This is a genomic window from Streptococcus sp. HMSC072C09 (assembly GCF_001813105.1).
Lineage (GTDB): Bacteria > Bacillota > Bacilli > Lactobacillales > Streptococcaceae > Streptococcus.
This window is the reverse complement of record NZ_KV811501.1, coordinates 218,275-328,809: the sequence shown is the minus strand read 5'-3', so window position 1 is coordinate 328,809 and position 110,535 is coordinate 218,275. Positions and strand designations below refer to the sequence as shown.

The following is a 110,535-nucleotide window of genomic DNA, read 5'->3' as shown; positions in this document are numbered from 1 at the left end:
CCTTCGCTCTTTAATTTCTGGGCTCAGGCTAAAACAGTTTCCCAAACTGTTTTACTCTCAATAATTCCGAGTGCCTGAAACGTTATTGTTTCAGGCACTTTTCTCACAACGGAAAGTTTCTAAGATAATTTTGTATCCAATCTGAATTATTTTCCTTTTCTTTTGCAAATACGGGAATTCATTTATGGAAAATCCGATTTTTGGTATGATAGTCGTAATTTCGAATAGGGAGGTTGGAGTCGCCATGAGTGATTTGAATCAGACAGTTAAATTTATTAAAGAAATCGAGAAATTAAAGTCGGTAACAAGGTTTAATAGAACCCTTGATGGACGGTTTGAAAATAGCGCTGAGCATTCCTGGCAGGGTGCGATAGCTGCGATGGTTCTTCAAGATTATTATCCTGAAAAATTGAATATGGAAAAGGTGATTTCTATGTTACTGATCCATGATTTAGGTGAGATTTATGCTGGAGATACTTGGGTGTTTGATGATGAAAAAAAGCTTCATGCTCATGATAGAGAGCTAGCATCTATAGAAAAAACAATGAGCCTCCTTCCAGAAGAAACATATTTGAATATGAAAAATTCTTGGTTGGAGTTTGAAAAAGGGCAGAGTCCTGAGGCAAGATATGCAAGAGTGATTGACGCATTGGTACCACTGATCAATCACTTGGAAGTATCAGAAGTCGATTATAATCCCGATCATATCCGTTCAGAGATGGTATTAGAAAAGAAAAAGTTCATAAAAAGTGAATCGGAAGAATTATGGAAACTGACAGAAGAGTTAATTCAGGAAAGTGTAGAAAAGGGCTTATATTTATAAGAAGATTCCTTGTCCTTTAGTAGGAACCTTCAGCCCAAGAGGTAGACACCTGTTTTCACGGGTGGTTTTGACTGGCTTGATCTGTGGTATAATGGAACCAGATAATTTACACCCTTTGAAAGGGAAAAGGTTAGATTGTATGATTAAGTTGATTGCAACAGATATGGATGGAACCTTATTAGATGAGCGAGGAGAGGTGGATCTTCCGCGTCTGGAAAGGCTTTTGGACCACTTGGATCAAAAAGGGATTCGCTTTGTCATTGCGACAGGAAATGAAATCCATCGCATGCGCCAGCTCTTGGGTCCTTTGGTCAAACGGGTGACTCTGGTCGTAGCCAATGGAGCTCGGATTTTTGAGGATGATCAGATGATTCTAGGAAAATTCTGGGATCGAGAACTTGTAGAGGCGGTTCTTGATTATTTTAAGGGGCGAGAAATTTCAGACCAGCTGGTTGTCTCAGCTGTCAATGGTGGCTTTGTCAAGGAAGGCACGGTCTTTACAGAAGTTGAGAAATTCATGCAGCCGGAAGTGATTGAAGCCTTGTACAAGCGGATGAAGTTTGTTCCGGAATTGACAGCAGATCTATTTGATCAGGTGCTTAAAATGAGCTTGGTGGTTGGCTTGGATCGTCTCGATCAAGTGAGCCAAGAAGTCCAGCGGGCTTTTGGAGATCAGCTGATGGCGGTTTCGAGCGGTTTTGGCAGCATGGATCTCTTACAAGCAGGCATTCACAAGGCTTGGGGTCTGGCTCAATTAATGGAGATGTGGCAGCTTGATGCCAGCCAGGTCATGGCCTTTGGGGATAGCGGAAACGACATCGAAATGCTTGAAATGGCGGGTCACTCCTATGCTGTGGCTAATGCAGAAGAAGCTGTCAAAGCTGTCGCCAATCATCTAGCGCCTAGCCATCAAGAAGGCGGTGTCTACCAGGTGATCGAAGAGTATCTAGGATTGACCCCCTGGGAACAAGTGAAGGGAGAGAAATAGATGGCGGTACAACTGTTAGAAGACTGGCTCTTAAAGGAGCAGGAGAAGATCGTAACAACCTATCGGGAGCTCAATCAAGCCCCTCTGAAGGAGCCTGGTTTGATCTTTATCGGAGACTCTATCGTGGAGTATTTCCCCATTCATGAACTATTACAAAGTCCCAAACACATGGTCAATCGAGGAGTACGAGGCTATAAGACGGATCTTCTTCGTAAACATCTAGACGCCCATGTCTTTGGAACGGCGGTGGATCAGATCTTTCTCTTGATCGGGACCAATGATATCGGAAAAGAAATTCCTCAAAAGGAAACCCTAGACAATGTAGAAGCGGTCTTACAAGCAATTATGCGGGACTTTCCGCTGACCCACATCAACTTGATCTCGGTTTTACCGGTGAGTCAAGAAGAGCGCTACAAACAAAAGGTCTATGTGCGGACCAATGAAAAAATTCAAGCCCTCAATCAAGACTATCACGAATTGGCCCAGGCCTACCACCAGGTCAGCTATGTCGATGTGTATTCGTCTTTATTGGATGAAGAGGGGCAGTTGGCAGAAGCCTATACGACAGATGGCCTTCATTTAAGTGTGGCTGGTTACCGCATTCTAGCCCAAGCTCTGCAGGAGACGTTATAGAGACAAAAATAGGAGCGAAAAAGCCCAACCAGACAAATCTTCAAAGGAAGATTTGTTTTTTTAAAAACTTTTGGTTGACAAATGTAAATCTTAGGAGTAGAATAACATCATAAGATTTACAATTGTAGATTTTGAAAGGAGAGGTCATGCAAATTTCCAATGCGGAATGGCGCATCATGAAGATTATCTGGATGGAAGGCAAGCAGACCAGCACGGATTTGATCGCAGTCTTGTCTGAGCGCTTTGACTGGTCGAAGTCGACGATCAAGACCCTCTTGACGCGCTTGGTTGAAAAAGGGTGTCTGACTAGAGAAAAAGCAGGCAAAGCCTTTGTCTACTCGGCACTGTTGACGCAGGACCAGAGTTTAGACTTGGTCGTTGAGGATGTGAAGGACAAGGTTTGCTCCAAAAGGATTGTCCAGGTGCTTGAAAACTTGATTCAGGCGAGTGACTTTACGCTAGCAGATCTTAATCAGCTACAACAAGTCCTCGAAGATAAGAAAGCAGAGGCTGTCGAAACAGTCCCTTGCAATTGTATGTAATAGAAAGAGGGAAATTCTATGTTTGGATTGTTGATTAGTATTGTTTGTTTACTTGTGGTTGTCTTTATTGCTTGGTGGTTCTTTGCAGAACATGAAAAGATGAGCGACCACGCTCGTCAAAAATCAGGTTATCAAGAAATTGAAGTCGAAGTCATGGGGGGCTATTCGCCTGAAACTATCGTCCTGAAAAAGAATGTTCCAGCCCGGATTATCTTTAACCGCAAGGATCCATCCTCATGTCTCGACCAAGTGGTCTTTCCAGACTTTGGGGTGCATGAAGATTTGCCTTTGGGTGAAAAACATGTCATTGAAATTACGCCAGAAAAAGCGGGCGAATATGGGTATTCATGTGGTATGAACATGATGCATGGTCACATGATTGTGGAATAAAGGAGTAGGTATGGCAGAAAAACAAAAAGCAGTTGTGGAAAACGGAGTGCAAAAGATCCGTATTACAGCAGAAAAGGGCTATAGTCCCAAAGAATTTCAACTCCAAAAAGGGATTCCTGCTGAAATCACCTTCCATCGGGTCAATCCTTCCGGCTGTTACAAGGAGATTTTGTTTGAAGATCAGGGAATTTTAGAACCTTTGGAAGTTGGTGTGGATAAGGTCATTTCTTTTACCCCGACAGAAACAGGGGACTTTGAGTTCTCTTGTGGAATGAAGATGCAAAAGGGTTCCTACACAGTTGTGGAAAAACGCCGTCGTGTCTTGAGTTTGCTGGATCGTTTTTGGATCACCAGTATCTTTACCCTTCCCTTATTGATCTTGATGATCGGGATGGTAGCAGGTTTTGTGTCGCATCCAGTGAGTCACTGGGGGACCTTTCTCGCGACAACGCCGATTATGCTAGTGGCAGGTGTGCCGTTTATCAAGAGTGCTTGGGCCTCTTTTAAGAAGCACCATGCCAATATGGATACCTTAGTAGCTCTGGGAACCCTGGTAGCCTATGTCTATAGCGTATTTGCCCTTTTTGCTGGTCAACCAGTATACTTTGAAAGCGCGGGCTTTATCCTCTTCTTTGTTCTTTTAGGGCAAGTCTTTGAGGAACGGATGCGTAAAAATGCCTCCAAGGCTGTGGAAAAGTTGTTGGATTTGCAGGCAAAAACAGCCCAAGTTCTCCGTGATGGGGACTATGTCGAAGTGGCGGCTGAAGATATCCACATTGGGGACTTAATTCGGGTCCGTCCTGGGGAGAAGATCGCGGTTGATGGGACCATTGTGGAAGGAAGCACGACCATTGATGAGTCGATGGTGACAGGTGAAAGCCTGCCTGTGGAAAAGTCGGTTGGTGATGCCGTCATTGGTTCCACCATCAACAGCAATGGGACCATTCTCTTCAAGGCTGAAAAAGTCGGTAGTGAGACCCTCTTATCTCAAATTGTGGCCTTTGTTAAAATGGCCCAATCCAGTCGTGCTCCCATTCAAGATCTGACGGATAAGATTTCAGGTATCTTTGTTCCAGCAGTGACGATTTTGGCCATTGCGACTTTCTGGGTTTGGTTCGTGCTTTTGGGGGCATCGCTTCAAGAGGCCATGCTCTATGCAGTCTCTGTCCTCATTATTGCCTGTCCGTGTGCCCTTGGTTTGGCGACGCCAACTGCCCTTATGGTCGGAACTGGTCGCAGTGCTAAGATGGGGGTTTTGATCAAAAACGGAACCGTCCTTCAAGAAGTTCAAAAAATTCAAACTGTTGTGTTTGATAAGACAGGGACCATCACCATTGGCCAACCCCTTGTAACCGATGTGGTAGGAGATGAAGCGCGTGTCTTGACACTGGCAGCTAGCCTTGAAACTTTTTCAGAACATCCCCTTGCACAAGCGGTCTTATCACGAGCAGAAGAAAAAGGTTTGGTGCTATCCCCTGTGGAAAACTTCCAAGCGATCGAAGGAAAAGGGGTCCAAGGTCAGATCGATCAGCAGTTGGTGACCTTGGGAAATGGCAAACTCCATGATGGGACAGCGATGGATCCTGAGCTCGAAAAACGGATGGTAGACTTGCAAAAGCAGGCCAAGACAGTTATCAGTTTGGCTGTGGATGGTCAAGTGATTGGCTTGATTGCCATTCAGGATGCTCCAAAGGCCAGCTCAAAAGAAGCTATCCGTAAGCTCAAAGAACGGGGCTTAAAGACCGTCATGTTAACTGGGGATAACGAACGGGTAGCCCAGGCCATTGCCGATCAAGTAGGAATTGATACCGTCATTGCCGATGTCCTCCCTCAAGAAAAGGCCAGCGCCATCCAAAAACTGCAAGAAAGCAATAAGGTAGCCTTTGTGGGAGATGGGATCAATGATGCTCCTGCTCTTTCGATTGCAGATGTTGGAATTGCAATGGGATCTGGTACGGATATTGCGATCGAGTCTGGTGGCATCGTGCTCACGCAAAATGATTTGCTTGGCGTCGTTCGTGCCTTTGATATGAGTCAAAAGACCTTCCGTCGGATCTTGCTCAATCTTTTCTGGGCCTTTATCTACAATGTTATTGGGATTCCAATTGCTGCCGGAGTCTTTGCGGGCTTAGGATTGACCCTCAATCCAGAACTAGCAGGTCTTGCCATGGCCTTCAGTTCCGTATCTGTTTTGACCAGCTCGCTACTCCTCAATGTCGCAAAGATTGATTAAAGGGAACAGAAAGTGATACACATATCACGTAGAGTGAAAATAAAATCTTCCCTGAGATTTTCCTTAGGTGAGTACGGACGTCAGCGAACTTCTACGAAGTTCCATGACTTAGTTTTGGACCTAAGGTTCCAAAACTCCCGAGTGCTAGAAACAACAGTGTTTCTAGCACTTTTCTCACGGCGGAAATTCTCAGGATATATTTGAATAATGAAAACAATAGAGAAGTCCTTTTATTTTTACAGAGTTTTCTTATGTTATTTTATATAAAAAATTATTTTTATATGTTCGGAGTGCTACAGCATGCTGTAGCACTTTTTTCTCTTTTCCATACAGCTCTAAGGGAAAATAGTAGGTAAGAAAATATAGTATAAAACCCTATTGTAGGATAGTTTGTGAAAATTTCTCAAAAAGAGCATCTGTTATGGAATAGGGATTGAGCATCTCTGAGCAGATCCTTATACATGTGAATCTCTTTGTGATAAATTAATACTGTAATCGTTTTGTAAATCGTTTTCATGAGAATAGTCAGAATAAATTCATTTTCAAGACGAGCTTTGATCGCAAAGATGAAGTAGAAGCGCTGTGCTTCATTTTTCAGGATCAAAATAGATTTAAAGGAGAGTTAGAATGACTCAAGGGAAAATTACTGCATCTGCAGCAATGCTTAATGTATTGAAAACATGGGGCGTAGATACCATCTACGGTATCCCATCAGGAACACTCAGCTCACTCATGGATGCTTTGGCTGAAGACAAAGATATCCGTTTCTTGCAAGTTCGCCACGAAGAAACAGGTGCTCTTGCAGCGGTTATGCAGGCTAAATTTGGTGGCTCTATCGGGGTTGCAGTTGGTTCAGGTGGACCTGGTGCGACTCACTTGATCAATGGTGTTTACGATGCAGCTATGGATAACACTCCATTCCTTGCTATCCTTGGATCACGTCCAGTTAACGAATTGAACTTGGATGCCTTCCAAGAATTGAACCAAAACCCAATGTACAACGGTATCGCTGTTTACAACAAACGTGTAGCTTACGCAGAACAATTACCAAAAGTAATCGACGAAGCTTGCCGTGCTGCCGTTTCTAAAAAAGGTCCAGCTGTCGTTGAAATTCCAGTAAACTTTGGTTTCCAAGAAATCGACGAAAACTCTTACTACGGATCAGGTTCTTATGAACGTCACTTTATCGCTCCTGCCTTGAACGAAGTGGAAATCGATAAAGCAGTTGAAATTTTGAACAATGCTGAACGCCCAGTGATCTACGCTGGTTTCGGTGGTGTTGGTGCTGGTGATGTGATCACTGAATTGTCTCGTAAGATCAAAGCACCAATCATTACAACTGGTAAAAACTTTGAAGCCTTCGAATGGGACTACGAAGGGTTGACAGGTTCTGCTTACCGTGTTGGTTGGAAACCAGCCAACGAAGTAGTCTTCGAAGCAGACACTGTTCTCTTCCTTGGTTCAAACTTCCCATTTGCTGAAGTATACGAAGCCTTCAAGAACACTGAAAAATTCATCCAAGTGGATATCGATCCTTACAAACTTGGTAAACGCCATGCTCTTGACGCTTCCATCCTTGGAGATGCAGGTCAAGCAGCCAAAGCGATTCTTGATAAAGTAAAGCCAGTTGAATCTACTCCATGGTGGCGTGCAAACGTGAAGAATAACCAAAACTGGCGTGATTACATGAACAAACTCGAAGGTAAAACTGAGGGTGAATTGCAATTGTATCAAGTTTACAATGCAATCAACAAACATGCTGATCAAGACGCTATCTACTCAATCGACGTCGGTGACACTACTCAAACATCTACTCGTCACCTTCACATGACACCTAAGAACATGTGGCGTACATCTCCACTCTTTGCGACAATGGGGATCGCTCTTCCTGGTGGTATCGCTGCTAAGAAAGACAATCCAGATCGCCAAGTATGGAACATCATGGGTGACGGTGCATTCAACATGTGCTACCCAGACGTTATCACCAACGTTCAATACGACCTTCCAGTTATCAACGTTGTCTTCTCAAATGGTAAATATGCCTTCATCAAGGACAAATACGAAGACACAAACAAACACTTGTTTGGTTGTGACTTCCCTAATGCTGACTATGCGAAAATCGCTGAAGCTCAAGGAGCTATTGGATTTACAGTTGACCGTATCGAAGACATCGACGCAGTCGTTGCTGAAGCTGTGAAACTCAACAAAGAAGGTAAGACAGTTGTCATCGATGCTCGCATCACTCCACATCGTCCACTTCCAGTAGAAGTACTTGAATTGGATCCAAAACTTTACTCAGAAGAAGCAATCAAAGCCTTCAAGGAAAAATACGAAGCAGAAGAACTCGTACCATTCCGCCTCTTCTTGGAAGAAGAAGGGTTGCAATCACGCGCAATCAAATAATTCCTCTCGTGGAAAATCAAATGTAAACTGCGTTATCTTCACCTTGCCGTACTCCAGTACTGTCTGCGGTTCGATGCCTTGTTTATTCTTTGATTTTCTTAGAGCAGAACTTAAAAAGATCGGAGCAATCCGGTCTTTTTATGGAGGATAGATAGTAAATGAATTTAAATCAATTAGATATTATCGTGTCAGATGTTCCCCAAGTTTGTGCTAGCTTGGAGCGTATTTTGGATAAAAAAGCCGATTATGTTGACGACAGTTTTGCCCAGTTCACGATTGGCAGTCACTGTCTCATGTTGTCTCAAAATCATTTGGTCCCTTTGGAAAACTTTCAGTCAGGAATCATTCTTCATATCGAGGTTGAAGATGTAGACCAGAACTACAAACGATTGAAAGAGCTTGGTATCCAGGTTTTAAATGGCCCAGTTGTAACCGATTGGGGAACCGAAAGCCTGCTAGTTAAAGGCCCAGCTGGTTTAGTGATTGATTTTTATCGTATGAAATAGGTAATTCTATTATCAAAAAATTTAAACGTTCTTGGAGTGGAACTTAAAAAGATCGGAGTCATCCGGTCTTTTTATGTTCGCAAGTGTCGGAGTTACCTTAGAATAGGTTTAGTTTTTCATAGGATCTTGTAGGATTTTTTGGAAAGAGAAGGGTATAATAGAACTATCAAATCAAGTGAGGTAGAGAGATGACCGATAAACTTCAATTTCCAGATGGTTTCCTTTGGGGTGGGGCGACGGCTGCTAACCAGTGTGAGGGAGCTTATAATGAAGATGGCCGTGGCTTGGCTAATGTGGATGTGGTGCCGATTGGGCCTGATCGTCACGCCATTATTACGGGTCAGAAAAAGATGTTCGACTTTGAAGAGGGCTATTTTTATCCGGCTAAGGATGGCATTGATATGTACCATCGCTACAAGGAAGACATTGCTCTCTTTGGGGAAATGGGCTTTAAAACCTATCGTTTGTCCATTGCCTGGTCTCGGATCTTTCCTAAAGGAGATGAACTAGAGCCGAATGAAGCAGGTCTACAGTTCTATGAAGACCTCTTTAAGGAGTGCCACAAGTATGGCATTGAACCCTTGGTGACCATTACCCACTTTGACTGTCCCATGCATTTGATTACCGAGTATGGAGGTTGGCGTAGTCGCAAGATGTTGGAATGTTATGAACGACTCTGCCGGACCCTCTTCACTCGCTACAAGGGCTTGGTCAAATACTGGCTAACCTTTAATGAGATCAATATGATCCTTCATGCGCCTTTTATGGGAGCGGGTCTCTGCTTTGAAGAAGGGGAGAATGAGGAGCAGGTCAAATACCAGGCGGCTCACCATGAGTTGGTCGCTTCAGCCATTGCTACCAAGCTAGCCCATGAGATTGATCCTAACAATAAGGTTGGCTGTATGTTGGCAGCTGGACAAAACTATCCGCATACCTGTGCTCCGCGAGATGTCTGGGCTGGTCTAGAAGAAGACCGCAAGAACTATTTCTTTATCGATGTGCAAGCGCGTGGGGAATACCCGAACTATGCTAAGAAAGAGTGGGAACGTCAGGGAATCACGGTTGAGATGACAGAGCAGGATATGCAATTGTTGAAAGACCATACGGTGGACTTTATTTCTTTCTCCTACTATGCCAGTCGAGTCGCTTCAGGGGATCCAGCTGAAAAAGAGAAAACAGCGGGCAATATCTTTGCCTCTCTGAAGAACCCCTATCTAGAAAGCTCGGAATGGGGTTGGCAGATTGACCCTCTTGGTCTCCGCATTACCCTCAATACCATCTGGGATCGTTATCAAAAACCTCTATTTATTGTAGAAAATGGACTAGGCGCAGTTGATACTCCAAATGAAGCCGGGGAGATTGAGGATGACTACCGAATTGATTACCTCGCAGCCCATGTTAAGGCCATGCGGGATGCCATTAACGAAGATGGCGTCGTCCTTTGGGGATATACGACTTGGGGCTGTATCGACCTCGTCTCTGCTGGGACAGGAGAAATGAAGAAGCGCTACGGTTTTATCTATGTCGATCGGGACAACGAAGGCAAGGGAAGCTTAGAGCGCTCCCGTAAGAAATCCTTCTATTGGTACAAAGAAGTCATTGCGACCAATGGGGCTTCTGTTGAATAAAAGTTTTCGGTACTTGCTGGCCGACTCTCTCCTATCAACGAAAAAGCTTAGAATCCCAACCACAAGCTGGGGTCCTAAGCTTTTTGTATGTAGTTAAACCGAGTCCTTACTGATTTACTGGTCGTAATCTAAGACATTGTTCTCGATGACAAACTTAGATTCAGCGGAAATGTTGGCTGCTCCTAGTTGCAACTGTGAACTTCCGTCTGGCTTCATGATGTGCCACTGACCGTCCTTGTGGGCAAAGATGGCCTCAAATGTGACGTTATTGCTCTTGTCTCGAATGGGTAGAACAAATGCTTGATCTGTATTCTCTAAAAGGATTTCTTCCTTTTTTTCAAAGTTATAGATATAAAATTGCCCAGCTCTTTGCCCCAAACCATGAAGTTCATCGACTTTTTGCCAGTTCTCAAATTTTGTCCGAACAAGGGATTCATTATAAATCTTGTTGAAGGTTTCGTTCCGTTTCTTCGTTTCTTCCTCGTCTAGTGTTTTCTGAAACTCTGCAACCTTTTTAGTCGTTTGAATGGTTTGTCTGTTTTGCTCCCTGATTTGCTGGCGGTGGATGACTCGCATCATTCTTGCAGCAACGCCCAGGATGACAAGGATGGATACAAGACTGATTTTAGTTTTAGCATTATTTTTCATAGATGAGTCTCCCTATTGTGTCATTGGTCCTATTATACCCTTTGAAAGAAAGGATCGTCAAGTTCATCTTGTGATGACCTAACATGCAGATCTACCTGGGGACAATAGAATTTTATCAGATTTTCATTGACGAAGGTCCCTTTATTTGATAGGCTAGAGAAATAGAAATGATTTGGAGTTTAAATGAAAAAGGAGCGAGGCAAGTGGCACGGATTTTATTAATCGAGGATAATAATGATATCCAAGAAATTTTATACAGTCTCTTAAGTGAAGGCCATGAGGTCCTTCAGGCTTTTTCAGGTACAGAAGGGCTACGGCTCTTCCAGCAAGAAGCTGTTGATTTGGTCCTTCTCGATATCATGCTTCCTGGTAAAAATGGCGATCAGGTTCTGGAGGAGATCCGTTTGCAGAGTCAGGTGCCGGTCATCATGATGACCGCTCTTGGAGATAAACACCTCATTAGCCAGTACCTCCTTGCAGGTGCCAATGATTATATTGTCAAGCCCTTTAATCTGGACGAAGTGGCCGCTCGGGTGACGGTGCAGTTGCGAAATCACGTCTCTCCGGCACAGGAATCTCAAGCGTCGCAAAAGCTATCCTTTAAGAATTTGGTTTTAAATCCAGAAACCTTTGAACTGGAGTCTGGAGAACAGACGCTTCGCTTGGGCAAAAAAGAATTTCAAATTTTTGAAACCTTGCTGGCGCATCCAAAGAAAATTTTTACCAAGGAAGAATTGTATGAGGCGGTCTGGGAAGAGGTCTATCTGCCAGGAGACAATACCCTCAATGCTCAATTAAGCAATCTTCGAAAGAAAATTGCCCAGCTTGATCCAGATGAGGACTATATTGAAACCGTCTGGGGCTTGGGTGTTCGCTTGAAAGGAGACAAGTAATGTGGGTTTTAGTTCTAATTCTAGTCGTCTTTGTCCTTCTCTTGGGCTTGGGATATGCTCGCTTGCTTTCTGCTTTAAAGGATTTGCAGGAACAGATTCAACAGAAGCTCCAAAATGGGAGTGGGGTACGGCTGACCTCTCAGGTCTCAAAAAAAGAATTGGTCGCCTTGACTAAGCAGGTCAGTGATCTCTTTGACCAGATCGAGCGGACCAATCGGATTGCCTTTCAAGAGAAAAAGACCTTGGATATGGCCATCAGTAATATTGCTCATGATATTCGGACGCCTTTGACCATTGCATCAGGCTATACCCAACAAATCATCAAGGGTGGGACGCAGGAAGAGGAAAAGCTGAAGAAAATTGCTTCCAATCTTCAAGTCGTCTCAAAACGCCTGGAATCTCTCTTGGAGTACAGACGCTTGATGGAGGGAGCTATTCAGCCTCGGATTTCAGACGTCGATCTCAGCCAAGTCCTGACCCAGCAGTTGTTCCAGTATTATGATAGCTTGTCTGAAGCGGGGATTGACTTAGAAGTGGAGATGGAGGAGCATCTTCATTATGCTACGGATCCAGAGCTCTGGGAGCGCCTCTTGCAAAATATGCTCAGCAATGTCCTCAAGCATGGAAAGGATCAGGCTCGCTTGACCTTGACCTCGGACGCGGACATGATTCGGGTCGAGCTGCGCAATATTGTGCAACAACCGATTCAGCACTTAGACCAACTGGCTAGTCGCTTCTACTCTGAAAATCTCTCGGATACAGAAGAGTCATCTGGCTTGGGTCTCTATATCATTCAAAATTTTGTAGAGATCTTAGGCGGGGACTTGCAACTGGCAACGGAGGCAGACTGGTTTATCTTGACCATTACACTAAGAAAAAAGGCTTGAGCACTGCTCAAGTCTTTTTGTTATAAATCTTTGTGTTTAAAAGTAGCCAGTCCTAGGAAGCCGAAAACAAGGATGAATCCAAGGGCGATCGAGAGGGTGTTGGTTGTTGCTGTTGTGCTCTGTACCATGGAATATTGGAATTCCAAGTTTAGATAGTGGAGAATATCAATATCTTTAAGGAAGAGCGCAGGAAGGCTTAAGAGGATATTTCCAATGAAGTAGCCAACGAAGGCCAAGGTGATGGATTGGCTGGCATAAAGAAGGAAGGAAATGATGCTGACCCAAGCCAAGGTGGAAAGGAACTGAATCAGCACGGTCAGTCCAAAATGAGCAAGGAAGTGCTCTGGCATGGTGCCAAGTCCATTGTAGAGCGTCGCGATCAAGAAGACGAGACCATAAGAAACAAGAAATTGGAAGAGAGCAATGGTCAGAACAACGGCGCTTTTGGCAAAGTAGTAACTGGTGCGCGAAACGCCATAGGCCAGACTATTCTTGTATAAGTTTTGCGTTAAGTCTGTTCCCAGGACCAAGGTGATGACAATAATGGTAAAGAGGATAGTCACACTGATGCTGGAAGAGTAGTTGGTCAAAGCTTTAAAGCCTGTCCAAACTTCGGTCGCTTGGGGCAATTTGGATTCCGTATTGACGCCGACGTGGCCAGTAGCTCCAAAGATGACTCCAGACAGGATGTTGAGAACGAGAATGGCTTCTGTAATCCAAAAACCTTTGGAGCGAAAAAGTCTGTAAAAATCTGCTTGAATGGTATGCAACATGATAAATCTCCTAAATGAAATATGTGGGATAGGTAATAGAGGAAGACGGTGATTGGACTAGTCTACCAAGTCCGTAAAGAATTTTTCCAGATCTTGGCGGGCATAGTAGATTTCGTCCACGTCAATATCGGCTTGAACGAGGGCTTTGACAATGACTTTAATATCGTGAGTCTGTCCGAAGATATGGATTTCTCCATCCTTATCGATGACCTTGATGCGGTGATGGAGTTGATCCTGGATCAGTTGACTCGCAAGGGCTAGCTGACTTGTCTTGAGGATGATGTAGTCTTCTCCTTGTTCTTCGAATTCAGCCTTGCTAATTTCTTTGATCAGGCGTCCTTGGTCGACAATGCCAAAGCGATTGGCAACCAGATAGAGTTCGGAGAGGATGTGACTGGAAATGAGGATGGTCATGCCGAGTTCATCATTGAGGCGTTTGATCATCTGACGGAATTCCTTGATTCCGACTGGATCAAGGCCATTGATGGGTTCGTCCAGAATAAGGAAATCTGGCTTAGCAATGAGAGCAATCGCAATTCCCAACCGTTGTTTCATCCCGAGTGAAAAATCACGGAATTTCTTCTTACCCGTATTATTCAGGCCAACATAGTTCAAGGTTTCTTTGATGACCTGGTCGGGATTGGGAATATGGCGAGCCTTGCAATAGTAGACCAGGTTTTGATAGGCGGTCATATGCTTGTGAGCCACGGGACTTTCAATAACGGATCCGACACGTTTCAGGGCTTGCGTCCACTGGGAGCGATTTGAAGAAGCAAAGAGGGAGACGCTTCCGTCAGTTTCTTGAATCAGTTGGGTGATGACCTTGATGAGGGTGGTTTTCCCAGCTCCGTTCTTACCGATCAGGCCATAAACGTCGCCTTTGCGAATGGTGAGATTCACATCATTTAAGGCGTATTGATGACCGAACTTTTTACTCAAATGGGAAATTTCTAATACTTTTTCCATGGTTTTCTCCTTCGTCCAAATGACTAGTTGTTTTCTTTACACTCTTAGTATACAGCTTGCTTTTCAAATAACTATCAAGCAATTCTCAAATATTTCTAAAAAAACGACTAACTTTTAAAAAGTTAGCCGTGACTTTAAGACTAAGTTTTCCTAGAGGCTTTCCTTAGGTGAGTACGGACGTCAGCGAACTTCAAAGAAGTTCCATGACTTAGTTTTGAGTCTAAGGTCTCAAAACTCCCGAGTGCCTGAAACAATTGTGTTTCAGGCACTTTTCTCACGGCGGAAAGCCTCAAGAAATTCATGCATAACTTTAAAAATAAACATTTCTTTAAAGTTCTTGATTTTTTAAGTTATGTAACATGAAAAAATACTTTATCTACATTAAGAGGAACTGTTTTTTAAGCTAGCCTCTTCATTTTAAAATTCAGCGACAAACTCCTTGATGGCTTGCGCGAGTTCATAGGGTTTCTCGGTATTGAGTAGATGGCCTCCGTCTGCGATTTCTTGATAGCGGCCTTTTGGCAGGAGATTGGCCAATTTTTTAGAAGAAGATTGATTGGCCCAATCTTTGCTACCACAAATCACCAAGCTAGGAAGAGGGCAAACTTTAACGGTATCGGTTAAATTGAGCCCTTTTAATTCCGTCAAGATTTGAAGCATCTGTTGTTTATTGGCATCTTGTTTTTCAAAGACATGCTTGGGAAGCAGACGAAAAAGGAGAATCTGGAGCCGATAGAGGGGATTGGTGTTGAGTTTGTATTGAGTTCCCGCAAGGACCAAGCCCTTGAGTTGCGGGAAGTCTTGTCTGGAGAGATCAAGAGCAAGCACACCACCTAGTGAAAGTCCTACCAGAATAAAGGGTTCGCTCTCTTGTTGGAGGCGCTCCATCAACCTTTCTTTGACTTCCTGATAGCTTTCTTTTGGATGGGAGAAAATATCAAAAGTTTTGGAGTGCAAGGGTGAAAGTGCAAATTGGACTCCTTGCCAAGAGAGGACATCTTGCCCTAGTCCATGTAAAAAAATAAGTTTCATCAGGAATCCTTTCTTTGAAAATCAAGTTCGTAGAGACCACGAATAGCATTGCAGGCATAAATACGATCGGCGTCTGTTAAATCGTTCAGAGTTAAGAGTTTTTCTTCAACCTGCTGGGTCTCAAGAAGATGGCGGCGGTAAATCCCGTCGAGTAAGGGGAGGTGAGCCGGTGGGGTATAGAGTTGTCCCTCTATCTCCAGCACCAGATTGCCAATCGTCGTCTCTAGTAAGGTTCCATCTGGCAGATGGAAAATTTGCTCGTGATCTGACTGGCTGAGATGGTCTCTCTGACTCGTTTTGAAATAAGTAAATGGCGTCGCTAAATCAAGCTTTTGCTCTGTCAGTTGGGCCTGTAGATAGCTAGCGGGCAAGTCTGTCAGCTCCGTGATTACTAGGTGAAAGGTCCCGTTTTTTTGCAAGGCGATCCGACAACGATAGTCAAGGTTGGATTCCAAATGAGCAAGCTCTTCTTGAAGTTCTTTCAGGAGTTTGGGTTCATCATAAGGATAGGCAAAGTAGCGACTAGCTTCTCTCAAGCGTGTTACATGTTTGTCTAAGAAAGTCAACTCTCCTTGGTGGATGCGGCCGGTCGTCAGGAGCTCAAAGTGAGGCTCTTGCCGGTAAAGGACAGCTGATTTTTGCTTGGTTTCCTGGTATTCACTTTCCCATTTACTGTCCCAAGTGATGCCTCCTCCCACGCCATAGATGGCTTGATCCCCCTGCATTTGAAGGGTCCGGATGGCTACATTAAAAATCCGTTTCCCTTTTGGAAGAAGGATGCCGATCGTTCCACAGTAGACACCTCGAGGAGACTTCTCCGTCTTTTGGATGATTTCCATAGTGGAGATCTTCGGTGCTCCTGTAATCGAGCCACAAGGAAAGAGAGCTCGGAAGGTTTGGATCAGGTCGATTTCAGCTCGTAAGCGACTTTCAATGGTCGAGGTCATCTGCCAAACGGTGGAGTATTGCTCGACTTGGCAAAGACGGGTCACCTGCTCACTTCCAATCTCCGAAATCCGGTTCATGTCATTGCGGAGGAGATCCACGATCATCATGTTTTCTGCTCGATTTTTTGGATCGGCTTCTAGCCAAGCAGCCTCTTGAAGATCCTCTTGGTTGGTGAGACCACGGTGCGTCGTTCCTTTCATGGGGCGCGTGGTCAGTAGCCGGTCGTCTTGCTCAAAAAAGAGCTCAGGACTGATGGAGATGATGGAGACATCATCGTGCTGGATGAAGGCATTGTAATGGGCTTTCTGCTCTACCACCAAGCGATTGTATATAGCCAAAGGATCTGCTTTTAGCTCTTGAGAAAGCTGGACAGTGTAGTTGACCTGGTAGGTATCTCCCTGGCGGATATGGTGATGGATGGTCTCGATGGCTTCTTGATAAGCAGGTGCCTCTACCTCTTCCTTCCAATTGGCTGGAAGATCCACAGCTTCATAGTGCTCTGGGAAAGGAAGGGTTTCGACCTCCTCGTGGATCGTAAAATAGAGGAGATACTCTCCCATAAGAGGTGCTGGATGGACAGCAAACTTCTTCTCAAAAGCAGGAGCAGCCTCATAGCTGACATAGCCAACCACATAAAAGCCTTGCTCCTGGTAGGCTTCGACTTCTCTAAGAAGATCCTCTACCTGGTCGAGGTTTCTAGTTTTTAATTCCTTTATGGACTTGGTGAAAAGGTAGCGCAAACCAAGCTCTTTAAAATCAATAATCGTTTGTTTATGCATGCTTTGAGTATATCAAAAATAGAGGAAAAAAGGTAGATAAGGATGCAAGATTCCTTGCTTGACCTTCCCTTTCATGCTAAAATAAACATAGCAACTGCTTTGGGCAAGGAGTAGGACCATGCAAAAGAATCCCCTCTATAACACCTCTAGTATCAGCTTTTTTCAATACCTCTTTGCGATTGCAGTGATTTTGGTGCATAGTGGTCGCTTGACCTCCTATGAGCCACTGCATTTTGGTCTTAAGAGTATGCTCGGCCGGCTAGCGGTGCCATTTTTTATCGTCTGTGCCAGCTTTTTCCTCAAGCAATCCCTAGGGAATTCTCAGAAAATGAAGGCCTATCTGGTCAAAATCGTAAAAAACTATTTGTTTTGGAGTTTCGTTTACCTCCCTTATGCCTGGCTCTTTTTCTCTAGTCTCCATCTTCCTGTTTATCTCTTTCCAGCAGGAATCTTGATTGCTCTGGTCTACTTGGGAATGTGCTACCAACTCTGGTATATTCCTGCTTTTTTGCTGGGCTTGTTTTTGGTCAATCAATTGGTCAAACGCCTAGGTATGGTTTGGACGGGGTTGATCACCTTACTCCTATATTGCTGGGGCTTGATCGAGACCTATTCGGCTTATCTGGACACTACGAGTCTTCTTAAGGGTTACCAGCTCTACAGTAACCTATTTTTCACAGCGCGAAATGGTCTCTTTTACACGCCTATTTTTATCTATATGGGATACTATCTCTATGATCAATTTCATGCACAAACCTTTAAGGTTCACTGTTGGCAAAAGCTATCTCTCGCCTTTGGTTTGTTCTGTATAGAAGGTACCATCATTTTTCAACATGAAGGAATCGATAAGAACTTTTTCTTATTACTTCCTATTGTGACGGTCTATTTTGTCAATGCCTGCCTGCGATCGTCCTTTTTGAAAAGCTATGATTTGCAGTATTTGAAACAGATGAGCACGGCCCTTTACTTTTCCCATCCGATTTTTATCGAGTTGGCTCGTTACGGGTTTAGAACTCTCCCTCTTTCCTATCCGGATAAGGGCAAGCTGATTTTTGTGACCGCCCTGTTTGGCAGTCATCTCTTTGGGATGGGCATGCTATGGGTGCGAGATAGAAGGAAAAACAAAAGATTCCTTCAAATGGTGAGGAGTTAGATAAACTAACCAACCAATAGTAGGGTGTACAAAACTCAAGCAGATGTGTTTGAGTTTTTTTGTAATAAGAAAATCAAGGAGAGATAAGAATTGGTAGGTCTATTCCCTCGTTTATAGATGTTTTATTTTCTTGCCCTTGGATAAAAGAAAGGGGAAATCATTACCAGATAGTGACTTATAATATAGACATTATTGTAAAATGTGTCTATATAAAATAAATATTACAACTTTATTTTATAAAGAAGAGAATTTAGTAATTCTATATGATAAAATAGGAGTGAAAGCCTATTCGTCTAGGCTGACAATAAATAAAGGAGACACAAAATGAAGAAGATGAGTTCATTATGGAAAATCTTCCTTAAAAAAGGATTTGCCATTTTAACGATTCTCATGATGCTAGGTCAAATTGGGCAAGGAGCTATGACAGCTTTTGCTAATGAGCTAGCGGTCGGAGATAATGGGGCTCTGGATGTTACTCTCTTATATGGGGACAAGCAAGACCATTCAGACGGAATGTCCTATTATACAGGTGACACCATGTCTGGTTACATCCAGATTACCCCTAAGAATTTGACAACGGATATTAATGAGGTAACGGTTACCTTGAATGTCCCTGGGAAGTACCTACGAGAAGTTAGTATTCCTGACTTCAATAGTGCTTCAGAGCATGATAAACCAACGGTTACAAAAGTTGGAGATGATTATCAAGTCACACTTCACTTTAACAATTACCAAAAGTCAGAGGTCCTAACTCTGCCATTTATTGGAAAATTTAAAGTTGGTTATGCACCGACAAATTATTCATTGGATATTACGGGGACCCTGAACATCAATGGGCAAGAAACAAAGCTCAATGATATCATTTGGAAACCGAAATACAACGACTATCGCTTCACCAAGTACATCAACCAAAACTTGAACGAAGCCATGTCTAAGGACTATGCGGAAGCAATGCCAGGTATTGTCAAAGGTGCGGATGGTAAGAACTATATTGAAACACCAACTTCTGTCCCATTTGCCTTCCAATTGGACGGAATGCGTGGTCAATACGGTGGTCAATACCGTCAGTTAGAATCAGCAACGATCACTGATAAGTTACCAACCTATACAGATAAGAGTGGGAAGACTCGCACAGCTGTTCTTGATACAACCAAGTCTGAAGGCTGGGTAGACAATGGAGATGGTACAGTTACGAAGACTTTCAAGGCGGATGCAAACGACAATCCAGCAGCTTATCACCAAGAATTTATGACCAAAATCAAGGATACAAGTTACCTCTACTTGAAATTCCCTGATTTGGTCTTAGAAAAAGACCAAACCCTTAAGGACGTTCTTAGTAAGGATTTGACCAATACTGGTAGCATCGTAGGAATTCCTGCCAACCGTGGAGAGGGAGAACCAGATATTACTGCGGAAGATTCTCTTATTTTCCGTTTGACTTCACGTGACCTGGAAGGGGCTGGAAGCTTTGCTAAACAGGCGGATGGGGATGTTTATGACTCAACAGAATACAAGGCTGCTAATTATAAATGGCTCTTAAAATTTGCCAACAATACCCCTTCACCGCAGAAGAATTTCGTCTTTTATGATGAGACTGTGGACCCTCGCTTGAAGTTTACCAAGATCGGTTATAGTCGCCTGATGGAAGGAAACTATGGGATTGGGAAGCAAATCCATACCATTGTCAAACGAATTATCTTGACCATGGAAGATGGTAGCACCAAAGAAATCCAGTCAGAAGCAGATAAAGATGGAAACGGTCTAATTGATTTGACCAAGTATGGAACCGTTGTGGGCTGGCGGATGGAAATGAAGGATGATTTTGTCCTTCAATCTGGTCAGGGAATTTACCTCAATAGCTATACAAGCTTCAAGGATCCTGAAAAGACGCGTTACGATGAAAATGATGCGACCAAAAATGTCTACAAGAATACAGGCCGTGTGACTTATAAAACACAGTCAAACGTTGCCAAAGATCAGTCAGCAGATTGGAGCTTTAAGCTGATTCCTATGAAGGAAAGCTTTGAAATTGCAAAAACGACTGATTACAATGATGTTCGCTATACTGATGGACAAAATATTCGTTTTGGTTTGATGGCAACCAAAGTAGTTTTAGATCCTGATAAGGATTATGGAGACCTGCGAATCATTGATCTTTATGATCCAAATACCCTTAAAGTCGACTATAAAGATTTTGAGAGAAACCTTGCCTCTAATGAAAAAGGTATGAAATTCTTAAAGAGCTACGATGTCATTGAAAACTACCACAATTCTGGACGGACAGCTCTCATCATGCATTTGGATCAAAAAGAGTTTATTAAAGCTTCTCTTCAAGATCTTAATCGCGTGCGTCTACCATTTATCGTGGCCGATCTGAAAGGGAAAGACGATGGTGGGACCTTCACCAATAAAGTTTATGTCGCTGGAAATGGGATCCACGATCTTGAAAATGCCAACCCTGATCGGGTCACGGAAGATGTGTATGATCTGAACGGAAATGGTTCAACAACGGATAAAATTCCATATGCTCAATCAAACTATACGATTGTTGCTGCTGAAGGAATCTATGCACGCAAATATATCGCTAAAAATGATGACCTGTCAGACGCTTCGATTGTGACACGTACCTTCAAACCAGGTGAAACCTTTAACTACAAACTCACCATTAAAAATAATACGGATAAGGCAGTAGAAGACGGAGTCGTCTATGATGTCCTACCAAAAGTAAAAGACGTTAACACACTAGACGGATCTGGTCGGATGACAGAATACACGGTCAGCCTTCGTGGACCAGTGACAGCTCCAGAAGGATGGACGGTCTACTATACAACTGATACAGGCGTTACGACAGATACCATGGCGCAAGCTGCTGACAAGGATATCTGGACGACAGCTGTGACTGATTACAGTCAAGTAACAGGAATCAAGTTAGTTGCAAATGCTGGTACTACGATTCCTGCGCGTGGAGAAGCAAGCTTTGGTGTCCCAGTCGTAAATCCAAGTGAATTAACCGATGAAGTCAAGGCTTTGATGCAAAAACGTACCAAAGACAACGAAGACAACGGCGGTCGTTCTGGTCTTGTTCAAGCTCATAACCAGTTTGGTTACAAGGCGAAAGGTCACGAAGGAAATCGTGAGTCTAATACCGTAACTGCACAAATCTTCTCGGCTGCTTTCCACGTCAAGAAGGTGGACAAGGATGATCCTAAGAAAGTCCTTGAAGGTGCTGAATTTACCTTAACTGATGCAAATGGCGCGGTTGTTGCGACGGCCACTTCTGATAAAAAAGGGGAACTTGCCTTTAACACCTTAACAGAAGGAACCTATACGCTAAAAGAAACCAAAGCACCTGCAAACTACAAGTTGGATGAAACAGAACATGCCGTGGTTGTCACCTATGATGCGGACAAACAAATCTACCACGTCACGGTGGATGGAAAAGCGGTTGGATCAAAAGCAGTCCCAGTTGAGATCGCTAATGAAGCAGATATCAAGTATATCGATCTTGAAGCTTCAAAAGTTTGGGATGACCAAGACAACCAAGAAGGGCTTCGCCCAGAAAGTGTGGAATTCCAACTCTATAAGAATGGCAAAGCTCAAGGAAAACCAGTCACGGTTTCAGCCGCAACAGACTGGAAAGCTCACTTTACGAATCTTCCAGATAAAGACAGTGACGGCAAGCTCAATACCTACACTGTTAAAGAAGTGAAAGTTCCGACTCATTATACGGTCGATACAGAAGAAGCCAGCTTCACAGATGGGAAAGCCACCATCACCAACAAGCGCACTCCTGAGACCACGACGGTAACAGTCAAGAAAGTCTGGGATGATGCTCAAAACCAAGATGGTCTTCGCCCATCTACCATCAAAGTTCACCTCTTGGCAAATGGAACAGAGGTGCAAGCACTTGATCTGACTGGTGAAGGAGATGAATGGACCCATACCTTCACAGACTTACCTGTCTATAAAGATGGTCAAAAAGTTGTCTACACAGTGACTGAGGACAAAGTGGACAATTACACTACTAAGATTGATGGAACAACGATTACCAATACTTACAAACCAGGTAAGACGAGCCTCACTGTTACGAAAAACTGGAATGATGCTAACGATCAAGACGGTCTCCGTCCAAAATCCATCAAGGTTCAACTCTATGCCGGTGATGAAAAAGTTGGTAAGGCTGTTGAATTATCAGCAGATAATAAATGGACCCATACCTTCTCAAATCTAGACGAGAAGAAAGCTGGCCAAGTTATCAACTATACAGTCAAAGAAATTGATGTTCCAGAAGGCTACACACAAGCCGTCGAAGCAACCAATCCAGGTCAAGTAGTCGTGACCAATACGCACACTCCAGAAAAGACCAAAGTAGAAGTGAGCAAGAAATGGGAAGATGGAGACAACCAAGATGGTATCCGTCCAGCCAACATTCAAGTTCAATTGTACAAAGATGGTCTTCCAACAGACCAAGTATTAGAACTTTCAGCTGCGAATGACTGGAAAGGTGCATTTGAAAACCTTGATGTTAAGGCAGCTGGAAAAGCCATCACTTATACGGTGAAAGAAGTCACTGTTCCAGATGGTTACAAGGTGACGGTAAATGATAAGGACAAGGCTAATATCGTCTTGACCAATACGCATGAACCAGCTCTTACAGAGATGAAAGTTACGAAGAAATGGGAAGATGCCAACGACCAAGATGGTCTTCGTCCAAAATCGATCAAGGTTCAACTCTATGCTGGTGATGAAAAAGTAGGAGATCCAGTTGAATTGTCAGCGGACAATCAATGGACTCATACCTTTAGCAAATTAGCTGAAAAGAAAGCTGGTCAAGCTATCAGCTACCGTGTGGAAGAAGTAGCTGTTCCTGAAGGCTACCAAGTATCTGCTGATACCTCTGATGCTGCTCACACGATCTTGACTAATACCCATACGCCAGCGGTGATCGATATTCCAGTGACCAAGATCTGGAATGACCAAGACAATCAAGATGGTCTTCGTCCAGCAAGTATCGTGGTGAATCTTCTTGCCAATGGTGAAAAAGTTGCTCAAAAAGAACTCACGAATGCGACAGATTGGAAAGAAAGCTTCACAGGTCTACCAAAATTCAAGGATGGAAAAGAAATCGTCTATACTCTTCAAGAAGAGAAGGTAGCTGACTATACGACTACAATTGATCAGGCTGCTTATACCATTACCAACACCCATGCACCTGGTAAGACAAGCATCACGGTCACTAAGAAGTGGGATGATGAGAATGACAAGGATGGAATTCGTCCGAAGAGTATTCGCGTTCAACTCTATGCCAATGATCAAAAAGTCGGTCAAGAAGTAGAATTGTCAGCTGAAAACAAGTGGACCCATACCTTTGCAGATTTAGATGAAAAAGCAAATGGAAACACCATCACTTATACAGTGAGAGAAGTCAGTGTTCCAAAGGGCTATGAAGCTCGTAACGACGAGGATGGTAAAGGAAATGTTGTGATTACTAACAAGCATGTTCCAAAAGAAACTCCAAAACAACCAACTCCTCCAAGTTCATCTGAACCAAAGAAACCGGGTCAACCTGAACCTAAAAAACCAAGTCAACCAGAGCCGAAGAAACCAGGCAAGATCTTAGGATTCTTACCAAATACAGGTACGACCATCTCTATTATTAGCTTAGTTTTAGCCTTTGTCTTGGCAAGCATTGCAGCTTATATTTTGAAGAAAAAGAAAAAATAAGCTAGTGCTTCCTTTATAAAATGAAACAAACACCAGAAATGGTGTTTGTTCATATTAAAGACAAAGTCATCTTAGAAACTTTCCATAGGTGAGTGCGGACGTCAGCGAACTTCGAAGAAGTTCCATGACTAATTATTGAGCCTAAGGTCTCAATAATTCCGAGTGCTAGAAACATTATTGTTTCTAGCACTTTTCTCACAGAGGAAAGTTTCAGAAGATGGTCGAATAACACTAATAAATAAAACTTTAAAGAAGTTATTAGATTTATATAAAAGAACAGTTTTTCTCTGTTCACAACAAACACCAGAAATGGTGTTTGTTTTTTATAGTGGCCTCTTATAATTGTTTAGCGATCGTTCTCATGGGCGCTCGCTCTATTTTTCAATTCCCGAACGTTTTCAAGAAAACTTCAGAAAATTCTTGACTTCTGATGAAATAGGCGTATGATTAGTTGTGAACTGTTGAACAATCCTTTTCAAGAGAAACCCTGATGTCGGCTAAGGGATCTGTGAAAGGTGAAGCGGTTCAAATCAAAAATCTATAGAGCGTTGCGTCCGAAAGTCTAAACAGACACGGCTCTTTAAAAACAAAAGGAGAAGATTATGAAAACAGAACCGATTCATCGTACCAGTATGTGGAAATTTAAGTTAAGTGCTGCCACCATGACTTTGATTCCCGCTGCCGTGGGGATTAACTATGTTGCCAAAGCCTTGGCGGAGGGGTTAAAGTTGCCCGTTTGGCTGGGGTCTTTGGGAACCTTTCTTGCCAGCATGTTGGCTGGGCCGGTTGCCGGTGCCATCAGTGGTTTCATCAACAACGTGATCTATGGGCTGACCTTATCGCCAATTTCAACCGTGTATGCGATTACCAGCATCGGAATTGGGATTGCTGTCGGAGTTTTGCACGCCAATGGGTGGTTCTCGTCAGCGCGACGAGTATTTGTTTCTGCTATTATTATTGCCATCGTTTCAGCTGTCATTTCAACGCCACTCAACGTCATCTTTTGGGGTGGTCAGACCGGTATCGCTTGGGGTGACTCATTGTTTGCGGTAATGGTCGCCAATCATGCACCAGTGTGGCTGGCCTCATTTACCGATGAGTTTGTCTTGGATATTTTGGATAAAGTCTGCGTGGCCTACCTGGCATTCTTCATCTATCGTCAGTTGCCGAAGCGGATGGTGCACTTCTTTAGCGGTGATAAATGATGACTGATCAAACATTGATTTCTGGAGCGCCACGGGTCAAGCTCAAGTGGTACCAGGTGATCGATCCGATTACTAAGCTCTTGTTCATCTTGGACATGACGTTGTTGAGCTTTGCCAGTATGAATTTATTGCTTCAGGCCGGATTAATTCTTGTCGCAACACTGCTATTGTTATTTTCCAAATTGAGTTCTACCATCTTTAAGGCGCTGGGATTCAGCCTGTTTCTGATTTGCACCATGCTGATCATCCAAGGGTTATTTTACAGTCGGAATCAAACTGTGCTGTTTTCTGTGCTTGGGGTGTCGTTCTACAAAGAAGGCCTGATTTACGCCACCACACTGGGTTGTCGAGTATTGGTGATTATTTTGACCAGTGGCTTTTTTATGGTGACCACGAGTATTTCAGAAAACGCGGCCTATTTGGAACTGTCCGGATTGTCTTATAAAACCGTCTACGTTCTGATGTCGGTGTGTTATATTTTGCCGGAAATGATGCGCAATATGCGGAAAATCCAGCAGGCACAAAAAGTTCGCGGAACCAATCCGCAAAAAACGTTGATTCAGAAATTAAAGTCAGTCCTGCCGGTTCTAATTCCATTGGTGATTAAGACCTTGGATCAATCGATGGCGCGGTCGATTTCTCTCCAACTGAGAGGTTTTGATAATCCCAACCGGACTGTCAGAACCTCCCAGCGCGTGTATCGCCTGTCGCGGACGCTGCACATTGGTCTGACTGGATTGGCAATTTTATTGATTGGGTGGAAGATATGGACGAAGATAAACGGATTGTAATTGAAAATTTGACCACCCGTTATCCGGGTACTGAGCAACCACAACTGCGTCAAATTAACGCGGAGGTTCATACCGGCCAGGTGGTTGGGATTATCGGGAATAGCCACTCCGGCAAATCGACTTTGTGCCGTGTGCTGGCAGGAGTCATTCCCAAAATTGTGTCTGCTGAGATTGAGGGCGACTGGCACATGTTTGGCCAGCGAGTGTCCGACAATTGGCCGGTTTATAATGCCATGAATGGAGTTGTATTGCAAAATCCAGCTGGCCAACTAAGCGGGTTGGCAGACACGGTTGCCGATGAAATCGCCTTTGACTTGATTAATCAGGGAATGGCTGAAGGACTGATTCAAAAACGGGTTGAAGAAGTTGCCACGCAAATGGGGCTGATTGAACAGCTGAATTTGCGTCCCGAGAGCCTTTCCGGTGGTCAGATCCAGCGGTTGGCAATTGCCACGGCGATTGTGGCTAACCCGGCTGTTTTGATTATGGATGATCCGACCAGTCAGATGGATCCCCTTGGCCGCCGACAATTTTTCCAATGGCTGGCCCAAGTCAAAGAGACGACTGTCTTCATTGTCACCAGTGAAATTGACGATTTGTGCGAAGTCGCCGACGTTGTGTGGGTGCTGCACGAGGGTCAAATGGTAGCCCAGGGCAGGCCGGGTGAGGTGTTTAATCATTTGGCAGCTGACTGGCAGATTCCAGCCCCGACAATCCAGCAACTTGCTCAAAAAATGGATTGGCACTTGGCTGATGGCCGGTATCCGGTGAATGACGCTGAACTGAAGGAGGTTCGTTATGTCCACAATTGAACTGAAACACCTGACGTTCACTTATCCGGAACGGTCCTTTAGCTTGGATGTTGAAGACAAACACTTCGCCGATCCGATGGTGGCGATTGTCGGCCAAAATGGTGCCGGCAAATCAACGCTCTTCAAATTGTTGACGGGCTTGCTGACACCACAAACCGGTGTGATTAAGATCGATGGAGAAAATTTTAATGATCTTAAACCAGTCGAAAAGTTACTGAAGGTTGGGATTACTTTTCAGAATCCTGACGATCAGCTTTTCAACCCGACCGTTCAACGAGAGGTGGAGTGGAGTGTCGCGCAGGTCATGGATGACCACGACACGATTACGAGGCGGGCTTTAGCGGCTCTAAAAAGAGTTGGCTTGGATGATAAAACAGCTGAAAGTCCATATGACCTGTCATTGTCGGAACGCAAGCTGTTGAGCGTTGCCACAGTTTTGGCAGTGGATCCGGCGATTTATTTATTTGATGAGCCGATGATGTCGCTTGATTGGGAAAGCCGGCGCAAGTTGACCGCAATTTTCCATCAGTTGGCTGATTCGGGCCACCAAGTTGTGACCATCACCCATGACATGGATTGGGTCGCCGCCGAGTTTGAGTCGGTGTATGTTATGGAACACGGGAAGTTTGGCTTCGCCGGCAGTCCACGGGAATTATTCAGCGATCACGAACTTGTCCAGCGAGTGGGATTACTACCACCGCGGATTATGGACATAGCGAAGTCGCTGGGTGATTCACAGACATATTTATCGGTTAATGATTATTGCCAGAAAAATCGAGATGTATAGAAAAAGTCACCTCTGCGGGTTTTCCAGGTTGAAGGATTAACTTCAGCTTCTGGCAAGAACTCACATGGGTGACTTTTGTGTTTAATAACGTTTCATGATCATCGGGTGCTTCCTCAGATCACTCGGTTTGGTTTTACTTTATTTCATGGTCATAATCATATACCATTTCTTTTGGATCTTTTGTTTGACTAATACAAAATAGGTCTTCATAGGTCTTCGCATTTTTAGCGCCCATTAGGATCATCAGTATAATTTTCTGAATTAGGATACTGTCCCATCACTATTCGAACTTTGTCTCCCAACTTACGCTGTTCCCATTCATCCGTGAATCCTTTAAATCGCAATTCTGGAACTTTCTTTTTAACTGAATCATCTATTTTCGCCATAGTCCCCACCATTTTATTGGTTTTTCTTGATTTACTTTATCAACAGTCTCGTTGGTTGGTACCAATGGAGTAAGGCAGCTAAGAAGGGGTATTAGTGACAATTAATAAAATGCATGAGGTGGGCATGTTGCTCCGCCTCTTTTTGTGATATACTAGAGTAGTTTTTGAGACCTTGTGGAAAAACTCTCATTTCAAAGAAGTAAAAGGAGAAAACATGGACATCTTTTTGAGGAGTATATCGGGGATTCTCGTCATCCTAGGAATGATTTTAGTGGGCTTTGTCATAGGTGAAAAAGGTTGGTTTGACGACAAGTCACGTGGGCTGGTCGCTAAACTAGTTACTCAAGTCGCCCTACCCTGCTATATGCTCTACACCATCACGCAACGCTTCACGGTAGCAGATCTGCTTAAAATGTTGCCAGCCTTGCGGTTTCCTGCCCTGTCTATGGTTATTTTGCTTGGAGTAGCGACAGCCGTAGCCAAGATCTTTGCAGTGGGACAGGACCGTCGTGGCCTCTTTATTTCCATGTTTTTTAATTCCAATACCATCTTCGTGGGGCTTCCTATTAACCAAGCCCTCTTTGGAGATGCCAGCATTCCCTATGTTTTGATCTATTACATGTGTAATACGACCTTTTTCTGGACTTTGGGAACTTATCTCATTCAGCGAGATGGTGAGGGAGAAGCTCAGTTTGATCTCAAAACCAGTCTGAAAAAAGTCTTTTCTCCGCCCCTTATGGGCTTTCTCTTGGGACTAGTCTTGGTGATGCTACAGATCAAGTTGCCAGCTTTTCTAGCCAGTGATTTACAGTACCTGGGCAATTTAACAACCCCCTTATCCATGATATTCATCGGTTTGTCAGTGTCTCATGTAGGTGTGAAGCAGTTGGTTCTGGGAAAAGAGCAACTATTGATTCTACTAGGTCGCTTTCTGGTTGCCCCTCTCTTGATGGCCTCCATCGTCTACTGGGTGCCTCTTCCAAGTTTGATGAAGCAGGTCTTTATCATCCAGTCCGCTATGCCTGTGATGACCAATGCGCCAGTTGTTGCCAGACTCTATGGAGCTGATAGTGACTATGCAGCCGTCATGGTGACAGAAACGACCCTTGCAACCATGGTGGTGATTCCTATTCTCATGCTGTTGATGGCATAATAAATAGAAACTACAAAAGCTCAAGTTTTTTGAAAACCTGAGCTTTTCTTATATGAGAGCTAATAAAATTGTAATCACCAGAGCGATGCCCATCCGAATCAGGTGGTGGACTGGGTGGAAGTTTCCTTTGTGTTTTCCATTCCAATAGGCTCCGTAGCAAATCAAACCACATCCGATCAGCCAAAGGGCTAGAGAGACAATCGGTAAAAAGAAGTAGAGGGTGAGAGATAAGGTCGCAAGGCTACTTCCGATGAGGAGAAATGTATTTCCTAAAGTGTGATTTCCCTTTTTAAATTCTGAAAGGGAGGCCAATAAGTGAAGAAGAACAAAAGCAAGGGCAAAGAAGGCTGTAAAAAAGCCGAGAAGAATGGGGAAGAACATAGGGTTTCCTTTCTAAGATATGATTGCCTGAGTACTATTTTTTATGACTGATTTTATGAAGAATCATAAATGATACTACAAGATTTAAAATAATAACCAATAAGGTAAAAAGAGAGTAACCATAAAGTTTAATTGGAAATTCATTTTTGAGATTGCAAAGAGCAAACAAACTTGTTAAAATGCCCGTTAACAACCCAGGCACATATTTTCGAATAACGACTGTCTGAATCAGATGTCCGAACACATGGTAGATATAAGCGATTATGATGCTTGCGTAAATGCTATAGTTATTAAACTGGTAACTAAGATATAGCGACGTCATTAGGATGAGAAATTGTTCCAAGACAATAAAGTTGAAAGCAAAAGGAGTGTAATAAGTTAGGATTCGATTGTTTGGATACTGGATTGATATTTTTTTGACAAAGGATGGCATCCAAACGATTTCTTCGAGTTCGTGAAGCATGAAGAGTGATGGAAATAGAAAGTAAAATTGCACGCTGGTCATTGAAAATACTCCCTTCTAGTTCGAGCCCACTTTTAGAATCTCCAAATAAAATTGGATGACTTCTTGTTCGGTGTAGGACTTGCCTTTTTTCAACCACCAGCTGAGGGTTTCGATGAAATGGCTGACGACCAGGTGTTTGAGATAGGAGTGGGGAATGTTAGGGTACGATTGGATGAGTTCGTCGGCTACCATTGGGTAGACATCGTGTTCTAGTTCTTTTCGCAGTTGCCGGATGAAATAATCGTTTTTAGAGAGCAAGAGACTGGTCACATGATCTTGATTTTTCTTGAAATGCTGAAAGATATGAGCTAGATAGTCTTGTGGTGAGAGGTGTTCAGCACGCTCAAAGAGATGGTGAAAGAGCTTTTGACAGAGTTCATCTAGCAATAATTCCTTACTCTCGTAATGGCTGTAAAAGGTCGAGCGCCCAACATCAGCAAGGTCTATGATTTCCTGAACCGTGATAGCCTCGTAGTCTTTTTGATTGAGTAGTTGTAAAAAAGCATTATAGATGGCTTTTCGAGTCTTAGTAATACGACGATCCTGAGCAGTCATATGGACACTTTGAACAAACTGTTCAGTAACGGACACCCTAAACAGTTTGCTCCTATCCTTTCTGTTGTGAATGTTAGATAATGATAATGAACATGATGTTCATGAATCTATTATAACAAAGGAAATAGGATTATGAAGACAAAACATGCGGTCTGGATCGCTTTTTTCTTGAATTTGAGTTATGCCATTGTTGAGTTTATTGCAGGAGGGATTTTTGGATCCAGCGCTGTCCCTGCGGATTCGGTCCATGACTTGGGGGATGCGATCGCTATTGGGATCTCCGCCTTTTTGGAGAGCATTTCTAACCGTGAAGAAGACAGCCACTATACCTTGGGCTACAAGCGCTTTAGCCTTTTAGGGGCTATGGTAACGGCAGTGATTCTCATGACAGGGTCCGTTCTGGTTATTTTAGAAAATATAACGAAAATATTTCACCCACAACCTGTCAACGATGAGGGCATTCTCTGGCTTGGAATCATAGCCGTCAGCATCAATGTGCTAGCGAGTCTCGTCATTCGCAAGGGGCAAACCAAGAACGAATCCATTCTCAGCCTGCATTTTCTGGAAGATACTCTGGGCTGGGTGGCTGTCATCCTAATGGCCATTGTCCTCCGATTTACCGACTGGTATATTCTGGATCCGCTCTTATCTCTTGCCATTTCCATCTTTATTCTGTCAAAAGCCATTCCACGTTTTTGGAGCACGCTCAAGATTTTCTTGGATGCCGTGCCAGAAGGAGTAGATATCCAGCAAGTCAAGAGTGATTTGGAGCGGTTGGACCATGTCGCTAGTATCAATCAGCTCAATCTTTGGACCATGGATGGTTTGGAAAAAAACGCCATTGTCCATGTTTGTCTGGAGCATGTCAAGCATATGGAGGTCTGTAAAGAGTCTATCCGCACCTTGCTCAAAGAGAGTGGATTTCAAAATGTTACCATCGAAGTGGATGAAGACTTGGCGACCCACCGCGCCCACAAGCGAAATATCGAAGAACTGGAAGTGGATCAAGGTCATGGGCATGATCATCACCATCATTAATGACGAGTTGGTACGAGCAGAAGCCTAAGAAAAAGTGTATACTGTAGGTAAGTAAGCAATAGAAAGTAGGTTGTTCCTATGAAGAAAACAGTTTATACAAAAGCTGGGCAAGTGGGTCTAGTAGAAGTAGAACGTCCACGCATCGAAGCGCCAGATGATGTCATTCTCCGCATCGTTCGCACCTGTGTCTGTGGATCCGATCTCTGGAGCTACCGCAATCCGGATATTGAAGCAGGTCATCAAAATAGTGGCCACGAAGCTATTGGGATCGTGGAAGAAATCGGTGAGGCCATTACAACGGTTAAGCCAGGAGACTTTGTCATTGCGCCTTTCACCCATGGTTGTGGGGAGTGTGATGCCTGTCGTGCTGGCTATGATGGGACTTGTGACCGCCATATTGGCACCAACTGGTCTGACGGGGTGCAAGCAGAGTACATCCGTTTCCACTTTGCTAATTGGGCCCTTGTCAAGATTCCAGGTCAACCATCTGATTATACAGAAGCTATGCTCAAATCCTTCTTGACGCTGGCTGATGTCATGCCGACGGGCTACCATGCAGCGCGTGTAGCAGACGTGAAGCCTGGTGACAAAGTAGTGGTCATCGGGGACGGTGCCGTTGGTCAATGTGCAGTGATCGCAGCCAAAATGCGGGGAGCATCACAAATCGTCCTTATGAGCCGTCACCAAGACCGTCAACAGATGGCCTTGGAGTCAGGCGCGACAGCAGTTGTCGCTGAGCGTGGTGAAGAAGGCATTGCCAAGGTTCGTGAAATCCTCGGAGGTGGAGCAGATGCGGCCCTTGAATGTGTCGGTACCGCAGCAGCTGTCGATCAAGCCCTTGGGGTTCTTCACAATGGAGGACGTTTAGGTTTTGTCGGCGTGCCTCATTACAATAATCGTGCCCTTGGTTCGACCTTTGCTCAAAATATCTCAGTGGCAGGTGGAGCAGCCTCAGTTACTACTTATGATAAACAAGTTTTGTTAAAAGCGGTTCTTAATGGCGATATCAATCCAGGACGTGTCTTTACCCATAGCTATAGCTTGGATGAGATTGATCAAGCCTATAAAGACATGGATGAACGCAAGACTATTAAGGCTATGATTGTACTTGACTAAAAAAATTCTAGTAGAGGATGTCTACTAGAATTTTTTGTAGTGAAATAAAATCTTATTTCAAATCCGACATGACTTGTTTCTTGGTGAAGGTGCGCTCTTGTTTGTTGGCTAGGGCCTTGATGCGCGCATCAAGGAGAATGGCACGGCCTTCCGCACTTCGGGTATAGACGAGGTCATACTTACCCAGGCTCTTTCGGATTTGCTCCACAAAGGCTTGGGCATCCTCTTTCCGTTTGTCAAAGAGGCTTGGTACAGCGAAATATTCTGTCTGATCGGATACTTTTTCCTGTGCTTTCAAGATATAGCGCTGATTTTCAATCGGCGCGAAAAACTCGATCATGGTTTGCGAGAAGAGTTCCTTCTCCCGCATGGTTCCGCCCTTCAAATAGATCAGCGTATTGATGGCATCCTTTCTGTCTCGTAGGACTTGGATGCGGGTTTCTTGAGTCTGGATCTGACCTGAAAGGAGCAGGGCTTGGTGGATAGCCTGACCAAAGACTTCTAGCCGTTTATAAGGGCTCTTATAAAGATAGTAGCGGAGCCAGGCAAGGAGTGCGAGAACAGCTAGGAAGAATAGAAGAATAAGAGACCCTTTATTCCATCCTCCTCTATGTGAATAGTAAATAAAGTTGGCGAAAGCATCGGTCAAAGTGGCGGCCGTTAGCCAACGAGCTAGCTTCCTGGCGTCAAAAAATAGGGCTAGGGGCAGGAAGTGTTTATCCACTTGAACCTCATTTACAATCTCCATATTCTCCAGAATCGGCAGGGCTTTTTGCCAGCCGTCTCGGAGCTCTTGGCGGTGAGTGGAGCGCTCTAAGGTCTCTTCATTGAGTTTTTGCAACTGTTTTTTGGTATAGCGGATATTGTCAAAGGCTAGACGTTCAATGCCAGATTCGATGAAGGGCTCCTTGTAATGGAGACCTAAAAATTGCTTCATCCGTCTTTCTAAGAGCTCCAGATCAGGACTGTATTCTTTCAACTGATCAGTGATGGCTTCGATTTCTTCCTTTTCAAGATCGGACTTTTCATACCATTTCTTTAGGGAAAGATTGATGGAGACTAGATGCCAGATGTTACTGGTCTTGTCTGGATCCTCAGGCCACACTCGGATGGCACGACCTCGCATTTGGTTGCTGAGCATAAAACTGCCGACAAAGCTCGCTAGGATCAGAGAGTTGACGCAAGGAGCATCCCAGCCTTCCCCTAGAAGAGACTTGGTTCCAATGACAACCTGAATGAGCCCTTCTTGAAAGAGCTGGGTCACGGCTGTCACCAAATCATGTTGAGAACCAACCAAGCGAACCTTGAGAAAGTCATCAGGAGATAATTGGCCGACACTTTGGTAAGTTAGTCTGTCCGCTCCAAGAAGCACTTCTAATCTTGGCTTAGCGATCGTCGGGATGATGACGATGCTACCGGTCAAGACAGCGATGGCAGGAGGAGTTGCTTGCTCTAAGCTTTCCCTGCGAATGGATTCGAAATAAGAGAGTACTCCCAATTGAGTAAATTGGGCGTCCTTATCCCCGAGATGAACTTCAAAATCTTGGCGGATATAGTCTGTTAAGACCAGTTGGCGCAGTCGGTTTCCAAGAGCTTGGTATTCCGCCTTGAAAATCTCTCGAACCACATTGAGTTTTCCGAGGGATTGGTTGAGCAGTAGGTCTTGTTTTTTGTTGCGGATTAGTTTAACTTGTTTTCGATCGATCAAGCTGGCTGCTTTTAGTTCATGGAGGACTTGCTTCTCGTATTCCTCTGGTAGATTGTACCAGTGAGGCACCTGAAAGAGCAGACCTTGCAGGAGAATTTCAAGCCAGTCCATGGTGAAAGCAGGTAGTTTCTTGGCTCCTAAAAGCTCCTGGAAACGTTTGGGAAAGGCGATTCCCTTGCTTCGAAGAAAGATCAGGGTAGCAGAGAGATACTTGGGATCATTGAGCAATTCATCATCGCTGATCTGACCCGATAAGGCTTGGCAGTTTTGGAGGTATTGGCAAAAGAGGGGATCGGAAGTCAGTTGCTGCAAGAAAGCATTCTTTTGTTGGCTAAAGGCGTCCAACTGCTCTTGCTCTTCCTTGGTTGGAAAGGCGAAGTAAACATAGTCCTGGTGGGGACAAAGGGTCTCTTCCTTGACCAATTCGGGTACCGTAATTTCCTCATCGATCTCACCACACATGCGGATATAGCGATCCCAAAGGGCAGGATCCCCTTCATAGGGTGGGGTGGCGGTAAGAGAGATCATCTTTAAGTCAGGGAAGGCTTGACGAAAGGCTTCCAAACTCTTCCACCATTCATTGCGCAGGTGGTGACACTCATCTAAACAAAGAGTCCCAAGTGAGATGGCTTTGAAAGTAGTAAAGATATCAAAACCTTTGAAATCAAATGTTTCAATCTCTGCCTGGTCATCGGTATCCTCAGCTTGTGATTGACCGACGACTTGGTTCATAGCGCTGTGTAGGGCCTGATAGGTAGCCACTGTAATCAGCTTAGGATGTTTTAAGTCTTGTGAAATCAGTTGTTCCGCTTGGCTTTCATCACTCAGGAATGCCTGGATAATCCGCTCCACCCATTGTTGACGAATGGTGACTGTAGGAGCTAAAATCAGGGTTGGCTGGCCAAAGCGTCTGATAAATTCGATTCCCAGGGTTGTTTTTCCAGAGCCGGGAGCTGCTACCAAATGCAGGTGGCCATCCGCCATAAAAGCGTCACTCTTATTGAGAACGCGTTTTTGATAGTGTCTCCATTGGCCTGTAAAGGCTAGTTCTTGTAACATTGGTTTCCTCCCTTGTACTGTCCCCATTATATCATAGCGGAGGACAAGAATCTTTTGTTAGAATCTGAAGAGTTCTACTTTCAAATGAAAATAGCAAAGGGGAAATTATGAGTGATAAAAAGCCCAATCAACGGATTAGGCTTTTTCATGTTAGTCTTTCTTTGTTTTACGAGAGAGTCCAAAGGCAGCACTCATGCTAAGAAGACCAAGACCTAGAGTCGTCAAGGCAATTGAGGTCTTGCTTCCTGTATTTGGAAGACTTGCTTCTTTTTGAGGAAGAGCTGCTGGTGCGATATAAACTTCCGTTTTCACAGGCTCGTTTTTAGCAGGTGTAAATACGGTCGGTTTCGCAGGTGTTACAACAGCCGGTTTTTGAGGAGTAGGAGTCGGTGTTGCAGGCGTTTGGATGCTAGATGTTTGTGGTTTTGCTTTCGCCACACGATGAGATTTTGAGATCAACTCATACTTGTCTGTTTGGACTTTGAAGACACGACCTTTTTGGACAGTTTCAACGACTTTATTGGCAAATTGAACGTTCAACAAGTTAGCAAAGTTTTTGTCGATATCTAGGTAGAGACCATTTGTTCCATTGACCAATGGATCAAAGTCTTTTTTTTCACGTGTTTCACCAACCACTGTCAAAGAGATACCAGCATCTTGAAGGGCTTTCAGTGTCGCTTCTTTGGTTGGTGTATCCTTTGTAAGATCAATGTCCTCATCTGTAATCAAGAAAGCAAAGCGATGGTTGTTTGCCCCAGTCCCCCAGTTGTAGTCTCCTGAAGTAGCGATATGATGCAATGGAACAGTAGCATTTTCATAGTAGCCTTTAGTTTTGATGGTTTTCAAAGCAGAAATGAAACTTTCTGGATCACTTGTGAACTTAGATCCATTGAAATCATGGTATTTAACTTCACTAGCTCTTTCGTATTCAACCAATCCTAAACGAGCTTGAATATTTTTTGCCGATAGATTGCGAACGAAGGTCTCGACATTCTTCATCGTATCCCTGATGTGAGAATCCATTGAAGTTGATTTGTCAATGACAAAGACGATGTCTGATGTTGCTTGAACTTCTTTTTTATTGACCACATCGGCTTCTTTTGTCACTTCGACTACAGTTGTTTTATTAACTGTTTCAGTTGTTGTCTCAGTGTAGTCCGCTGTTTCCTTGGTTGATGTAGCTGTCTTAGTAGATGAGACCGGTTTTGAAGTGCCAACAGGTGTGTTTGGATCTGCTAAGCTAGTCGTTTTGATGGTTGCTGTTGAAGTAGTGGTGGTGTCTGCACCGTCTGTTTTAGCAGATGGGCCAGTTTTTTTGACGTCCACAGCGATGATATCCCCAGTTTTTGCTTTATCAGCAGGAACAACTGGTGTATTGGCTTTGGCGTTGATTTCTTCTGTTGCAGCCGTGATAGGTGATTTTGCTGCTGTAGTGGCTGCAGGAGCAGCTTGGGTTGTGCTAGGTGCAACGTCATCAGCAGAAGCAATAGTCGTTCCTGTGAAGACAGTTCCTAAAACAACGGAAGCTAAAGTTAAAGTTTGTTTACGTGAAATAGTATATTTTTTCAAAATACGTCCCCTTTTTCTATCATACAGGTTTTTGAAAAACTTGTCAACGGTATAATAATCAAGGGTTTCCGAGCTTTTTATATCTCTAATTATTAATAAAAAGTCGAATAAGTGAAATATACACAAAATAATTTAATTATACAATACATGCGAAAGAAAATAGGATTCCTAGCAATTTGCAGGAATCCTTATTTTATCGGCATTTCTACTCTATTTTTTAGTCGTAAAAAATACTAGCTAGTCACTTTATTTATGTTTCTGCATTAGCACTAAGAACAAAGACTACGACTAGTTTAGTAATTTTTCAAAGAATTGGATGACCTCCGGTTTGAGATTACTTTCCTTCGGTTCAACTAGTGAAACGTAAAAGCTGATCCGTTCATTTTCTGCCATCGGAATCGCGATCAGTTCTTCTTCACCATCTGTTAGTGCAAGATCTGCTAGTAAACTGATCCCCACTTGTTTACGAAGGAGTTGTTTTAGAAGCTGAATATCATCCGTCTGAAAGAAGGGCGTAGCCTCATGGTGATAGCGCTCATTCAACTGTTCAAAGGCTTTTAAATGAACAAAGTGCTCGTCTGGAATGATAAAATCTTCATCGATGACGTCTGAAAATTGTAATACTTTTTTTGAGGCTAGTGGATGGTTGTGATGAAGGATATAGAAGAGATCTCGTTTGGCCATTTCTCTTACCTGGAAGCGATGATCTTTAATCGGTTCTAAACTCCCTAAAAAACTAGCATCTAGTTCTCCTTTGGAAAGCATTTCTAAAAGTTCAACAGATCCTTCTTGGACAGGATGGATACTTTGAAGAGCTGCAACATTACTGATAAAGGCGGGTTGTTTTCGGACAAGATAGTCAATGATGATTGGTGGGAAACCAACCGTATTGAATTGAGAGAGACTCCGGAGGATCTCTTTTTTGGCCCCTTGAATCTCAGGTAAGACCTTTTGAATATGTCGTAGCAAGATTTCTCCTTGGGGCGTCAATTTGAAAGTACGATGAGAAGGATCGTGCGCGATTAATGGACAGTGAAATTCCTTTTCTAGTCGTTTAATCGCATAGGAAACGGATGGTTGACTGATCCCGTGTTTTTGGGCAACCCCAGTAAAGGATTGCTGTTGACTAAGATCAAGAAAATAATAAAAGTCCTTAAGATTCATTGGGCTCCCTCTTCTAAATAGACAGACATGGATAAGCAAAAATTATCCGTGATAGCTAATTTGACTATATGATTTTTTGTTTGTTACAATCTGAGGTGAGTCAGAGGACAATTAAAGGCTATCTAAAAGATCTTCGAAAATCGTTAGGATCTTCTCCCTTTTTCCAACTGGAAGTTGCTTAATTTTCATATTTACTCTCTTAAGTGAAAGGCTGTCAGTAGGATCTGAAGACGCTTCGAGTGAATCAAAATTGAAGAATTCTTCAGGCGTTAACTCAAGAGCAGAAATGACTTTTTCAAGACTGTGAATGGTCAGATTCACGTTTTGATTTTCCAATTGATTGATGTATTTTAATCCAAGATCTGCCCGTTCCGATAGCTCCTCTTGACTCATGTTTTGTTTTTTTCGCAAATATTTGACCTTTTGCGCTATATACCGTTGTAAATAATGTTTTGTTTTCATGTAACCAGAATACAAGTTTTAAATGACAAAAATAACACCTTAAACAAAACAAAGTATTTTATAACAAACATATTTTAGATTTATTATCTATGGTTTTTATAGGTATTGATCATCATAAGTGGAAAAAAGAGTACCTGAAAACAGTGGATCTTTTGATGAGAATAACCTTCTAAAAGGTGGAAAGGAACAGGCTTTTTTAAGAGATGACCGTGACTATCTAGGAAGTGATGGATAAACCTATTATTTTGTTATCTTTTGAAATCGCATCATTTTCGGTTGCATCGCCTGAACATTCATTGCCTGATTCATTCATATTGTATCATATACATAACAAAGTGTCATTTAAAGAAAATAAGTGTTATAATAGAATAAAATAAATAAGGAGGTCACATGATGACTGCACATGATATTTTAAACAACCCTTTCCTTAACAAGGGAACTGCCTTTACTTTAGAGGAACGTAAGCAACTAGGTCTCATTGGCCTCCTACCACCTTACGTTCAAACCATTGAAGAACAAGCAGCGCAAACTTATGCGCAAATGCAAACAAAGGTTAATGATTTGGAAAAACGTTTGTTCCTAATGGAAATTTTTAATACAAATCGTACTCTATTTTACTACCTATTTGCTCAACATTTGGAAGAATTTAATCCCATTGTCTATGACCCAACCATTGCTGATACCATTGAAGGGTATAGCGATCTCTTTGTAGATCCACAATATGCCGCATATCTTGATATCAATCATCCTGAAAATATCGAAGCAACTTTGAAAAATGCAGCAGGGGACCGTGAAATTCGTCTTATTGTTGTGACAGATGCAGAAGGTATTCTCGGTATTGGTGACTGGGGTACAAATGGTGTTGATATTTCTGTTGGGAAATTGATGGTCTATACTGGAGCTGCAGGAATCGATCCTTCAACGGTGCTTCCTTTGGTCATTGATGCAGGTACCAACCGTGAAGAATTGCGTAACAATCCTAATTACTTAGGAAATCGTCACGAACGTGTGCGTGGAGATCGTTATTATGATTTTATCGATCAATTTGTTCAAACTGCAGAACGCCTCTTCCCTAAACTCTATCTGCACTGGGAAGATTTTGGTCGCTTAAATGCTGCTAACATCCTTGAAAAATACCGGAAGCAAATCCCAACCTTTAACGATGATATCCAAGGAACTGGTATTGTTACCCTAGGTGGGATCTTTGGGGCATTGGATATTACAGGTGAAAAATTAACGGATCAAGTTTATCTCTGCTATGGTGGTGGGACTGCTGGTGCAGGGATTGCTTCTCGTGTCCTTCGTGAAATGGTTAGTGAAGGTCTACCTGAAGAAGAAGCTTATAAACGCTTCTTTATGGTCGACAAACAAGGTCTCCTTTTTGATGATATGGATGACTTAACGCCGCAACAAAAACCATTTGCTAAGAAACGTTCTGATTTTGCCAATGCAGATCAGTTGACGGACCTTCTTGAAGTAGTGAAGACGGTTAAACCAACCATTCTTGTGGGAACTTCAACTCAGCCGAATACTTTCACAAAAGAAATTGTAGAAGCTATGTGTGAAAACACTGAACGTCCTATCATTTTCCCATTGTCAAACCCGACCAAACTAGCTGAGGCAAGTGCCAAAGATTTGATCGAATGGTCAGACGGAAAAGCATTTGTTGCAACAGGAATTCCAGCTGGTACAGTTTCCTATAAAGGTGTGGACTACGTGATTGGTCAAGCGAATAATGCCCTGATTTACCCAGGTCTTGGACTTGGTATGCTGGCTTCTGAAGCGAGTCTTTTGACGGATGAAATGATTGGAGCAGCCGCACATTCATTGAGTGGGATTGTCAATCCAGGCGAACCAGGAGCACCAGTCTTACCTCCATTCAAGTATGTAGCTGATGTTTCTATCAAAGTAGCAGAAGCAGTTGCTAAAAAAGCGCAAGAACAAGGTCTTGCGCGTGCTCAAGAAACAGATATGGCTAAAGCGGTACGTGATTTGAAATGGTATCCAGAATATAAATAAGTAAATTTAATGGAGGTGTACGAGTGCGACTGGATGCCTTGTACACCTTTTCTTGTATGTCCTGTTAGATAGAAAGGGAGACTATGGAAATCTTTTTAACGTCAATTCAGAGTATTGTACCCATTATCGTCATCATCATTCTTGGTTATTTCTTGCAAGTCCGAGGTTGGTTTCAAGAGAGTTTTGGAAATGACTTATCTAAACTGATTATGAATGTGGCCATGCCCGTTGCAATTTTCACCTCTGTTCTTAAATATTTAACTTTAGATAAGCTGATTAGCTTGTCTGGCGGTTTGCTCTATACGTTTATCGCCTTCATTCTTGGTTACCTAGCGGCCTTTATCGCGGTGAAAGTTTTTAGAGTGCGCCCAGGACGCCGAGGAACCATGATTAATACCTTTGTCAATGCCAATACCATATTTATTGGTTTGCCTTTAAATATCGCTCTGTTTGGAAATCAAGCCCTTCCTTATTTCTTAGTGTATTATATTACAAATACAGTATCTACTTGGACATTAGGTGTCTATCTGATGACTTCTGATAGTAAAGAAGGGGCTTCAAAACAGGCTCAAAAATTTAATTGGAAGAAGCTTTTCCCAGCTCCTTTATTAGGTTTTCTCGTAGCCCTCGTCTTTTTGGTGTTGCGTATTCCTGTTCCAAGTTTTGCAGAAAGCACCTTGACTTATATTGGTAGTTTAACAACGCCCTTATCTCTTGTCTATATCGGTATCGTCCTAGCTAAGGCAGGCCTTAAGACGATTCGCTTTGATAAAGATACCATTATCACACTGGTTGGTCGTTTTATTCTTGCACCTGTCATCATGCTCTTGGTTCTGAAGTTCTTCTCTCCAAATATGGTGGCACCAGAATTTAGAACCTTTATGATTCAATCAGCAACACCAGCCTTGGCAGTTCTTCCTATCCTTGCCAATCAAGGTAAAGGCGATGTTGAGTTTTCAACGAATGTGGTCACTCTCAGCACAGTCTTATTTGTGATTGTGGTTCCAATTCTGCAGACATTGTTGGGATAGCATTTATATGAAAATGATGTAGTTTTAGTGCTATACATTCGTCAAAAAGGACGTCGGGTATTATACTCGACGTCCTTTTTAAACGGATGACTAGATCAACACATAGGTTTCAACCGCTTGCCCAGCCCCGTTTTCATTATTGTCCTTTGTCACGACTGCTGCTTCGTCTTTCACCTCTTGAGGAGCGTTGCCCATAGCGACACCGATGCCTGCTTTTTTGAGCATAGGAAGGTCATTGAAGTTGTCCCCCATGGTGAGGACTTCTTCTAAGCTCAAGTGGTAGTGGTTGGCGAGTTCAACCAGAGCATCCTCTTTAGAGACGTGCTTAGCAGTAACTTCTAGGTAGTTGGCTTTGGAGAGATAAAAGGCGGTAGAAGGGAAGTCATCGGCAGAAATAGCACGATAGAGGGCTTGGATCTCTTCTGCTTCTCCAATTAAGAGCAATTTGTGGAGGGGCTTTGTCATATCCAGCAAAGGATCCAATAGGGGAAGAATAAGAGGTTTTTCCCCTGTAATCCGGGCTTCCTCTCGGCTCCATTGGTCGAGATGATCGGTCATCCAGTCTTTTCCGCTATAGAGGTTGATCGAAACTTGAGGGAAGTGTTGGTTGGCCCAGTCGATAAACTGACGAGCTTCATTCTTGTCTAAGGGATGCTCAAACAGAACCTGCTCGCCTTTTTGAATCAAGGCCCCGTTGTAGCAGGCCATGGGGCAGTCTTCTATACCGAGCTCTTTGGCAATAGGAGCCATCCCTTTGGGAGAACGAGCAGAGGCCAGAACGAAAGGAATCTCTTCGCGTTTCAAATCTGGGATGAGAGTCAGTAAATCAGAATCGATCTGGTGTAGATCATTTAAGATGGTGCCATCGATATCGCTGATGATGAGACGGATGTGAGACATAAAATTACCTCCTAGTAAAGAATAGTGGTTTCGTTGCCAACTTGTTTTAGGATTTCCGGGCTTGGTTTTTGGTCGGTAATCCAATAGTCAAATTGCTTGAGATGAGCGAGATAGTAGTTGGCATTTTGGGAGAACTTGATGCTTTCTGCCACCAGCACCTTGGTACGAGCTCGTTCAAAGACGAGGGATTTGACTGCAACGTCTTCAGCATCTTCAAAGGTGACTTCGCCATTGGCTAAGCTACTCGCTCCAAAAAAAGCGAGATCAAAGCGAAGATTGTCCAGTATTTGTGCTTGATTCGCGTCATAGTAGAAGCGGTTTTTAGGGTAGAATTTCCCTCCTAAAAGATGAAAGTCAACCTGGGAATGGCTACTGAGTTGGATAGCATTGTCAAGGGAGTGCGAATAGACTGTAAGATCTCCATCAAGCAGGCCTGCCAGCAAAGTGATTGAGGTAGAGGCATCGAGAAAGATCACTTGGCCATTTTGGATCCATTGCAAGGCTTTTTGAGCCATGGCAGTCTTTTCCTTGTTGGCCTTTTGACTGCGGTCTAGATAAGAAGGGCCAGGTTCTTTGTTTAAGGGAAGGAGACCACCGTGTGTCCTGCGAACCAGCTGGCGTTGGCTAAGGAGAGCGAAGTCACGACGGATGGTATCTTTTGAGACCTTGAAGTAGTCGACCATTTCTTTGGCCGATAGTTGTTTTCGCTCTTCTAAAAGTTCTAGGATTTTTTCGAGTCGCTGTTCCTGATACATGAGCTTGCTCCTTATTTCTGTTCTTGCCTATATTTTACATTATCTATTAAGCCAATGCAAGTGTTTTTAATTATTTTTAAGCGTTTGTGATCTTTTTTCTTGCAAACCCTTATTCTGACGTTTGTTTTAAAGGGGGAATTCTGCTATAATATGTCAAAATAACGTGGAGGTTTCCTTATGGCCAGTGAATATGAAAAAATGATTGCGGGTGATTTTTATAGACCTGCTGACCCTGAATTACGGGCTTTGGCCCAAGCCTCTCGGGAGAAACAAGAAGCCTTTAACCAAGAGGTGGATCCCAAAAAAGGGGTAGCTATCATCAAAGAGTGGTTTGGTTCAACCGGTGAAAACCTCTATCTTAATCGCCAGGTTCTTGTAGATTATGGGGTTAATATCCATCTGGGAGAAAATTTCTATGCCAATTACAATTTGACCATGTTGGATGTATGTCCCATTACGATTGGAAAGAATGCCATGATTGGTCCTAACTGCCAATTCTTGACCCCCTTGCACCCACTGGATCCAGACGAGCGCAATTCTGGTCTCGAGTACGGGGCGCCGATTACGATAGGAGATAACTTCTGGGCAGGAGGAGGGGTCACCATCCTTCCTGGTGTCACGCTGGGTGACAATGTGGTTGCTGGCGCAGGAGCAGTGGTCACAAAATCCTTTGGAGACAATGTGGTCCTTGGAGGAAATCCAGCCCGTGTCATTAAAGAAATACCCGTTAAAAAGGAGAAGGAATGATCCATAAACATGAAATACCCATTTTAGAGTTTGATGACAATCCACAGGCAGTCATTATGCCGACCCATGAGGGGTTAGACCTGCACCTACCTGAAAAATGTGTGTATGCTTTCTTGGAAGATGAGATTGATCGCTTTGCGGAAGCTGTTGGAGCCAAACAAGTAGCTAGCTTTGTCTCAGCTACCAAGATCTATCCGGTCTATGTTATGGAGTACAAAGGAGAGGAGATCTGCTTGGCCCAGGCGCCAGTTGGATCTGCCCCTGCCGCCCAATTCATGGATTGGTTGATTGGCTATGGAGTGAAGAAGATCATATCGGCCGGTAGCTGCGGGGTCTTGGTGGACATAGAAGAAAATGCTTTTTTAATCCCGACCAAGGCCTTGCGAGATGAAGGAGCCAGTTATCATTATGTCGCGCCTTCGCGTTATATAGAGGTGGACGGCCGCGCACTGACTGCTATTGAAGCAGTTCTCAAACAAGCGTCCATTCCTTATCAAGAGGTCATGACCTGGTCGACCGATGGCTTTTATAGGGAGACACCTGACAAGGTGGCCTATCGCATCGAAGAAGGGTGTAGTGTGGTGGAGATGGAATGTGCCTCTCTTGCTGCAGTGGCCCAGCTTCGTGAGGCGGTTTGGGGCTTGCTCCTATTTACCGCAGATTCTCTAGCAGATCTGGAACATTATGACCAGCGTGACTGGGGCTCAGAAGCTTTTGAGAAGGCCTTAGAATTATGCCTAGAGATGGTTCACCACTTATAAGCCTTTTCTCTTTTTATGATATAATGAAGCTATGTTAGACAAACTATTTTTTAAACAATGGCGGGCCAAATTGACTCGCCTGTCTCCGGCAAGGCGGATCTTTCTCAGTTTTGCTTTGGTTATCCTGTTGGGATCGCTCTTACTGAGTTTGCCCTTTGTCCAGCAAGTAAGCTCAACAGCAGGATACATCGACCACCTTTTTACCGCGGTCTCCATGGTCTGTGTGACAGGACTCTTTACCCAGTCGGTTGCTTCGACCTATAATGGCTGGGGGCAATTGATTTGTATGCTCTTGATTCAGATTGGGGGCCTGGGGATTTTGACCTTTATCGGTCTCTTCTTTATGGAGAGCCGTCAAAAGCTCAGTTACAAAGACCGGCAGACCATTCGAGACAGCTTTAGCTTTAGCAATAACCAGAGCTTGGCCCGTTTTGTCCGCTCCATCTTTATTACCACCTTTACCATCGAAGGACTGGGAGCCTTGCTCCTCATGATTCGCTTTATTCCTCGCTTTGGCTGGGGCCATGGGATTTTCAACTCCATCTTTGTTGCTGTCTCGGCCTTTTGTAATGCAGGTTTTGATAATTTTGGGAGCGATAGTATGATGAGTTTCCAGACCGATTGGTTGGTCAATCTGACCTTGTCTGCTCTGATCATTACTGGGGGCTTGGGCTTTATGGTCTGGTTTGACCTAGCCACCAAGGCCCGCAACCAATCGGAACGCCGGACTCTTCGCTTTCATACCAAGGTGGTTCTCTGGTTAACAGCTGCTATCCTTCTCTTTGGGACAGTAACCAGCCTCTTGACAGAGTTTGATAATCCTGCAACGATTGGCTCCCTGCCCTTGGGAGAGAAAATTTTAGTCAGCTTCTTCCAAACGGTCAGCATGCGGACAGCTGGTTTTGCCTCCTTAGACTATACAGCAGTCCGGCCAGTGACGCTCTTCATCTACCTCTTGCAGATGTTCCTAGGTGGAGCACCGGGTGGTACCGCAGGAGGGATGAAGATCACCACCTTCCTGGTCCTCTTGCTTCTGGCTCGGAAGGAATTGTTGGGGCTACCGCATACTAACTTGGGAAAACGAACGATTTCACCAGACATTGTTCAACGTTCCTTTGGGACGGCGGTGATTTTCCAGTTGACCTTCTTACTGGGTCTGTTAGGAATCTGTTTGGTGACCCCGGATGGCCAACGCTTTATTTATCTGGTCTTTGAGGTGGTGTCGGCTCTAGCGACAGTCGGAGTGACGGCTAATGTCACCTCAACCTTAAATGGAGCGGGACTAGGCATTATCATGGTGCTCATGTTTATCGGACGGATCGGTCCCTTGACCCTTATGGTCAGCTTGAACAATTACAAGGCCAAGAAGGCAGACACCTTGCAGTATGCCAAGGCAGACATCATTATCGGATAGGAGAAACTCATGGCAAATCGAACCATTGGAATTTTAGGATTAGGAATTTTTGGACAGAGTGTCCTGAAAACCTTGCAGGATCAGGATGTGGATATTGTTGCGATTGATGATCACGCAGATGTGATCAACCAATATGAATCCATGATTACGACTGGAATTGTTGGAGACATTACGGAGTTGGACCTCTTGGATGCAGCAGATATTGGGAACTGTGACACAGTCGTCATTGCGACGGGTGAAAACCTGGAGTCCAGTGTGCTGGCTGTCATGCACTGTAAGGCACTAGGTGTCGAGCACGTCATTGCCAAGGTCAAAAATGAAGTGACCAAAGAAATTCTGGAAAAGATTGGGGCTGATTTGGTCATCCTGCCAGAGGTAGAAGCAGGCATGTCCCTCGCTAAAATGGTTCTTTTCCAACACCGGATTGAAGTTTTCCAGTTGGATGAAGAAGTGGTAGTAGTCGAGTTTACGGTCCCATCCAGCTGGGTAGGAAAAAGCCTTCAGGACTTGGCTGTCAGAGAGGAGTACCATCTCAACATTATTGGTTATCGAGATGCGGAAGATCAACCGCTTCATATTCAGATTGCTCCCGACTTTATCTGGCCAGAAGGGGTGCGCGTGATGGCGGTGACAGACAACCAGTATCTGGATAGAATCCAAGACTTGTTAGACTAATAGTGTAATGGAAACGGCCCAAAGGTCGTTTTTTTCTTCTCTAGGTTAACTCTTCTTTAAGCATTGATTGCTAAAGTAAGAGAAACAAAAATACTTCCATTGTGGGAATAGAAGGATGAAAGATGATATTTTTTAACAGAATACGACCCAAACAGCCCTTAAAAGAGCTCAAATGGTTTGATATTGGCATTGTGACGGTCATTCTCTTTGGGCAATTCATTGTCCGCTCGACCCAGCTGTTTTTAGCCAGTTTTCAGCCAGTTGCGCAGACTGCAGTAGCCACAAGCAGTAGCAGTACTGCAAGTGAAGGAGCTGCTTATTCCAGCAATATGACCCTGCAATTGATCTTGCTGGCTCTAGCCCTTCTTTACTTGCTGCTCCGTCGCTTTGATTTTAAACAATTGCCGATCCGCTTCAAGTGGTCCACCTTGATCTGGGTGCCCCTGCTCTTTGCAGCGATGGGACTTTTTGGAGATGTGATCTCAACGGTTTCGGGTGAATACAATTACCTAAGTCCGAGTCTTTGGCCTTTTATCGATCCTATGCAGATCCTCCATAAGTTCATGGCTTTGAGTCCCATGGCAATTGCTTATGGTTTGCTCAATGGATTTTATGAAGAATTTTTCTTTTTGGGCTTAATGACTTCGGTAAGTGAGAAGAACAAGTGGAAGGCACTGGCCTTTTCAACCCTGATCCGTTTTTCTTTCCACACCTATCAAGGGCTTCTCTGGGCCTTTGTGATTGGCGTCATTTATGGACTCTTTTATTACGTCATGTACAAGAAGGTCGTCAAGAATCTCTTGCCATTTTTCCTCATGCATGCCTTGGCAGATATGTTTGGCTCGAGTCTTATGTATCTCTTGATCAATTGGGGAAGTTGATCTTATAAAATTTTAGGAAAGGCTCTGTCAAGTGTTGACAGGCCTTTTTTTGAGTGCTATAGTAAAATCGTAAGCGTTTACCTAGTGAAGCGAAGCAGATGAAAAGAGGGCGAGTCAGATGCCCTATAAAAAGAGGAGGACAGACAAATGGCAGGACCAGTCATAGAGGGAGAAAACTATCGGATATCCGTATTAACGGAATCTTTGGTGCGCTTGGAATACTCTGAAGATGGTGTTTTTGAAGATGGTCAGACGCAAGTTGTACAACATCGAGATTTTGGACCTGTTGCCTGTGAGGTCGTAGAGACAGAAGCTGTTCTCGATCTTCATACAGAGCATCTCCACCTCCATTTTGAAAAGGGACCTTTTGCCCCGGATCGGCTTTTTATCGAACTCAAGGGTCAGTATGCAGTCTATGGGAGCCGGTGGCATTATGGAGATCAGCCGGAGACCTTAAAGGGGACCAGTCGGACGCTTGACGAGGTCGATGGGGCTATGGAGTTGCAAGATGGGATCTTGAGCAAGGCCGGTTATGCTCTTTTAGACGATTCCGCTTCCTATTTGTATGATGACGAAAGCGGTTTTAGAGCACGGCCCTATCCAGAAGTGGATCTGTATTTCTTCGGTTATGGGCGCGATTATCTAGGCGCCTTAAAAGATTTTTACCATCTGACAGGACAGCCCCCACTCTTGCCACGTTATGCTCTGGGAAACTGGTGGAGTCGCTATTGGCCTTATACCAGTCAGGAGTATACAGATTTGATGGATCGGTTCAAAGCAGAAGGGGTGCCTCTTGCAGTCAGTGTGATCGATATGGACTGGCACAAGACGGCGATTCCTGCTCGCTTTGGAAGTGGTTGGACTGGCTATAGTTGGAACCGGGATTTGATTCCTGATCCAGCTGCCTTCTTAAATGGCCTGCATGAGCGTGGTTTAAAGGTGACCTTAAATGTCCATCCGGCAGATGGAATTCGCGCCTTCGAAGATGCTTATCCCATGGTCGCAAAACGCTTGGGACTGGATGCGGAAAAAGAAGAAGCGGCTAGCTTTGATTTTTATAGTCCAGCTTTTCGCGAAGCTTATTTCGAAGATGTCCACCATCCTTTGGAAGATCAAGGAGTGGACTTTTGGTGGATTGATTGGCAGCAAGGTAGTCATGGCAAGATGGATCCCCTTTGGTTGTTAAATCACTATCATTATCTAGACAATTGCCGAAAAGGCCAAGCTGGTCTCATCTTATCACGATATGGGGGTCCTGGTAGCCATCGGTATCCGATTGGTTTTTCAGGGGACACTATTGTGACTTGGGAATCCCTAGCCTTTCAACCCTATTTTACCAGCACAGCTTCCAATATCGGCTACACCTGGTGGAGTCATGATATCGGTGGCCATATGCGGGGCTACTATGATGAAGACTTGTCGCTTCGCTGGTTGCAGTTTGGGGTCTTTAGCCCGATCAATCGTCTCCATAGTTCTTGTAATGCCTTTAACAGCAAGGAACCGTGGTTTTACTCGTCTGAGACCTGTTGCTTGATGAAGCAGTATTTGCGCCTGCGCCATAGCTTACTGCCTTATCTCTACACCATGAATGTTGCGACGCACGAAGAAGGGCTACCCTTGGTTCAACCCCTCTATTACCACTACCCAAATGAAGAAGAGGTTTATGAAGCGAAGAATCAATATTTCTTTGGCAGTGAACTCATGGTGGCGCCAATTACCGAAGCGCTGGATCCGGTCTTTCATAGTGCTTCTGTGAGCGTTTGGTTCCCAGACGGCGTTTGGTATGATTTCTTCCATGATTGGAAGTATGAAGGAAGAGGCAAGCTCACGGTCTTTAGGACCAGCCAGGATATTCCAGTCTTTGCACGTGCGGGAGCTATCATCCCTATGGATGCACAAGCACAGACAGGAGTGGACCTTCCAGAAATGCTGGACTGGCATCTCTTCCCAGGTGACAATCGTTCCTTCGTACTCGTCGAAGGTGAAGGAGCTAGCAAGGTTGAAACCCGCCTAACAGTCGATTGGGATGAAAGAAAGATTAGGTTGGATTTAACAGGTGATCTAGCCTTGCTTCCTGAAAAGAGACAGCACCGTTTCTTGCTCCATACCTTTGAGACGGACCCTATCATAGTGGACAATCAAAGTCAGGAAATTGCGATGGGTGAGCTGCAATCGCGTCCGATTGCCAAAGAAGATCGGATGTTTGAGCTCTTAAAATCTGCCAACCTGGCCTACGATAGGAAAAATGAATTATTTGCGGCTTGTTCAAGAGCCAAGGATTGGAAACAGTTGATGAAGGTCATCACGCCTTTGGAGGAAGGCTTGCGCCAACGTCTCTTTGAAGTGATTTATTCCAGTGAAGAGAATGAAGACTTTTAAATTCTTGCAATTTCACCCCTATTTTTGTATAATGAAAGTGATTTCACAATCATAAAGGAGAAGAAAAAATGGAACAAAAATGGTGGCATAATGCCGTAATTTACCAAGTTTATCCAAAAAGTTTCAAGGATAGTAATGGCGATGGCATCGGGGATCTCAAGGGGATCACGAGCAAGCTAGACTATCTGGAAAAGCTTGGGATTACAGCCATCTGGCTCTCACCAGTCTACAAGAGTCCCATGGATGATAACGGCTATGACATCTCGGATTACGAGGATATTGCCTCCATCTTTGGTACCATGGAAGATATGGAAGAATTGATCGCAGAAGGTCATAAACGCAAGATCAAAATCATTATGGACTTGGTGGTTAACCATACCTCTGATGAGCATGCTTGGTTTATTGAGGCACGTGAAAACCCAGACAGTCCAAAGCGGGATTTCTATATTTGGCGCGATGAGCCCAATGGCATTATTTCTGCTTTTAGTGGCTCTGCTTGGGAGTTCGATGAAGCTTCAGGCCAATACTACCTGCATAACTTTAGTAAGAAGCAACCAGACCTTAACTGGGAAAATGAGGAGCTTCGTCATCAGATCTATGACATGATGAATTTCTGGATTGACAAGGGAATTGGTGGCTTCCGTATGGATGTGATCGATATGATCGGTAAGATCCCAGATCAGGAAATCATCAGCAATGGTCCCATGCTCCATCCTTACTTGAAGGAAATGAATCAAGCGACCTTTGGCGATAAGGATCTGCTTACAGTAGGAGAAACTTGGGGAGCAACTCCAGAGATTGCCAAGCAATACTCCAATCCAAAAAATCAAGAATTGTCCATGGTTTTCCAATTTGAGCACATCGGCCTTCAATACCAACCGGGTCAACCAAAGTGGCACTACGCGAAGGAATTGGATGTGCCTAAATTGAAGGAAATTTTCACCAAGTGGCAGACGGAATTAGGAGAAGAGGAAGGCTGGAATTCCCTCTTTTGGAACAACCACGATTTGCCACGGATTGTGTCTACTTGGGGGGATGATGGGGACTATCGTGTCAAATCTGCCAAGGCTTTAGCGATTCTGCTTCACTTGATGAAGGGAACTCCTTATATCTATCAAGGGGAAGAAATCGGGATGACCAATTATCCATTTAAGAGCCTTGAGGACGTAGAAGATATTGAGTCGATCAACTATGCTCATGAAGCCTTAGAAAAAGGCGTGCCGCTCGAAGTGATCATGGATCAAATCCGCCATATTGGTCGGGACAATGCCCGGACACCGATGCAGTGGAATGATGAAGCAGAAGCTGGCTTTACGACAGGTCATCCATGGCTTGCGGTCAACCCAAACTACAAAGAGATCAATGTGGAGGCTGCCCTAGCAGATCCAGACTCTATTTTCTATACCTACCAAGCCCTCATTGCTTTGCGAAAAGAGTACCCTTGGCTTGTGACAGCTGATTATGAATTGGTGGACGCAGCAGACAAGGTTTTTGCCTACAAGCGGGTAGAAGGAGAGCACGCCTATTTGGTGGTTGTCAATCTCTCCAGTCAAGAGCAAGACTTACCGCTCGTCAATGGGGTTGAAGAGGTTCTCATTGCCAATACCAAAGTAGAACAAGTCCTCGAATCAGGCAGGTTGGCCCCTTGGGATGCCTTCTGTGTTAAATTAGCCTAATGAAGCAAATGAAAAAATAGGGGAAATTACTTCCTCGTAGAAGCAGGTCTTTCTCGATAGAGAAGGCCTGTCAGATTGGGAACGACGTCATCTAAAAAACTTTCCTTAGGTGAGTTACGGACGTCAGCGAACTTCTACGAAGTTCCAAGACTAATTATTGAGCCTTAGGTCTCAATAATTCCGAGTGCTAGAAACAATAGTGTTTCTAGCACTTTTCTCACGGCGGAAAGTTTCACTAGATGATAGAATCGTTCTAACGAATACATTTTTATAGAATTTCTTAGATTTGTAAACAGAAGCAATTTGTTTATGCTTGCACAGGTCTTTCTCAGTAGAGAAGGCCTGCTTTGCTTTTTAGGGGCTGTTCTTCTAGCGGAATCCGCTCAAAATCCGCTCAGAAATGGTTCAGGAACGCTTGGGCTATAGGAAATCTTTATAAGAAGTCCTAGTTTTTGCTTTTAATCTCTGGTCTCAAGGCCCATTAAATCTGTGTTATAGTTTTTGGCTATATCAAAATTCGTGTAAAAGCAATTATACAAGACGGCTTTCTTCTGATATGATAGTGTCAATTAGAATTTTTGGAGGACAAAACATGTCAACTACAATTATCGGATTCCCTCGTTTGGGTGAATTCCGCGAACTAAAATTTACAACTGAGAAATATTTTAGAAACGAAATTACGGCAGAAGATTTGTTGGGCGCAGCAAAAGAATTGCGTGCGAAACACTGGAATATTGTCAAAGAAAAAGGCATCACTGAAATCCCATCAAATGACTTTTCACATTATGACAACTTCCTAGATGCAGCCTTCCTTTTCAACGTGGTTCCTGAATCGGTTCAAAACTTGGACTTGTCTGACCTTGAACGCTACTTCGCTTTGGCGCGTGGTTACCAAGGTGAAAAAGGGGATGTGCGTGCCCTTCCGATGAAGAAATGGTTCAATACCAACTACCATTATATCGTTCCAAAATTTGAAAAAACAACAGACGTTAAATTGGCTGGTCACAAGATTTTTGATGAGTACCAAGAAGCCAAAGAATTGGGTCTTGACACTCGCCCGGTTGTGGTTGGTCCATTCACTTTCCTTCAATTATCTGACTTTGAAGATGGTGTGAAAGCTGAAGACTTCGTAGACAGCCTGGTTGCTGCTTACCAAGAAGTCTTTGCCAAATTGGCTGAGCTTGGTGCGACTCGTATTCAACTCGATGAGCCAGCTCTTGTCAAAGATTTGTCAGCTGAAGAAAAAACTCTCTTCTTGAACCTCTACAACAAACTCTTGGCTGACAAGAAAGGTCTTGAAGTCTTGATCCAAACTTACTTTGGTGATGTTCGTGATGTTTACAATGACCTTGTAAACTTGCCAGTAGATGGTATCGGTCTTGACTTTGTTGAAGGGAAGAAAACGCTTGAATTGGTGAAAGGTGGCTTCCCAGCTGATAAGACCCTTTATGCTGGTATTGTGAATGGGAAAAACATCTGGCGTAACAACTACGAGAAGAGTCTTGCAATTCTTGAACAAGTTCCAGCTGAAAAGGTTGTCTTGACGACTTCTTGCTCCCTTCTTCATGTGCCATTTACAACGGCTAACGAAGATTTTGAACCAGCTATTTTGAACCACTTCGCCTTTGCGGTTGAAAAATTGGGTGAATTGCGTGACTTGGATGCCATCCGCAATGGTCAAGGAGCAGAAGCTCTTGCTGCCAACAAAGAACTCTTTGCAACCGAACGTGTCGGAGCAAATGCTGAACTTCATGCTCGCATCGCAGCTTTGACAGAAGCAGACTATACTCGTTTGCCAGCTTTCGCAGAACGTGAAGAAATCCAAAAAGAAGCCTTCAAGCTTCCAGCGCTTCCAACAACTACCATCGGTTCATTCCCTCAAACCAAGGAAGTTCGTGCCAAACGTTTGGCCTTCCGTAAGGGTGAATTGACACAAGAAGAATACGATGCCTTCCTTGCTGAAACGATCGACGAATGGATCAAATGGCAAGAAGAAGTTGGATTTGACGTACTTGTACACGGTGAATTCGAGCGGAACGATATGGTTGAGTACTTCGGTCAAAACTTGTCTGGTTACCTCTTCTCTAAAAACGGTTGGGTACAATCATACGGTATGCGTGGGGTGAAACCACCAATCATCTGGGGTGATGTGACTCGTCTTAACCCAATCACTGTCAAATGGTCTAGCTACGCACAAAGTCGTACGGACAAACCTGTTAAAGGGATGTTGACTGGACCTGTTACCATTCTTAACTGGTCATTCCCACGCGAAGATATCTCTATCAAGGATTCTACTCTTCAAATCGCTCTTGCTATCAAGGATGAAGTTCTTGACCTTGAAGCTGCAGGCGTGAAAATCATCCAAATCGACGAGGCTGCTCTTCGTGAGAAATTGCCACTTCGTCGTAGCGACTGGTACGAAGATTACCTTGACTGGGCGATTCCAGCCTTCCGTTTGGTACACTCAACTGTAGCGCCAGATACACAAATCCACACTCACATGTGTTACTCAGAATTTACAGATATCATCCCTGCTATCGACAACTTGGATGCAGACGTTATCTCATTTGAGGCAAGCCGTTCAAACCTTGAAATCTTGGATGAGTTGAAAGCGAAAAACTTCCAAACAGAAGTTGGACCTGGGGTTTACGATATCCACTCACCACGTGTCCCACAAGACGGTGAAATTGATCACACCATCGAAGCAATCTTGGCCAAAGTACCAAGTGGCAAAGTTTGGATCAACCCTGACTGTGGTTTGAAGACTCGCGGAATTAAAGAAACAAAAGAAAGCTTGATCAAACTGGTTAATGCCGCTAAAGAAGCGCGTGAACACTTGTAAGAAATGTTTCGAGGACCTTCTATCATCGTGTAGAGGGTTTTCGAATCGTTCCCTTATCCTAGAATTAGTGGCTCAGAGTTCTTGATCAAAGAAACAAAAGAAAAGGATAGAATATGTCACAACACACACCGTCTCTGTCATTTGAAGTTTTTCCTCCAAATCCTGAAGTAGGCAATGCCAAACTCTTACGTGCCTTGGCAAATATGCAGGAGCTAGCTCCTCACTTTATTAGTGTGACCGCTAGCAATAATAAATACAATATCAAAGAGACGACGGTTGCTTTAGCCAATTACATTCAAAATGAATTGTCTATTCCGACGATTGCTCACTTGCCAGCCGTCTATTTGAGCAAGGAAAAAGTGGCCGATACTCTTCATGAGTTAGATGAAGTAGGGGTTCATCGGATTTTGGCTCTGCGTGGGGATATTATCCCTGGTGTGGAACCTTTAAAAGACTTTCGTTATGCAACGGATCTGATTGAATTTATCAAAACAGAAGCGCCCCATTTTGAGGTAATTGGTGCCTGCTATCCTGAGGGACATCCTGATTCGCCCAACCAAATTTCAGATATTCAAAATCTTAAAAAGAAGGTAGATGCAGGGTGCTCTAGCTTGGTCACTCAACTTTTCTTTGACAATGAGCGTTTCTATGATTTTCAAGATAAGTGTACCTTGGCTGGGATCAATGTTCCTATTCATGCAGGAGTGATGCCGATTCTCAATCGCAATCAGGCCCTTCGTCTCCTTAAAACTTGTGAAAATGTTCATATCCCACGGAAGTTTAAAGCCATTCTAGACAAGTATGAGCATGATCCAAAGTCTCTTCGCGCAGCTGGCTTGGCTTATGCAGTCGATCAAATCGTTGATTTGGTTACTCAAGATGTGGCAGGTGTCCATCTTTACACCATGAACAATGAAGATGTCGCTTACCACGTCTACCAAGCAACAAAGGCTTTATTTGCTCATCAACCGAATTTTGAAGTGAATTAATCAACACTTTTAGTAGGAAGTGTAGAGATTGAGAAAGAATCGTTCTCAGTCTCTTTTTATTTGGATAAATTACTTGCTAAAAGCCAACTTTTTTTTTATAGTATTAATATGAAGTTTTTGGAGGCGCTTGCAATGAAGAAAAATCTGAAGTTGAAGTTATTTGGACCCCCTAAGGTTGTTTTCAATCAGAAAACTATTCGGTTTTCTTTCTCGAAGATGGAAGCCTTGCTTTATTACTTGGCAGTCATGGGCCAGGTCAACCGAGATGAAATCGCCGGTATTCTTTGGGGAGATAAGGAAAACCAAGTAGCTCGCAAAAACTTACGGAATACGGTTTACCAAGCCAATAAAATCTTTGAAGGAGATATCATTGTCTCGCCAAGTCGGAGCAGTTTGGCCCTTAATTCTGACTTGAATCTTTCGCTGGATGTTCAGCTCTTTGAAAGAGATCCACTAAGTACCTTGGATCTCTATCAGGGAGACTTTCTAGAGGGCTTCTATGTCAAGGATGATGAAGACTTTGATCAGTGGGCTTCTCGCAAACGAGATGCTTATAGGAAGCTCTATGTCGAAAGTTGCTATCAAAAAATTGAGCAGGTCGGTTTTGCAGATCCTAGTATAGAACTCTTGCTCCATCATTTGGTAGAGCTGGATGAATTTGAAGAGAAAAACTACCAGCTCTTGATGGAGTATTATAGCTTCCATCATCAGCTAGGAAAATTTTTCGAGACCTATTATAAGCTAGTCGATTTATTGGATCGCGAGCTCAGTGTGCGTCCCAGTCGAGCGATTGAGGAACTTTATCACTCCGTTTTGGAAGCCAAACGAACTCATAAACTGACCAATCGCTTGAATATTCGTGAACTTTCTTTCTTTGGTCGGAAACAAGAACTCTCGCAACTCGAGGAATACCTTTCCTTAGTCGAGACAGGTGAAGCGGTAGGTCCTTTTCTCGTGATGGGGCAATCTGGAACAGGTAAGAAACGTCTCTTGCGACAGTTGGTCTTGATATCCAATCGCAGTTTTAATTTTATCAAGGTGGAAGGAAGAGCTACTAGTCAGCGCTATGAAGGAAGCGCCTGGAATGATCTCAGACAAGCGCTAGAGAAACTGGGGGATGAGATGGGGATTTCCCTTCTGGAAGAGGAGGATGATCTCATTTCGGTATGGAATCAGCTTCAGAGCCTTAGCAAAGAAAAACCGCTCCTGATCCTGCTTGAAAACGCCCAGTGGATCGATGCAGTGTCTCTAGAAAAAGTGAAACAACTAGAGGAAAGAAGAAACCAGGAGAAATGGCAACTAATTTTCACAGCGGAAGAGCCTCTGCCAGCTTCCTTCGTCAACTTCTTGGGGGGCTTGAAGGTAGAGAAACGCTTGTCCCAACTAGAGTTGACCAATTTTGCCCCAAGTGAAAGTCGTGCTCTCTTGAAAGGGGAACTGGGGGCGATAGAGCCGGCAGTGATGGAGCAGATGGTCGAATGGAGTGAAGGCAGTCCGTTCTTACTATCCAGCTATATCGAAGAGTGGAAAGAAAATGAAAATTTAGAGCCCTTGCCGGATATCATTCAAGCTTATCTTACTCAGGAGCTTGGGGATATGAGCAGCGAGGAAGAGGCTCTTCTACACTACCTATCTTGTTTTCATAAGCCAATTTCTCTGTCTATCTTGGCGGAATTAACGGCTACAGAGCTTCCTGTTTTGATAGAATTAGTTGAGCCATTATCTGAAAGAGCGATCGTCTCAATCGTAGAAGAAGGGGAGGATCTCTTGGTTCAATTTTGCAAGCAATTGGTAGCCATGTACTTTTACCATCTCCTCTCGCCAGCTAGACGGCGTCTCTTCCACCAACAAATTGCGCAAAAATTGGAAGAAACCTTAGAAGATTCGACGGACCTTCTTCTTTATAAGGAAATTGCCTACCAATACAAGCAATCCCAAAATCTTTTGCGTTCCTTATCGTTTGAGTTGACCTATTTAGAAGAAATCCTTCAGCTGGAGCATGAACTGTTTCCGATTTATTCCAAGGCAGATGAGGGCATCCTATCAGATGGTACAAATAGCCGTTTGGACATTTTTGGGGAGTTATCTCGTCTACGCCTAGAATTAGATAACCTCTTTTCAAGGCACCAAAGAGATAGAGAATACAAGCATTTACAACTGCGTTACTTGTACCTAGAAGGTCGCTATTTTATTCGGAGTGGGGAGTATCAAAAGGGGATTCATGATATCCAAAAAGTCATCTCCTATGCGCGGGAACTCAAACAGTTAGACTTCCTCTTAGAGGGTTATCGGCAAATTATTTATTATTGCATTCAAACAGAAAATATATCTGAGATGGCCTATTATACAGATTTAGCTTTGGAAGATGCCATCCAAGCTAATAATCATGAGGTCATCGCGATCCAGTTGCGTTTGAAGGGCTTGTATCACCTGATGGTTGGGGATGAGGAGCAGGCAACCCGGCATCTGTATCGCTCCATTGATTGCTTTAGTTTGACCAATAGCATGCAGGCTAAGTATGCCATTCAAATTGCGGCTTCTTTGGCCTACCTCGCTGAAATCGAGCAAGTGAGAGGTCATTTCCAAGTAGCCGTCACCCACTTAGAAGAGGTTCTGCGTTTAGTGGGGGATCAAGCTGTTGATTCCGTCCGTGTCGTCTTTGATATTGATCTTGGGATCGCCTATTATTGGAAGGGAGATTTGATCCAAGCTCGCCTCTGTTTTGACAGAGCTCAGAAGATTTTGTCCAGTGTTCGTTTCCCTTGGAAGGAAGAATTGCTCGAATTTTACCAATCCTTGATTGCTTGTCAGCAAGGGGATCAGGAGAAGGTTGCGGATTATCTGGCTCGAAAAGAAAGGACGATGAATCCATCTGCTAATTCACGGGATAAGGGGATGGTTCATTATCTATTAGCTTACTTATCTGATCAAAAGGAGAAGGGAGAAGAGCTCGCTCCTGCCTTGAGTACCTTCTTGAAAGAAGATAAGAATTACTACAAGAAGGTAGCAGAGCAACACTTGAATCCCTACAGAGATCGTCAGTTTCTTAAGAAATTAAAAGACCTGTAGTGTCTCTTGCCTAAATCATAAGAGAAGGCTAAGTGGCCTGTCCTCTTTTCAGGCAAAGATCATTGTGTCTGAAAATGAAGAAAAAGCATAGAAATACCCTAGTAATGGGTGTTTCTATGCTTTTTATGTGTGTAGAAATCTTCTTAGTTCAGTTTTTGTTGCGCCAATATTTGGGTCAAGTAAAAGATAAAGGTCGCAGCAAGATTTGAAGTATGATTGTCAATGTCATGAGGAGGAGAAACTTCCACGACATCAAATCCGATTAGCTTACCACTAGCAGCAATGTGTTGGAGAAGCAGGAGGGCTAGTTTAGGATCGACACCAAGTGATTGGATGGCGCTAACACCTGGAGCAGAACCGACCGCAAAGCAGTCCATATCGATAGACAGATAGATTGCGGTTTGGTTTTCTAAAAATTGATCGATTCGATCCAGAATGGCTTGGTGGCTCATCTGGAAGAGATCTTGGCCAGTTAAAAAATCAATGCTTGGTGTTTTAGCAACGTAATTAAAGAGGAAGAGGTTATTATTGTGCTCTTGGATCCCCAGGATGAGGTAAGGGAAGTCCTGACCTTTTTCTTTCGCATGATCAGCCATTTGACGAAAACCTGTTCCAGAATTGGGACCGGTTTGGTCGTAAGGTCGCAAATCAAAGTGGGCATCCAGATTGATCACAGCCAGTTGTTCATCTTTTTCCAAACTGGATTGAATCCCTAGATAGTGGCCGTAAGCAGTTCCGTGACCGCCTCCTAGGACAATGGGTTGGATCCCTAATTGGTACATGCGCTGGATCGCTTGTGAGAGACTTTCTTGGAGTTCTTCTAGTGAATGGTTAGGCCCGTCAATATTTCCCACATCATACACTGTCACATTGGTTCCCCAGTGCCATGGAAGTTTAGCGATTTGAGAACGGATGGCTGTAGGGCCCTCGACTGCTCCCACGCGCCCGTTGTTGATATAGACTCCTTTGTCGCTCTTAAAGCCGATGATCCCAAAGGTCATCCCCTCAAATGGAGTGAGGGTCTCGTCGTTTAGGTCTAAAAATTTGGTGACCATTCCCCATTTGGCCGTGTAGGGATTGTCCTCGATGCTACCTTGGTAGTAGCTATAGGTCATTGGATAGTAGTTTGTGAGCAAGCTTGTCGCCTCCCTTATTTTTCTGAAAGCATGCAGAGGCTGAGAAGATCGCCAGCCTCTGTTTTGCTTTATCCTTACTGTATCAGTATTGAATGCTTAAGTCAACTGCTTTTTCGATGGTTGCTAAGAATTCTTCGCTTTCGACAACAGCAGATGCTTTATTAAGTTCTTCAAAGATTTCGATATCTTTGTCAAATTCAATGAAGTTCAGTTTTTGGCGAATCAGCTCATAAGCTGGTTTTGTACCTTTACCAAGTTCATGATTTTCTGGCTTGAGATCCAAGGCTTGGCAAGCTGCCATGATTTCAGTAGCAACGATGCGACGGGAGTTTTTAAGAATTTCTGCTGCTTTACGAGCGGCAGTCGTTCCCATGCTGACGAAATCTTCTTGGTTTTCACAAGATGGAATAGAATCGACACTAGCAGGGTGAGCCAAAATTTTATTTTCCGATGCAAGGGATGCACAAGCATACTGGGTAATCATGAAGCCTGAGTTGAGTCCAGGGTGTTTGACCAAGAAGGATGGTAATTTACTGAGTTGGCTGTTGACCAAGCGTTCCACCCGACGTTCAGATACGTTCCCAATTTCAGAAAGGGCAATGCCTAGGAAGTCAAATGGTTGCGCCATTGGTTCACCGTGGAAGTTACCTCCTGAGATGACGTGTCCTTCTTTGGTAATGATTGGGTTATCTGTGACAGAGTTGATTTCGATTTCAACTTTTTCTTTTACGTAAGCAATAGAATCCTTGCTGGCTCCATGAATTTGAGGGATGCAGCGGAGTGTATAAGGATCTTGGACCCGTTGTTGAGTCGCAACGGTTGTGTTCTTGCTTCCTTCCAGGAGGTTACGGATATTGCGAGCAGTTGCCAGTTGTCCACTTTGAGGACGGATGGTATGAAGATCTTCTTCGAATGGACTGGTAATTCCATTGTGGACTTCCATTGAGAGAGCACCGGCAATGTCAGATAGTTTGAGCAATTGGATACCATCATATGTCGCAAGAGCACCGATACCGGTTAGAACAGTTGTACCGTTGATCAAGGCAAGCCCTTCTTTGGCAGCCAATTGGATCTTTTCAATTCCAGCACGATCTAGGGCTTCTTGACCACTGAGAAGTTCTCCTTTGTAATAGGCACGTCCAAGACCCAACATTGGTAAAACCATATGAGAAAGAGGAGCAAGGTCTCCAGAAGCTCCGAGAGAGCCTTTTTCAGGGATATAAGGAGTGACTCCTTTGTTGAGCAATTCTAACAGTTTTTCAACGGTTGACAGACGAATGCCAGAATAACCTTTCAATAGTGAGTTAATACGGATCAGCATGATGGCACGAACGGCATCTTCAGGAAGTGGATCACCGAAGCCAGATGAGTGAGTTCGAATCAGGTTTTCTTGCAGTTGAACAGTATCTTCTGGAGAGATGCTGACATTACAGAGGGAACCAAAGCCAGTGGTCACACCATAGACAACTCGTTTTTCACGGACGATATCATCGACAATTTTACGGGATGCGACGACAGCTTCTTTTGCTTGTTCGTCAAGCTCACATTGGGCACCATGGCGAGCTACAGCGATGACGTCTTCGAGTGTTAAGCTATTGCCGTCTAAATGAATCAATTGAGTCATATAAAACCTCCGATTATGAATAATTGTTCTGGGGAAGTAGATGTGTATACTTCAGTTTGAATACCAAACATGAGCCCATTGTCTATTGATCTTAAGAAGTTTGAGAAGAGTCTTAGAGAAAAGGGCTCAGGTTTGCCATTCGTGGAGTCTTAGATGGGTTAGGGAGCAAAACTGAGCTTCGCTCCCGTCTACGTTCCCATCTACTGTGTAAAGAAAATTAGTGATGAAGGGTTTTCGATTTATGTAGTTTATCGCCGTGGAAAACAAAGTAAAGTCCACTTGCAATCACGAGACCGATGGCCCCCCAAACAAAGTTCATTAGGTTGTCCCCTGCGATCATCAAGATACTGATCACAACAGCTAGAACAGGGATAACAGGACCAAATGGTACTCGGAAGGTAACCTTTTTGTCTGGGTACATTTTTCTGAGTTTGATGGCTGCCAAAGCAGTTGGAATGTATTGGAAGAAACGGAAGACAACACTGAAGGTTGCTAATGATTCGAAAGAGCCAGATAACAAGAGTAAGAAAGCGAAGATACCAGAGATGATAATGGCAATGACAGGGGCATTCTTAGAGTTTGTTTTTCCAAGCCCTTCTGGCAAGAGTTTTTCAGTTGCTAATGCGGCACCAAAACGAGGGACCATGATGGATTCACCAATGTTTAGACCGGCAATTGAAATGAGGGCTCCGTAAGAAACGAGTGGAGCTCCGATAGGGCCAATCATTTCGACAAATGCGTCTTGTACCGGTGCACCGGTTTGCATAATGCGACCACCAAGCATGGCGATTGTTCCAGCGATGATCAACATGTAGAGAACAGATACAATACTGATAGAACCTAGAATAGCGCGGGGAACGTTCTTTTCAGGGTTGCGCATTTCCCCTGCAACGATAGACATGGTTTCAAATCCGATGAAACCGTAGAAGATGTAGACGGCTGTACTAGAAATAGAACTGAAGAGACTTGTTCCACTTTCCAATTGAAGGAAAGGTGTGAAGTTGCCCTTGCTTACCCCGCCAGAAATGAAGAAGATGGCAAAGAGCGAGAAGAGGACAATGGGGATTAATTTTGCAACAGTAGCTGTCAGAGTGAACATCTTAGAGGTTTTCAGACCGGCGATGTTCATCAGACTCAAGAGAATCAGCATACCGATACTGATCGGAAGGTTGTAGCCTTCAAATGCTGGGAAGGTAATGATGAAGATCTTAGCAAAGCCGGCTAACATGGCAGCCCAGGCGATAACAGTAACGGCCCAACCGAGAATCCCAACGTTAAAGCCAACGAAGTCTCCGAAAGCGGCTTTTGAGTATTGCATGGCTCCACCGTTTTTATCGAAGTAGCCAGCCGTTTCAGCCAGACAGGCTGATAGTAGCATGACGAGAATGGCTACTCCGAACATGACAGCTAGAGAAGCTGGTCCAAGGCCAGAATATATTTTTTGAGGGAGGAGGAAGATACCAGATCCGATTACGGCGTTGATACCGTATAGAGTGGCACCACTAAAGCTGAATTTCGCTTTTTCTTGTTCCTCAATCGACTGTTTATGTGCTCCGTTCATAATGTTTCTCCTTTGTGAACATTATTGTAGTCCAGTCCAGATAGCAATCGGTTGCTCCCCAGACTGATGGGGTAAAAACGTGATTGTCATCTCTTGAAGGGGAGATGGTTGTTCGATCACCAGGAGCTCGTGAGTTTGGAGGATTTGAGAATGATTTGTTCCCCATTTTAGTGTTAGCGGACAGAGAGCATAGATCAATTGATAGCGACTCTGACTTTTGACACTCTCTCTTGGGGATACAGCACTCATATGCCCCTGATAAGAAGGTTTGTAGATCAAATTAAAGTCTTGACAAGTCCCTTGGCTAGATACAGGATCTCCCCCATCAAAGAAGTAGCTTTGAAAGGGGTTCAAAACCACTTCTTTCTGTTGATGGTTGAGTCGAATGGAGGCATTCAAGGGCATCAAGATTCGGTGGTAGCCAGTGAGATCGGTAAAGTTACTTTTTTCAACCTCTACCGTTGCAGTGGAGAGGCGGAAGTCAAAAGTCCGATCTGGATAACTTCCTCCCTCTGGGGAGAGAAAGAGTTGGGTGGTTTGGCCACCGGACCAGGTAGAAATTTGATAATCTGCGGGGGTAAGATGAAGGATAGTCACCATAGGACGCCTTCTTTCTTAAAAGAGACCAGTGATATTGCCGTGGGCATCGATATCAATCTTTTCACTGGCAGGTACTTTTGGTAGACCAGGCATGGTCATGATGGTACCCGTGAGAACTACAATGAAGCCAGCTCCGGCAGCTACCTTGAGATTGCTGATGTTAACAGTAAAATCTTTTGGTGCTCCCATTTTCTTGGCATCATCTGAGAAGGAGTATTGCGTTTTGGCCATACAGATTGGGTAGTTTGAGAAGCCAAGAGCTTCCAATTCTTTAAGTTCGCGTTTGGCTGCTGGTGTTAAGCTAATTCCTTTACCACCATAGACTTTTGTAACAATCTTGGTCAATTTCGTTTCGATGCTGTCTTCTTGGTCATAGACATAAGAGAAGTGGTTTTCTTCTTGAGCCAGTTGAATGACTTTTTCAGCTAGGTCGCGTCCACCAGCACCACCATGTGCCCAGACATCTGAAATAACCACATCTACATTGCGTTTCTTACAAGATTCATAGACAGCTTCTAGCTCTGCCTCTGTATCCAGTGGGAATTTGTTAATGGCAACGACCACAGGTAGGCCATAGACTTCTTGGATGTTGGCCAAGTGTTTGTCTAGGTTTGGCAGACCATCGATAACGGCTTGGACATTTTCAGTAGCCAAGTCCGCTTTGGCAACTCCACCATGCATCTTGAGGGCTCGGATGGTTGCGACGAGGACTACGGCAGAAGGTTTGAGTCCGGCAATGCGGCACTTGATATCAATGAATTTTTCAGCACCTAAGTCTGCTCCAAAACCAGCTTCTGTCACAACATAGTCTGCATATTTGAGAGCTAGTTTAGTAGCCAGCACACTGTTACAGCCATGAGCAATATTGGCAAATGGTCCGCCGTGGATGATAGCAGGAGTATGTTCTAAGGTTTGTACCAAGTTTGGATGGATGGCATCTTTGAGGACGGCTGCCATAGCACCTCCAGCCTTGAGGTCTTTAGCTGTGACTGGTTGTCCTTGGTAGTTGTACCCAATAATGATGCGATCGAGGCGTTCTTTGAGGTCAAGGATATTTTCTGAGAGACAGAGAATAGCCATGATTTCAGAAGCCACTGTGATGTCAAAGCCATCTTCACGAGGAACCCCGTTTGTTTTTCCTTGAAGGCCATCGACAATATGGCGGAGTTGACGGTCGTTCATGTCGACCACCCGTTTCCAGGTAATCCGACGAGAATCGATGCCCAACTCATTTCCATGGTGAATGTGGTTGTCAATCAAAGCTGCAAGCAGGTTATTGGCAATCCCAATGGCATGGAAGTCTCCGGTAAAGTGAAGGTTGATATCTTCCATTGGAACCACTTGGGCGTATCCACCACCGGCAGCTCCACCCTTGATCCCAAAGACAGGGCCAAGAGAAGGTTCGCGCAGAGCAATGACGGCTTTTTCACCAATAGCTGAGAGGGCATCGACTAAGCCGACAGAGGTGGTTGTCTTTCCTTCTCCAGCAGGTGTCGGAGAGATGGCTGTCACGAGGATCAGCTTTCCATCTTCCTTATCCTTGAGTTGTTCCAGTTGGTTGCTATCAATTTTGGCCTTGTATTTTCCGTAGAGCGAAATGTCATCTTCGGTCAATCCAAGTTCAGCAGCGATATCGGTAATGGGCTTCATTTGGACAGAATTGGCAATTTCAATATCCGATAAAACCATAGAATCCCTTCTTTCTTTTTGTTTGTTAGGTTTATGATAGACTTTCTAAAATGGTTTGGTAAATGTTGTCTGCAAGATCAGAGCCTGCTTGGAGGAGTTCGAGACCCTTGCCGTGGTATTCTTGGACAAAGTCTTGGTCCTTGATTCCTGAAATGTTGATCAGGACGTTGAGCCAAGCCCCTTGAAGGCCAGCTTTAAGGTTGAGAGCAGCCACCCCTAGGTCACTCGCCGCATTGGTGTTGGACTTGCCAACAGCTTCTTTGGTGGTTTCAAGCGCCTCAACGATGAGCTCCATCATAGAGAAAGGAGATTCAGTTGCCTGTTTCAAGGCTTGTTGCATGGCTTCACGACGAGCGGCTTTCTCTTCTTCCGTTTCTTTTGGAAGATCAAAGACAGCTGATACGACGTTGAAAGCTTCTGTATCTTTGTCAATGGCTTCTAGTAATTGGTCCTGGAGGTGGGCACTTTTTTCGTGAACCCCTTTGATGTGGTCTTCAAATTCAGCGTATTTTTTCTTACCAATGGTCAGTTCACAGACCATTTTTGTAAGGGAAATCCCATTTGCAGCAGATAGGGCAGCAGCAGAACCACCACCTGGAGCTGGGGCATCTGAACCAAGGACCTTGGCAAACTCTGTAATACTTAAGTCAACTAGTTTCATAGATCCCCTTTCTAACCCAACAAGTGATTTTCCAAGACTTGTTTGCTGTAGTCAAAGTCTTCTAATTGCAAGTAGTATTCAGCAGAGTCGATCAAAGCTTTAGCTGGAGCAAGTCCGATGAGTTCTGTTCCGATGATTCGAACCCCGTAGCGTTGTGCTTCGAAACGAACGGTTTCAACGACACGATACAATGGGAATTGTTCCAAGTTGACCATGTTGATAGAGACTTGGGCGATGTTACGATCTTCTAGCATGACACCGATCGCTTTACAGTATTTGTATCCACCGCTTGATCCACGAATGATTTTAGAAATTTTATTGGCAATCTCTAGGTCGTCTGTGTCAAGGTTAATATTGAAAGCAACGAGTGGCATACGGACACCAACGGCTGTAACCCCTGCAGTTGGGTGAATCTTGCGTTCGCCGTAGTCTGGCTTCCAGTCTTCTTCCAACAATTTTTCTGGCATTCCTTCAAATTGTCCTTTGCGCACTTTAGCCAAGTTTTTCCGTTCTGGACGAGTTGCGGCATCTTCGTAAAGGAAGATTGGAATACCTAATTCGCGATTGATGCGTTCGGCCACTTTATTAGCGATTTCAACGCATTCAGCTGTAGTGATATCTTTGACCGGAACGAATGGACAAACGTCTGTTGCCCCCATCCGAGGGTGTTCGCCTTCGTGCTTGGTCATATCGATATTTTCAGATGCATATTTCACCAATTGGAAAGCTACTTCTTGAATGCTTTCTTCATCCCCAACGAGTGTAAAGACGCTGCGGTTGTGGCTAGCATCAGACGAGTAGTCTAATAATGTGACACCTGGGATGCTTTTTGCTGTGGCTACCAATCCGTCGATCACAGCCTGATTGCGTCCTTCAGAAAAGTTTGGAATACACTCAACAATTTTTGCCATATAATTACCTCTTTTTATAGGAGAAGTGGGGAGGAGAAGTCTTTGCATTTTCCTCCCCTTTCTCAGATTTTTATTTTTTGATGTTAAAACAATTTTTGAACAGCTTCTTTGACCAAATCTTCGTCTGCAAGATAAGGAATAGTGATGTGGTCTGTTCCTGCGTGGAGACGGTTGTATTCGATCGCTGTTTCAATAGCATGATCGTTCCGTGCCCAGTTCCGACGAGCAACCCCGCCCATGGTATCCCATGAAATAGCAGATTTGATAATTTCGTCGATCCGGTGGCTACCGTCTAGAACGAGACCGAATCCTCCGTTGATAGCTTTACCGATACCAGTACCACCACCATTGTGGAGAGCAACAAGACTCATACCGCGAGCAGCGTTTCCGGCGTAACATTGAACCGCCATATCACAAGTAACATTCGATCCATCTTTGATATTGGATGTTTCACGGAATGGAGCATCTGTACCAGATACGTCGTGGTGGTCACGTCCGATCATGACTGGTCCAATCTTGCCTTGGCGAATGAGTTCATTGAATTTCAAAGCAATGTTGACACGGCCCATACAATCTTGATAGAGGATACGAGCTTGGGTACCAACCACCAATTGGTTCTTTTCAGCATCGCGAATCCAGTTGTAGTTATCGCGGTCTTGGTAGCGACGAGTTGGATCGATCGCTTCCATCGCTGCATGGTCAGTTGCAATCAAGTCTTCGTGTTTACCGCTGAGGCAGACCCAACGGAATGGACCATAACCATAGTCAAAGAGCATAGGTCCCATGATATCTTCTACATAAGATGGCCAAATGAAGCCGTCTTTGTCATCCAAACCATTCTTAGAAATTTCCTTGATGCCTGAGTCGTAAACGGATTTCATGAAGGCATTACCATAGTCGAAGAAGTAGGTGCCTTTAGCCGTCAAATCTTTAATCACTGCGAAGTGACGAGCCAAGGTTTCATCGACCAAACGATGGAAGGTTTCTTTGTCTTCTGCCAACAAACGTGTCCGTTCTTCAAAGCTTATACCAACTGGGCAATAGCCACCATCATAGACGTTGTGGCAAGAGGTTTGGTCAGACAAGAGATGAACGTGCACTTGGTGTTCATTGACATATTCAAGCAAGTCTACGATATTACCATGGTAGGCAATCGAAGTTGATTCACCAGCTTCCAGTGCTGCTTGAGCCAATTTCACAGCTTCTTCCGCACTGTCGGTCACTTGACTAATCCAGCCTTGAGAGTGACGCGTTTCGATCCGAGAGCGGTCGACTTCAGCGACAATGGCAACCGCTTTTGCAATTTCAGCTGCTTTCCCTTGAGCACCGCTCATCCCACCGAGACCAGACGAAATAAAGAGCTTACCAGTTAAGTCTCCATCATCAGCCACACCGAGTTTAAGACGTCCAGCATTGAGAAGGGTGTTAAAGGTACCGTGAACGATCCCTTGAGGTCCGATGTACATCCAGCCACCAGCCGTCATTTGACCGTAGTTGGTAACGCCCATTTCTTCAGCGATTTCCCAGTCGTGCATGTTGTCATACTCACCGATCAAGAGACCGTTGGTAATGACGACACGAGGAGCTTCCGGTTTCGATTTGAAGAGGCCAAGAGGGTGACCCGATTCAACCACCAAGGTTTGGTCTTCTGTCATGACTTCCAAGTATTTCTTGATCAAGTTGTACTGCATCCAGTTGGCACAGACAGATCCTGTTTCCCCATAAGTGACCAATTCATATGGATAAAGAGCAATTTCAAAGCTCAAGTTGTTGTCAATCATGACCTGCATAGCCTTAGCAGCTGTGCATTTTCCTTTGTACTCATCGATTGGTTTTCCGTAGATCCGATCTTTTGGACGGAAGCGATAGCCATAGATCCGACCGCGAGTTCTCAGTTCTTCCAGAAATTCTGGGATCAACTCTTGGTGGAATTTTTTAGGAATGTAACGCAAAGCATTTTTAAGGGCAATTTCAGTCTGAGCTTGCGTTAAGCGGAAGCCTCTATCAGGTGCACGACGGATGCCTTCTTGAAAAGTCGCCTTTTCAGGTAGGACATCAAAGTCAAGTTTGACAGACATAGCAGCTGCAATTTCTTTCTCGTCTATAAATGACATAGCAGAACCCTCCTTATAGTTGGACTGTGAATTTATATTTTCTTTATTGTATCGAAGAAACGTCAATAAAGAGTCAAAAAAAAATATAATTTTTAATAAAGCAAAAAAAAATGAGGGAAAAACTTTTTGACTTTTTTTTGACGCTTTTCCTGTAGAATTGTAAAATGAATAACAATGGAAATAGAAAGGAATGTTTCATATGTCTGCTGATATCCTATTAACCCACTTTAACCAATTGTTTTGTCCGAATGATCTGGGTCATCCTCTCTATGGCAAGGAGATGGCAGAGGCAAAAATTCTTTCCGATGCTTATATCGCCATTAAAGATGGAAAGATTCTTGCAGTTGGGACAGGTCAACCAGACCCTGAACTGATCGATGACCATACGGAAGTGAAATCCTGTGAAGGAAAAGTTGCGACTCCTGGCCTGATTGACTGCCACACCCACTTGGTCTATGGAGGCAGTCGGGAGCATGAATTTGCTAAAAAATTAGCAGGTGTTTCTTACTTAGACATCCTCGCCCAAGGCGGAGGGATTCTAAGCACCGTTCGGGCGACACGGGAAGCTTCTTTTGACACCCTCTATGACAAGTCCAAACGACTGTTGGACTACATGTTGCGCCATGGGGTGACAACCGTTGAAGCGAAAAGCGGTTACGGTTTGGATTGGGAAACTGAAAAACGCCAGTTGGATGTTGTCGCTGCACTGGATCGGGATCATCAAATAGACTTGGTATCTACCTTTATGGCAGCCCATGCGATTCCTACAGAGTACAAAGGCCGTTCTCAAGAATATTTAGATCTCATTGTGGAACAAATGCTTCCGAAAGTGAAAGAAGGACAGTTAGCTGAGTTCTGTGATATCTTCTGTGAAAAAGGGGTCTTTACAGCAGATGAATCTCGCTATCTTCTTTCGAAAGCTAAGGAAATGGGCTTCAAGTTACGGATCCATGCGGATGAAATTGAGTCTATTGGAGGTGTTGACGTAGCGGCTGAATTGCAATCCACCAGTGCAGAACACTTGATGGTGATTACCGATGAAGGCATTCAAAAATTAGCTGCAGCAAAAGTGATTGGAAATCTTTTGCCAGCTACAACCTTCAGCCTCATGGAAGATACCTATGCACCGGCTCGTAAGATGTTGGACGCTGGCATGGCCATCACCCTGACAACAGATAGCAACCCAGGGTCTTGTCCAACAGCCAATCTCCAGTTTGCCATGCATCTGGGTTGCTTCATGATGCGCCTAACTCCAGTAGAAATTCTCAATGCGGTGACCATCAATGCGGCCTATTCAGTTGATCGTGCTAAAACAATCGGCTCTTTCGATGTTGGCAAACAGGCCGACATCACGATTTACGATGCACCTAATCTAGATTATCTCTTCTATTTCTTTGCAACAAATCTAGTGACAGATGTCTACAAGAAAGGTCAAAAAGTCATTTAAACTACTCCATTTCAGTCGAGACTTTGCTGGTTTGTAAAAATCAGCAAAGTCTTTTTTCTATCAGATCTCCACAGTAAATGGGAATGCTTTATCGGAAAATAAAAATTTGATCATCAAAGAATATTTTTCTTACTTTGTGATGTACAAAAATGGAAATTCCTGATAGAATAGAAGTAATATTGAATATTTTCTTCAATATCATCTGTTTGATCTTGATAACAGAGTGTTTAAACTATTCATCAAACGAACAGGTTGATCAACAGACCTGTCTAGAAATTGCGAGGAGACAAGATGACTGTCGATTATAACAGCAAAGCATACTTGGATAAAGTAGATGCTTGGTGGCGTGCAGCCAACTACATTTCAGCTGCTCAAATGTACTTAAAAGATAACCCATTGTTGAAGCGTGAAGTCGTTGAAAATGACTTGAAGGCTCACCCAATCGGGCACTGGGGAACTGTACCAGGGCAAAACTTTATCTATGCTCACTTGAACCGTACCATCAACAAATACGACTTGGATATGTTCTACATTGAAGGACCAGGTCACGGTGGACAAGTAATGGTATCGAACTCTTACTTAGATGGTTCATATACTGAATTGAATCCAACTATCCCTCAAAACGAAGAAGGTTTCAAACACTTGTGTAAGATCTTCTCATTCCCAGGAGGGATCGCTTCTCACGCGGCGCCTGAAACACCAGGATCTATCCATGAAGGGGGAGAACTTGGCTATGCCCTTTCTCACGCTGCAGGTGCTGTATTGGATAATCCAGATGTGATTGCTGCAACAGTGATCGGTGACGGTGAAGGAGAAACAGGTCCATTGATGGCAGGATGGTTGTCAAATACCTTCTTGAACCCAGTCAACGATGGTGCTGTTCTTCCAATCTTCTACCTCAACGGAGGAAAGATCCACAACCCAACGATCTTCGAACGCAAAACAGACGAAGAATTGGCCCTCTTCTTTGAAGGTCTTGGTTGGAAACCAATCTTTGCAAACGTAACCGCTGTTTCTGATGACCACGAGGCTGCTCACGCTTTGTTTGCAGAGAAATTGGACGAAGCGATTGAAGAAATCAAGAAAGTCCAAGCAGAAGCTCGTAAAGGTTCTGCTGAAGAAGCAACTCAACCAGTATACCCTGTCTTGATTGCTCGTATTCCTAAAGGTTGGACTGGACCAAAAGCTTGGGAAGGAACACCAATCGAGGGTGGTTTCCGTGCCCACCAAGTGCCAATCCCAGTAGATGCTCACCACATGGAGCATGTGGATGCCCTTCTTTCATGGTTGGAATCTTACCGTCCAGCTGAGTTGTTTGACGAAACTGGTAAATTACTTCCTGAAATTGCTGAAATCGCACCAAAAGGTGACCGTCGCATGGCTATGAACCCAATCACAAATGCTGGTGTGATCAAACCAATGAACACAGCTGATTGGAAGAAACATGCCTTCAAGATTGAAACACCAGGTGCTATCATGGCGCAAGATATGATTGAATTTGGTAAGTATGCGGCAGACTTGGTGGATGCGAACCCAGACAACTTCCGTATCTTTGGACCAGATGAAACCAAATCAAACCGTCTTCAAGAAGTTTTCACACGTACAAGCCGTCAATGGTTAGGACGTATGAAACCAGACTACGATGAAGCTTTGAGCCCTGCTGGACGTGTGATTGACTCTCAATTGTCAGAACACCAAGCAGAAGGAATGCTTGAAGGATATGTCTTGACAGGTCGTCATGGATTCTTCGCATCTTACGAATCATTCCTTCGTGTTGTAGACTCTATGATTACTCAACACTTCAAATGGTTACGTAAATCTAAGACTCACACGACATGGCGTAAAAACTACCCAGCCTTGAACTTGATTGCGACTTCAACTGTTTTCCAACAAGACCACAATGGCTACACTCACCAAGATCCAGGTATCTTGACTCACTTGGCTGAGAAAACTCCTGAATACATCCGTGAGTACTTGCCAGCAGATACCAATAGCTTGCTTGCAGTGATGGACCAAGCCTTCAAGGCAGAAGATGTGATCAACTTGATCGTTTCTTCTAAACACCCGCGTCCTCAATTCTACTCAGCAGCTGAAGCGGAAGAATTGGTTCGTGAAGGATACAAGGTGATCGATTGGGCATCAACTGTTTCAGCAGATGAAGAGCCAGATCTTGTCATTGCAGCTGCAGGTACAGAGCCAAACCTTGAAGCTCTTGCAGCCATCACAATCTTGCACAAAGCCTTCCCAGAATTGAAGATCCGCTTTGTCAATGTGGTAGATATCTTGAAATTGCGTCACCCATCCGTTGATGCGCGTGGACTTTCAGATGAAGAGTTCGACAAAGTCTTCACTACTGATAAACCAGTGATCTTTGCTTTCCATGGTTATGAAGGCATGATCCGTGATATCTTCTTCAACCGTCACAACCATAACCTTCGTGTACATGGTTACCGTGAAAACGGAGATATCACCACACCATTTGATATGCGTGTGATGTCTGAATTGGATCGCTTCCACTTGGCACAAGATGCAGCTAATGCAGCTCTTGGAGATGCAGCAAGCGCATTTGCAGCGAAGATGGATGAAACAATCGCCTTCCACCATGACTACATCCGTGAAAACGGAGATGACATTCCAGAAGTTCAAAACTGGAAATGGGAAAACGTGAATAAATAAGAAAAGAGAGTGGGACAGAAATCGGTAATTCGTTAGAATTCGATTTCGTCGTCCCACCTCCGCACAGTTGAGTAGGGCTGTAAAAACTGATGAAATCAGCGTAGTAGAGCCCACTCAACCACTGCGTCTTGCTCGACAATCCAAAAACAATTGAGAGGCTAGGACTTTTGTCCCAGCCTCTTTTGTGAGGAACAGCAAGTAACAAAAGGAAGAGACTGAAAATAGATGTTCGGAAATCAAGCGCTTTCCAATAAAATTGTAAGAGTTTCTAGGAAAATATTGAAGTAAAACCGAAAAAATAGTAAAATGGAAGAGCTGATTGCAGCAAATCAACTGTTCTGCGTTCTCCTTTTTGGAGAAGTGTTCTACATTAGAAAATGGAGTATTCTATGAAGAAAAAAATTATCTTGAAAAGCAGTATCCTAGCGGTCGCTGCAGGTCTTAGTGTTTTTGCGATCAATAGCGTTTTTGCAGACGAATTGCCCGTACAGTTTATGGGCGTCAATGACTTCCACGGTGCCTTGGAACAAACAGGGACAGCTCGTTTAGAAGGCGAAACTGTGAAGAACGCAGGAACAGCCCCACTTTTGGCAACCTATTTGAACGATTCGCAAAAAGACTTTGAAACAGAGAATGCCGGAACACCAAATGCCAGCATCCGTGTGCAAGCTGGAGATATGGTCGGAGCTAGTCCAGCCAACTCTGCCCTCCTTCAAGATGAACCAACTGTAAAAGTCTTCAATGAAATGAACTTTGAATACGGAACCCTTGGAAATCACGAGTTTGACGAAGGACTTGGTGAATTCAACCGGATCATGAAGGGAGAAGCCCCAACACCTGGTCAATTCAACAAGATCGTCGATGAGTATCCTCATGAAGCTTCTAAACAAGAAGTCGTGATTGCCAACTTGGTTGACAAAGATACCAACAAAATCCCATTTGACTGGAAACCTTATACCATCAAAGAAATCCCAGTCAATGACAAGACAGTTAAGGTCGGATTTATCGGGGTTGTTACGACAGAATTCCCAAATCTTGTCTTGCGCAAAAATCATGAACAATACCGTGTTTTGGATGAAGCAGAATCGATTGCTAAATATGCGCGTGAATTAAATGACCAAGGAGTTCATGCGATTGCTGTCTTGGCCCACGTTGCTGCCACTAGTAAGAATGGTGTAGCAGAAGGTCCTGCTGCAGACATGATTAAAAAATTAAACCAAATCTATCCTGAAAACTCAGTGGATATCGTCTTTGCAGGTCACAACCACCAATATACAAACGGGATGGTTGGAAATACCTTGATCGTTCAAGGTACGTCTCAAGGGAAAGCTTACTCGGATGTCCGTGGAGTCCTAGATACGGATACAGCTGACTTTGTCAAAGCTCCAACTGCAAAAATTATTGCGGTAGATCCATCGAAAGGCAAAGCAAAAGATGCCAAGGTTCAAGCGATCATCGATGATGCCAATGCGACGGTTAAAAAGGTAACAGAAGCAAAAATCGGTACAGCAGACAAGGCTGAAAATATTACCCGTGAATTGAATGCGCAAAAAGAAAGTGCTGTTGGAGATTTGGTCACAGCAGCGCAACTAGATATTGCCAAAAAATCAGGTTATCCAGATGTTGACTTTGCCTTCACCAATAATGGAGGAATCCGTGCAGACCTCGTGGTGAAACCAGACGGAACAGTCACTTGGGGTGCAGCTCAAGCAGTGCAACCATTTGGAAATATCCTCCAAGTAGTAGAAATCACTGGGGACCAAATCTACAAAGCTTTGGACCAACAATATGATGAGAAAGAGCTTTACTTCTTGCAAATGGCAGGGATCAAGTACACCTATACGAAACCAGCCGATGCAACGGAAGAAAATCCTTATAAGGTCGTGAAAGCTTACAAGGCAGATGGAACTGAAATTGATCGTAACAAGACCTACAAGGCGATTATCAACGACTTCTTGTATGGTGGCGGAGATGGATTCTCAGTCTTCCGTGATACAAAATTGATCGGTGCAATTAATCCAGATACTGAAGTCTTTATCCAATACATCGAAGATGTGAATAAGGCAGGGAAGAAGTTGTCTGCTTCAATCTTGGGCAATAAGACCTTTGTGGAAAAAGTGGAAGAAGATACACCTACTCCAGAACCTCAACCAACTCCACAACCAACGCCAGTTTCTCCAGTAAGTCCTGAAAATCCAGTCCATCCTGTAGCCCCAGTAACTCCGGCTACCCCAACTCCTCAACCTGAAAGCCCAGTAACTCCAGCTCAACCAGCTGCAAGCGAAACAAAAGAAGTGGCAACAAACAAACCAGTCGCTGTCACTTATCATACGGGTGGTCAAGCAGAAGTAGCTGCTACACCAGCAACTGGTCTTCCAAAAACAGGTCAAGAAGATTTGTCTTCAACAGTCCTGAGCCTCTTTGGCATGACCTCACTAGCTTTAGCAGGATTTGTAGCTAGCAAAAAGCGTGAAGAAAATTAATCAAAACTAGGAAGCATCCTCTCTAAGAGGGCTTCCTTTTTGTTTTTCATTGAGAGGGGTGTCTTTACCAAAAGGTTTCATCTTCAAAACCAATCGCTTCCTTTCATTATTGATAAAGAAAAATTGTCAGAAATAAACTAAATATTATACTTATTTTAGATTTTGACAGACCGCATTGACTTTACATAAAAGAAGGACTAAAATGAAGGGGCAGTAAACGCTTACAACAAACAAGGAGGTCTGGTTATGAGAAATGACAGACAACAACGATTTTCTTTCCGTAAATATGCTGTTGGTTTAGTATCAGTGGTAGTCGGGTGCCTTTTTTTTGGTCCGGCTGTTTTAGCGCAGGAACAGGAGGGAACGGTAGAACCACCTGCAATTGTAGCACAAGAAGGGAAAGAAGAGGTTCAACCGTTATCTGGTTTGGAAAAAAATTCGGAGGAAGCTCTTCCAACTGAAGAATCAAGTAAGGAAACTTTTTTGCAAGAGCAACCAACACCTGAGAAATCTCCTGAAACAGCAGATTCAAATGGGAATGTAGATTCCGCTTCTAATCCTAAATCTGAAAAGGAGGGAGTCGAAAAGAAAGAGGAACTGGAGAAAACAGCAGCAGAACACTCTTCAGTAGCCAATAAAGAAGGTGTTTCGGAAACTGTAACAGATCAAGCACGTGTTCAGGCCTTGGTACGTTTGGAGACGAAAAAACAGGATGTAGCAACTTCTCCAAGTATTGCAGACCAAATTCGGAATAATCTCCCAATCAAAACGGCAGTTTTAAAAGAGCTAGATGAAAAGGGAATTCAATATAAAAAATTAGCTGATTTTGATTTGGTCTTTAATGGATTTGTCTTGGAGACGAATTACAAGGATGCCTTGGAGATTCGCAAGATAGCTCGAGTTGAAAACGTTGAGATTACCCCTCTTTCTACAACTATAGAAAACCAGAGTCTTCCGAAGAAGCAGACGACCCTGGTCCCAACCAAGGTAAGTGATGAAAATGAATTGATTAATCTTCAACCATTGTGGGATAAGGGAATCAAGGGGCAAGGGAGCGTGGTTGCTGTCCTAGATACTGGCCTAGACTATGATCATAATTTCTTTAGTTTAACGGATAAGAGTAGAGCCAAATACAAGAAGAAAGAGCAGATGGAAGTGGCCATGAAGAAGGCCGGAATTACTTATGGTAAGTGGTACAACGATAAGGTGATTTATGCTTATAACTATTCGGATATGAATGATGAGATCAAGGAGGATGATCCGCGTTCGCACGGGACCCACGTGGCGGGCTCTGCAGTAGGAAATGCAACAAAACCAGTGCCAACAGGAGAACTACTTAAGGGGGTAGCTCCAGAGGCACAACTCATCTTTATGCGGGTCTTCTCAGATAAGAAAGGGATGACTGAACAAGGTTTTATTGTAGCAAAGGCTGTAGAAGATGCTGTGAAGTTGGGGGCAGATACTATCAATATGAGTTTTGGGGGTGTCAATGGGGCAGAAGCTGATACCAATCCGTTGACGCGTCAAGCTTTTGAGTTTGCAAGAAAATCAGGTGTTATCATTAATGCCGCAGCAGGGAATTATGCCGTGAGTGGATACTGGCAGGCTAAGCCAAAAGCAGATGCACCGGATACTGGAACAATGGATGAACCAGCTGTTGAAAAGGGAGTTCTAGCGATTGGTGCTTTCAATAATAGCATTACACATGAAACAAAAATTAGTTTAGAAGTTCCAGCTCTAAAAAATAAGGAAGAATTCCAGAATGGTCTGATTGACCTTCCTGTATATCGCTTGATCTTTCCAGTAGAAGGACCACAGTCTTATGTTTATGTACCGAAGGGGGGAGAAGATACTTATCGAAATGCTGCTGTAAAAGGCCAAATTGCACTGGTTGAAAGTGGTGGCGATGTAACAGATGAAGATAAGGTCAATGCCCTCAGACAAGCTGGAGCAAAAGGGGTCCTTGTTTATCAAAATGAAGAACAAGGAGATACCCTTCAAAATCTTTCCATGGGGTATTGGGGATCTTTCTATCCTGTTAGTGTACTTGGTCATTCTATCGGGAAAGAGCTAGCTACACATGCTGGGGAATATACGATCGCTTTCCATCAAGAAGTTAAGAAAGTACCCTATAGTGAAGCGAATAAGATGCTCTACTTTACAGGCTGGGGATTAACCGCTGAAGGAATGTTGAAGCCTGATGTTACCTTGCCAGGTGGAAATGTTTACTCTGCTATCCCAGATGGTTCGTACGACTTGGATGCAGGTACGAGTATGGCGACACCACATGCGGCAGGGGCGACAGCCTTGATTAAGCAAGCTTTAGAACAACGATTCCCAAATTATAGCCCAGAGCAAATCCATACGCTTTTGCGACAATTAGTCATGAGTACAGCCAAACCTCATTTTGATCAGGAAAGCAACAGTTACTCCTCGGTTCGTCAACAAGGATCTGGTCTTATGGATGCTGCAGCTGCAGCTTTTGGCGATGTCTTTGTAACAGGTGGAAAAGGAGCAAATAGCAGTCTGACCCTTGGAAATGTTAAAGATTCTTTCACGTTTGATGTCACTGTACATAATCTTAGTTCAGAAGCAAAAGAATTCACTTACCATACGGTCGTCAATACCGATCAAGTGGAGAATGGACGTATTACCTTGAAGATGCGTCAACTACTGGATCAAGAAGGAGAAAAAACCATTCATGTTCCTGCTATGGGAAGTGTGACGGTTCCGATTTCTGTGAATACCAGTAACTATACAAGTGAGCTCACGAATCAAATGAAAAACGGTTACTTTTTAGAAGGTTTTGTCTTCTTTAAAGATGCCAAAACTAAGAAAGACCTAGTGAGTCTTCCATATATTGGTTTTAAAGGGAACTATCAAGATTTACCAGGAATTGAAAAACCCATCTATGCCTTCACTGGGGATGAAAAACCATTCTATTATTACGCAAATGAAAAAGCGGAGCACCCCGAAAAAGACCCAGGGGATCACTTTACTGCCTTAGTCAGCTCTATTTGGAGAGGGGGCAAAAAAGTACAAGTTGTCTTGGGAGAAAAAGAAGGGCACTATGATGGAAATAGTCTCGTATTCTCGCCGAATGGGGATGGTTCCTATGATAGTGTTAAGCTCAATGCAGTGGTCTTAAGAAATGTGGACAATATTCATCTGTCTGTTTATCGTGCGGATGACGTCAAGAGAGAACATCCAATTTTTGAAAAAGGCAATGAGAGCCAGAAGAAATCAGATTATGGCTGGCGAATCAATGATCGTAGTAAGATTCTGTATGCGACACGTTGGAGTGGAAAAGATAAAAACAATCAGCTTGTGCCAGATGGGGACTATCAATATGTAGTCACTTATCGTCCAAGCACACCTGGTGCCAAACCTCAAGAGATTGTCTTAAAGGTCAAGGTCGATAAGCAAGTGCCACAATTAGCTAACACCAAGGATCTGTATGATCCAACAACCCGCCTCTTTAAGCCAGGTGAGATTGTTGAAACGGGTAGTGGGCTAGCTGGTAAATACCTCTCCTACCAACAAGATGGTCAGGAAGTAGAAATCACTCCAAACGAAGATGGAACCTATCTTATCCCTGACGGAGTGGATCTAGAAACAGTACGCTTCTATATTTGGGACCGGGTTAATAATACCAATACCATGACTCTGGATGGAAAGACCGTTTCAGACGAGGTGACGACAGAAAATACTGGAACAGAGGAAGCAAGTCCGACACATGAAACTAGTGAAGCCACAGTGGGACGCTTAGAGGTACAAATTGTCAATGAAAAAGGAGAAGCGACCAATCAATATCCAGAAATGATGCGTTACCAAGTATTTGATAGTCGAGGAAATCGGGTTGATAAGGAATTTAATATTTATTATGAAGATCCATTACCAACTCTTCCATTTGGAACCTATACTGTAAAAGTCGTCGGTCAAGACCAAAACTACTCTTGGGTATCTCCAACAACGGTAACGGTGGAATTGAGCAAAGAGCATCCAGAAGGTGTGGTCAAATTTGTCTATCATTATATTGATAAAAATCGCTTTGATCTTGTCTTTGATAAAGAGCTTCCAAGCGGAACCCGTGTCTTTGCCATTGATAAAAGGACGGGGCAAAAAGTGGAGTTGGATCAAACCCTTTACGAACCAAAGACCTTTGAAAAGATTCTTGTTAATGGAGATTATCAGATCCATATTGATTTGCCAAAAGGATATCGCGCAGTAGAGAATGATTTCTTCTATACAGTAGGTGAGCGCATTAATCGCTACTTAACTAGTTTTGTCGAAGTTTCAGATGATCAGGTAGAAGATCCAATTATCCCATCTTCACCTATTCCATCTCCTCAACCGTCAACGACGACGCAAGAAGGTGAAAAAGGAAAACAACCGGATGTAACCGATACGCATCCAATAGTCGCGAAACAGACAGATATCCGTCCAATGTTCCAGAAAAATCTTGAAAGAGTATCAGAAATGGATCCATCGACTAAAGAGGTCTCAAGTCAATCATCACCTTCTCTTCCTAATACAGGACAAGAAAATGAACAAACAGGGATGGTAGGTTTGATGGTTCTTCTTCTCACTTTTGGTGCTATCCGCTTGAAGAAAAATCGTCCAGATCAAGGATAATCTTCTATTGGTTTAGTTGCAAGAATAAAATAAGGGTTAAGGTAGTGTGAAGCTACCTTAACCTAGTGTGTAAAAAGGAGTTTTTATGGAATTTCATCGACAACAGCGTTTTTCCATTCGTAAATACGCAATTGGAGTCGCTTCTGTTTTGATTGGTACCTTTCTAATGGGTTCAGCCGTTTCAGCTGATACGATCGTACCAACACCCTCTGTCGTAGAGCCATCTGTAGTGGTGCCAGAAACCGCAGCAACAGATGAGAAAACAGCAGAACCGATTCCAGCTACTAAGGACAGTATGTCCACTTCAGTTATAGAAGATACTGCCTCTAAAAAACTTGCTACAGCTGAGATTGAGAGTAAGGAAAAGACAAATCAGTCTCTACCTTCATCTTCAATCGATACAAGCAGTTCGACTACAAATCAAGTAAAGGCAGAGAAGGCTTCACCTTCAGTTGCGGAAGCACCAAACGAAAATGGGGTTGCTGCTCCAATTACGACCCCTATTGAACCAGTAAAGGAAAATTTAGAAGAAACAAGCCCAGTTGAGATCCTGGTTCGCTTGAAAGAAAAGCTTTCTGATGGGATTGGAGGGGTATCTCCGACTTCAAAAGAGACTCGCATTGAAAAAACCAATCAGGATCATGAACAGTTTTTGAAAGAGCTCGAAAAGCAATCCATTCAATTCAAAAAATTGTATGACTTTAATCTGCTTTTTAATGGCTTGGCTCTAGAGACGACTTATGGAGATGCTAAAAAGATTCGGGGACTAGCGCGTGTGGATGCTGTAGATTATGCTCCACTTGGTCGGACCAGAGTGGCGGAAACACAGCCCGCACCTGCATCACCGACTTCAACTAGGACCAAGGTCAGTGAAGAAAATAGTCTGATCAATTTACAACCACTCTGGGATAAGGGAATCAAGGGTCAAGGGCAGGTAGTTGCGATCATTGATTCCGGTGTGGACCCTGCCCATGATGTTTTCCGTCTAACAGATATCAGTAAGGCCAAGTACAAGAGTGAGGCGGAAATTGAAGAGGCTAAGAAAAAAGCGGGGATCACTTACGGTAAATGGTACAACAATAAAATTGTCTACATTCATAACTACAGTGATATGGATGACAATGTCAAAGAAGACGATCCAATTTCACACGGGGCTCACGTAGCAGGAACTGCTGTGGGAAACGCCTCTCAACCCTCTCCAAATGGTGAAATTATCCGTGGTGTTGCTCCAGAAGCCCAACTGATGTTTCTACGTGTTTTCTCAGATACCAAGGGCGGTCAAGTTCAAAATTTCATCTACACTAAGGCGGTAGAAGATGCGGTCAAATTAGGGGCGGATTCCATCAATATGAGTTTGGGAACAGCATCAGGTTCTGTTTATGATGTTGGAGAGATCACCCGCCAGGCCTTTGATACAGCAAGAAAGGCGGGGGTAACCATTACAGTTGCCTCTACCAATATGGCGACCAATGGCTTCTGGCACAGCAAACCACTGGCCACCACACCAGATTATGGAATGACAGGGACGCCATCTGTCAATCCAAATGTCATCTCAGTCGCGTCTATTAATAGTCTCACCAAGCATGAGTCGACAGAAGCAAGCCTGACCGTAGATGCGTTAAAAGGTTCCGTGGACTTCCCAGATGGCAAGATTCCGATGCATTCCTTTGTAGAACGCGACGCTTTTCGCACGACCATCCCTCAAAGCTATCTCCATGTGGACAAGGGAGGGGTCGACCACTACCAAGCAGATAGTATCAATGGGCGCTTAGTTCTTACTGAGCGAGGTGGCGAAGTTTCGGATGTGGACAAGGTCAAAGAGCTCAAAAGAGCTGGTGCTACAGGTGTGATCTTTTACCAAACAGAGGAACAGGGAAATAATCCTGTAGGCTTTGATTTAGAAGGGCTCGGAGAACGATTCCCAGTTGGGGTTATTGGCCACGCTGCTGGACTTGTTTTGGCTCAACATGCCAATGATTACCAGCTCCATATTGCCAATAAATTCAAACGTGTGCCTTACGATGTAGCCAATCAACTATCTGACTTCTCATCTTGGGGGCTATCAGCGGATGGGGATCTCAAACCGGATGTCACCCTTCCAGGAGGAATGATCTACTCATCTGTTAATAATGGAGAATACTATATGGATAGGGGAACCAGCATGGCCTCTCCTCATGCTGCGGGAGCCACTGCACTGGTGAAACAAGCCTTGAAGGAGCGCTTCCCTCATCTTAGCCCAGAACAACTACAGGTTCTAGTCAAACAAATGACTATGAGTACAGCGATCCCTCATGTAGATGAGGAAACGCATGCCTATTCCTCTGTTCGTCAGCAAGGAGCGGGGGTCATGGACGTCACAGCAGCAGCTCTAGGAGACCTCTATGTGACAGCAAAAGATGCTAAAAGTAGCCTGACACTTGGCAATGTCACAGATACCTTTGAATTTGATGTGACCATCCACAATCTTTCCAATCAAGATAAGTCTGTCCGATATGAAACCACTCTTCAGACAGATCAAGTTCAAGATGGCAAATTCACCCTCCATCCTCGTCTATTAGAAACTTTAGACGGTAAGGAAACGGTGACTATCCCAGCCAATGGTCAGCGGACCATCCACGTAGCAGTTGATGCAAGCAAGTACAAGGAAGAGCTCAGCAAGCAAATGCCAAATGGTTATTTCTTAGAAGGTTTTGTACTGGTTAAAGATGCCAGCAGTCAAAAACATCTGGTCAGCCTCCCTTATGTTGGTTTCCATGGGGATTACCAAAATCTACGTGGCATTGAAAAGCCTATCTACGAATATACAGGTAGCGACAAGCCGTTTTACTACTACAAGGACAAGACCGATTATCCAGATGAAAAAGTCCCAGAAACTCCAGAGCGTCATCCAGATAATCACTTTACTTCTTTGATCAGTTATGTCTATGAAAATGGAGAATCCGTAGCCAAAACTCTTGGTCAGGATGGGGATCGCTTTGACGGGGATCAACTCTACTTCTCTCCGAACAACGATTCCAGCTTTGATAGTGTCAAGGTAAAAGCCGTCATGCTTCGCAATGTTGAAAATGTCCACCTATCAGTCTACAAGAAGGAGGACACAACTCGTGCTAATCCAATTTACGAGGTTGGAAATGAAGTCCACCGTAAGACGGACTGGAGTTACCGGATTGGGAATCGCAGTGAAGAGTTTTATGAAATCTCTTGGGAAGGCTTGGACAAAGACGGCAAGCAATTACCAGATGGGGAATACCAATTTGTGATCACCTACCGTCCAACTGCTTCAGGTGCCAAGCAACAAGAGCTTAACTTCAAGGTTAAGATTGACAATACGGCTCCAAGCATCGAGTCTGGAAGTGCTCAGTACGATCCAGCAACACGGATTTTCCGCCCAGGTAAGGTACTTGAAACCGGTAGTGGCTTAGCAGGGACTTATCTGTCCTATGTCAAGGACGGGGAAACAGTGGCCTTGGAACCCCAAGAGGACGGTAGCTATCTTCTTCCAGAAGGGGTGGACCCTTCTACTGTTCGCTATACCATCTGGGATAAGGTCTACAATACTACTGAGATGGACATTGAAGGAAAGAAAGTAGAGGAAACGACTCCGACGAATGAAACCGGTTCAGATGAACAACCAAGTGAGACAGAGTCTGAAAAACCGAAGGCTGAAAAGGGTACCTTAGAAGTCGTCTTCACAGATAGCAGTGGAGAAGTCATTTCTTATTATCCATCCGTCGTTCGTTACCAAGTGGTGGACGACCAAGGACGTGTAGTGGAAGGAGAGTTCAATGCTTCCTACAATGGTGGTACCTTCCCAGACTTGCCTTTTGGTACTTATACAGCCAAGATCACCCTATCTGATTACCATTATGATTGGGGAACAGAGCTGGTGAAAAAGGTGACCGTTTCACCTGAAAATCCACATCCAAAAGTAACCTTTGCTTTCCATTATTTAGATGAAAACAAATTGACCATTGGATTTGATCAGCCGGTCCCTGCAGGAACGGTTGTAAAAGTGGTAGGGAATGACGGTATCAGCCGACTTCTCCCACAAAGCATCTATGATCTTCTGCGCTTTGAGACCATGCTGATGAATGGCTCCTATCGTGTCCATGTGGATCTCCCGTCAGGCTATCGTGTTGCGGAAAATGATTTCCTTTATGAAGTGAGCAATCGGATCAACTACCATCTTCTTTCTTTGGTCAAAGACGTTATCAAGCCAAATCCAGAGGTGCATAGTGGAGCGATTGTGGAACCATGGATTCAACCAGAAAATCCGACACTAGTGATAGATGAAGTGCCAAGTCGTCAAGCAGAAACCCCAGTGACCCCAGACCAACTAGCGGTATCCGAAAGTCCAGGAACTCCAGCTCAACCAGCTGCAAGCGAAACAAAAGAAGTGGCAACAAACAAACCAGTCGCTGTCACTTATCATACGGGTGGTCAAGCAGAAGTAGCTGCTACACCAGCAACTGGTCTTCCAAAAACAGGTCAAGAAGAATTGGCTTCAACCGTCCTTAGCCTCTTTGGTATGACCTCACTAGCTTTAGCAGGCTTTGTAGCCAGCAAAAAACGTGAAGATTTGTAAACATAAATAAAATTGTTGACATGTCGGAAAACGAGCAATTCTATAGTTGGAACTGCTCGTTTTCTATTTCATAGCTGGAAACGATAAAAATGATATCAGATAACTCATCACAGATGGAACTAAAAGGAAAACAACAAGAACATGCTGGTAGTAACAAGAAAGTCTTTAGCCTTTCTAAAGAAGGATAAGCAGTGCGTTGAAAACGGTTTATTTTTGTGATAAAATTGTCTTGATTAGAAAAGGAGATTCTCTATGAAACATATGAAGCGTATTGTATTTGCCACATTATTAGCTTTTGTTGCTGTAATTCTCGTAGCTTGCTCCAGTTTTACACGCAGTGATAATGGGGTTTATGTATTTGAACCTAGCACAGAAGATATAAAAAGTATCCTTAAAGAACAAGGAAATTCCATAGAAGGAGCAGAACTATTCATTGATCACCTTAAAATTAAACTCACCCTTGAAATAAAGGGTGAGAAAGGAAAAATATCTGGTTTTGTTAGTATACTTGGTAACAAGACAGAAAAATCAGTAGATTTAAAAGTAGATCAAAAGCAGAAGTTGATATCCTCTAAAGAAAATGACGAAAAAGTGAGATACAAAATTGAGGGAGATGTATTAACTTTTCAAGGGGATAATGTTGATCTTACGGACGAACAGGCAGCTCTTATATCCAAATTTGCAAAGTTTAAACGGGTCAAGTAAATGCGACAGGAATAAGTTGCAAAAATGTTACTCAAAAACGAGCGGTTCTATACATAGAACTGCTCGTTTTTTTCGTATTTTATAGGAAATCATCCTTAAAAAGAATGAAAACTCTATAGTATCCTTGGCAAAATAGCTATCTCGTATAAAAGCTGGAGCCTTTCTGGAAATCTGATTTCTTTTTAAGATTGTTTTCTGACTAAGCGGATGCCTTCTCCACCCAGACACTGCGGACAAAGAAGAGGCTGATCAGAGCTAGTGCTAGAAAGGCAACTCCAAGGTAATAATAGGGTTGATCCATTGTAGTAGATCGACCAGAGAGGTTGACAATCCCTCGGTAGAGGGCCCCGGCTGTGAGCGTAGCCACTCCTGAATTCCAAAGATTGAGGCTCAGGCGAGAGAAGCCTTTCACCATCAACTGTAGAAGCACTAGTAGGGCACCACCGATCAAAGGAATCAAGAAGAGGTAGTGCATGAAGGCAGAGGTTTCGCCAAAACTAAAATGTTCATAGATGCGACTTCCGACAAAGAAGAAAGCTGAAATCAGAATATACCAGAGAATCGTTTTTTTCAACCGTTGTTTAATAGGATTAGTAACCGATATAGACAATGTCACTCACCGCCCTTTCTGAGATAGTACCATTTGTTGTTGGTTTGTTAATAACTTGACCATTGAAGTAAAGGGTAGAAGATCCACCCCCATCCAGGTTGTAGGCTGTTTTAACGCCATAAGACTTCATCACTTCCGCTAATTGGTAGAGAGATAGTCCTTCACTTTCTGAAGTCCGTCCATCTGACACGACGATAATGTAGTGGTTTTCATCGATGATCCCAATCGCTGTCCGTGGATTTGACGCCATAGATTGCCCGACCTCTGAATTGGTATCGACGGTAATTTCTCCATTTTCAACCAAGGAAGGACCGAAAGCGAGGAGATTGACGACCCCGTCTTTGACCAATTGATCCGCAGAGATCTCATCTTCGTAGATAATTTTGAAGGATCCATCCTTGTAAATGGCTAGGTCACCATTGCTTGAATCTTCCCGAACGGTATCGCGGTAGACCACTCCATTTCGGATGACGTATCCTGTACTGTTAGCTCCGTAATAGTCACCATTCACTGCTAGAATGGCACTGTTGTTGGCAGCCGTGACAGAGGTCTTAGCCGTCACGTTGGTTCCGTAAGTGTTTTGTGCAAAGGCTGTTTTGAGGTAGTCAGATGAGCTGACTGTGATATCTGCAATGTAAACCTGGGTATTTTCAACCGTTTTTTCTGTTAAAGTCACCTGGATATTGTCATCTGAATAGCTGGTATCGGTCGTTGTTGCCGATGCAGCTGCTTTTTTTGCTGCTTTAGTATCCGTAGTCGTAGCTTTTACGGTTTGGATGGCATCGGATAAGACAAAGGTCTTGAGCATCGAGTAGCTAAAACTGCTGGTCAAAAGAAGGCCAAAGCAGGCAGCATAGGTGTAGGATTTTTTAAAGAATTTCATGGTGGGGAGCAGTCCTTTCTTTGAAGATCACTTTTTTCTGGATCACCCATGAGACCAGAAAGAGGAGGAAGCCAACGACAATCTTACTGATCAGGAGATTGAGCCCAAAAGCAGTATAGAAGAGTCGAATCAAGAGCGTATCGAGAATAAAGAGGCCGAGGGCTAGGCCAAAGTAGCCACTTCCAGTTTTAGCGACGCTGTCTTTGTTCTTAAAGACTAGGTGCTTATTGGTCGAGTAGTTAAAGATGGAACTCGTTACACGAGCGATCCCATTGGCTAGGAGAATACGTAGACTAATGGGCACGGCCATCATCACGAAAAGGAAGAAGGCGTAGACCAGATAGTCAACGATAAAACTACTCAGAGAGGAGAGGGCAAACTTGAACATGTCCTTGTAGATCATGAGGCCATCTCGAATAGGTCGGAAATGGGAGCCTTCGTTGTCATTGATGTAGGCCGTCTCGATGGGAACTTCCACGATGGGGAAGGATTTGCTTGCTGCGAGGAGTACATTCATTTCATATTCATAGCGCTGTCCGTCAACCTCAAGCATGAAAGGCAAGAGATTCGTAGTGAAAGCCCGTAGGCCCGTTTGGGTATCGCTGACCGCCACTCCGGTTTGTTGCTTAAATAAGAAGCGGGTCAATTTATTTCCGAAGGCGGAACGCAAAGGAACTTTTCCAGAGAAGGCGCGGGCTCCTAGAATAAGTGTTCCAGGATGCTCTTGAGATTGGTTAACAACCCTGAAAATATCCCAAATTTTGTGCTGACCGTCTGCATCAGCTGTAACAATGCTTCCATAGGTGCCTCTTTCTAGGATGTATGCATAAGCAGTCTTGAGAGCTTGCCCTTTTCCTTGGTTGTGCTCATGGGTCAGAACTGTCGCAAGACCCTCTAATTTGTCAAAAATCACTTTTTTGTCAGCATCACTCCCATCGTCGACCACGATGATGTGGAGATCGCTCTTGGCGTGGACCAAGCGAACCAGTTTGACAAGATTCAGATCCGGTTGATAGGCGGGGATGATAAGATAATTCATAATCGTTCCTCGTTTCTTGAGATTTGTTGTAGCTAGTATAAAGACTCAAGCTTAAAGCTAACTGATATCAGTTTTCTTTAAGGAAAGGAGAGGAAGAGTGGGAATAGTTTCTTCTATAAAATATCATTTTTTAGGACATTTCTTTCTTTTTTCTCGAAGGGGACGTCCAGAAATCATTTTTTAAATCCTAAAGATAATTCTTGCCTTTGTTCGAAAAGTCTGGTATAATAGTTTCTTGTGAGTAAACCTCACTTACCCCTTGCAAAGACAGGGGGTCATTAGTCCAAAAGGAGGAACATTATCAATGGCTAAATACGAAATTCTTTATATTATTCGTCCAAACATTGAAGAAGAAGCTAAAAACGCTTTGGTAGCACGTTTCGATTCTATCTTGACTGACAACGGTGCAACTGTTGTTGAATCAAAAGATTGGGAAAAACGTCGTCTTGCATACGAAATCCAAGATTTCCGTGAAGGACTTTACCACATCGTAAACGTTGAAGCGAACGACGCTGTAGCTCTTAACGAGTTCGACCGTCTTTCAAAAATCAACGGTGACATTCTTCGTCACATGATCGTAAAAGTTGACGCGTAAGAAATCATCCGAGGTGACTTATGATTAACAATGTTGTACTTGTCGGTCGTATGACCCGTGATGCTGAACTTCGCTACACTCCAAGCAATCAAGCAGTTGCTACTTTCAGCCTAGCTGTCAACCGCAACTTCAAGAGTCAAAATGGAGAGCGCGAAGCCGATTTCATCAACTGTGTGATCTGGCGTCAGCAAGCAGAAAACTTAGCCAACTGGGCTAAGAAAGGTGCTTTGATTGGGATTACCGGTCGCATTCAAACACGTAATTACGAAAACCAGCAAGGTCAACGTGTTTATGTCACTGAAGTCGTAGCAGACAGCTTCCAACTATTGGAAAGCCGTGCAGCACGCGAAGGGCATGCAGGTGGTGGCTATTCATCAGGCAACGGTGGTTTTGCTGGAAATGCAACCCCAAGCTTTGGTGGATCTGAACCAAGCAATGCAGCGCCAAACTTTGGTCGTGAAGAAAATCCATTTGGAGCTAATCCAATGGATATCTCAGACGACGATCTTCCATTCTAAGAATGGGTTTAACGAATTAAAACTATAAAGGAGAATTAAACATGGCTCAACAACGTCGTGGCGGATTCAAACGCCGTAAAAAAGTTGATTACATCGCAGCAAACAAAATCGAATATGTCGATTACAAAGATACTGAGCTTCTTAGCCGTTTCGTTTCAGAACGTGGGAAAATCCTTCCTCGTCGTGTAACTGGAACTTCAGCGAAGAACCAACGTAAAGTAACAACAGCTATCAAACGCGCTCGCGTAATGGCTTTGATGCCTTTCGTAAACGAAGATTAAAGAAAAGACCCTTACGGGTCTTTTTTTCAGGTCCTGTGGACCTCTTTTTCACGAGCTTGGAAATGTAAGAGCGAGTTGAGGTCCTGTGGACCTCTTTGACCTTTCCCTAGCTCTAATCGTGTTATAATGTGGGAAGAAATGTATCAAGGAGGGAACTATGAAGGAAGGTGTAATCATCAGGAGGATGATAAAGGCAGATATTGAGCACATCTCTCAAGCCTTTGTCCACCAAGGGTGGCCGGGTAGAAAGGATATCTTGACCAGCTATTTTCAGGATCAGGAGAATGGAGAAAGGGACGTATTAGTAGCTGAGTCGGATGGATTTGTGGCAGGTTATATCACTATATTGCCTGCTGCCAAGCACGGTCCTTTCGTGGGAGTCTATCCTGAACTAACTGATTTTAATGTTTTTGAGCCATTTAGAAATCGAGGAATTGGGAATCAACTCCTAGAGGAGGCGGAAAAAAGAGTCTGGCTACTTTCAGAGATTGTGACTTTAGGGGTTGGTTTACACTCGGGTTATGGTCCAGCTCAAAGACTGTATGTTAAACGAGGCTATATCCCAGATGGATCTGGTATCTGGTTTAGGGATCAGCCCTTGGACCCTTACAGTTCTTGTGAAAACAATGATGACTTAGTCCTCTATTTTTCAAAAAGGTTGAACAGGGAAATACAGTAAAACAAAAACGGATGAAAACTTCATCCGTTTCTTTTTAGCGTCGAGTTGCAGGTGCTGTGCTCGAACTTTTAATATTAAAGCGTTTCTTGAGATAGAAGCGAAGGACAAGCGCTAGAGCTCCTAAAACGATGGCAAAAACATCTGGAATAGTTGGGTTGAGAACTTGTGGGAGTAAGGAAGTAAAGGACAAGACAATGACCCAAAGGAACATGACTCCAACAAGAATCGGCATGGATTTCCAAAGAGAGGGACGCTCGCTGCGATCTTTGGTGCCATCCATATACTGATAGAAGAAGTAGTACATAAGGTATAAGAGCAAAGCCCCTGTCAAACTTCCAAGGATCAAGGTGATCAAACCATAGCCTGTACGGCGAGGTGCAACCAAGTTCATAAAGGCGCTAATCGCAGCAAAGACTCCAAAGATAAAGAGGAAAGAATCCAAAATCATGAGAGAGGGAGCATCGTTTAATTTTGGATGCTCTTTTTCATAGCGTTCTTTCTCGCTGAAAGAGTTCGCCCATACAGTTGGAGCTCCAAAAAGGGTCCGTGCCGGAATTCCTTTTCCTTGGTTTTCATGGATAGCTGGAAGAATTTCTTGGATGAGGCTTTCTGCTTCTTCCTCTGTCTTTCCGTTTTCAAGCAATTGGTGTTTGGCGATCCGGATAAATTCTTGGTTTTTCTTGCTTAGTTGATTCAAATCAAATTGAGACATAAATACTCCTTAGTGTTATTAGTAGGTGTTAGAACCATTTTTTATGGATGAGGTAGACGACAAGAGACCCAGTCAGGGCAAAGGCGATGAAAATAATCAGCCAGAAGGCATGGGGTTCGCCATTGAGCGGAAGCTCATTGTCCTTGAAGTTCATCCCGTAGGCCGAAAAGATCATGGTCGGAATGGACATGACAATGGTAACGAGGGCCAGGGTCTTCATGATGTTGTTCTGGTTGTTGGAGATGATCGATGCGAAGGTATCGGTCATGGAGTGCAGGATATTTCCATAAATGTCTGCCATCTCGATGGCCTGCTGGGTTTCGATCAAGGTATCTTCCAACAGATCCTCGTCTTCTAGGTATTTCTTGATGTTACTAGTAGCACTGGTCAATTTCTTGATCACGCGCTCATTGGTTTTTAGAGAGGCCTTAAAGTAGACGATGGTTTTCTCCAGCTCCATCAACTCAATCAGCTCTTCATTACGCGTTGATTTGTGGAGTTGACTTTCAATCTGCTCGCTTTTGCGATCCAAGGTACGAAGCGCTGACAAGTAGAGTTCAGCGTTGCGATAGAGGATCTGAAAGATAAAGCGCGACCGCATAAAGGTATAGAAATTCCGCAAGCGTCGGTTGATAAAGATATCGAGAAGTGGCAATTTCTCCAAGCAAGTCGTGATGATAGCCTCTTCTGTTAGGATGATTCCCAAAGGGATGGTGACATAGTAGGTCTGATTGTTCCGCTCTTCCTTGATGGGAACGTCTACGATAATCAAGGTATACTCATCTTCGATGGTCATACGGGACATTTCTTCCGCATCGAGTGGTGCCCGTAAGTCTGCAATATCGATATTAAAAGCAGAGGCGATTTCCATCGATTCACTTTGAGAAGGGTTAACAAGGTTTATCCAGCTACCGGGTTCCAGCGTCTCTATTTCTTTAAATTCAGTCGTTGTCGATAAAAAGACCTGTTTCATGGTGCCTCCCCTTGTTTTTTTACACCTTAACATTATATCAGAAAAAGGACGGTTTTGGATAAAAGAATACTAAAAAATTTGTTATAATGGAGGTTAACAAAAAGGTGATTAGAGTAAGAACATGCAAGATAAAATTGTCATTCATGGGGCACGCGCCCATAATTTAAAAAATATAGACGTGGAAATTCCACGGGACAAATTGGTCGTGGTGACGGGTTTGTCTGGATCTGGAAAGTCCAGTCTGGCCTTTGATACCCTCTATGCAGAAGGCCAGCGCCGCTACGTGGAGAGCTTATCGGCCTATGCCCGGCAATTCTTGGGAAATATGGAAAAACCAGATGTGGACTCCATTGACGGCTTGAGTCCAGCTATTTCCATCGACCAAAAAACGACCAGTAAAAACCCCCGTTCTACAGTGGGGACGGCAACAGAGATCAATGACTACCTGCGCTTGCTCTATGCGCGTGTAGGGACGCCTTATTGTATCAATGGGCATGGAGCGATTACCGCTTCTTCGGTTGAGCAAATTGTCGATCAAGTCTTAGAATTACCAGAGCGCCAACGCCTGCAAATTCTAGCCCCTATTATTCGCAAGAAAAAAGGCCAGCACAAGAATTTCATTGAAAAGGTGCAAAAAGACGGCTATGTCCGGGTGCGGGTCGATGGTGAGATCTATGATGTGACAGAGGTTCCAGAACTGTCTAAAAGCAAGCAGCACACGATTGAAGTGGTGGTGGACCGAATCGTGATCAAAGAGGGCATTCGCTCGCGGCTCTTTGATTCGATTGAAGCAGCCCTTCGGATTGCGGATGGTTATGTGGTGATTGATACCATGGATGGCAAGGAATTGCTCTTTTCTGAGCATTATGCTTGTCCAGTCTGTGGCTTTACCGTTCCTGAATTAGAGCCCCGCCTCTTTTCTTTCAATGCGCCTTTCGGATCTTGTCCAGACTGTGATGGGCTGGGCATTAAGCTAGAGGTGGACTTGGATTTGGTGGTGCCAGATGATCGCTTAACCCTTCGCGAAGGAGCACTCGCTCCTTGGAATCCGATCTCTTCCAACTACTATCCACAGATGTTGGAGCAGGCCATGATCCATTTTGGAGTTGATATGGACCGACCTTTTTCCGATCTTTCTCAAGAAGAAAAGGACTTGGTCCTCTATGGTTCAAATGGCAAGGAATTCCACTTCCACTATGAAAATGAGTTTGGTGGGGTTCGGGATATCGAAATTCCTTTTGAAGGGGTCGTAAACAACATTCACCGTCGTTTCCGTGAGACCAATAGTGATTTCACTCGCAATCAAATGCGCTCTTATATGAACGAATTGACCTGTGCGACCTGCCATGGCTACCGCCTCAATGACCAGGCTCTTTCTGTTCGTGTCGGCGGGGAGAAGGGGATGCATATCGGGGAAGTGTCAGATCTATCGATTGCGGACCACTTAAAAGCCGTAGATCAGTTGATCTTAACAGACAATGAAGCTACGATTGCAAGACCGATCCTAAAAGAGATCAAGGATCGCTTGACCTTCTTAAACAATGTGGGGCTCAATTACTTGACCTTGTCACGATCTGCTGGGACCTTATCAGGTGGAGAAAGCCAGCGCATTCGCTTGGCAACCCAGATCGGTTCCAACCTCTCTGGTGTCCTTTACATCTTGGATGAGCCGTCTATCGGCCTCCACCAAAGGGACAATGACCGCCTGATCGCCAGTCTCAAGAAGATGCGCGATTTAGGCAACACCTTGATCGTCGTCGAACATGATGAAGATACCATGAGAGAGGCAGACTACCTGATCGACGTCGGCCCAGGTGCCGGTGTCTTTGGGGGAGAGATCGTTGCAGCAGGAACTCCAAAGCAGGTAGCACGCAACAGCAAATCCATCACGGGTCAGTACTTGTCTGGCAAACGCAAGATTCCGGTTCCAACAGAGCGCCGTTCAGGAAATGGTCGTTCTATTGAAATTACAGGAGCCAGTGAGAACAACTTACAAGACATCACAGCTCGCTTTCCTCTGGGCAAATTCATCGCAGTCACTGGAGTTTCCGGTTCTGGGAAATCGACCTTGATCAATGGCATCTTGAAAAAAGCCATCGCTCAAAAGCTCAACCGCAATTCGGAAAAACCAGGGAAATACAAGACGATTCAGGGGATTGAGCATATCGATCGCTTGATTGACATTGATCAAAGCCCGATTGGTCGGACTCCTCGTTCTAATCCAGCGACCTATACAGGCGTCTTTGATGATATTCGCGATCTCTTTGCTCAGACCAATGAAGCCAAAATTCGGGGCTATAAAAAAGGCCGCTTTAGTTTCAATGTCAAGGGCGGGCGTTGTGAAGCCTGCTCAGGAGATGGGATCATCAAGATTGAAATGCACTTCTTGCCGGATGTCTTCGTCCCTTGTGAAGTCTGCCACGGACGTCGTTACAATAGTGAGACCCTCGAAGTCCACTACAAGGAAAAAAATATTGCAGAAGTGCTGGATATGACGGTCAATAAGGCAGTTGAATTCTTCAAGCACATTCCAAAAATTGAACGCAAACTCAAGACCATCCAAGATGTGGGCTTGGGCTATGTAACGCTGGGGCAACCAGCGACCACCCTTTCAGGTGGGGAAGCGCAACGGATGAAGTTGGCTTCTGAATTGCACAAGCGCTCTACAGGAAAATCCTTCTATATCTTGGATGAACCAACGACCGGACTCCATACCGAAGACATTTCTCGCTTGATCAAAGTCTTAGAGCGATTTGTGGATGATGGCAATACGGTCCTTGTGATTGAGCACAATTTGGATGTCATTAAGACAGCAGACCATATCATCGATTTAGGACCAGAAGGTGGTGTCGGTGGTGGAACCATTATTGCGACCGGAACACCAGAAGAAGTAGCAGCAAATCCTGCTAGCTACACAGGACAATATTTGAAAGGAAAATTACAATGAATCAACGGATCAGCAACTTAAGAAACAAAATGAAAGCCCAAAACCTCAAAGCGGTATTGATTAACAATTTGAAAAATGTTTATTATTTGACCAATTTCTGGGGTTCAAACGGGACCGCTTTGGTGACAGAAGAACGCGTGGTCCTCTTTACAGATTCGCGCTACACCATCCATGCCCATGCGACTTGTTTCCCCTTTGTAGAGATTGTGGAAACCCGCGATGAGTTGACTGCAGCTGCAGAGATCGTTAAGGACCTTGGCATCAAAGAACTTGGTTTTGAGGACGAAGTGACGGTAGCCTACCATGCCCGTATGGCTTCTGTTTTCAGTGGCATTAGCCTTCAATCTCTAGCGAACTTTGTAATGGAATTGCGCTTGATTAAAGATGAAACGGAGATTGCGGCCATTAAAAAAGCTTGTAGCATCTCTGACCAAGCCTTCCATGATATTTTAGACTATATTAAGGTAGGGAAAACGACAGAGTTGGAAGCAGCGACTTTCCTCGATTTTAGAATGCGGGAGTTGGGAGCTTCTGGTGTATCTTTCGATATTATTTCAGCAGCTGGTGAACGCTCTGCCATGCCTCACGCGACTCCAAGTGATCGGGTCATTTCAGCAGGAGATGCCTTGACCCTTGATTTTGGTTGCTTGTATGATCACTATGTCAGTGATATGACACGGACTATCTATGCAGGACATGTCAGCGACAAGGAAAGAGAAATTTACGAAACAGTTTTGAAAGCCAATCAAGCCTTGATTGCTGCGGCTAAAGATGGACTTGGCTTCCGTGATTTTGATAAAATCCCACGTGATGTGATCGAGGCAGCCGGCTATGGTCAATACTTTACTCATGGAATCGGTCATGGAATTGGGCTAGATATCCACGAAGAACCATACTTCAGCCAAACGTCTAAAGAAGCGATTCAAGCAGGGATGGTCTTGACAGATGAGCCAGGGATTTATATCGAAGGCCTCTCTGGTGTGCGGATCGAAGATGACCTCTTGATCACAGAAACAGGCTGTGAAGTCTTGACTCTTGCTCCTAAAGAATTGATTGTCCTATAAAATAGACAGTATTTTCTTAACCCCTGTGTAACAAACAAAGATAAGAAAAGAGGCCTATGAAAAAACGAAGTGTAATAGTTGGAATTCTTCTAGTAGTCCTGCTATTTGTATTTGCTCCTTCTGCCCATGCTGGTGTTGGTAATACAGATAGTGGTGGCAGTAGCTTGATTGATTCAGGTGGCGGTAGCAGTTGGTCCGATAGTGGCAGTAGCTGGTCCGATGGCGGAAGTAGTTGGTCTGGTGGCAGCAGCTGGTCTGGTGGATCCAGTAGCTACAGTTCTAGTTCTGGAACAGACTCTGGTGGTGTAGTGGCAGTTTTTGCTATCGTTGGATTGATTGGATTTATCTATAATATTGCAAAAGAGGCTAATGATAGTGATGAATCATTCTCTTCAAATAGTGGTCCAAAACGGACAACCGAAGAGCGGGCCGGTCGACCAATTGAAAATAACTATGAAGCGATTCGCCGCATCCGTAAACTGGATCCAATGTTTGATGAAGACCGCTTCTTGTCGCAAGTCAAGCTGGTTTATCTTCAATTGCAGTCTGCTTGGACAGAAAAAGATTGGAATTCCGTACGGAATTTAGAAAGTACGAGTCTTTATGAGCAGCACTTGACGCAGTTACAAGAACATATTCGTGCCAAAACAACCAATGTTCTAGAGCGCGTGCGTGTGGAAGATTCAAAGATCAAAGACTTTATCGAAAATCCAGAAGGTAATGACCGCATCGAAGTCATTCTGTCATCGACGATGAGAGATTACATCCGAAATGATGAAACGGGCCGTGTGATCGAAGGGGATCCAACCAAAGATCTCTTTACCGTTTACCGCATGGTCTTCCTCCGTGAACATGGAGCTCAGACAGAGATCATTAAGAATTCAGAAGTCGTTAGTGATCATTGTCCGAACTGTGGTGCGCCATTGACGATTGATTCAATCGACAAGTGTGAATATTGCCAAGCATCCTTGAAGCACAATCCAAAAGATTGGGTCTTGGATGTCTACGAAGTTGTGGATGAAATTGAATTCTACAGATAGGAGAATGTATGGGATTTATTAAAGCAGCCCTTTCAGCGGGCATTTCAAGTTTTCAAGATAGTAAATTTAAGGAAGCCATTACCTTGCCAGAAGCTGTTCCAGCAACAGCTTTGGCCATTAAGGGACAGCTCTTGACCAAAGATCCAGATGGGCGCTCTCGTCAGAGCAACCAAAATACAGGTCTATTGACAGATGGCTCTGTTGTCATTGTTCCTCAAGGCTATGTTGCTCTCTTGGTCAATAATGGAACTTTTCTAGGAGACCTTCTAGAAGCAGGGAGCCACGAATGGCAAGCCGGTGAAAATGCCTGGTTGTTTGAAAAGGGGGGTGTGAAAGGAACGTGGGATCAGTTCAAGAATCGTTTCTCATTTGGAGGCCAAGTGGTCACCCAACAAGAAATTATTTTTGTGCGGATGCAACCTTTTACAGGAAATAAATTTGGCACCCAAAATCCAGTTGAGTACTTTAGCGACCGTTACCAACAACTTCTTAGCATTCGTTTTTATGGTCTTTATGATGTTAAAGTAGCAGATCCTGTACTCTTTTACATCAGTACAGTCAGTCGTCAAATCACTGCAGATAAGCCGTTTACCTTGGAAGATGTGGCTCAGGGAACCTTGCGCCAAAATCTGGCTCCAAAAATTGCAGTGGCTATTTCAAAATATACGGCTGAAAATAAGGCAGACATCTACAATATCAATGCGGACCAAGATGTCTTCAATGAAGTTGCAAAACGCGAAGTCAATAAAACGTGGACAGAATTATATGGTATCGAATTAACTAATGTCCTCATCGAAGATTTGAGCTACGATGCAGACAGTATGGCCAAGGTCAATAAACTGGACAGTGAATTGGCAGCGATGAAGTACAATACCATTGAAATCGAAGAACGTCGTGCTCGCAATGAGGCCTTGGTGGCAGCTGCTAAAAATGAAGGTGGCAATGGCATGAACATGATCATGGGGATGAACTTGGGTCAAGCCCTTGGCAATGACCTTCAAAAACAAGCCTCTCCAGCGCAAGACAAGCCTCATACCTTCTACATTGAAGTAGATGGAAAATATGTCCATGTCACCAAAGATGCGGATGGTAATATTGTGCCTGTGGACCAATAAGGAATAGTGAAGATGGAGTTGGAGATATAGAGATTCTAAGGACTCGTTCCTGCAATCTCTCTCCGCCTTCTAGCCTTCCTAAAAAGAGAAAATTGCTGTTTGAGAAAAATCAAATAGTGTGTTACAATAAAGAGTAATCTATTTTTAAAAAAGAGGTAATAAAACATGATCGAAGCAAGTAAATTGAAAGCTGGTATGACTTTTGAAACAGCTGACGGAAAATTGATCCGCGTTTTGGAAGCTAGCCACCACAAACCAGGTAAAGGAAACACTATCATGCGTATGAAATTGCGTGATGTCCGTACTGGTTCAACATTTGATACAAGCTACCGTCCAGAAGAAAAATTTGAACAAGCGATTATCGAAACTGTTCCAGCTCAATACTTGTACAAAATGGATGATACAGCCTACTTCATGAACACTGAAACATATGACCAATATGAAATTCCAGTTGTGAATGTAGAACAAGAATTGCTTTACATCCTTGAAAACTCAGAAGTAAAAATTCAATTCTACGGAAGCGAAGTGATCGGTGTAACAGTTCCTACAACTGTTGAATTGACTGTTGCAGAAACTCAACCATCTATCAAAGGTGCTACAGTGACTGGTTCTGGTAAACCCGCTACAATGGAAACTGGTTTGGTCGTAAACGTTCCTGACTTCATCGAAGCTGGACAAAAATTGGTCATTAACACTACTGAAGGAACTTACGTTTCTCGTGCATAAGAGACATCTCAGGGTGTCAAATAGAAAGGAACTTCTATGGCAACTGAACAATTTGGTGACATCGTTATTGCACCACGTGTATTAGAAAAAATTATTGCGATTGCGACAGCAAAAGTAGAGGGTGTCTATTCGCTTGAAAACAAGAGTGTTTCAGATAGCTTATCCAAACGCTCACTTGGACGTGGCGTCTACCTTCATACAGAAGAAGATGGTCAAGTTTCAGTAGACATCTATCTCTATTTAGAATATGGAGTGGCTGTACCATCTGTCGCTGTAGCCATTCAAAAAGCAATCAAGTCTGCAGTTTATGATATGGCAGATGTAACCTTGGATGCTGTCAATATTCACGTTGTCGGTATCGCAACGGAAAAATCTCCAAAACCAGACTTGAAAGACTTGTTTAATGAGGACTTCCTCAATGACTGATGAAATTTTATTAGAATCACGTCGAGATTTGCGCGAGCGTGCCTTCCAAGCCTTGATGGCCTTGGAATACGATGGAGACATTGTTGAAGCTTGTCGCTTTGCTTATCTACATGACAAGGACCTAGCAGAAGACAAAGAAGTCGATCTTCCTGCCTTTCTCATGAATCTCGTGACGGGTGTCTATCAGTCAAAAGATCAACTAGACCAACAAATCGGTCAACATTTGAAAACCGGCTGGACTGTTGAGCGCTTGACCTTGGTAGAGAAAAATATCCTTCGTCTGGGAATTTATGAAATGACAGAGTTTGATACACCACAGATCGTCGCAGTCAATGAAGCGGTGGAATTGGCCAAGGCCTTTTCAGATGAAACCTCTTCACGATTTGTCAACGGTGTCCTCAGTCAATTTGTGACAGAAGAATAAGTAAAAAGAGCCTACTGGCTCTTTTTTTTGGTAAAAAATATCCCCACAGTTTCTACTGAGGGGATATTGCTTTTAGACACTTTTTCCAGAGTGGAGACTAACGGGCAAGAAATAACCGGTAGTCGCTACTTTTTTTCCTTCGATCTTTTGGAGTAAAAGATCCACCATGAGGATAGCAATGTCTTCGAGGGGTTGTTGGATGGTTGTCAGTTCAGGTGTATAGGTCTCGATGAACTGGGTTCCATCATAACCAATCACTTTCAAATCCTGAGGAATCTGAATATCTAATTCTCTAGCGACTTTCATGATCAAGATCGCCGTCAAATCATCGGAGGCAAAAATAGCATCTGGTTTATGGTGGGTTAAAATCTGTTTGATTTCCATTTCTTTGCGAATAGGGGAGAAATCACTGGAAACATTAATGATCATGGACTCAGGTAGGACTGATGCAAAACCCGCATGACGCAAGCCTGTTGGGGAGTTGGAGTTGTCATTACCTGTGATCATGATAATATTTCGGGCTCCGGTTTTTACTAAAGTTTCTGCTGCTAACACTCCACCAGCGTAGTTGTCTGAAGAGACAACCGGAATTTCTGGGGAGAGGTTGCGGTCAAAAGCAATGATAGGAGCAGTTACCCGGTTGTAATCTTCAATGCCCAAATTATGGCTTCCTGAAATGATACCATCTACCTGGTTAGCCTCCAACATTTCAATGTATTCGCGCTCTTTTTCGGAGTCGTGTTCACTATTGCAGATGATGGTTTTATAGCCGTGTTTGAAGAGTTGGTGCTCTAGTTTATCGATTAATTCAGCATAGAAAACATTGCTGATGTTTGGAAAGATCAAGCCGACTAACTTGGCTGATTTTCCTTGGAGGCTACGAGCAACATTGTTAGGTTTATAGCCCAATTCTCGCATGGCTTCTTGGACTTTTTGGATCGTTTTTTCAGACAGGTATCCTTTTTTATTGATGACCCGTGAGACAGTAGTAGGGCTGACACCGGCGAGTTTGGCGACATCAGTTAGCTTTGCGACCATAATCAAGTTCGTAGTAAGTTCCAGTCGGGGTTCCAGACTTGATCAAGATTCCATTTTGATCTGCATGTGGGTAGACCCGACCAGAAAATACTTTTTCTCCTTTATTGATAAAGATTTCAAAAATCGAATTGTCAATGAAAATATTAGCAGTTGTCGCTTGGTTAGCGATTGAGCAGCTACGGCTCGTACCAAAGTCTTGGGCATATTGCTCACCAGTCTGGCTACGATCGACTGTGACCAATCCTTTAGCTAGATCAAATGTGAGAGCTAAGCCCTTTCCTTCTGCATCGGCAAAGAGGACGATTTCGTTCTGGCTATCCTTTTCAAACTGCAATTCCAATTCATAGCAGTTCTTGGTTTGTGCCTTGTTGGCAAATTCCTCACTCTCAGCGCGCAAGTCCTTGATGGCTTCGACTGGGTATTGGTAGAGTTTTCCGTCTTTGATGGTTAATTCTTTGACCAGTGAGAGAGCTCCTTGGTAGTCATAGGAATCCGTTGGATAAGAAACGTCTGGAAGACCTAGCCAGCTAACAGCATAGGCACGTCCATCGGGAGCATTAAATCCTTGAGTCGCATAGGCTTCAAAACCATAGTCGAGATTATGCAATTCAGATACATCAACCATTTTGGCCTTTTCTGGATCAAAGCTTGCCCCGATCTTGTACATATTTGGATAGATATTGTCATAATCGAGAACGGATTTATCTAAGCCTTGAGGACAGTAGAGGAGAACGGGTTGGTCTCCAACAAAGACTAGGTTGGGACATTCCATCATATAAGCTGTCCGATCGTTTGCAAAATCCAAATCACCGACTGCAACCCAGTTGGTATAGTCGTTATCTACAGCCTTATAGAGACGGATGAATCCTTTCTTCTCAAGGTCTTGACCGCCAACGATAGCGTAGAATTGACCCTTGAAATTAAAAATCTGTGGGTCACGGAAGTGATCCGTAGAGTCAGCCGGTTGATCAATCAAGATTTTGTCAATTTTTTCAATCTTTCCGTCCTTGTCCATCAAAGCACCGACTTGGTAAGGATGACGAACCCATTCTGCATCACGAACATTTCCGGTGTAGAATAAGAATAGTTTGTCACCAAACTGCATGGCTGATCCGGAATAAGCTCCATGGCTATCCAGATCTGTGTCTGGAAGAAGCGTTACACCAGTTTCTTTGAAATGAACCAAGTCTTCACTTTCTGTTTGTACCCATGATTTTAACCCATGGGCTGCACCAAATGGGAAATTTTGGTAAAACAAGATCCATTTTCCATCAAAGTAGGAAAAACCGTTAGGATCATTTAAGAGACCAGCTTTTGGCTCAACATGATAGTGTGTATGCCAAGGAGATTTGGCCATATGATCTTGGATGGCTTGCTTTTCCTCTTTTGTCCAGTCTTCGTAACGTCTGTAACGACGTTCAGTTGTCCATTCCATTTTAGTCCTCCGAATTTTTTCTTACTTCCATAGTACCGATTTCCTATTAAAAATGCAAGCGATAAATGAAAGAAATGGCCAAAAAATGTCAAACGATTGACATCTATTTTGCGGCTTGAAGAAAAGAGGAGAAGTTGAAAATTCATGAAAAAATGAAAGAAAATGAAAATAAAAGACTGAATCAAAGCGCCGAAAAGCGTATTATAGGCCTATCTTTTAATGAAAATAGTTTCATACTGTCAAAAAGTGTCAAAATATCCAAAAAAGTTTCAAAAAAATCCTGCAAAACGCTTGACATATTTTCAATACGTGGTACAATTAAAAACGTAGAAACGATTTAACCGTTTACATTACAAAAAATAAGGAGATTTTTGCAAAATGTCAAATACAGAAATTGCAAAGCAGGTCATCGATGCAATCGGTGGGGTTGAGAACGTTAGCAGTGTTGCTCACTGTGCGACTCGTCTTCGCGTGATGGTAAAAGATGAATCAAAAATCAACAAAGATGTTGTTGAGAATATTGAAAAAGTACAAGGTGCTTTCTTTAACTCAGGTCAATACCAAATCATCTTTGGTACTGGTACTGTAAACAAGATCTATGATGAAGTAGTAGCTCTTGGCTTACCAACATCATCAAAAGATGAAATGAAAGCAGAAGCCGCTAAACAAGGAAACTGGTTCCAACGCGCGATCCGTACCTTTGGAGACGTTTTTGTTCCAATTCTACCAGCAATTGTTGCGACTGGATTGTTTATGGGGATTCGTGGTGCCATTGCTCAAGACCAGGTTTTGGCTTTGTTTGGCACAACAGCAGATGCATTTAAATCTACTGATTTTTATACCTATTCAACAATTTTAACTGATACCGCGTTTGCCTTCTTCCCAGCCTTGATTTCATGGTCTGCATTCCGAGTATTCGGAGGAAATCCTGTTCTTGGGATTGTAATTGGTTTGATGATGGTTAGTCCGACACTTCCAAATGCGTGGGTTGTAGCGGAAGATCCTTCTAAAGCAGCAACATACTTTGGTATCTTCCATCATGTGGTTGGATTCCAGAACTCAGTTCTTCCCGCTTTCTTCGTTGGTCTAATTGGTGCGAAACTTGAAAAGTGGCTCCATAAGAAAATTCCAGATGTCTTAGATTTGTTATTGGTTCCATTATTCACATTGACAATCATGTCATTCCTCGCTTTGTTTATTATTGGTCCATTCTTCCACAGTATCGAAGAATATGTACTAAATGTAACTAAGTTTATTTTGAATTTACCATTTGGTCTTGCAGGTCTTCTTATTGGTGGCGTTCATCAGTTGATTGTCGTTACCGGCGTCCATCATATCTTTAATCTTCTTGAATCACAATTAATTACTGCAGATAAAAAAGATCCATTTAATGCAATTATTACAGCGGCTATGACTGCACAAGCTGGAGCTACTTTAGCAGTGGCAGTGAAATCTAAATCTCAAAAAGTGAAAGCTCTAGCATTTCCTGCAACTATCTCTGCCTTGTTAGGTATTACTGAGCCTGCAATCTTTGGTGTAAACTTGCGTTATGTGAAACCATTCGTTATTGCTTTGGGAGCAGGTGCAGTAGGTGGTTGGATTGCATCTATGTTAAATCTTGCTGGTACAGGATTTGGTATTACAATTATTCCAGGAACGCTTCTCTATCTAAACGGTCAATTATTGAAATATGTATTTATGGTTGTATTTACAACTGCCCTAAGTTTCGGTTTGACTTATATGTTTGGTTATGAAGATGAAGCTTCATCAGTTCCTGCAGAGGACAAAGAAGCAGAAGCTATTATTGAAGAAGAAACAACTGGAGCTCTTCCAGCATCTCTTCAAGACGAAACCATTATCTCTCCGATCGTTGGTCAAGCTGTTGCTTTGTCTGATGTGAATGATCCTGTCTTCTCAAGTGGAGCGATGGGACAAGGAATTGCCATCAAACCAACTGAAGGCGTTGTCTATGCACCAGCTGATGCTGAAGTAACCATTGCTTTTGCAACTGGTCACGCTTACGGTTTGAAGACCGCTAATGGTGCTGAAATCTTGATCCACGTTGGGATTGATACCGTATCAATGAACGGTGAAGGATTTGATCAAAAAGTAGCTCAAGGTGATAAAGTGAAAGCTGGTGATGTCCTTGGTACATTTGATGCAGCGAAAATTGCCGCAGCTGGTCTTGAAGACACAACTATGGTGATCGTCACTAACACAGCTGACTATGCTTCTGTCACACCTGTTGCAACTGGATCTGTTGCGAAGGGTGATGCGATCATCGAAGTCAAAGCTTAATCGAAACAATAAGTTTTCAAGGACTGGTCTATCATCTCCAGTCCTTGAATTTTATTTCTCAAAAAAAGTGTGTTTTTTCTTTAGAGAAGAGAAAAAGATTGACTACAAAATATGCTATAATAAATACAGGATATTTTTCATAATAAAAAAGGAGCCAACATGACAAAATTATATGGAAGTTTGGAAGCTGGCGGTACAAAATTTGTTTGTGCGGTTGGTGATGAAAACTATAATGTTGTGGAAAAAGTACAATTTCCAACAACCAAGCCAATTGAGACGATTGATAAGTGTATTGAATTTTTCTCAAAATTTGAGGATCTAGTTGGGCTTGCGATTGGTTCATTTGGACCAATTGATATCGATCCAAATTCAAACACTTATGGTTTCATCACAACGACTCCAAAACCAAATTGGGCCAATGTAGATATCGTTGGGGCCTTCCGTCGTGCCTTGAATGTACCTATCTATTTCACAACAGATGTGAATAGTTCTGCCTATGGAGAAGTGGTCGCACGCAACAATGCGGGTGGTCATATCGAAAACTTGGTTTACTATACAATCGGAACAGGAATCGGAGCTGGTGTCATCCAACGTGGTGAGTTTATCGGGGGAGCTGGGCACCCAGAAATGGGACACTACTATGTGGCCCAACACCCAATGGATGTGGAAAAAGAATTCAAGGGTGTTTGTCCTTTCCACAATGGCTGTTTGGAAGGTTTTGCGGCTGGTCCTAGTCTCGAAGCTCGTACGGGTATTCGTGGGGAAAACATTGAACTCAACAGCAATGTATGGGATATTCAAGCCTACTACATCGCACAAGCAGCAGTGAATGCGACAGTTACCTTCCGCCCAGACGTCATTGTCTTTGGAGGAGGAGTCATGGCTCAACAACATATGTTAGATCGTGTTCGCACGAAATTTACTGCCCTCTTGAACGGTTACCTCCCTGTACCTGATGTGAGAGATTATATTGTGACACCTGCAGTTGCCGGCAATGGTTCAGCGACCTTGGGGAACTTTGTCCTTGCAAAAGAAGTGAGCGAAAAGCTTAAAAAATAAGCAGCAATTGTCTCTTAGAGGTTAGAAACAAGAGCAAGGAGACTGGGACAAAAGTCCTAGCCTCTCAATTATTTTTAGGTTGTCGAGCAAGACGCAGTGGTTGAGTGGGCTCTACTACGCCGATTTCATCAGCTTTTACAGCCCTACTCAACTGTGCAGAGGTGGGACGACGAAATCGAATTCTAACGAATTACCGATTTCTGTCCCACTCTCTTCTTTCGTCTATCTATCAAGAAGTGAGGAAGGAATGAAAAAGAATATTGTAAAAGATGTCTTATTCTTGGGTCAAAAGTCAGAAGAAGCGACACCTGAGGATCGCACCTTGGCTTTGGATTTGCAGGACACCTTAAATGCTCATCTCCTTGAGTGTGTCGGTTTAGCAGCCAATATGATCGGGGTGAAAAAGCGAGCGATTATCATCCGAATGGGAAGTGAAAATTTGGTCCTGTTTAATCCGGTTCTCCTTGAAAAGAAAAAGCCTTACCAAACAGAGGAAGGATGCTTGTCCTTGGTGGGGAGTCGGCCGACCACTCGTTATGAGGAGATTTCAGTGGCCTATCGAGATATGAATTGGAAAGCAAAAACAATTCATTTGTCAGGCTTTCCGGCCCAGATCTGTCAGCATGAAATGGATCATCTAGAAGGCATTATTATCTAAAGATGAAGGATGGAGTCGATTCGGCTCCTTTTTTTAGTTCTTATGGAAACTTTTTTCTTGACAGGGATCTTTTTTGTGTTAAAATAGTTCTCATAGTAACTTTAAAGTTCTTAAGAGAACTATTTGGAGGAAATGATGGACAAACCTTTACTAGAATTTAAAAAAATCGGTCATCTCATTCACCTCATGGTAGAAAGAGAGGCCAAGAAGAGAGGGCTTGAATTTAGCGCAGGACCCCAAGGTCAGGTATTGGGCTTTTTATCTCATCGTGAAAAGGAGGGGAAAGTGACCTTGATTCGGGATGTTGAGCAGGAACTTCATATCTCAAAATCCGTGACGAGTAACCTGATCAAGCGCATGGAGAAAAATGGCTTTATTTATCTAGAGCCTAGTCCAACCGATAAACGGGCCAAGTATGTCTACCTAACAGACAGTGTAAAAGATAAATTGAATGACATGAAACAATTCTTTGAAGAAGTGGACCAGGATATGATGGCTGGTGTATCAGAAGAAGAATTGGCCATCTTTTTCAGGGTCATGCATCAATTTTATGAGAATATGAAAAAAAGGAGCGAGGAATGATCAATATATTTCGGCGGTTAACTGCCAAAGAATGGGGCATGATTGCCCTTAGTACGGTCTTTATCTGTCTGGCTGTTTGGATGGATTTAAAGACTCCTGAATACTTATCCGATATCACGACCCTCTTAGCCAAGGATGGGACCAAGGTTTCTGATATTATGGATCCGGGAAGCAAGATGTTGCTCTTCTCTTTTGGAAGCTTTTTGATGGCAGTTTTTGTGGGCTTTTTGGCTTCAAGAGTCGCTGCCAGCTTTACGACGCGACTTCGAGGAGAGATTTTCCATCAAGTGATGGATTACTCTGATGCCGAGATCAAGAAATTCTCCGTTCCCTCTCTCTTGACTCGTACAACCAATGATTTGACCCAGTTACAAATCATGATTGTCATGGGGATGCAAGTTGTGACGCGTGGTCCCATTATGGCGATTTGGGCTCTGACAAAGATTTGGGGGAAGAGCAGTGCCTGGACAACGTCTGTTGGGATTGCGGTCTTGATGGTCTTGATTCTTCTCTCTGTTCTGGTTCTTATTGCCTTTCCGCGCCAGCAAAAGGTTCAAGGTTTGACCGATGCTTTGAATGCGACGACACGGGAGAGTTTGACTGGGGTGCGAGTGGTTCGCGCCTACAATGCAGAAGCTTATCAAAATGAGAAATTCCAGGCTGAAAACAAGGGCTTAACCCGTCTAAATCTCTTTGTTTATCGTTTGATGTCTTTGATGAACCCTGTCATGACAGTGGTATCAAGTGGGTTGACCCTTGCTATCTACTGGATTGGGGCGCACTTGATCAATGATATCGCCATGCCAAAAGATCCTACAAAGATCTTCACCAGTCCTGCATTAGCGGATCGGACCAAGGTCTTCTCCGATATGATCACCTTCTCCTCTTACGCCATGCAGGTTGTCGTTGGCTTTATGATGATGGTGGCCATCTTGATTATTCTTCCTCGTGCCTTGGTATCTGCCAAACGAATCAACCAGGTCTTAGCTTTAGAGCCGTCTGTAGCCTTCCCAAGTGAGTCAAAAGAAACAACAGGCCAAGAGGGTACCGTTGAATTTCAAGATGTTTCCTTCCGATATGGACGGACTTCCCGTGCTGTGATTGAACATGTGACCTTCTCAGCTCAGAAAGGACAAACCGTTGCCTTCATCGGATCAACCGGTTCTGGGAAATCCACTTTGGTCAACTTGATTCCGCGCTTTTACGATGCAACAGAAGGAAAGATCTTAGTGGATGGCATCAATGTCAAGAATTATAGCCACCAAGAACTGAATAATAAAGTCGGCTATATTCCCCAAAAAGCAGTGCTCTTTAGCGGCACTATTCGCTCCAATATGGAATTTGGAGAAAGTAGTCAAGGAAAATTAGAGGATGAAGCCATCTGGAAAGCTCTTGAATTGGCCCAAGCCAAAGAGTTTGTGGCCACAAAAGAAAAAGGCTTGGATACAGAAGTAGCGCAAGGAGGAAGCAACTTCTCTGGCGGTCAACGGCAACGCTTGGCCATTGCACGGGCCCTGGCTCGCAAACCTGAGATCCTCATCTTTGATGATTCCTTCTCAGCTCTAGATTATAAAACAGATCGGATCCTGCGACAAGCCTTGAAAGAAGAGCTTGCAGATACGACCAAATTGATCGTTGCCCAACGGATTTCGACTATTATGGATGCAGATTTGATTTTGGTCTTGGATCAAGGGAAGGTCGTCGGTCAAGGTACCCACAAGGAATTGCTTGCGACCAATGAAGTCTATCAAGAAATTGCCTATTCACAATTATCTAAGGAGGAGTTGGAACATGCATAAGACAAAACAAAAAACATCCCTTTGGAGCCAACTTTCTCCCTATTTGAAGGGCTTCCACCTATTTTTCCTAATTGCTATCCTCTTTTCGATCGTATCGAGTGTAATCACGGTTATTGGACCGGATAAGTTAAAAGAAATTACAGATACCATTACAAAAGGGATGGGAGGCGCCATTGATATTGATAAGATCACTTCGATTGCCCTGACCTTAGCCATCCTTTATGGAGTTGGAGCACTGGTGTCCTACAGCAGTAGTTTCATTATCTCAACCATGATTCAGCGCTTTGCAGAACGCTTGCGCAATGCCATTGCTGAGAAGATCAATCGCGTGCCCCTCCAATATTTTGATAGCCATGAACAAGGAGATACCTTGTCTCGTGTGACCAATGACGTGGATTTGATGACCCAATCCTTTAACCAAAGCTTGGTTCAAATGGTCTCTTCTATTGTCTTATTGATTGGCTCCATCCTTATGATGTTTAAGACGGACTGGCACTTGGCGGTGACAGCGATTGTGTCCGTCTTTGCAGGTTTTGCTCTTTCCAGCATCATTATGGTCAAGAGCCAGCCTCTCTTTAAGCAACAACAGGACAACCTTGCCAAAGTTTCAGGTTATGTTGAAGAAATCTATAGTGGCCACAATATCGTCATTTCCTACAATGGCCGTCACCAAGCCAAAAATCATTTTGATGCCATCAACCAAGATTTGTACCATAGCATGTGGAAATCCCAATTCTTCTCTGGGATCATGATGCCCTTGATGCAGTTTGTAGGGAATTTCGGCTATGTCATGGTCTGTATCGTTGGGGCTGTCCTCACCATTAATGGAGACATTACCATCGGGACCATTGTTGCCTTTATGACCTATGTCCGCATCTTTACCCAACCAATTAGTCAAATGGCTCAAGGCATTACCCAATTGCAATCAGCTAGTGCTGCTATGGGGCGTGTCTTTGAATTCTTAGACGAAGAAGAAATGGAAGATGAATCCCAAAAAACACGCCAATTGGAAGTGCCAAAAGGTCATGTTACCTTTGAACATGTTCGCTTTGGTTATTCACCAGATAAGACTATTATCCATGACTTTACAGCTGAAGCTAAGCCAGGACAGAAGGTGGCCATTGTTGGTCCGACAGGTGCAGGTAAGACGACCATGGTCAATCTCTTGATGCGTTTTTACGACATTCAAGCTGGTAAAATTACCATCGATGGTGTGGATACTAAGGCCATGAGCCGAGAAGAAGTTCATGATGCCTTTTCGATGGTCTTGCAAGATACCTGGCTATTTGAGGGGACCATTCGAGAAAACCTGGTCTTCAATCAAACGGATATTTCAGACGAAGCGGTGGAAGCAGCAACCCGAGCGGTTGGGGTCCATCACTTTATTCGGACCTTGCCGAATGGCTATGATACTGTATTAGATGATTCAGTGACCTTGTCCGTGAGTCAAAAGCAACTCTTGACCATTGCGCGTGCCCTCTTGAAGGATGCTCCGCTTCTTATCTTGGATGAAGCAACCTCATCTGTCGATACCCGTACAGAAGAGTTGATTCAAAAAGCTATGGACAAACTCATGGAAGGCCGGACCTCCTTTGTCATTGCCCATCGCTTGTCCACTATTCGTAATGCGGATCTGATTCTCGTGATGAAAGATGGAAATATTATCGAGCAGGGTAATCACCAAGAACTCATGACCCAAAATGGCTTCTATGCTGATCTCTACAATAGCCAATTCACAGAAGAAGTAGCGTAACAACAAGATACAAAGCCCGTAAAATGCAAAGTGAAAATAGGAAATTCTTGCAGTGAGCCATGCTCACAAGAGAATTTATCTTTTTCACACAGCATTTAGGGCGTGTTCAATTCGTGTAACGGCAAGCACTATGGTGCCTTGCCGACACGACTCACTAACTCCTCAGGTGGATAATATCGATCCACCTTCGTCCTGTCGCAATTCCAACAAGATACAAAGGGCGTAACATACAAAGTGAAAAAATGAGAGTGGGACAGAAATCGGTAATTCGTTAGA

General features: G+C 43.7%; 86 protein-coding genes. 56 read left to right on the top strand and 30 right to left on the bottom strand.

What is annotated here, in order from left to right:
• The first annotated feature begins 244 nt into the window (after positions 1 to 244).
• The 9 genes from HMPREF2893_RS07250 to HMPREF2893_RS07210 all read left to right on the top strand — a co-directional run bounded on the left by HMPREF2893_RS07250 (position 245) and on the right by HMPREF2893_RS07210 (position 10,146).
• On the top strand, positions 245 to 823 hold the full coding sequence (locus tag HMPREF2893_RS07250; protein ID WP_070675435.1) for an HD domain-containing protein: 579 nt from the start codon (positions 245 to 247) through the stop codon (positions 821 to 823).
• Positions 824 to 962: 139 nt separating this feature from the next.
• Entirely contained in the window at positions 963 to 1,811 is an 849-nt protein-coding gene (locus HMPREF2893_RS07245; protein ID WP_070675369.1) for an HAD family hydrolase, read from the top strand.
• The gene (locus tag HMPREF2893_RS07240) at positions 1,812 to 2,444 is read left to right on the top strand and encodes an SGNH/GDSL hydrolase family protein (RefSeq protein ID WP_070675366.1); all 633 of its coding nucleotides are present in this window, start codon (positions 1,812 to 1,814) and stop codon (positions 2,442 to 2,444) included.
• Between the two features lie 146 nt (positions 2,445 to 2,590).
• The gene (locus HMPREF2893_RS07235) at positions 2,591 to 2,986 is read left to right on the top strand and encodes a CopY/TcrY family copper transport repressor (protein WP_070675363.1); all 396 of its coding nucleotides are present in this window, start codon (positions 2,591 to 2,593) and stop codon (positions 2,984 to 2,986) included.
• An 18-nt stretch (positions 2,987 to 3,004) separates the two neighbouring features.
• Positions 3,005 to 3,376 (top strand): cupredoxin domain-containing protein, encoded by a 372-nt coding sequence (locus HMPREF2893_RS07230; protein WP_070675360.1) that lies wholly within the window; start codon positions 3,005 to 3,007, stop codon positions 3,374 to 3,376.
• 10 nt (positions 3,377 to 3,386) lie between these two features.
• The gene (locus HMPREF2893_RS07225) at positions 3,387 to 5,609 is read left to right on the top strand and encodes a heavy metal translocating P-type ATPase (RefSeq protein WP_070675357.1); all 2,223 of its coding nucleotides are present in this window, start codon (positions 3,387 to 3,389) and stop codon (positions 5,607 to 5,609) included.
• A 627-nt stretch (positions 5,610 to 6,236) separates the two neighbouring features.
• The gene (gene spxB, locus HMPREF2893_RS07220; protein WP_070675354.1) at positions 6,237 to 8,012 is read left to right on the top strand and encodes a pyruvate oxidase; all 1,776 of its coding nucleotides are present in this window, start codon (positions 6,237 to 6,239) and stop codon (positions 8,010 to 8,012) included.
• A gap of 158 nt (positions 8,013 to 8,170) precedes the next feature.
• Positions 8,171 to 8,518, top strand: a complete 348-nt coding sequence (locus tag HMPREF2893_RS07215; protein ID WP_070675351.1) for a VOC family protein — start codon at positions 8,171 to 8,173, stop codon at positions 8,516 to 8,518.
• Positions 8,519 to 8,706: 188 nt separating this feature from the next.
• A complete protein-coding gene (locus HMPREF2893_RS07210) occupies positions 8,707 to 10,146 on the top strand; it encodes a 6-phospho-beta-glucosidase (protein ID WP_070675348.1) in 1,440 nt (479 codons plus the stop codon).
• 114 nt (positions 10,147 to 10,260) lie between these two features.
• On the opposite strand, the gene HMPREF2893_RS07205 is transcribed toward HMPREF2893_RS07210, so the two are convergent.
• Positions 10,261 to 10,794 carry a hypothetical protein gene (locus tag HMPREF2893_RS07205; RefSeq protein WP_070675345.1) on the bottom strand — a complete coding sequence of 178 codons (534 nt, stop codon included), beginning with the start codon at positions 10,792 to 10,794 and terminating at the stop codon, positions 10,261 to 10,263.
• A 203-nt stretch (positions 10,795 to 10,997) separates the two neighbouring features.
• Between HMPREF2893_RS07205 and HMPREF2893_RS07200 the strand changes: the two genes are divergently transcribed.
• Both HMPREF2893_RS07200 and HMPREF2893_RS07195 read left to right on the top strand, forming a co-directional pair.
• Complete coding sequence (locus HMPREF2893_RS07200) at positions 10,998 to 11,687, top strand: response regulator transcription factor (RefSeq protein ID WP_070675342.1); 690 nt, start codon at positions 10,998 to 11,000, stop codon at positions 11,685 to 11,687.
• Entirely contained in the window at positions 11,687 to 12,574 is an 888-nt protein-coding gene (locus HMPREF2893_RS07195) for a sensor histidine kinase (protein ID WP_070675338.1), read from the top strand. Before HMPREF2893_RS07200 ends, HMPREF2893_RS07195 begins: the two co-directional genes overlap by 1 nt.
• 20 nt (positions 12,575 to 12,594) lie before the next feature.
• On the opposite strand, the gene HMPREF2893_RS07190 is transcribed toward HMPREF2893_RS07195, so the two are convergent.
• From HMPREF2893_RS07190 to pabB, 4 genes are all read right to left on the bottom strand, one after another.
• Positions 12,595 to 13,347, bottom strand: coding sequence for an ABC transporter permease (locus HMPREF2893_RS07190; RefSeq protein ID WP_006595651.1), 753 nt, complete (start codon positions 13,345 to 13,347; stop codon positions 12,595 to 12,597).
• Between the two features lie 57 nt (positions 13,348 to 13,404).
• Positions 13,405 to 14,313 carry an ABC transporter ATP-binding protein gene (locus tag HMPREF2893_RS07185; RefSeq protein ID WP_070675335.1) on the bottom strand — a complete coding sequence of 303 codons (909 nt, stop codon included), beginning with the start codon at positions 14,311 to 14,313 and terminating at the stop codon, positions 13,405 to 13,407.
• Between the two features lie 417 nt (positions 14,314 to 14,730).
• Positions 14,731 to 15,345 carry an alpha/beta fold hydrolase gene (locus tag HMPREF2893_RS07180; RefSeq protein WP_061591424.1) on the bottom strand — a complete coding sequence of 205 codons (615 nt, stop codon included), beginning with the start codon at positions 15,343 to 15,345 and terminating at the stop codon, positions 14,731 to 14,733.
• The gene (gene pabB / locus HMPREF2893_RS07175; RefSeq protein WP_070675332.1) at positions 15,345 to 17,072 is read right to left on the bottom strand and encodes an aminodeoxychorismate synthase component I; all 1,728 of its coding nucleotides are present in this window, start codon (positions 17,070 to 17,072) and stop codon (positions 15,345 to 15,347) included. The genes HMPREF2893_RS07180 and pabB overlap by 1 nt, the downstream gene beginning before the upstream one ends.
• 118 nt (positions 17,073 to 17,190) lie before the next feature.
• Here pabB and HMPREF2893_RS07170 point away from each other — a divergent pair, with 118 nt between their 5' ends.
• The 6 genes from HMPREF2893_RS07170 to HMPREF2893_RS07145 all read left to right on the top strand — a co-directional run bounded on the left by HMPREF2893_RS07170 (position 17,191) and on the right by HMPREF2893_RS07145 (position 27,544).
• Positions 17,191 to 18,225: an acyltransferase family protein gene (locus HMPREF2893_RS07170; protein ID WP_070675329.1), complete on the top strand. Its 1,035-nt coding sequence runs from the start codon at positions 17,191 to 17,193 to the stop codon at positions 18,223 to 18,225.
• Between the two features lie 324 nt (positions 18,226 to 18,549).
• Entirely contained in the window at positions 18,550 to 23,949 is a 5,400-nt protein-coding gene (locus HMPREF2893_RS07165) for a Cna B-type domain-containing protein (RefSeq protein WP_070675326.1), read from the top strand.
• Between the two features lie 602 nt (positions 23,950 to 24,551).
• Complete coding sequence (locus HMPREF2893_RS07160; protein WP_021153833.1) at positions 24,552 to 25,154, top strand: hypothetical protein; 603 nt, start codon at positions 24,552 to 24,554, stop codon at positions 25,152 to 25,154.
• Positions 25,154 to 25,945 carry an energy-coupling factor transporter transmembrane component T gene (locus HMPREF2893_RS07155; protein ID WP_171963570.1) on the top strand — a complete coding sequence of 264 codons (792 nt, stop codon included), beginning with the start codon at positions 25,154 to 25,156 and terminating at the stop codon, positions 25,943 to 25,945. Before HMPREF2893_RS07160 ends, HMPREF2893_RS07155 begins: the two co-directional genes overlap by 1 nt.
• Positions 25,921 to 26,757: an ABC transporter ATP-binding protein gene (locus HMPREF2893_RS07150; RefSeq protein WP_049490421.1), complete on the top strand. Its 837-nt coding sequence runs from the start codon at positions 25,921 to 25,923 to the stop codon at positions 26,755 to 26,757. The genes HMPREF2893_RS07155 and HMPREF2893_RS07150 overlap by 25 nt, the downstream gene beginning before the upstream one ends.
• A complete protein-coding gene (locus HMPREF2893_RS07145; protein WP_049497944.1) occupies positions 26,744 to 27,544 on the top strand; it encodes an energy-coupling factor ABC transporter ATP-binding protein in 801 nt (266 codons plus the stop codon). Before HMPREF2893_RS07150 ends, HMPREF2893_RS07145 begins: the two co-directional genes overlap by 14 nt.
• A gap of 224 nt (positions 27,545 to 27,768) precedes the next feature.
• Here HMPREF2893_RS07145 and HMPREF2893_RS10920 read toward each other — a convergent pair whose 3' ends face one another.
• Positions 27,769 to 27,930, bottom strand: coding sequence for a hypothetical protein (locus tag HMPREF2893_RS10920; RefSeq protein WP_186822246.1), 162 nt, complete (start codon positions 27,928 to 27,930; stop codon positions 27,769 to 27,771).
• A gap of 214 nt (positions 27,931 to 28,144) precedes the next feature.
• On the opposite strand from HMPREF2893_RS10920, the gene HMPREF2893_RS07140 reads away from it, so the two are divergent.
• The gene (locus tag HMPREF2893_RS07140) at positions 28,145 to 29,083 is read left to right on the top strand and encodes an AEC family transporter (protein WP_070675323.1); all 939 of its coding nucleotides are present in this window, start codon (positions 28,145 to 28,147) and stop codon (positions 29,081 to 29,083) included.
• Positions 29,084 to 29,131: 48 nt separating this feature from the next.
• On the opposite strand, the gene HMPREF2893_RS07135 is transcribed toward HMPREF2893_RS07140, so the two are convergent.
• The 3 genes from HMPREF2893_RS07135 to HMPREF2893_RS07125 are packed head-to-tail and all read right to left on the bottom strand — an operon-like array spanning position 29,132 to position 30,524.
• A complete protein-coding gene (locus HMPREF2893_RS07135; RefSeq protein ID WP_070675320.1) occupies positions 29,132 to 29,464 on the bottom strand; it encodes a glucuronide permease in 333 nt (110 codons plus the stop codon).
• Between the two features lie 34 nt (positions 29,465 to 29,498).
• The gene (locus tag HMPREF2893_RS07130) at positions 29,499 to 29,969 is read right to left on the bottom strand and encodes an HXXEE domain-containing protein (protein WP_049497947.1); all 471 of its coding nucleotides are present in this window, start codon (positions 29,967 to 29,969) and stop codon (positions 29,499 to 29,501) included.
• A 15-nt stretch (positions 29,970 to 29,984) separates the two neighbouring features.
• A complete protein-coding gene (locus tag HMPREF2893_RS07125; RefSeq protein WP_049497948.1) occupies positions 29,985 to 30,524 on the bottom strand; it encodes a TetR/AcrR family transcriptional regulator in 540 nt (179 codons plus the stop codon).
• A 132-nt stretch (positions 30,525 to 30,656) separates the two neighbouring features.
• Between HMPREF2893_RS07125 and HMPREF2893_RS07120 the strand changes: the two genes are divergently transcribed.
• Positions 30,657 to 31,562, top strand: a complete 906-nt coding sequence (locus HMPREF2893_RS07120; protein ID WP_070675317.1) for a cation diffusion facilitator family transporter — start codon at positions 30,657 to 30,659, stop codon at positions 31,560 to 31,562.
• A 78-nt stretch (positions 31,563 to 31,640) separates the two neighbouring features.
• Positions 31,641 to 32,678, top strand: coding sequence for a zinc-binding dehydrogenase (locus tag HMPREF2893_RS07115; RefSeq protein WP_070675314.1), 1,038 nt, complete (start codon positions 31,641 to 31,643; stop codon positions 32,676 to 32,678).
• Positions 32,679 to 32,730: 52 nt separating this feature from the next.
• Here HMPREF2893_RS07115 and HMPREF2893_RS07110 read toward each other — a convergent pair whose 3' ends face one another.
• The 4 genes from HMPREF2893_RS07110 to HMPREF2893_RS07095 form a co-directional block, all read right to left on the bottom strand.
• Positions 32,731 to 35,445 carry a DEAD/DEAH box helicase family protein gene (locus HMPREF2893_RS07110; RefSeq protein WP_070675311.1) on the bottom strand — a complete coding sequence of 905 codons (2,715 nt, stop codon included), beginning with the start codon at positions 35,443 to 35,445 and terminating at the stop codon, positions 32,731 to 32,733.
• Positions 35,446 to 35,595: 150 nt separating this feature from the next.
• Positions 35,596 to 37,014, bottom strand: a complete 1,419-nt coding sequence (locus tag HMPREF2893_RS07105) for a VWA domain-containing protein (RefSeq protein WP_070675308.1) — start codon at positions 37,012 to 37,014, stop codon at positions 35,596 to 35,598.
• Between the two features lie 288 nt (positions 37,015 to 37,302).
• Positions 37,303 to 38,178 (bottom strand): LysR family transcriptional regulator, encoded by an 876-nt coding sequence (locus HMPREF2893_RS07100; protein WP_049490394.1) that lies wholly within the window; start codon positions 38,176 to 38,178, stop codon positions 37,303 to 37,305.
• Between the two features lie 111 nt (positions 38,179 to 38,289).
• Entirely contained in the window at positions 38,290 to 38,640 is a 351-nt protein-coding gene (locus HMPREF2893_RS07095) for a helix-turn-helix domain-containing protein (protein WP_023919061.1), read from the bottom strand.
• Positions 38,641 to 39,033: 393 nt separating this feature from the next.
• Between HMPREF2893_RS07095 and HMPREF2893_RS07090 the strand changes: the two genes are divergently transcribed.
• Complete coding sequence (locus HMPREF2893_RS07090; protein ID WP_049490433.1) at positions 39,034 to 40,659, top strand: malolactic enzyme; 1,626 nt, start codon at positions 39,034 to 39,036, stop codon at positions 40,657 to 40,659.
• Between the two features lie 83 nt (positions 40,660 to 40,742).
• Complete coding sequence (locus HMPREF2893_RS07085; RefSeq protein WP_070675305.1) at positions 40,743 to 41,690, top strand: AEC family transporter; 948 nt, start codon at positions 40,743 to 40,745, stop codon at positions 41,688 to 41,690.
• Positions 41,691 to 41,780: 90 nt separating this feature from the next.
• Here HMPREF2893_RS07085 and HMPREF2893_RS07080 read toward each other — a convergent pair whose 3' ends face one another.
• Together HMPREF2893_RS07080 and HMPREF2893_RS07075 are read right to left on the bottom strand one after the other, a co-directional pair.
• Entirely contained in the window at positions 41,781 to 42,590 is an 810-nt protein-coding gene (locus tag HMPREF2893_RS07080; RefSeq protein WP_049490392.1) for a Cof-type HAD-IIB family hydrolase, read from the bottom strand.
• Positions 42,591 to 42,601: 11 nt separating this feature from the next.
• Positions 42,602 to 43,345 (bottom strand): DeoR/GlpR family DNA-binding transcription regulator, encoded by a 744-nt coding sequence (locus HMPREF2893_RS07075; protein ID WP_070675302.1) that lies wholly within the window; start codon positions 43,343 to 43,345, stop codon positions 42,602 to 42,604.
• 177 nt (positions 43,346 to 43,522) lie between these two features.
• Here HMPREF2893_RS07075 and HMPREF2893_RS07070 point away from each other — a divergent pair, with 177 nt between their 5' ends.
• From HMPREF2893_RS07070 to HMPREF2893_RS07025, 10 genes are all read left to right on the top strand, one after another.
• On the top strand, positions 43,523 to 44,092 hold the full coding sequence (locus HMPREF2893_RS07070) for a sugar O-acetyltransferase (protein ID WP_049490387.1): 570 nt from the start codon (positions 43,523 to 43,525) through the stop codon (positions 44,090 to 44,092).
• Positions 44,089 to 44,853, top strand: coding sequence for a nucleoside phosphorylase (locus tag HMPREF2893_RS07065; RefSeq protein ID WP_049490385.1), 765 nt, complete (start codon positions 44,089 to 44,091; stop codon positions 44,851 to 44,853). Before HMPREF2893_RS07070 ends, HMPREF2893_RS07065 begins: the two co-directional genes overlap by 4 nt.
• A gap of 31 nt (positions 44,854 to 44,884) precedes the next feature.
• Positions 44,885 to 46,267 carry a TrkH family potassium uptake protein gene (locus HMPREF2893_RS07060; RefSeq protein ID WP_070675299.1) on the top strand — a complete coding sequence of 461 codons (1,383 nt, stop codon included), beginning with the start codon at positions 44,885 to 44,887 and terminating at the stop codon, positions 46,265 to 46,267.
• A 9-nt stretch (positions 46,268 to 46,276) separates the two neighbouring features.
• A complete protein-coding gene (locus HMPREF2893_RS07055; RefSeq protein WP_023919047.1) occupies positions 46,277 to 46,942 on the top strand; it encodes a potassium channel family protein in 666 nt (221 codons plus the stop codon).
• Positions 46,943 to 47,064: 122 nt separating this feature from the next.
• On the top strand, positions 47,065 to 47,823 hold the full coding sequence (locus HMPREF2893_RS07050) for a CPBP family intramembrane glutamic endopeptidase (protein ID WP_070675296.1): 759 nt from the start codon (positions 47,065 to 47,067) through the stop codon (positions 47,821 to 47,823).
• A gap of 147 nt (positions 47,824 to 47,970) precedes the next feature.
• On the top strand, positions 47,971 to 50,202 hold the full coding sequence (locus tag HMPREF2893_RS07045; protein ID WP_070675293.1) for a glycoside hydrolase family 31 protein: 2,232 nt from the start codon (positions 47,971 to 47,973) through the stop codon (positions 50,200 to 50,202).
• 68 nt (positions 50,203 to 50,270) lie between these two features.
• On the top strand, positions 50,271 to 51,878 hold the full coding sequence (locus HMPREF2893_RS07040; RefSeq protein WP_070675290.1) for an alpha-glucosidase: 1,608 nt from the start codon (positions 50,271 to 50,273) through the stop codon (positions 51,876 to 51,878).
• Between the two features lie 592 nt (positions 51,879 to 52,470).
• A complete protein-coding gene (gene metE, locus HMPREF2893_RS07035) occupies positions 52,471 to 54,720 on the top strand; it encodes a 5-methyltetrahydropteroyltriglutamate--homocysteine S-methyltransferase (protein ID WP_070675287.1) in 2,250 nt (749 codons plus the stop codon).
• Between the two features lie 113 nt (positions 54,721 to 54,833).
• Positions 54,834 to 55,709: a methylenetetrahydrofolate reductase [NAD(P)H] gene (metF, locus tag HMPREF2893_RS07030; RefSeq protein WP_003008657.1), complete on the top strand. Its 876-nt coding sequence runs from the start codon at positions 54,834 to 54,836 to the stop codon at positions 55,707 to 55,709.
• Positions 55,710 to 55,841: 132 nt separating this feature from the next.
• Positions 55,842 to 58,778, top strand: coding sequence for an ATP-binding protein (locus tag HMPREF2893_RS07025; protein WP_070675284.1), 2,937 nt, complete (start codon positions 55,842 to 55,844; stop codon positions 58,776 to 58,778).
• A gap of 143 nt (positions 58,779 to 58,921) precedes the next feature.
• Here the strand turns inward: HMPREF2893_RS07025 and hutG are convergent, their stop codons facing one another.
• The 8 genes from hutG to HMPREF2893_RS06985 form a co-directional block, all read right to left on the bottom strand.
• The gene (hutG, locus tag HMPREF2893_RS07020) at positions 58,922 to 59,914 is read right to left on the bottom strand and encodes a formimidoylglutamase (RefSeq protein ID WP_024054987.1); all 993 of its coding nucleotides are present in this window, start codon (positions 59,912 to 59,914) and stop codon (positions 58,922 to 58,924) included.
• A gap of 82 nt (positions 59,915 to 59,996) precedes the next feature.
• Positions 59,997 to 61,538: a histidine ammonia-lyase gene (gene hutH, locus HMPREF2893_RS07015; RefSeq protein WP_070675281.1), complete on the bottom strand. Its 1,542-nt coding sequence runs from the start codon at positions 61,536 to 61,538 to the stop codon at positions 59,997 to 59,999.
• A 217-nt stretch (positions 61,539 to 61,755) separates the two neighbouring features.
• A complete protein-coding gene (locus HMPREF2893_RS07010) occupies positions 61,756 to 63,099 on the bottom strand; it encodes an APC family permease (protein WP_070675278.1) in 1,344 nt (447 codons plus the stop codon).
• A 21-nt stretch (positions 63,100 to 63,120) separates the two neighbouring features.
• Positions 63,121 to 63,699: a HutD/Ves family protein gene (locus HMPREF2893_RS07005; protein ID WP_070675276.1), complete on the bottom strand. Its 579-nt coding sequence runs from the start codon at positions 63,697 to 63,699 to the stop codon at positions 63,121 to 63,123.
• Between the two features lie 15 nt (positions 63,700 to 63,714).
• Entirely contained in the window at positions 63,715 to 65,388 is a 1,674-nt protein-coding gene (locus HMPREF2893_RS07000; RefSeq protein ID WP_070675273.1) for a formate--tetrahydrofolate ligase, read from the bottom strand.
• Between the two features lie 31 nt (positions 65,389 to 65,419).
• Positions 65,420 to 66,049 (bottom strand): cyclodeaminase/cyclohydrolase family protein, encoded by a 630-nt coding sequence (locus HMPREF2893_RS06995; protein ID WP_070675270.1) that lies wholly within the window; start codon positions 66,047 to 66,049, stop codon positions 65,420 to 65,422.
• Positions 66,050 to 66,060: 11 nt separating this feature from the next.
• A complete protein-coding gene (gene ftcD / locus HMPREF2893_RS06990) occupies positions 66,061 to 66,960 on the bottom strand; it encodes a glutamate formimidoyltransferase (RefSeq protein WP_070586929.1) in 900 nt (299 codons plus the stop codon).
• An 83-nt stretch (positions 66,961 to 67,043) separates the two neighbouring features.
• Complete coding sequence (locus HMPREF2893_RS06985; RefSeq protein ID WP_070675267.1) at positions 67,044 to 69,074, bottom strand: urocanate hydratase; 2,031 nt, start codon at positions 69,072 to 69,074, stop codon at positions 67,044 to 67,046.
• Between the two features lie 199 nt (positions 69,075 to 69,273).
• Between HMPREF2893_RS06985 and hutI the strand changes: the two genes are divergently transcribed.
• The 6 genes from hutI to HMPREF2893_RS06955 all read left to right on the top strand — a co-directional run bounded on the left by hutI (position 69,274) and on the right by HMPREF2893_RS06955 (position 85,605).
• Positions 69,274 to 70,521 carry an imidazolonepropionase gene (gene hutI, locus HMPREF2893_RS06980; protein ID WP_070675264.1) on the top strand — a complete coding sequence of 416 codons (1,248 nt, stop codon included), beginning with the start codon at positions 69,274 to 69,276 and terminating at the stop codon, positions 70,519 to 70,521.
• 291 nt (positions 70,522 to 70,812) lie between these two features.
• Positions 70,813 to 73,197, top strand: coding sequence for a phosphoketolase family protein (locus tag HMPREF2893_RS06975; RefSeq protein ID WP_070675260.1), 2,385 nt, complete (start codon positions 70,813 to 70,815; stop codon positions 73,195 to 73,197).
• A 389-nt stretch (positions 73,198 to 73,586) separates the two neighbouring features.
• Entirely contained in the window at positions 73,587 to 75,680 is a 2,094-nt protein-coding gene (locus HMPREF2893_RS06970; RefSeq protein WP_070675257.1) for a surface-anchored 5'-nucleotidase, read from the top strand.
• 246 nt (positions 75,681 to 75,926) lie between these two features.
• A complete protein-coding gene (locus HMPREF2893_RS06965; protein WP_070675254.1) occupies positions 75,927 to 80,315 on the top strand; it encodes an SGO_0316/SGO_0317 family LPXTG-anchored serine peptidase in 4,389 nt (1,462 codons plus the stop codon).
• 85 nt (positions 80,316 to 80,400) lie between these two features.
• Positions 80,401 to 84,900, top strand: a complete 4,500-nt coding sequence (locus HMPREF2893_RS06960; RefSeq protein ID WP_070675250.1) for an SGO_0316/SGO_0317 family LPXTG-anchored serine peptidase — start codon at positions 80,401 to 80,403, stop codon at positions 84,898 to 84,900.
• Positions 84,901 to 85,152: 252 nt separating this feature from the next.
• Complete coding sequence (locus HMPREF2893_RS06955) at positions 85,153 to 85,605, top strand: hypothetical protein (RefSeq protein ID WP_070675247.1); 453 nt, start codon at positions 85,153 to 85,155, stop codon at positions 85,603 to 85,605.
• Between the two features lie 199 nt (positions 85,606 to 85,804).
• Here the strand turns inward: HMPREF2893_RS06955 and HMPREF2893_RS06950 are convergent, their stop codons facing one another.
• From HMPREF2893_RS06950 to HMPREF2893_RS06940, 3 genes are read right to left on the bottom strand one after another with little or no spacing between them, the layout of a single operon-like run.
• Positions 85,805 to 86,215: a hypothetical protein gene (locus HMPREF2893_RS06950; RefSeq protein WP_070675433.1), complete on the bottom strand. Its 411-nt coding sequence runs from the start codon at positions 86,213 to 86,215 to the stop codon at positions 85,805 to 85,807.
• Entirely contained in the window at positions 86,196 to 87,098 is a 903-nt protein-coding gene (locus HMPREF2893_RS06945) for a phosphodiester glycosidase family protein (RefSeq protein WP_031576920.1), read from the bottom strand. The genes HMPREF2893_RS06950 and HMPREF2893_RS06945 overlap by 20 nt, the downstream gene beginning before the upstream one ends.
• On the bottom strand, positions 87,085 to 88,137 hold the full coding sequence (locus HMPREF2893_RS06940) for a bifunctional glycosyltransferase family 2/GtrA family protein (protein WP_031576918.1): 1,053 nt from the start codon (positions 88,135 to 88,137) through the stop codon (positions 87,085 to 87,087). The genes HMPREF2893_RS06945 and HMPREF2893_RS06940 overlap by 14 nt, the downstream gene beginning before the upstream one ends.
• 304 nt (positions 88,138 to 88,441) lie before the next feature.
• Here HMPREF2893_RS06940 and rpsF point away from each other — a divergent pair, with 304 nt between their 5' ends.
• The 4 genes from rpsF (at position 88,442) to HMPREF2893_RS06920 (ending at position 90,210) form a co-directional block, all read left to right on the top strand.
• Entirely contained in the window at positions 88,442 to 88,732 is a 291-nt protein-coding gene (gene rpsF, locus HMPREF2893_RS06935; RefSeq protein WP_003005040.1) for a 30S ribosomal protein S6, read from the top strand.
• 20 nt (positions 88,733 to 88,752) lie between these two features.
• Positions 88,753 to 89,250, top strand: coding sequence for a single-stranded DNA-binding protein (locus tag HMPREF2893_RS06930; RefSeq protein WP_003008622.1), 498 nt, complete (start codon positions 88,753 to 88,755; stop codon positions 89,248 to 89,250).
• A gap of 41 nt (positions 89,251 to 89,291) precedes the next feature.
• Positions 89,292 to 89,531 (top strand): 30S ribosomal protein S18, encoded by a 240-nt coding sequence (gene rpsR, locus HMPREF2893_RS06925; RefSeq protein WP_000068664.1) that lies wholly within the window; start codon positions 89,292 to 89,294, stop codon positions 89,529 to 89,531.
• Between the two features lie 157 nt (positions 89,532 to 89,688).
• Entirely contained in the window at positions 89,689 to 90,210 is a 522-nt protein-coding gene (locus HMPREF2893_RS06920; RefSeq protein WP_070675244.1) for a GNAT family N-acetyltransferase, read from the top strand.
• Positions 90,211 to 90,244: 34 nt separating this feature from the next.
• Here HMPREF2893_RS06920 and HMPREF2893_RS06915 read toward each other — a convergent pair whose 3' ends face one another.
• Both HMPREF2893_RS06915 and HMPREF2893_RS06910 read right to left on the bottom strand, forming a co-directional pair.
• Positions 90,245 to 90,922, bottom strand: coding sequence for a DUF1129 domain-containing protein (locus HMPREF2893_RS06915; protein ID WP_049488557.1), 678 nt, complete (start codon positions 90,920 to 90,922; stop codon positions 90,245 to 90,247).
• A 28-nt stretch (positions 90,923 to 90,950) separates the two neighbouring features.
• Entirely contained in the window at positions 90,951 to 91,895 is a 945-nt protein-coding gene (locus HMPREF2893_RS06910; RefSeq protein ID WP_003005422.1) for a magnesium transporter CorA family protein, read from the bottom strand.
• Between the two features lie 121 nt (positions 91,896 to 92,016).
• Between HMPREF2893_RS06910 and uvrA the strand changes: the two genes are divergently transcribed.
• The 7 genes from uvrA to nusB all read left to right on the top strand — a co-directional run bounded on the left by uvrA (position 92,017) and on the right by nusB (position 99,637).
• Positions 92,017 to 94,842 (top strand): excinuclease ABC subunit UvrA, encoded by a 2,826-nt coding sequence (gene uvrA / locus HMPREF2893_RS06905; protein ID WP_070675241.1) that lies wholly within the window; start codon positions 92,017 to 92,019, stop codon positions 94,840 to 94,842.
• A complete protein-coding gene (locus tag HMPREF2893_RS06900) occupies positions 94,839 to 95,906 on the top strand; it encodes a M24 family metallopeptidase (protein ID WP_049471837.1) in 1,068 nt (355 codons plus the stop codon). Before uvrA ends, HMPREF2893_RS06900 begins: the two co-directional genes overlap by 4 nt.
• Positions 95,907 to 95,962: 56 nt before the next feature.
• Positions 95,963 to 96,946, top strand: a complete 984-nt coding sequence (locus HMPREF2893_RS06895; RefSeq protein ID WP_003008610.1) for a TIM44-like domain-containing protein — start codon at positions 95,963 to 95,965, stop codon at positions 96,944 to 96,946.
• Positions 96,947 to 96,954: 8 nt separating this feature from the next.
• Entirely contained in the window at positions 96,955 to 98,061 is a 1,107-nt protein-coding gene (locus HMPREF2893_RS06890) for an SPFH domain-containing protein (RefSeq protein ID WP_070675238.1), read from the top strand.
• A gap of 165 nt (positions 98,062 to 98,226) precedes the next feature.
• Positions 98,227 to 98,787 carry an elongation factor P gene (gene efp, locus HMPREF2893_RS06885; RefSeq protein WP_003005479.1) on the top strand — a complete coding sequence of 187 codons (561 nt, stop codon included), beginning with the start codon at positions 98,227 to 98,229 and terminating at the stop codon, positions 98,785 to 98,787.
• A 36-nt stretch (positions 98,788 to 98,823) separates the two neighbouring features.
• Positions 98,824 to 99,213 carry an Asp23/Gls24 family envelope stress response protein gene (locus HMPREF2893_RS06880; RefSeq protein WP_070675236.1) on the top strand — a complete coding sequence of 130 codons (390 nt, stop codon included), beginning with the start codon at positions 98,824 to 98,826 and terminating at the stop codon, positions 99,211 to 99,213.
• Positions 99,206 to 99,637, top strand: coding sequence for a transcription antitermination factor NusB (gene nusB / locus HMPREF2893_RS06875; RefSeq protein WP_003008602.1), 432 nt, complete (start codon positions 99,206 to 99,208; stop codon positions 99,635 to 99,637). Before HMPREF2893_RS06880 ends, nusB begins: the two co-directional genes overlap by 8 nt.
• A gap of 72 nt (positions 99,638 to 99,709) precedes the next feature.
• Here nusB and HMPREF2893_RS06870 read toward each other — a convergent pair whose 3' ends face one another.
• Entirely contained in the window at positions 99,710 to 100,675 is a 966-nt protein-coding gene (locus HMPREF2893_RS06870; protein WP_049471835.1) for a LacI family DNA-binding transcriptional regulator, read from the bottom strand.
• Positions 100,656 to 102,110 (bottom strand): sucrose-6-phosphate hydrolase, encoded by a 1,455-nt coding sequence (locus HMPREF2893_RS06865; protein ID WP_070675234.1) that lies wholly within the window; start codon positions 102,108 to 102,110, stop codon positions 100,656 to 100,658. Before HMPREF2893_RS06865 ends, HMPREF2893_RS06870 begins: the two co-directional genes overlap by 20 nt.
• Positions 102,111 to 102,244: 134 nt before the next feature.
• Here HMPREF2893_RS06865 and HMPREF2893_RS06860 point away from each other — a divergent pair, with 134 nt between their 5' ends.
• From HMPREF2893_RS06860 to HMPREF2893_RS06830, 7 genes are all read left to right on the top strand, one after another.
• Entirely contained in the window at positions 102,245 to 102,451 is a 207-nt protein-coding gene (locus HMPREF2893_RS06860) for a hypothetical protein (RefSeq protein WP_070675232.1), read from the top strand.
• 37 nt (positions 102,452 to 102,488) lie between these two features.
• Positions 102,489 to 104,408 (top strand): sucrose-specific PTS transporter subunit IIBC, encoded by a 1,920-nt coding sequence (locus HMPREF2893_RS06855; protein WP_003008594.1) that lies wholly within the window; start codon positions 102,489 to 102,491, stop codon positions 104,406 to 104,408.
• Positions 104,409 to 104,567: 159 nt separating this feature from the next.
• Complete coding sequence (gene scrK, locus HMPREF2893_RS06850) at positions 104,568 to 105,467, top strand: fructokinase ScrK (protein ID WP_003016958.1); 900 nt, start codon at positions 104,568 to 104,570, stop codon at positions 105,465 to 105,467.
• 247 nt (positions 105,468 to 105,714) lie between these two features.
• The gene (locus HMPREF2893_RS06845) at positions 105,715 to 106,125 is read left to right on the top strand and encodes a peptide deformylase (protein WP_024054812.1); all 411 of its coding nucleotides are present in this window, start codon (positions 105,715 to 105,717) and stop codon (positions 106,123 to 106,125) included.
• Positions 106,126 to 106,260: 135 nt separating this feature from the next.
• Positions 106,261 to 106,707, top strand: a complete 447-nt coding sequence (locus tag HMPREF2893_RS06840; protein WP_021153785.1) for a MarR family winged helix-turn-helix transcriptional regulator — start codon at positions 106,261 to 106,263, stop codon at positions 106,705 to 106,707.
• The gene (locus tag HMPREF2893_RS06835) at positions 106,704 to 108,506 is read left to right on the top strand and encodes an ABC transporter ATP-binding protein (RefSeq protein WP_070675230.1); all 1,803 of its coding nucleotides are present in this window, start codon (positions 106,704 to 106,706) and stop codon (positions 108,504 to 108,506) included. Before HMPREF2893_RS06840 ends, HMPREF2893_RS06835 begins: the two co-directional genes overlap by 4 nt.
• Positions 108,499 to 110,259 carry an ABC transporter ATP-binding protein gene (locus HMPREF2893_RS06830; protein WP_070675228.1) on the top strand — a complete coding sequence of 587 codons (1,761 nt, stop codon included), beginning with the start codon at positions 108,499 to 108,501 and terminating at the stop codon, positions 110,257 to 110,259. The genes HMPREF2893_RS06835 and HMPREF2893_RS06830 overlap by 8 nt, the downstream gene beginning before the upstream one ends.
• Positions 110,260 to 110,535: the final 276 nt, after the last annotated feature.

Coding starts and splice junctions, on each gene's coding strand:
- HMPREF2893_RS07205 (WP_070675345.1), bottom strand. CDS start 10,794: ATGAAAAATAATGCTAAAACTAAAATCAGTCTTGTATCCATCCTTGTC.
- HMPREF2893_RS07190 (WP_006595651.1), bottom strand. CDS start 13,347: ATGTTGCATACCATTCAAGCAGATTTTTACAGACTTTTTCGCTCCAAA.
- HMPREF2893_RS06965 (WP_070675254.1), top strand. CDS start 75,927: ATGAGAAATGACAGACAACAACGATTTTCTTTCCGTAAATATGCTGTT.
- HMPREF2893_RS07150 (WP_049490421.1), top strand. CDS start 25,921: ATGGACGAAGATAAACGGATTGTAATTGAAAATTTGACCACCCGTTAT.
- HMPREF2893_RS06880 (WP_070675236.1), top strand. CDS start 98,824: ATGGCAACTGAACAATTTGGTGACATCGTTATTGCACCACGTGTATTA.
- HMPREF2893_RS07070 (WP_049490387.1), top strand. CDS start 43,523: ATGGCCAGTGAATATGAAAAAATGATTGCGGGTGATTTTTATAGACCT.
- HMPREF2893_RS06890 (WP_070675238.1), top strand. CDS start 96,955: ATGGGATTTATTAAAGCAGCCCTTTCAGCGGGCATTTCAAGTTTTCAA.
- HMPREF2893_RS07110 (WP_070675311.1), bottom strand. CDS start 35,445: ATGTTACAAGAACTAGCCTTTACAGGCCAATGGAGACACTATCAAAAA.
- HMPREF2893_RS07115 (WP_070675314.1), top strand. CDS start 31,641: ATGAAGAAAACAGTTTATACAAAAGCTGGGCAAGTGGGTCTAGTAGAA.
- rpsF (WP_003005040.1), top strand. CDS start 88,442: ATGGCTAAATACGAAATTCTTTATATTATTCGTCCAAACATTGAAGAA.
- HMPREF2893_RS06920 (WP_070675244.1), top strand. CDS start 89,689: ATGAAGGAAGGTGTAATCATCAGGAGGATGATAAAGGCAGATATTGAG.
- HMPREF2893_RS07210 (WP_070675348.1), top strand. CDS start 8,707: ATGACCGATAAACTTCAATTTCCAGATGGTTTCCTTTGGGGTGGGGCG.
- HMPREF2893_RS07140 (WP_070675323.1), top strand. CDS start 28,145: ATGGACATCTTTTTGAGGAGTATATCGGGGATTCTCGTCATCCTAGGA.
- HMPREF2893_RS07135 (WP_070675320.1), bottom strand. CDS start 29,464: ATGTTCTTCCCCATTCTTCTCGGCTTTTTTACAGCCTTCTTTGCCCTT.
- HMPREF2893_RS07095 (WP_023919061.1), bottom strand. CDS start 38,640: ATGAAAACAAAACATTATTTACAACGGTATATAGCGCAAAAGGTCAAA.
- HMPREF2893_RS07120 (WP_070675317.1), top strand. CDS start 30,657: ATGAAGACAAAACATGCGGTCTGGATCGCTTTTTTCTTGAATTTGAGT.
- HMPREF2893_RS07065 (WP_049490385.1), top strand. CDS start 44,089: ATGATCCATAAACATGAAATACCCATTTTAGAGTTTGATGACAATCCA.
- HMPREF2893_RS07245 (WP_070675369.1), top strand. CDS start 963: ATGATTAAGTTGATTGCAACAGATATGGATGGAACCTTATTAGATGAG.
- HMPREF2893_RS07170 (WP_070675329.1), top strand. CDS start 17,191: ATGCAAAAGAATCCCCTCTATAACACCTCTAGTATCAGCTTTTTTCAA.
- HMPREF2893_RS06900 (WP_049471837.1), top strand. CDS start 94,839: ATGAATCAACGGATCAGCAACTTAAGAAACAAAATGAAAGCCCAAAAC.
- HMPREF2893_RS07005 (WP_070675276.1), bottom strand. CDS start 63,699: ATGGTGACTATCCTTCATCTTACCCCCGCAGATTATCAAATTTCTACC.
- hutH (WP_070675281.1), bottom strand. CDS start 61,538: ATGACTCAATTGATTCATTTAGACGGCAATAGCTTAACACTCGAAGAC.
- HMPREF2893_RS07195 (WP_070675338.1), top strand. CDS start 11,687: ATGTGGGTTTTAGTTCTAATTCTAGTCGTCTTTGTCCTTCTCTTGGGC.
- HMPREF2893_RS07085 (WP_070675305.1), top strand. CDS start 40,743: ATGGAAATCTTTTTAACGTCAATTCAGAGTATTGTACCCATTATCGTC.
- HMPREF2893_RS06830 (WP_070675228.1), top strand. CDS start 108,499: ATGCATAAGACAAAACAAAAAACATCCCTTTGGAGCCAACTTTCTCCC.
- HMPREF2893_RS07025 (WP_070675284.1), top strand. CDS start 55,842: ATGAAGAAAAATCTGAAGTTGAAGTTATTTGGACCCCCTAAGGTTGTT.
- HMPREF2893_RS07080 (WP_049490392.1), bottom strand. CDS start 42,590: ATGTCTCACATCCGTCTCATCATCAGCGATATCGATGGCACCATCTTA.
- HMPREF2893_RS07145 (WP_049497944.1), top strand. CDS start 26,744: ATGTCCACAATTGAACTGAAACACCTGACGTTCACTTATCCGGAACGG.
- rpsR (WP_000068664.1), top strand. CDS start 89,292: ATGGCTCAACAACGTCGTGGCGGATTCAAACGCCGTAAAAAAGTTGAT.
- HMPREF2893_RS07160 (WP_021153833.1), top strand. CDS start 24,552: ATGAAAACAGAACCGATTCATCGTACCAGTATGTGGAAATTTAAGTTA.
- HMPREF2893_RS07180 (WP_061591424.1), bottom strand. CDS start 15,345: ATGAAACTTATTTTTTTACATGGACTAGGGCAAGATGTCCTCTCTTGG.
- metF (WP_003008657.1), top strand. CDS start 54,834: ATGTCACAACACACACCGTCTCTGTCATTTGAAGTTTTTCCTCCAAAT.
- HMPREF2893_RS06985 (WP_070675267.1), bottom strand. CDS start 69,074: ATGTCATTTATAGACGAGAAAGAAATTGCAGCTGCTATGTCTGTCAAA.
- pabB (WP_070675332.1), bottom strand. CDS start 17,072: ATGCATAAACAAACGATTATTGATTTTAAAGAGCTTGGTTTGCGCTAC.
- scrK (WP_003016958.1), top strand. CDS start 104,568: ATGACAAAATTATATGGAAGTTTGGAAGCTGGCGGTACAAAATTTGTT.
- HMPREF2893_RS06955 (WP_070675247.1), top strand. CDS start 85,153: ATGAAACATATGAAGCGTATTGTATTTGCCACATTATTAGCTTTTGTT.
- HMPREF2893_RS10920 (WP_186822246.1), bottom strand. CDS start 27,930: ATGGCGAAAATAGATGATTCAGTTAAAAAGAAAGTTCCAGAATTGCGA.
- HMPREF2893_RS07215 (WP_070675351.1), top strand. CDS start 8,171: ATGAATTTAAATCAATTAGATATTATCGTGTCAGATGTTCCCCAAGTT.
- nusB (WP_003008602.1), top strand. CDS start 99,206: ATGACTGATGAAATTTTATTAGAATCACGTCGAGATTTGCGCGAGCGT.
- uvrA (WP_070675241.1), top strand. CDS start 92,017: ATGCAAGATAAAATTGTCATTCATGGGGCACGCGCCCATAATTTAAAA.
- hutI (WP_070675264.1), top strand. CDS start 69,274: ATGTCTGCTGATATCCTATTAACCCACTTTAACCAATTGTTTTGTCCG.
- ftcD (WP_070586929.1), bottom strand. CDS start 66,960: ATGGCAAAAATTGTTGAGTGTATTCCAAACTTTTCTGAAGGACGCAAT.
- HMPREF2893_RS06910 (WP_003005422.1), bottom strand. CDS start 91,895: ATGAAACAGGTCTTTTTATCGACAACGACTGAATTTAAAGAAATAGAG.
- HMPREF2893_RS07235 (WP_070675363.1), top strand. CDS start 2,591: ATGCAAATTTCCAATGCGGAATGGCGCATCATGAAGATTATCTGGATG.
- HMPREF2893_RS07075 (WP_070675302.1), bottom strand. CDS start 43,345: ATGTATCAGGAACAGCGACTCGAAAAAATCCTAGAACTTTTAGAAGAG.
- HMPREF2893_RS07240 (WP_070675366.1), top strand. CDS start 1,812: ATGGCGGTACAACTGTTAGAAGACTGGCTCTTAAAGGAGCAGGAGAAG.
- HMPREF2893_RS07040 (WP_070675290.1), top strand. CDS start 50,271: ATGGAACAAAAATGGTGGCATAATGCCGTAATTTACCAAGTTTATCCA.
- HMPREF2893_RS06995 (WP_070675270.1), bottom strand. CDS start 66,049: ATGAAACTAGTTGACTTAAGTATTACAGAGTTTGCCAAGGTCCTTGGT.
- metE (WP_070675287.1), top strand. CDS start 52,471: ATGTCAACTACAATTATCGGATTCCCTCGTTTGGGTGAATTCCGCGAA.
- HMPREF2893_RS06915 (WP_049488557.1), bottom strand. CDS start 90,922: ATGTCTCAATTTGATTTGAATCAACTAAGCAAGAAAAACCAAGAATTT.
- HMPREF2893_RS07225 (WP_070675357.1), top strand. CDS start 3,387: ATGGCAGAAAAACAAAAAGCAGTTGTGGAAAACGGAGTGCAAAAGATC.
- HMPREF2893_RS07055 (WP_023919047.1), top strand. CDS start 46,277: ATGGCAAATCGAACCATTGGAATTTTAGGATTAGGAATTTTTGGACAG.
- efp (WP_003005479.1), top strand. CDS start 98,227: ATGATCGAAGCAAGTAAATTGAAAGCTGGTATGACTTTTGAAACAGCT.
- HMPREF2893_RS07010 (WP_070675278.1), bottom strand. CDS start 63,099: ATGAACGGAGCACATAAACAGTCGATTGAGGAACAAGAAAAAGCGAAA.
- spxB (WP_070675354.1), top strand. CDS start 6,237: ATGACTCAAGGGAAAATTACTGCATCTGCAGCAATGCTTAATGTATTG.
- HMPREF2893_RS07060 (WP_070675299.1), top strand. CDS start 44,885: ATGTTAGACAAACTATTTTTTAAACAATGGCGGGCCAAATTGACTCGC.
- HMPREF2893_RS06845 (WP_024054812.1), top strand. CDS start 105,715: ATGAAAAAGAATATTGTAAAAGATGTCTTATTCTTGGGTCAAAAGTCA.
- HMPREF2893_RS06960 (WP_070675250.1), top strand. CDS start 80,401: ATGGAATTTCATCGACAACAGCGTTTTTCCATTCGTAAATACGCAATT.
- HMPREF2893_RS07050 (WP_070675296.1), top strand. CDS start 47,065: ATGATATTTTTTAACAGAATACGACCCAAACAGCCCTTAAAAGAGCTC.
- HMPREF2893_RS06930 (WP_003008622.1), top strand. CDS start 88,753: ATGATTAACAATGTTGTACTTGTCGGTCGTATGACCCGTGATGCTGAA.
- HMPREF2893_RS07125 (WP_049497948.1), bottom strand. CDS start 30,524: ATGACTGCTCAGGATCGTCGTATTACTAAGACTCGAAAAGCCATCTAT.
- HMPREF2893_RS07100 (WP_049490394.1), bottom strand. CDS start 38,178: ATGAATCTTAAGGACTTTTATTATTTTCTTGATCTTAGTCAACAGCAA.
- HMPREF2893_RS06870 (WP_049471835.1), bottom strand. CDS start 100,675: ATGGTCGCAAAGCTAACTGATGTCGCCAAACTCGCCGGTGTCAGCCCT.
- HMPREF2893_RS07165 (WP_070675326.1), top strand. CDS start 18,550: ATGAAGAAGATGAGTTCATTATGGAAAATCTTCCTTAAAAAAGGATTT.
- HMPREF2893_RS07090 (WP_049490433.1), top strand. CDS start 39,034: ATGACTGCACATGATATTTTAAACAACCCTTTCCTTAACAAGGGAACT.
- HMPREF2893_RS07000 (WP_070675273.1), bottom strand. CDS start 65,388: ATGGTTTTATCGGATATTGAAATTGCCAATTCTGTCCAAATGAAGCCC.
- HMPREF2893_RS06895 (WP_003008610.1), top strand. CDS start 95,963: ATGAAAAAACGAAGTGTAATAGTTGGAATTCTTCTAGTAGTCCTGCTA.
- HMPREF2893_RS07155 (WP_171963570.1), top strand. CDS start 25,154: ATGACTGATCAAACATTGATTTCTGGAGCGCCACGGGTCAAGCTCAAG.
- HMPREF2893_RS06855 (WP_003008594.1), top strand. CDS start 102,489: ATGTCAAATACAGAAATTGCAAAGCAGGTCATCGATGCAATCGGTGGG.
- HMPREF2893_RS06970 (WP_070675257.1), top strand. CDS start 73,587: ATGAAGAAAAAAATTATCTTGAAAAGCAGTATCCTAGCGGTCGCTGCA.
- HMPREF2893_RS06975 (WP_070675260.1), top strand. CDS start 70,813: ATGACTGTCGATTATAACAGCAAAGCATACTTGGATAAAGTAGATGCT.
- HMPREF2893_RS07230 (WP_070675360.1), top strand. CDS start 3,005: ATGTTTGGATTGTTGATTAGTATTGTTTGTTTACTTGTGGTTGTCTTT.
- HMPREF2893_RS06865 (WP_070675234.1), bottom strand. CDS start 102,110: ATGGAATGGACAACTGAACGTCGTTACAGACGTTACGAAGACTGGACA.
- HMPREF2893_RS06940 (WP_031576918.1), bottom strand. CDS start 88,137: ATGAATTATCTTATCATCCCCGCCTATCAACCGGATCTGAATCTTGTC.
- HMPREF2893_RS07130 (WP_049497947.1), bottom strand. CDS start 29,969: ATGACCAGCGTGCAATTTTACTTTCTATTTCCATCACTCTTCATGCTT.
- HMPREF2893_RS06835 (WP_070675230.1), top strand. CDS start 106,704: ATGATCAATATATTTCGGCGGTTAACTGCCAAAGAATGGGGCATGATT.
- HMPREF2893_RS07045 (WP_070675293.1), top strand. CDS start 47,971: ATGGCAGGACCAGTCATAGAGGGAGAAAACTATCGGATATCCGTATTA.
- HMPREF2893_RS06945 (WP_031576920.1), bottom strand. CDS start 87,098: ATGAAATTCTTTAAAAAATCCTACACCTATGCTGCCTGCTTTGGCCTT.
- HMPREF2893_RS07185 (WP_070675335.1), bottom strand. CDS start 14,313: ATGGAAAAAGTATTAGAAATTTCCCATTTGAGTAAAAAGTTCGGTCAT.
- HMPREF2893_RS07250 (WP_070675435.1), top strand. CDS start 245: ATGAGTGATTTGAATCAGACAGTTAAATTTATTAAAGAAATCGAGAAA.
- HMPREF2893_RS06840 (WP_021153785.1), top strand. CDS start 106,261: ATGGACAAACCTTTACTAGAATTTAAAAAAATCGGTCATCTCATTCAC.